111 protein-coding genes and 1 tRNA gene (2 of these 112 running past the window's edge) are annotated in these 115,343 nt (G+C 40.9%); 75 read left to right on the top strand and 37 right to left on the bottom strand.

Features of this window, described 5'->3' with window-relative positions; all coding sequences use genetic code 11:
- The 10 genes in view from pilM to gspC are tightly spaced (at most 48 nt apart) and all read right to left on the bottom strand, a layout consistent with a single transcriptional unit that may run on beyond the window.
- On the bottom strand, positions 1-395 hold the 5' end (the start) of the coding sequence (pilM, locus tag A11Q_RS07670) for a pilus assembly protein PilM (protein ID WP_015470235.1). The gene continues 1,279 nt to the left of window position 1, outside the view; 395 of the gene's 1,674 nt are visible here — the first part of the coding sequence; the start codon lies at positions 393-395; its stop codon lies off the left edge, out of view.
- Between the two features lie 48 nt (positions 396-443).
- Positions 444-1,724, bottom strand: a complete 1,281-nt coding sequence (locus A11Q_RS07665) for a type II secretion system minor pseudopilin (protein WP_015470234.1) — start codon at positions 1,722-1,724, stop codon at positions 444-446.
- Complete coding sequence (locus tag A11Q_RS07660; RefSeq protein WP_015470233.1) at positions 1,714-2,604, bottom strand: type II secretion system protein GspJ; 891 nt, start codon at positions 2,602-2,604, stop codon at positions 1,714-1,716. Before A11Q_RS07660 ends, A11Q_RS07665 begins: the two co-directional genes overlap by 11 nt.
- On the bottom strand, positions 2,601-3,131 hold the full coding sequence (locus A11Q_RS07655) for a type II secretion system protein (RefSeq protein WP_015470232.1): 531 nt from the start codon (positions 3,129-3,131) through the stop codon (positions 2,601-2,603). Before A11Q_RS07655 ends, A11Q_RS07660 begins: the two co-directional genes overlap by 4 nt.
- Positions 3,132-3,156: 25 nt before the next feature.
- Positions 3,157-3,753, bottom strand: a complete 597-nt coding sequence (locus A11Q_RS07650) for a type II secretion system protein (RefSeq protein ID WP_015470231.1) — start codon at positions 3,751-3,753, stop codon at positions 3,157-3,159.
- Positions 3,746-4,195, bottom strand: coding sequence for a type II secretion system protein GspG (locus A11Q_RS07645; RefSeq protein ID WP_015470230.1), 450 nt, complete (start codon positions 4,193-4,195; stop codon positions 3,746-3,748). Before A11Q_RS07645 ends, A11Q_RS07650 begins: the two co-directional genes overlap by 8 nt.
- Positions 4,196-4,231: 36 nt before the next feature.
- Positions 4,232-5,452, bottom strand: coding sequence for a type II secretion system F family protein (locus A11Q_RS07640; RefSeq protein ID WP_015470229.1), 1,221 nt, complete (start codon positions 5,450-5,452; stop codon positions 4,232-4,234).
- Positions 5,453-5,459: 7 nt separating this feature from the next.
- The gene (gspE, locus tag A11Q_RS07635; protein ID WP_015470228.1) at positions 5,460-7,151 is read right to left on the bottom strand and encodes a type II secretion system ATPase GspE; all 1,692 of its coding nucleotides are present in this window, start codon (positions 7,149-7,151) and stop codon (positions 5,460-5,462) included.
- A gap of 15 nt (positions 7,152-7,166) precedes the next feature.
- On the bottom strand, positions 7,167-9,494 hold the full coding sequence (gspD, locus tag A11Q_RS07630; protein ID WP_015470227.1) for a type II secretion system secretin GspD: 2,328 nt from the start codon (positions 9,492-9,494) through the stop codon (positions 7,167-7,169).
- Positions 9,495-9,518: 24 nt separating this feature from the next.
- The gene (gene gspC, locus A11Q_RS07625; protein WP_015470226.1) at positions 9,519-10,436 is read right to left on the bottom strand and encodes a type II secretion system protein GspC; all 918 of its coding nucleotides are present in this window, start codon (positions 10,434-10,436) and stop codon (positions 9,519-9,521) included.
- Positions 10,437-10,603: 167 nt separating this feature from the next.
- Between gspC and A11Q_RS07620 the strand changes: the two genes are divergently transcribed.
- Complete coding sequence (locus tag A11Q_RS07620) at positions 10,604-11,110, top strand: hypothetical protein (RefSeq protein WP_015470225.1); 507 nt, start codon at positions 10,604-10,606, stop codon at positions 11,108-11,110.
- 322 nt (positions 11,111-11,432) lie between these two features.
- The gene (locus tag A11Q_RS07615) at positions 11,433-12,059 is read left to right on the top strand and encodes a hypothetical protein (RefSeq protein ID WP_235044585.1); all 627 of its coding nucleotides are present in this window, start codon (positions 11,433-11,435) and stop codon (positions 12,057-12,059) included.
- A 38-nt stretch (positions 12,060-12,097) separates the two neighbouring features.
- Here the strand turns inward: A11Q_RS07615 and A11Q_RS07610 are convergent, their stop codons facing one another.
- Positions 12,098-13,237 carry a hypothetical protein gene (locus A11Q_RS07610; RefSeq protein WP_015470223.1) on the bottom strand — a complete coding sequence of 380 codons (1,140 nt, stop codon included), beginning with the start codon at positions 13,235-13,237 and terminating at the stop codon, positions 12,098-12,100.
- Complete coding sequence (locus tag A11Q_RS07605) at positions 13,230-13,796, bottom strand: cob(I)yrinic acid a,c-diamide adenosyltransferase (RefSeq protein ID WP_015470222.1); 567 nt, start codon at positions 13,794-13,796, stop codon at positions 13,230-13,232. Before A11Q_RS07605 ends, A11Q_RS07610 begins: the two co-directional genes overlap by 8 nt.
- Before the next feature lie 26 nt (positions 13,797-13,822).
- On the opposite strand from A11Q_RS07605, the gene A11Q_RS07600 reads away from it, so the two are divergent.
- The 22 genes from A11Q_RS07600 to A11Q_RS13865 all read left to right on the top strand — a co-directional run bounded on the left by A11Q_RS07600 (position 13,823) and on the right by A11Q_RS13865 (position 36,748).
- On the top strand, positions 13,823-14,638 hold the full coding sequence (locus A11Q_RS07600; RefSeq protein ID WP_015470221.1) for an N-formylglutamate amidohydrolase: 816 nt from the start codon (positions 13,823-13,825) through the stop codon (positions 14,636-14,638).
- A gap of 84 nt (positions 14,639-14,722) precedes the next feature.
- Positions 14,723-16,042 (top strand): cytochrome c biogenesis ResB family protein, encoded by a 1,320-nt coding sequence (locus A11Q_RS07595; RefSeq protein WP_015470220.1) that lies wholly within the window; start codon positions 14,723-14,725, stop codon positions 16,040-16,042.
- Positions 16,039-17,703, top strand: coding sequence for a cytochrome c biogenesis protein (locus A11Q_RS07590; RefSeq protein WP_015470219.1), 1,665 nt, complete (start codon positions 16,039-16,041; stop codon positions 17,701-17,703). The genes A11Q_RS07595 and A11Q_RS07590 overlap by 4 nt, the downstream gene beginning before the upstream one ends.
- Positions 17,704-17,759: 56 nt before the next feature.
- On the top strand, positions 17,760-18,317 hold the full coding sequence (locus tag A11Q_RS07585) for a cytochrome c3 family protein (protein WP_015470218.1): 558 nt from the start codon (positions 17,760-17,762) through the stop codon (positions 18,315-18,317).
- 11 nt (positions 18,318-18,328) lie between these two features.
- Positions 18,329-21,499, top strand: coding sequence for a TAT-variant-translocated molybdopterin oxidoreductase (locus tag A11Q_RS07580; protein ID WP_015470217.1), 3,171 nt, complete (start codon positions 18,329-18,331; stop codon positions 21,497-21,499).
- Positions 21,496-22,866: an NrfD/PsrC family molybdoenzyme membrane anchor subunit gene (nrfD, locus tag A11Q_RS07575; RefSeq protein ID WP_015470216.1), complete on the top strand. Its 1,371-nt coding sequence runs from the start codon at positions 21,496-21,498 to the stop codon at positions 22,864-22,866. Before A11Q_RS07580 ends, nrfD begins: the two co-directional genes overlap by 4 nt.
- A complete protein-coding gene (locus A11Q_RS07570) occupies positions 22,866-23,393 on the top strand; it encodes a DUF3341 domain-containing protein (RefSeq protein ID WP_015470215.1) in 528 nt (175 codons plus the stop codon). The genes nrfD and A11Q_RS07570 overlap by 1 nt, the downstream gene beginning before the upstream one ends.
- Before the next feature lies 1 nt (position 23,394).
- Positions 23,395-23,973 (top strand): c-type cytochrome, encoded by a 579-nt coding sequence (locus tag A11Q_RS07565; protein ID WP_015470214.1) that lies wholly within the window; start codon positions 23,395-23,397, stop codon positions 23,971-23,973.
- Between the two features lie 9 nt (positions 23,974-23,982).
- Positions 23,983-25,179, top strand: a complete 1,197-nt coding sequence (locus tag A11Q_RS07560) for a hypothetical protein (protein ID WP_015470213.1) — start codon at positions 23,983-23,985, stop codon at positions 25,177-25,179.
- 177 nt (positions 25,180-25,356) lie between these two features.
- Positions 25,357-27,315: a threonine--tRNA ligase gene (gene thrS, locus A11Q_RS07555; RefSeq protein ID WP_015470212.1), complete on the top strand. Its 1,959-nt coding sequence runs from the start codon at positions 25,357-25,359 to the stop codon at positions 27,313-27,315.
- Between the two features lie 20 nt (positions 27,316-27,335).
- Entirely contained in the window at positions 27,336-27,992 is a 657-nt protein-coding gene (infC, locus tag A11Q_RS07550) for a translation initiation factor IF-3 (RefSeq protein ID WP_083860499.1), read from the top strand.
- Entirely contained in the window at positions 27,979-28,425 is a 447-nt protein-coding gene (locus A11Q_RS07545) for a DUF4156 domain-containing protein (RefSeq protein WP_015470210.1), read from the top strand. The genes infC and A11Q_RS07545 overlap by 14 nt, the downstream gene beginning before the upstream one ends.
- 278 nt (positions 28,426-28,703) lie before the next feature.
- Entirely contained in the window at positions 28,704-28,889 is a 186-nt protein-coding gene (gene rpmI, locus A11Q_RS07540; RefSeq protein ID WP_015470209.1) for a 50S ribosomal protein L35, read from the top strand.
- 10 nt (positions 28,890-28,899) lie between these two features.
- Positions 28,900-29,250 carry a 50S ribosomal protein L20 gene (rplT, locus tag A11Q_RS07535; protein ID WP_015470208.1) on the top strand — a complete coding sequence of 117 codons (351 nt, stop codon included), beginning with the start codon at positions 28,900-28,902 and terminating at the stop codon, positions 29,248-29,250.
- Positions 29,251-29,377: 127 nt separating this feature from the next.
- Entirely contained in the window at positions 29,378-30,421 is a 1,044-nt protein-coding gene (gene fni, locus A11Q_RS07530; protein ID WP_015470207.1) for a type 2 isopentenyl-diphosphate Delta-isomerase, read from the top strand.
- The gene (locus A11Q_RS07525; protein ID WP_015470206.1) at positions 30,405-31,706 is read left to right on the top strand and encodes a hydroxymethylglutaryl-CoA reductase, degradative; all 1,302 of its coding nucleotides are present in this window, start codon (positions 30,405-30,407) and stop codon (positions 31,704-31,706) included. Before fni ends, A11Q_RS07525 begins: the two co-directional genes overlap by 17 nt.
- Positions 31,707-32,633, top strand: coding sequence for a hypothetical protein (locus tag A11Q_RS07520; protein ID WP_015470205.1), 927 nt, complete (start codon positions 31,707-31,709; stop codon positions 32,631-32,633).
- A complete protein-coding gene (locus A11Q_RS07515) occupies positions 32,623-33,603 on the top strand; it encodes a diphosphomevalonate decarboxylase (RefSeq protein WP_015470204.1) in 981 nt (326 codons plus the stop codon). The genes A11Q_RS07520 and A11Q_RS07515 overlap by 11 nt, the downstream gene beginning before the upstream one ends.
- Entirely contained in the window at positions 33,590-34,549 is a 960-nt protein-coding gene (locus A11Q_RS07510; RefSeq protein WP_051056750.1) for a mevalonate kinase family protein, read from the top strand. The genes A11Q_RS07515 and A11Q_RS07510 overlap by 14 nt, the downstream gene beginning before the upstream one ends.
- Before the next feature lie 14 nt (positions 34,550-34,563).
- Complete coding sequence (locus A11Q_RS07505; RefSeq protein WP_015470202.1) at positions 34,564-35,256, top strand: polyprenol monophosphomannose synthase; 693 nt, start codon at positions 34,564-34,566, stop codon at positions 35,254-35,256.
- A 380-nt stretch (positions 35,257-35,636) separates the two neighbouring features.
- Positions 35,637-36,227 (top strand): hypothetical protein, encoded by a 591-nt coding sequence (locus A11Q_RS07500; RefSeq protein ID WP_235044581.1) that lies wholly within the window; start codon positions 35,637-35,639, stop codon positions 36,225-36,227.
- A 371-nt stretch (positions 36,228-36,598) separates the two neighbouring features.
- Positions 36,599-36,748 carry a hypothetical protein gene (locus tag A11Q_RS13865; RefSeq protein ID WP_015470200.1) on the top strand — a complete coding sequence of 50 codons (150 nt, stop codon included), beginning with the start codon at positions 36,599-36,601 and terminating at the stop codon, positions 36,746-36,748.
- An 8-nt stretch (positions 36,749-36,756) separates the two neighbouring features.
- On the opposite strand, the gene A11Q_RS07495 is transcribed toward A11Q_RS13865, so the two are convergent.
- Both A11Q_RS07495 and rsmG read right to left on the bottom strand, forming a co-directional pair.
- Complete coding sequence (locus tag A11Q_RS07495; protein ID WP_015470199.1) at positions 36,757-37,545, bottom strand: TrmH family RNA methyltransferase; 789 nt, start codon at positions 37,543-37,545, stop codon at positions 36,757-36,759.
- Positions 37,545-38,345 (bottom strand): 16S rRNA (guanine(527)-N(7))-methyltransferase RsmG, encoded by an 801-nt coding sequence (gene rsmG, locus A11Q_RS07490; protein ID WP_015470198.1) that lies wholly within the window; start codon positions 38,343-38,345, stop codon positions 37,545-37,547. The genes A11Q_RS07495 and rsmG overlap by 1 nt, the downstream gene beginning before the upstream one ends.
- 89 nt (positions 38,346-38,434) lie before the next feature.
- Here rsmG and pheS point away from each other — a divergent pair, with 89 nt between their 5' ends.
- From pheS to A11Q_RS07470, 4 genes are all read left to right on the top strand, one after another.
- Complete coding sequence (gene pheS / locus A11Q_RS07485; protein ID WP_015470197.1) at positions 38,435-39,454, top strand: phenylalanine--tRNA ligase subunit alpha; 1,020 nt, start codon at positions 38,435-38,437, stop codon at positions 39,452-39,454.
- Positions 39,455-39,484: 30 nt separating this feature from the next.
- Positions 39,485-41,908, top strand: coding sequence for a phenylalanine--tRNA ligase subunit beta (gene pheT / locus A11Q_RS07480; protein ID WP_015470196.1), 2,424 nt, complete (start codon positions 39,485-39,487; stop codon positions 41,906-41,908).
- A gap of 119 nt (positions 41,909-42,027) precedes the next feature.
- Positions 42,028-42,375, top strand: a complete 348-nt coding sequence (locus A11Q_RS07475; protein ID WP_015470195.1) for an integration host factor subunit alpha — start codon at positions 42,028-42,030, stop codon at positions 42,373-42,375.
- Positions 42,362-42,910 carry a MerR family transcriptional regulator gene (locus A11Q_RS07470; protein ID WP_015470194.1) on the top strand — a complete coding sequence of 183 codons (549 nt, stop codon included), beginning with the start codon at positions 42,362-42,364 and terminating at the stop codon, positions 42,908-42,910. Before A11Q_RS07475 ends, A11Q_RS07470 begins: the two co-directional genes overlap by 14 nt.
- Here the strand turns inward: A11Q_RS07470 and A11Q_RS13540 are convergent.
- Positions 42,903-44,558, bottom strand: a complete 1,656-nt coding sequence (locus A11Q_RS13540; RefSeq protein ID WP_015470193.1) for a sensor histidine kinase — start codon at positions 44,556-44,558, stop codon at positions 42,903-42,905. The genes A11Q_RS07470 and A11Q_RS13540 overlap by 8 nt on opposite strands.
- Positions 44,559-44,730: 172 nt before the next feature.
- Between A11Q_RS13540 and A11Q_RS07460 the strand changes: the two genes are divergently transcribed.
- Genes A11Q_RS07460 through A11Q_RS07440 form a run of 5 tightly spaced genes read left to right on the top strand, consistent with a single transcriptional unit; the run spans position 44,731 to position 49,681 of the window.
- The gene (locus A11Q_RS07460) at positions 44,731-46,131 is read left to right on the top strand and encodes a mannose-1-phosphate guanylyltransferase/mannose-6-phosphate isomerase (RefSeq protein WP_015470192.1); all 1,401 of its coding nucleotides are present in this window, start codon (positions 44,731-44,733) and stop codon (positions 46,129-46,131) included.
- A complete protein-coding gene (pstC, locus tag A11Q_RS07455) occupies positions 46,118-47,056 on the top strand; it encodes a phosphate ABC transporter permease subunit PstC (protein ID WP_015470191.1) in 939 nt (312 codons plus the stop codon). The genes A11Q_RS07460 and pstC overlap by 14 nt, the downstream gene beginning before the upstream one ends.
- Entirely contained in the window at positions 47,053-47,985 is a 933-nt protein-coding gene (gene pstA, locus A11Q_RS07450; protein WP_015470190.1) for a phosphate ABC transporter permease PstA, read from the top strand. The genes pstC and pstA overlap by 4 nt, the downstream gene beginning before the upstream one ends.
- Positions 47,979-48,773 (top strand): phosphate ABC transporter ATP-binding protein PstB, encoded by a 795-nt coding sequence (gene pstB / locus A11Q_RS07445; protein ID WP_015470189.1) that lies wholly within the window; start codon positions 47,979-47,981, stop codon positions 48,771-48,773. The genes pstA and pstB overlap by 7 nt, the downstream gene beginning before the upstream one ends.
- A gap of 11 nt (positions 48,774-48,784) precedes the next feature.
- A complete protein-coding gene (locus tag A11Q_RS07440; RefSeq protein WP_041575870.1) occupies positions 48,785-49,681 on the top strand; it encodes a UTP--glucose-1-phosphate uridylyltransferase in 897 nt (298 codons plus the stop codon).
- Between the two features lie 42 nt (positions 49,682-49,723).
- Here the strand turns inward: A11Q_RS07440 and A11Q_RS07435 are convergent, their stop codons facing one another.
- The gene (locus A11Q_RS07435) at positions 49,724-50,044 is read right to left on the bottom strand and encodes a helix-turn-helix transcriptional regulator (protein WP_015470187.1); all 321 of its coding nucleotides are present in this window, start codon (positions 50,042-50,044) and stop codon (positions 49,724-49,726) included.
- A gap of 521 nt (positions 50,045-50,565) precedes the next feature.
- Between A11Q_RS07435 and A11Q_RS07425 the strand changes: the two genes are divergently transcribed.
- Complete coding sequence (locus tag A11Q_RS07425; protein ID WP_015470185.1) at positions 50,566-51,201, top strand: HdeD family acid-resistance protein; 636 nt, start codon at positions 50,566-50,568, stop codon at positions 51,199-51,201.
- Positions 51,202-51,214: 13 nt separating this feature from the next.
- Here A11Q_RS07425 and A11Q_RS07420 read toward each other — a convergent pair whose 3' ends face one another.
- Entirely contained in the window at positions 51,215-52,168 is a 954-nt protein-coding gene (locus tag A11Q_RS07420) for an NAD-dependent epimerase/dehydratase family protein (RefSeq protein ID WP_015470184.1), read from the bottom strand.
- A complete protein-coding gene (locus A11Q_RS07415) occupies positions 52,165-53,460 on the bottom strand; it encodes a UDP-glucose dehydrogenase family protein (RefSeq protein ID WP_015470183.1) in 1,296 nt (431 codons plus the stop codon). Before A11Q_RS07415 ends, A11Q_RS07420 begins: the two co-directional genes overlap by 4 nt.
- Positions 53,461-53,581: 121 nt before the next feature.
- On the opposite strand from A11Q_RS07415, the gene rfbB reads away from it, so the two are divergent.
- Positions 53,582-54,613 carry a dTDP-glucose 4,6-dehydratase gene (gene rfbB, locus A11Q_RS07410; RefSeq protein WP_015470182.1) on the top strand — a complete coding sequence of 344 codons (1,032 nt, stop codon included), beginning with the start codon at positions 53,582-53,584 and terminating at the stop codon, positions 54,611-54,613.
- On the top strand, positions 54,613-55,497 hold the full coding sequence (gene rfbA, locus A11Q_RS07405) for a glucose-1-phosphate thymidylyltransferase RfbA (protein ID WP_015470181.1): 885 nt from the start codon (positions 54,613-54,615) through the stop codon (positions 55,495-55,497). The genes rfbB and rfbA overlap by 1 nt, the downstream gene beginning before the upstream one ends.
- Here rfbA and rffA read toward each other — a convergent pair.
- Positions 55,494-56,627, bottom strand: coding sequence for a dTDP-4-amino-4,6-dideoxygalactose transaminase (rffA, locus tag A11Q_RS07400; protein WP_041575866.1), 1,134 nt, complete (start codon positions 56,625-56,627; stop codon positions 55,494-55,496). The genes rfbA and rffA overlap by 4 nt on opposite strands.
- 135 nt (positions 56,628-56,762) lie before the next feature.
- On the opposite strand from rffA, the gene A11Q_RS07395 reads away from it, so the two are divergent.
- From A11Q_RS07395 to A11Q_RS07360, 8 genes are read left to right on the top strand one after another with little or no spacing between them, the layout of a single operon-like run.
- Complete coding sequence (locus A11Q_RS07395; RefSeq protein ID WP_015470179.1) at positions 56,763-57,656, top strand: formyltransferase family protein; 894 nt, start codon at positions 56,763-56,765, stop codon at positions 57,654-57,656.
- Entirely contained in the window at positions 57,653-58,927 is a 1,275-nt protein-coding gene (locus tag A11Q_RS07390) for an oligosaccharide flippase family protein (RefSeq protein WP_015470178.1), read from the top strand. The genes A11Q_RS07395 and A11Q_RS07390 overlap by 4 nt, the downstream gene beginning before the upstream one ends.
- On the top strand, positions 58,912-59,820 hold the full coding sequence (locus A11Q_RS13535; RefSeq protein WP_015470177.1) for a glycosyltransferase: 909 nt from the start codon (positions 58,912-58,914) through the stop codon (positions 59,818-59,820). Before A11Q_RS07390 ends, A11Q_RS13535 begins: the two co-directional genes overlap by 16 nt.
- Positions 59,821-59,822: 2 nt before the next feature.
- On the top strand, positions 59,823-60,749 hold the full coding sequence (locus A11Q_RS07380) for a glycosyltransferase family 2 protein (protein ID WP_015470176.1): 927 nt from the start codon (positions 59,823-59,825) through the stop codon (positions 60,747-60,749).
- A 1-nt stretch (position 60,750) separates the two neighbouring features.
- Positions 60,751-61,884, top strand: a complete 1,134-nt coding sequence (locus tag A11Q_RS07375) for a hypothetical protein (protein WP_148284964.1) — start codon at positions 60,751-60,753, stop codon at positions 61,882-61,884.
- A gap of 19 nt (positions 61,885-61,903) precedes the next feature.
- Positions 61,904-62,590 (top strand): hypothetical protein, encoded by a 687-nt coding sequence (locus tag A11Q_RS07370; protein ID WP_015470174.1) that lies wholly within the window; start codon positions 61,904-61,906, stop codon positions 62,588-62,590.
- Positions 62,583-63,239 carry an acetyltransferase gene (locus A11Q_RS07365; RefSeq protein WP_041575861.1) on the top strand — a complete coding sequence of 219 codons (657 nt, stop codon included), beginning with the start codon at positions 62,583-62,585 and terminating at the stop codon, positions 63,237-63,239. The genes A11Q_RS07370 and A11Q_RS07365 overlap by 8 nt, the downstream gene beginning before the upstream one ends.
- A gap of 10 nt (positions 63,240-63,249) precedes the next feature.
- Positions 63,250-64,401, top strand: a complete 1,152-nt coding sequence (locus tag A11Q_RS07360) for a glycosyltransferase (protein ID WP_015470172.1) — start codon at positions 63,250-63,252, stop codon at positions 64,399-64,401.
- On the opposite strand, the gene A11Q_RS07355 is transcribed toward A11Q_RS07360, so the two are convergent.
- From A11Q_RS07355 to A11Q_RS07340, 4 genes are read right to left on the bottom strand one after another with little or no spacing between them, the layout of a single operon-like run.
- Entirely contained in the window at positions 64,382-65,527 is a 1,146-nt protein-coding gene (locus A11Q_RS07355; RefSeq protein ID WP_015470171.1) for a DegT/DnrJ/EryC1/StrS family aminotransferase, read from the bottom strand. The two genes, A11Q_RS07360 and A11Q_RS07355, sit on opposite strands and share 20 nt — an antisense overlap.
- Entirely contained in the window at positions 65,520-66,134 is a 615-nt protein-coding gene (locus tag A11Q_RS07350) for a sugar transferase (protein ID WP_015470170.1), read from the bottom strand. The genes A11Q_RS07355 and A11Q_RS07350 overlap by 8 nt, the downstream gene beginning before the upstream one ends.
- Positions 66,131-67,309 (bottom strand): hypothetical protein, encoded by a 1,179-nt coding sequence (locus tag A11Q_RS07345; RefSeq protein ID WP_015470169.1) that lies wholly within the window; start codon positions 67,307-67,309, stop codon positions 66,131-66,133. The genes A11Q_RS07350 and A11Q_RS07345 overlap by 4 nt, the downstream gene beginning before the upstream one ends.
- The gene (locus A11Q_RS07340; RefSeq protein WP_015470168.1) at positions 67,306-68,493 is read right to left on the bottom strand and encodes an O-antigen ligase family protein; all 1,188 of its coding nucleotides are present in this window, start codon (positions 68,491-68,493) and stop codon (positions 67,306-67,308) included. Before A11Q_RS07340 ends, A11Q_RS07345 begins: the two co-directional genes overlap by 4 nt.
- A gap of 139 nt (positions 68,494-68,632) precedes the next feature.
- Here A11Q_RS07340 and A11Q_RS07335 point away from each other — a divergent pair, with 139 nt between their 5' ends.
- The 9 genes from A11Q_RS07335 to A11Q_RS07295 all read left to right on the top strand — a co-directional run bounded on the left by A11Q_RS07335 (position 68,633) and on the right by A11Q_RS07295 (position 79,844).
- Complete coding sequence (locus A11Q_RS07335) at positions 68,633-69,997, top strand: hypothetical protein (protein WP_148284963.1); 1,365 nt, start codon at positions 68,633-68,635, stop codon at positions 69,995-69,997.
- 47 nt (positions 69,998-70,044) lie between these two features.
- A complete protein-coding gene (locus A11Q_RS07330) occupies positions 70,045-71,892 on the top strand; it encodes a polysaccharide biosynthesis protein (RefSeq protein ID WP_015470166.1) in 1,848 nt (615 codons plus the stop codon).
- An 11-nt stretch (positions 71,893-71,903) separates the two neighbouring features.
- On the top strand, positions 71,904-72,872 hold the full coding sequence (gene galE, locus A11Q_RS07325; RefSeq protein WP_015470165.1) for a UDP-glucose 4-epimerase GalE: 969 nt from the start codon (positions 71,904-71,906) through the stop codon (positions 72,870-72,872).
- Positions 72,873-73,246: 374 nt separating this feature from the next.
- Positions 73,247-73,528, top strand: coding sequence for a helix-turn-helix domain-containing transcriptional regulator (locus A11Q_RS14065; protein ID WP_041575163.1), 282 nt, complete (start codon positions 73,247-73,249; stop codon positions 73,526-73,528).
- A gap of 108 nt (positions 73,529-73,636) precedes the next feature.
- Entirely contained in the window at positions 73,637-74,767 is a 1,131-nt protein-coding gene (locus A11Q_RS07315) for a glycosyltransferase family 9 protein (protein ID WP_015470162.1), read from the top strand.
- A gap of 140 nt (positions 74,768-74,907) precedes the next feature.
- On the top strand, positions 74,908-75,135 hold the full coding sequence (locus A11Q_RS07310; protein ID WP_015470161.1) for a helix-turn-helix domain-containing protein: 228 nt from the start codon (positions 74,908-74,910) through the stop codon (positions 75,133-75,135).
- 2 nt (positions 75,136-75,137) lie between these two features.
- Positions 75,138-76,394: a type II toxin-antitoxin system HipA family toxin gene (locus tag A11Q_RS07305; RefSeq protein WP_015470160.1), complete on the top strand. Its 1,257-nt coding sequence runs from the start codon at positions 75,138-75,140 to the stop codon at positions 76,392-76,394.
- A gap of 135 nt (positions 76,395-76,529) precedes the next feature.
- On the top strand, positions 76,530-77,537 hold the full coding sequence (cysK, locus tag A11Q_RS07300) for a cysteine synthase A (RefSeq protein ID WP_015470159.1): 1,008 nt from the start codon (positions 76,530-76,532) through the stop codon (positions 77,535-77,537).
- 249 nt (positions 77,538-77,786) lie between these two features.
- A complete protein-coding gene (locus tag A11Q_RS07295; RefSeq protein WP_015470158.1) occupies positions 77,787-79,844 on the top strand; it encodes a sodium-translocating pyrophosphatase in 2,058 nt (685 codons plus the stop codon).
- A gap of 121 nt (positions 79,845-79,965) precedes the next feature.
- On the opposite strand, the gene tsaA is transcribed toward A11Q_RS07295, so the two are convergent.
- Genes tsaA through A11Q_RS07270 form a run of 5 tightly spaced genes read right to left on the bottom strand, consistent with a single transcriptional unit; the run spans position 79,966 to position 85,419 of the window.
- Positions 79,966-80,724: a tRNA (N6-threonylcarbamoyladenosine(37)-N6)-methyltransferase TrmO gene (gene tsaA / locus A11Q_RS07290; RefSeq protein ID WP_015470157.1), complete on the bottom strand. Its 759-nt coding sequence runs from the start codon at positions 80,722-80,724 to the stop codon at positions 79,966-79,968.
- Between the two features lie 38 nt (positions 80,725-80,762).
- The gene (locus A11Q_RS07285) at positions 80,763-81,542 is read right to left on the bottom strand and encodes a TrmH family RNA methyltransferase (protein ID WP_015470156.1); all 780 of its coding nucleotides are present in this window, start codon (positions 81,540-81,542) and stop codon (positions 80,763-80,765) included.
- 38 nt (positions 81,543-81,580) lie between these two features.
- Positions 81,581-83,647 (bottom strand): methionine--tRNA ligase, encoded by a 2,067-nt coding sequence (gene metG / locus A11Q_RS07280; RefSeq protein ID WP_015470155.1) that lies wholly within the window; start codon positions 83,645-83,647, stop codon positions 81,581-81,583.
- 60 nt (positions 83,648-83,707) lie between these two features.
- On the bottom strand, positions 83,708-84,748 hold the full coding sequence (gene mreB / locus A11Q_RS07275) for a rod shape-determining protein (protein ID WP_015470154.1): 1,041 nt from the start codon (positions 84,746-84,748) through the stop codon (positions 83,708-83,710).
- Positions 84,748-85,419, bottom strand: coding sequence for a hypothetical protein (locus A11Q_RS07270; protein WP_015470153.1), 672 nt, complete (start codon positions 85,417-85,419; stop codon positions 84,748-84,750). Before A11Q_RS07270 ends, mreB begins: the two co-directional genes overlap by 1 nt.
- A gap of 31 nt (positions 85,420-85,450) precedes the next feature.
- On the opposite strand from A11Q_RS07270, the gene A11Q_RS07265 reads away from it, so the two are divergent.
- The 4 genes from A11Q_RS07265 (at position 85,451) to A11Q_RS13985 (ending at position 88,812) form a co-directional block, all read left to right on the top strand.
- Positions 85,451-86,245, top strand: a complete 795-nt coding sequence (locus A11Q_RS07265) for a glycosyltransferase family 2 protein (RefSeq protein WP_158320361.1) — start codon at positions 85,451-85,453, stop codon at positions 86,243-86,245.
- A gap of 2 nt (positions 86,246-86,247) precedes the next feature.
- Positions 86,248-87,189, top strand: a complete 942-nt coding sequence (locus A11Q_RS07260; RefSeq protein WP_015470151.1) for a hypothetical protein — start codon at positions 86,248-86,250, stop codon at positions 87,187-87,189.
- A 76-nt stretch (positions 87,190-87,265) separates the two neighbouring features.
- Positions 87,266-88,150, top strand: coding sequence for a M14 family zinc carboxypeptidase (locus A11Q_RS07255; RefSeq protein ID WP_015470150.1), 885 nt, complete (start codon positions 87,266-87,268; stop codon positions 88,148-88,150).
- Positions 88,151-88,452: 302 nt separating this feature from the next.
- Positions 88,453-88,812, top strand: coding sequence for a hypothetical protein (locus A11Q_RS13985; RefSeq protein WP_041575153.1), 360 nt, complete (start codon positions 88,453-88,455; stop codon positions 88,810-88,812).
- Between the two features lie 323 nt (positions 88,813-89,135).
- On the opposite strand, the gene A11Q_RS07240 is transcribed toward A11Q_RS13985, so the two are convergent.
- Both A11Q_RS07240 and A11Q_RS07235 read right to left on the bottom strand, forming a co-directional pair.
- Positions 89,136-90,140: a hypothetical protein gene (locus A11Q_RS07240; RefSeq protein ID WP_015470148.1), complete on the bottom strand. Its 1,005-nt coding sequence runs from the start codon at positions 90,138-90,140 to the stop codon at positions 89,136-89,138.
- 40 nt (positions 90,141-90,180) lie between these two features.
- Positions 90,181-91,221, bottom strand: a complete 1,041-nt coding sequence (locus tag A11Q_RS07235; RefSeq protein ID WP_015470147.1) for an outer membrane protein PopA — start codon at positions 91,219-91,221, stop codon at positions 90,181-90,183.
- A gap of 145 nt (positions 91,222-91,366) precedes the next feature.
- On the opposite strand from A11Q_RS07235, the gene A11Q_RS07230 reads away from it, so the two are divergent.
- Positions 91,367-92,797 (top strand): glycosyltransferase family protein, encoded by a 1,431-nt coding sequence (locus A11Q_RS07230; RefSeq protein ID WP_015470146.1) that lies wholly within the window; start codon positions 91,367-91,369, stop codon positions 92,795-92,797.
- Here A11Q_RS07230 and A11Q_RS07225 read toward each other — a convergent pair.
- From A11Q_RS07225 to A11Q_RS07215, 3 genes are all read right to left on the bottom strand, one after another.
- Positions 92,768-93,196, bottom strand: a complete 429-nt coding sequence (locus tag A11Q_RS07225) for a hypothetical protein (RefSeq protein WP_015470145.1) — start codon at positions 93,194-93,196, stop codon at positions 92,768-92,770. The genes A11Q_RS07230 and A11Q_RS07225 overlap by 30 nt on opposite strands.
- An 87-nt stretch (positions 93,197-93,283) precedes the next feature.
- Positions 93,284-93,937, bottom strand: coding sequence for a YqaA family protein (locus A11Q_RS07220; protein WP_015470144.1), 654 nt, complete (start codon positions 93,935-93,937; stop codon positions 93,284-93,286).
- Complete coding sequence (locus A11Q_RS07215) at positions 93,934-96,348, bottom strand: hybrid sensor histidine kinase/response regulator (RefSeq protein ID WP_015470143.1); 2,415 nt, start codon at positions 96,346-96,348, stop codon at positions 93,934-93,936. The genes A11Q_RS07220 and A11Q_RS07215 overlap by 4 nt, the downstream gene beginning before the upstream one ends.
- Before the next feature lie 398 nt (positions 96,349-96,746).
- Between A11Q_RS07215 and A11Q_RS07210 the strand changes: the two genes are divergently transcribed.
- Entirely contained in the window at positions 96,747-97,205 is a 459-nt protein-coding gene (locus tag A11Q_RS07210; protein ID WP_148284962.1) for an Hpt domain-containing protein, read from the top strand.
- Here A11Q_RS07210 and A11Q_RS07205 read toward each other — a convergent pair.
- Complete coding sequence (locus A11Q_RS07205) at positions 97,177-97,893, bottom strand: response regulator transcription factor (RefSeq protein WP_015470141.1); 717 nt, start codon at positions 97,891-97,893, stop codon at positions 97,177-97,179. The two genes, A11Q_RS07210 and A11Q_RS07205, sit on opposite strands and share 29 nt — an antisense overlap.
- Before the next feature lie 119 nt (positions 97,894-98,012).
- Here A11Q_RS07205 and A11Q_RS07200 point away from each other — a divergent pair, with 119 nt between their 5' ends.
- The 4 genes from A11Q_RS07200 (at position 98,013) to A11Q_RS07185 (ending at position 100,317) form a co-directional block, all read left to right on the top strand.
- Positions 98,013-98,384 carry a hypothetical protein gene (locus A11Q_RS07200; protein WP_015470140.1) on the top strand — a complete coding sequence of 124 codons (372 nt, stop codon included), beginning with the start codon at positions 98,013-98,015 and terminating at the stop codon, positions 98,382-98,384.
- Positions 98,385-98,422: 38 nt separating this feature from the next.
- The gene (locus A11Q_RS07195) at positions 98,423-98,812 is read left to right on the top strand and encodes a response regulator (RefSeq protein WP_015470139.1); all 390 of its coding nucleotides are present in this window, start codon (positions 98,423-98,425) and stop codon (positions 98,810-98,812) included.
- A 2-nt stretch (positions 98,813-98,814) separates the two neighbouring features.
- Positions 98,815-99,747: an SDR family NAD(P)-dependent oxidoreductase gene (locus A11Q_RS07190; RefSeq protein WP_015470138.1), complete on the top strand. Its 933-nt coding sequence runs from the start codon at positions 98,815-98,817 to the stop codon at positions 99,745-99,747.
- Positions 99,748-99,903: 156 nt separating this feature from the next.
- Positions 99,904-100,317, top strand: a complete 414-nt coding sequence (locus tag A11Q_RS07185; protein ID WP_051056748.1) for a CBS domain-containing protein — start codon at positions 99,904-99,906, stop codon at positions 100,315-100,317.
- On the opposite strand, the gene A11Q_RS07180 is transcribed toward A11Q_RS07185, so the two are convergent.
- Positions 100,314-100,970, bottom strand: coding sequence for a lysozyme family protein (locus A11Q_RS07180; protein ID WP_015470136.1), 657 nt, complete (start codon positions 100,968-100,970; stop codon positions 100,314-100,316). The two genes, A11Q_RS07185 and A11Q_RS07180, sit on opposite strands and share 4 nt — an antisense overlap.
- A 203-nt stretch (positions 100,971-101,173) precedes the next feature.
- Here A11Q_RS07180 and A11Q_RS07175 point away from each other — a divergent pair, with 203 nt between their 5' ends.
- The 4 genes from A11Q_RS07175 (at position 101,174) to A11Q_RS07160 (ending at position 105,801) form a co-directional block, all read left to right on the top strand.
- Entirely contained in the window at positions 101,174-102,172 is a 999-nt protein-coding gene (locus A11Q_RS07175; protein WP_015470135.1) for a S8 family serine peptidase, read from the top strand.
- A 182-nt stretch (positions 102,173-102,354) separates the two neighbouring features.
- Positions 102,355-103,239, top strand: a complete 885-nt coding sequence (locus A11Q_RS07170; RefSeq protein ID WP_015470134.1) for a YihY/virulence factor BrkB family protein — start codon at positions 102,355-102,357, stop codon at positions 103,237-103,239.
- A gap of 3 nt (positions 103,240-103,242) precedes the next feature.
- Entirely contained in the window at positions 103,243-104,457 is a 1,215-nt protein-coding gene (locus A11Q_RS07165; RefSeq protein WP_015470133.1) for an AsmA family protein, read from the top strand.
- Positions 104,458-104,514: 57 nt separating this feature from the next.
- Entirely contained in the window at positions 104,515-105,801 is a 1,287-nt protein-coding gene (locus A11Q_RS07160; RefSeq protein WP_015470132.1) for a putative Na+/H+ antiporter, read from the top strand.
- Here A11Q_RS07160 and A11Q_RS07155 read toward each other — a convergent pair whose 3' ends face one another.
- Together A11Q_RS07155 and A11Q_RS07150 are read right to left on the bottom strand one after the other, a co-directional pair.
- Positions 105,802-106,932, bottom strand: coding sequence for a hypothetical protein (locus A11Q_RS07155; protein ID WP_083860494.1), 1,131 nt, complete (start codon positions 106,930-106,932; stop codon positions 105,802-105,804).
- Positions 106,893-106,975: transfer RNA gene (locus A11Q_RS07150), tRNA-Leu, on the bottom strand. Before A11Q_RS07150 ends, A11Q_RS07155 begins: the two co-directional genes overlap by 40 nt.
- Before the next feature lie 510 nt (positions 106,976-107,485).
- Between A11Q_RS07150 and A11Q_RS07145 the strand changes: the two genes are divergently transcribed.
- From A11Q_RS07145 to A11Q_RS07110, 8 genes are all read left to right on the top strand, one after another.
- Complete coding sequence (locus A11Q_RS07145) at positions 107,486-108,493, top strand: S-adenosylmethionine:tRNA ribosyltransferase-isomerase (protein WP_015470130.1); 1,008 nt, start codon at positions 107,486-107,488, stop codon at positions 108,491-108,493.
- A gap of 9 nt (positions 108,494-108,502) precedes the next feature.
- A complete protein-coding gene (gene tgt / locus A11Q_RS07140) occupies positions 108,503-109,645 on the top strand; it encodes a tRNA guanosine(34) transglycosylase Tgt (protein ID WP_015470129.1) in 1,143 nt (380 codons plus the stop codon).
- Positions 109,646-109,726: 81 nt separating this feature from the next.
- The gene (gene yajC / locus A11Q_RS07135) at positions 109,727-110,083 is read left to right on the top strand and encodes a preprotein translocase subunit YajC (RefSeq protein ID WP_015470128.1); all 357 of its coding nucleotides are present in this window, start codon (positions 109,727-109,729) and stop codon (positions 110,081-110,083) included.
- 2 nt (positions 110,084-110,085) lie between these two features.
- Complete coding sequence (gene secD / locus A11Q_RS07130; protein WP_015470127.1) at positions 110,086-111,777, top strand: protein translocase subunit SecD; 1,692 nt, start codon at positions 110,086-110,088, stop codon at positions 111,775-111,777.
- Between the two features lie 9 nt (positions 111,778-111,786).
- The gene (gene secF, locus A11Q_RS07125) at positions 111,787-112,728 is read left to right on the top strand and encodes a protein translocase subunit SecF (protein ID WP_015470126.1); all 942 of its coding nucleotides are present in this window, start codon (positions 111,787-111,789) and stop codon (positions 112,726-112,728) included.
- A gap of 29 nt (positions 112,729-112,757) precedes the next feature.
- On the top strand, positions 112,758-114,458 hold the full coding sequence (gene recJ / locus A11Q_RS07120; RefSeq protein WP_015470125.1) for a single-stranded-DNA-specific exonuclease RecJ: 1,701 nt from the start codon (positions 112,758-112,760) through the stop codon (positions 114,456-114,458).
- Entirely contained in the window at positions 114,455-115,141 is a 687-nt protein-coding gene (queC, locus tag A11Q_RS07115; RefSeq protein WP_015470124.1) for a 7-cyano-7-deazaguanine synthase QueC, read from the top strand. The genes recJ and queC overlap by 4 nt, the downstream gene beginning before the upstream one ends.
- Positions 115,141-115,343, top strand: partial view of a DUF366 family protein gene (locus A11Q_RS07110; protein WP_015470123.1) — the beginning only. 352 nt of this gene lie beyond the right edge of the window; only the first 203 of its 555 coding nucleotides appear in the window; it begins with the start codon at positions 115,141-115,143; its stop codon lies off the right edge, out of view. The genes queC and A11Q_RS07110 overlap by 1 nt, the downstream gene beginning before the upstream one ends.

The following is a 115,343-nucleotide window of genomic DNA, read 5'->3' as shown; positions in this document are numbered from 1 at the left end:
TTAGGGATAGCTGTCGCCAAAATATCGGAAGTGGGACCCATCGTGTGGATGACTTTAGAGTCAAAAACACACGAGTCCGTATCGAAAGGAATTTCTTCTTCCATTTCAAATGAAAGACTTTTTTGAATTTTTAAACGATCTGAAAAGGGAAACGATTTGTAACGAGTGGTAACTTGATCTTGGCGTACAGCCATGACCCAACGTGCTTGTGAATAATCACCACTGGCGATAAAGCTGCGTACGAATTCAATAACTTCTAATTCTTTATCTGAAGGGCTGACATTTTGGCTCAGTTGTTTTTCTTGGATTTGATGGATAGAGACGGTCTTTTTGTTTTGGATCAGCTCAACAATTTTGACTGAATACTCGCCGATATCAAGACCAATTGATCTCATGCTGTCCCTTCCTTGGTGTCCATCTATAGAAACGTAATCTTTATGTTTCTAGTTCTCTGTCCAGTATACGACACGCGGAGGCCCTTTGGGAAGTGGTTCTTGCTTCGCCCCTGCAGACGAAGGTCCAGTTGAGGCGCTATCGCCAGATGGCGGTGGAGCGGCTTCTCCGGACTCTTCTTTTTCTTTGGTTACAGAAGTTTTGATCTGCTGAGCGGCCTGATTGATGTCCATGACAACGGCGGTAATCGTATTTTGTAATGCGAACTTTCCAGAGCCATAGATTCCAGTAGATTTGATGCGAAAGTTGAAGACTTTATCGCATACCATTGGAATCTGGTTGAATTCCTGCGATAGACGAGCGCCACGGCTCTCTACAAACTCACGGAAACTAGTACGGCAGGCATCACCTTCACCAGTGAAGGGGCCGCCAAGATCGGCATTAGTTCTGCGTTCAACAGCCTCTTTGATCGCCTCATCTGTCATGCCCGCATCGAGTGAAAGTAAGACATCATAGCTGGCTGTATTGGGGTTGATAGCTTTCATTCCATAGATCGTAACTCGAGGTTCTAGCAGATTATAAAAAGTTTCGGTCATACCGGGAACAAGGCGAAGTTCAGCAATAGTGCGGAACCCTCGGTTCGGAGGATAGTTGGCACCCAATGAGGTAAACTCTGCGCGTTTATCACTGCGACCAGAAGCGCTGGTGGCTGAATCACTTGTCCAATCTACGATATTATTTACTAAATCATCGAAGCGAGTGCTTTGGTATTCGCGTCTAAAATCATTGTCGTTGGTCATCTTTTGTTCAAAGACATTGAGTAACTGTTGTTTCGTCATGTCTCGTAACTTCTTTGATGGCGACGTCAGATCATTCAAATCTATTTTTGATCCCTCATCTTCGATGGTATGAGTGTAGCTGACATCATTTAGTAAAGAGTCCGCAGCCAATTGCTCCATAGTGCCTTTATCCACTGTATTGAGTTCGGGCGGGATGGGCAGTGGCCATGCAAACGGGAACTGCCAAATTTGATCTAATTGGCTCGAAAAACCAGCTGGTAATTGTAAAGAGCTGGCTTGTTGAAAAATTTTGATTCTCAGAAGCGCAATCTGCATTCCATTGCGAGCGGCATAGTAAGACTTGATGCGATTTAGTTCTTGTGAGTTCACAATATATTCAACAGCCGAATCTCGCGTTACTTCGGAGGCAATGTAGACAAGAAACATCAGGGCCGTCATCGCCATAATAAGAGCAATACCACTTCTGCGACGAGTGCCGCGTAAAGGATTGTATACAAGTCGCTTCTTGAAGGTAGAGAGGTTATTGTTCAAAACCATCTCCTGTATCTGGAAGCATATTTCCTGAAGAGTTTCCTGTGTTGGCCGATGTTCCCGTGCGGGCCGGAGGATTATTGGGGAAGTGCAGTGGAATCACCAGTTGCATAGAAAAAGTTCTTTGTTTTTTATCTATTTCGCGTTCTATAGACAAAGAAACTTCCACAGCGTCGGGAAACTTACCGCGAGTACCAGCGTCAGGGCTGTTTGGTGCTGAACTCCATGTGCTGACCCAATCCTGCTTTCCTTCGCCGATGTAACGCATTTTAAATTCAGTCACATTTTCAAGCATGACCATATCGTTTCCACCTGTTTTAACATCGTCGTCCAAAATATTTTGTGTGCGGCGGTAGAGGCAAGGGCTGGATGTTCCGGTACTCAGATTGTTGCAATTCTTAACAGAGTAACCCACTTCGATAAAGTCTGCCTGTAATGTGCTGGATGACAATCGACCTGTATTCATAGTGACAAAATCTAATTGCGTATCGGCTCCTACGAATTGAGTTGTGGGATCTTCTCGTTTTGTTTGTCGCTGGGGCTGATTCGTAGCTTGCTGACCTGCGGGTGGCGTTGGTGGAACACCGGGGGCTGCGGGATTTTGCCGCTGTGTTGTTGCGGGTTTATTCGCTAGATCATTAATTTCTTTTTCAAAATCACGATGATGAAAGGCCATATTGATATCGGTGCGAATCATACGGATAGCATCTCTGAGGGCTGAGACATCATCAACCTCAGCTTGAATTTTTGTTCGTGATTTAAGAGCGCGGCTAATAGCCTGAGTTGTGAGGATACTTAAGGAAGCTAAAATTGTAACGGCTAAGATAACCTCAAGTAAGGTAAAACCACTTTGCGAGCGCAACTGAACAGATGGCTTCATTGGGTTGCTCCAGCGCCTGGAATTGGCAGCGGGCGATCGTAATCAACCATATAGATCGTGACATCGGCAGTCAGCGGCTTGCGTCCTTCGTTATACGTCACACTGATATTCACTTCTTTAACGGATTTGGATAAGTGATCAGTAAACGTTTTCATGATCTCGATCATAGAAGAATTAACTTCTCCGTCCTGTGCTGCTAAAGCAGCAGATAAGTCGGGGACTTCCAGTTTTCTAGATTTAAGTTTCCAAGAGTACTGGGCTAAGTCACTTCCAAAGTTGTCTTCTTTTTCCTCGGGGATAGATTCAAGAGATTTGTTTTTATATTCTCGTTCGATCTCGGCCACTTTTCTTTCCAAAAGAGCCGCTAGCTGCACCTGCGCTTGTGTTTTTACAAGCCGACTGTAAGTTCCGCTCCAAGAATTTACCAAAATAAATAAACCCGAAGCCATGACGGCCATAGCCAGCACGACTTCTATTAAGGTGAAGCCGCGAGTTTTTTTTGAAGAGGAACACTGTTGAAGTCTCACAGTGTAATGATAGCCTTATTTTTTATTATCTGGCGAGATCTTTTAGGGTTTTTGCCTCAGGAATAACATCTGCTTTGCCTGTGAGAGGATTGTAAACCACGGTCCAAATATTTGCTTTAGGATCTTCAATTTGCAGAGCACTGGTTTCGATTAAACCCTGAGGAAAGAAGTGAATATATCCCATGCCTTCGGTCACGATGATATCTAAAGTGCCACTTTCAATCTGTCTGAATTTGTAGCCATCCGGCAGAACTTGTTTTTTCTTAAATATACTGGTGTCAGCTTGAAATACAGGTGGAGGTGGTGCTTCGTCTGAGGCTCCTGATGAAGAGTCCTTTTGTTGGCGTTCAATTTCGGCCTTATCTAACAAGATTGGCTTGGAAGCCTTTTCAACCCACCATGTCTGTTCTTTTTCATTGAAGTCGACGGCAATGCGATAAGTGACGTTGCCTAGTTTGGCGCGGCTTTTGAGATCACGTCCTGCAATGATAAAATCTCGCAGGACTTTTCTGGTATCTGCTTGGCGATCAAGAAGGCGGGGAGCAGCTAGCGCGACAATAGAGCCGATGATCACCAGAACAACGGCTATCTCTAAAAGAGAAAATCCCCTTTGATTATTCACCTTCTTGGTTGGCTACTGAGCTTTCTGAGTAAATATCTTTGTCAGGACCTGAACCACCATCTTTTTTATTCTTACCCAAGCTATAAAGATTGTAGCCATTATCCAAAGCTTCATATTGGAAGTCAGAGCCCCATGCATCTTTCATAAGATTTTGACTGGCTTTATTACTTGTCCAATTACGGCAGCTTGTTGAGTCTTCAACTAAAAAATTCAAGTCAGAAGGAAGTTTTCCTCCACAATCCGCTTGATATTGATTGAGCTTATTTTCGATTTCTCCTAATTTGATGCGGGTATTACGAATATTCGCATTATCTTGTCCTTCAACGATTTTCGGTAAAATCAAAGCCATAATACCACCGATGATTACAAGAACGATCATAATCTCTGCTAACGAGAAACCTTTATTATTAAGTCGACGATTTTGAGTTGATGATTTTGTCATTATCTATGTCTCCTGAAGTATTAGTATCGGTTTAATTTAACCTAATTTTGAGGTGAGTTCAAACATTGGCACAATGATCGAGATAACAATGATGAAAACTACGGCTCCGATTAGAAGTGTCATAATGGGATTCAATAAACTTGTGATTGATTCTACTTTGGCTTTAACCTGAAAGTCATAGGCATCTGCAACTAGGGTTAGCATATTTTCGAGCTCACCGGTTTTTTCACCAATATTGACCATGTGAACAACAAGTGGGGGAAATAACCCCGACTTTTTAAGAGGTCCAGCGATGGATTCTCCTTCTGAGATATTTCCACGTGCTTCATCCACAGCTAAAGCAATTTGATGGTTATCAACCACATTGCGCACGATATCCATAGCATTGAGCATGGGGACACCACCGGCCAGTAGAGTAGCCAGAGTACGAGTAAAACGTGAAATGGCTACCATTTGCACGATGTCTCCGAACAGGGGGACTTTCAAAGAAAGAGCATCCCAAGTTTTACGTCCTTCCCGTGAGTTTTTCCAATTTAAAAATAACAACACACTGATGATCAGGAAGCCTGCGATAATATACCAGTAAGCAACAAAGATCTCACTGATGTCAGCCACAACCTGTGTGTACCATGGCAGGGTGATATCAGGAAACGACTCGAACAAAACTAAAATTTGCGGAATCACGGTTGTGAAAAGACCAAAAATAACCAACGTGATGACAACCAACATGATAATTGGATAGGTCATAGCTGAGCTGAGTTTTTGGCGGAGCTCTGCTTGGGCCTCTGTGAACTCAGCAAGTCTTAATAAAATAACATCAAGAGTTCCTGACATTTCACCAGCTTCAGCCATGGAAACGTAAATGTTGTTAAAAATCTGTGGATACTTCGCTAGGGACTTATGAAGTGATTGTCCCTCGTTCACCATATTTTTACAGTCAGCGACAGCTTCAGAAAGAACAGGGTTTTCAACCTGCTCAGATACAGCGGTCAAGGCATCAACCAAAGGTATATTGGCTTTGATCAATGTTGCCAATTGGCGTGTCATCAAAGAAAGATCTTTTACGGGAACAGAGCCTGAGCGTATTTTTATCGCGGATTTTTTTTGTGAAGCCGCTTTCTTTTTATCGGTAATCGAGACAACGAAAATGCCATCTTTTTTTAGTTTTTGTCTGGCCGCACGCAAGTTTTCGGAATCAACAATCCCTTTGGTGTTTTTTCCGTCGCGAGTGATCCCTTTATATTCAAAAATAGGCATGGATTAACTATATATCCATTTGTGTATTAGACACAAGTTCTTCGATTGTAGTGATGCCAGCCAGAACCTTTTGTACGCCGTGGTCACGGAAGGTTTTCATGCCATTGGCAACGGCCTGTCTTTTTATCGTGTTGCCATCTTTTCTTTGCATGATCAAAGAGCGGATATCATCTGATACAGTTAAAATCTCAGCGATAACGGTTCGGCCAATATATCCTTTTTGGCCACACTGGTCGCATCCCTTTGGTTTGCAGATATTAGCTCCCGCAGCTTGTTCGCGGGTAATTCCTAATGTCTGTAAGTCAAAATCAGTAGGGATATGAGTGGTTTTACAGTGCGGACATAGAACGCGTACAAGACGCTGTGCTAAAACACCCAAGATAGAAGTTGCGATCAGAAACGGCTCGCAGCCGATATCCATCATACGGGGAAAGGCACCTGCGGCATCGTTCGCATGGATTGTTGAAAGCACTAAGTGACCTGTTAAAGATGAGTTGATAGCTAACTCGGCTGTTTCTAAGTCACGAATCTCACCCACCATGATGATGTCTGGATCTTGACGAAGAAAGGATCTTAACCCCGCAGCAAAAGTAAGTCCAATTTTAGCATTTACCTGTACTTGTCCCACTCCATGGATACGTTGCTCGACAGGATCTTCTACTGTGAGGATATTGATGTCGGGCTTATTCAGCTTACCTAAGCATCCATAAAGAGTAGTGGACTTACCAGAACCTGTTGGCCCTGTAACAATTAGAATTCCATAAGTACGATTGATTAAATCATCTAGAATACGAAGAGTTTCTTCCGAGAAACCACTTTGTGATAATTCACGAACTTGCGTGGATTTATCCTGTAGACGCATCACGAGGCGCTCACCGAATGTTGTCGGAACGGAAGATAGACGAATATCAATATCTTTTCCGCCCACTTTTAATGGAATACGACCATCTTGAGGTAGACGTTTTTCGGCGATATTCAAATTAGCCATAACTTTGATACGTGATGTGATGGCATTTTGTAATTTTTTAGGTGGTTTAAAAATATCGTAAAGAATACCATCGGTACGATAACGAACGACCATATCTTTTTCGTAGGGCTCAATATGGATATCAGAAGCTTTTTCTTTTACAGCACGGAAAAGTAAAGAGTTCACCAGTTTGATAACTGGGGCATCATCTTCACCAGCTTCAAGTAAGTCGATGATAGGATCATCAAGATCCATGTCGTCTTCTTCGATTTCATCCAGTCCGCTAAGTGCTGAGGTGTTTTTCTCGTACACGCGATTGATCGCATCTTGAACTCGTTGAGCTGTTGTCACCAACGGGCGCACGCGTTTACCGAAAATAACACGTAGATCATCCAAAGATTTTGTGTTCACTGGATTCGATGTCAGGGCAATCACAGAGTCACCCTCGTCACGATAGGGCAGAACACCTTGGGTTTTTGCGTAATTGATCGGGATATTGCGAATCAGGTCCACCGAGATATCATTGACAGGGATGTCTTTGATAAACTCCATCCCGAGCTCTTTGCAGAGGTCGGCAACAAGGTCATCGGCTGTACTGTAATCTTTAGACGCTAGAACTTGCCCAACACTGGCTGATTGCGATGAAGCTGAGTTTTTTAAAACAGCCTTCACTTGCTCGGAAGAAAGTGAAGTCGCTTTAGATAAAACATTAGAAACGTCAAGTTGGGCCATGGATCTAATTATCCTCTATTCTAGATTCATTTCAAGGTCTTCAAGAGGTGGAGCATCATTATTACCACGGGCGTTTTGTTTTAGGATTTGATCCATAGTCGATCCATATGGATCTTCTCCGCCTTGTTGTTTAATGAAGTTTAATCTTTCTTGAGCTTTAAAATTTAAAAGAGCTTGTTGGTCCGCCGCACTACGGATGATTTTAGGGGTCAAGAACACAACCATATTTACTTTGCTGCGTTGGATATCTTTACCTTTAAATAACCAGCCTACGATTGGAAGGTCACCTAATAGAGGCACTTTCAGTGTACTTTCAGTTTCCTCATCGCGGATCAATCCACCGATAACAGCTGTGTCGCCATTGTTCACATTAACGTTTGTTTTGATCGAACGGGTGGCCATAGATTGTGCGCGCCCTACGAACTGAGTCGGAACTTTACCTTGAATCAACTGCTTCACATTCTGAGTAAACTCCATACGGATACTATCAGAATTAGGGCTGATGAAAGGTTTGATCGACATCTTGATAGTCGCATCGTCAAATGTTGGTTCCTCAAGAGAGGCAGAACCATTTGTTCCAGGAACAACTCTTGACCCGACGATAACGCGATCACCGACTTCGATGTCCGCTTGCTGAGAGTCCATCGCTGTGATTTGTGGAGTCGAAAGGATATTGGTTTTTCCGAAACTCTTAATGAATTTCAAGAAAGCCACTAAACTTGGAATAGTCAAAGTCGAAGCAGATCCAGAGCCAGCAAGGGGATTGCTCACGGTGATTGGACCTTCAGAGAAAGCCAAAACTGCACTGCCGGCTCCGCCAAGTGGATTCAAGATAGAGGTAAGATCGCTTTCGCTACCGACGAATCCAGATTTACCACCAGATTCATTGAACTTAACAACTCCACCGCTTGCTTTGAAGCCATCAGACAAGCTCATCTCCATAATAATGGCTTGTACGTAAACTTGATCGCGTGGGATATCTAGTTTTTGCAAGATACCAAGAACCTGATCGTAGTCAGGCTTGCTTGCCGAAATAACTAAAGAGTTTGTATTTTTATCGGCCTTAATAGAAACGTCTCCACCAAAAATACCAGCCACAGTTGCTGCCTGTCCTTGAGGAGCTAATCCAAGTCCTAAGCCAGGAGTAGCACCCGAGCCTTGCTGCTGACGGGGACCAGAGTCTTTTGCAACTTGTTGAAGTGTTTCCGCAATTTTCTCGGCTTCGCCATGTTTAACGTAATAAACATACACGCCACCTTGATCTTCGGCCTTCACTTTGAAATCTAACTGAGCAATCAGGCGTTTAACGCGATCAATACCTGCTTTATTTCCAACTACAACAAGAGAGTTCGTTCTGTCTTCTGGGAAAACCATGAAGTAGTTTGCACCTTGTTTGCTGCTAGTGGCTGCTTGTGCTGTATTAGCTACGCCGAAGCGGGGAACGCCAGCCGCAAATCCGCCGCCAGGAACGCTGGATTGACGATTCTGACCCTTATTCACAACCTTATCAATAAGTTCCGCAATGTCTTTAGCTTTTGCGTATTTAATCCCAACAACTTCTAACTGATCTTCAAAGCCTGGAACATCAAGCTGATTGATGATTTTCATCACGCGATCAATGTTGGCACCGAAGTCAGAAATGATAAGGGAATTCGTTTGAGGAAATGTTGCAAACTCACCATAACTTGAAGCTAGTAGGCGAAGATCTTTTTGTACTGTCTCTGCTGAAATGTGTTTCAAGTGCACGATTTTTGTGATCATTTGATCTGAGTTTGGATAGTAAGTTCCAGAGTACGTGTCGATATTATCACGCTGTGCTGATCGTGCATTACGGATTTTAAGAAATCCACCGCTTGGTACCACTGTAAAACCATTGATAGCTAAAGCCGACAAGAAAGCTTTATAAGCTTCAGCTACTGTAATTTTACTTGGAGCCATAATGGTAATTTTACCACGCACAGTCGAGTCGATGATAAAGTTTTTCCCTGTTAACTCACTGATGGCTTTAATAACGTCGGTAATCTCAACGTTAGGGAAGTCGAAAGATTCGATTGTCTCTGGGAAGTTTTCAGAAGTGATGTCCTCTGGATTAGAGCGAGCAAATTTATTGCGTTGGTTATCGTTTAAAACACCAGATTTATTATTAGAGGATTTAATAACAGTTTCGTTTGTAGGTGAAGACGTCGGCACACCGAATGCTGGTGGGGGACTGAAAGAATCTGCTGGTGGAATGCCACCGCCTTGATCTAACACCATAGGATCGTCGAACTGAGCATGTGTATTCAGAGTGAATAGTAGCGAAGTCGCCATCACAGTTGAAACAATTCTTTTTTGAAAGGTCATTCCTAAACCTCTTTCCTTAAAACATTATTTAATGTCGTAAGTGAACGTGTCTGATTTACCGCCGCGCTCAACTTGTAATTTAACTTGATTCCCATTTTTTAGCGCATTGTAAAGCTCCATCGCTTTTTGTACGCTGTTCACAGGTTCGCCATTAACTCCTTTAATGACGTCCATGCGCTGAAGACCAAGTTGCTCATAAATACTTCCAGGTTGCATATCAAGTAGTCTAAAGCCATTGATTTCGCCCGTATTAGGGTCGCGATTCGGTACGGCGCGAGCTTGCATTAAGACACTTGATAGATCATTCGTATATTTTAAAAGACTAGCGCGACTGATCGAGAAGCTGTTGTCACCGGTAGTGACGACTTCTTTGCTGCCAGAGCGTGGAGCTTCAGCTTTTGAAGCATCGAAAGCAACTTTATTAGCGCCCTTATTCATTTCGATATATTCCAAAAGACCATTATTGCTGTTACGGATGTAGATGATATTTCGTTCAACTTTTTCTAGACGAGCCAAGCCTTCAATATCAGAACCCACAGGATACGAGCCAGAAGTGTTTTTACTTTTTATTTCCAAAGCAGCAATAGATCGGGCTGGATCTGAATGCACTAAAGTTCCAATAACATTAATAGGTAATTGCGATGGAACCGGCGCGTTGTCTTTGCGGGTTTCAGTTTTTGCGGAAGTGATAGCGTCTGGCATAACTCCGCTAGAAGAGAAAAGATTGCGATTTGGAATAACTGTGAACTGACTGCGATCTACGAAAGCAGGCGGTTTTAGTGGTGCAATTTTTTGAGGAGGAGCTTGATCGGGAATCATGCGATCGCGGAAATAGATAATAGTAAGGTCAGCGATAGCGAACGCTACAAAAACAAGTAGGGCAAAAATGGCTACTTTAGAAACCTTTGAGTTGTCGGTCTTAGCTGATTTTCCTAGTTTCATCTTCTTTTAAAGGTTATCAAACAGTCTTAGGTCAAGTGTAGTAACAATGTATATTGGGCTAAAATCTGGACCGCTTCTAAGTCGAATCTAGACCAAGGACTATTTCTTAATTTTCTTATTTGAAAGGGTAGAAAAACGGGATAAAAGTCTGCTAGTCTTAAGGGTAGATGAGTAATAAGTTGGCCATGACGGTCATATACTTCACGGATGGAGCACTCATAGAAGATTTGCAAATACGCAAATCGTTATTACGTATTCCTGAAGTCCTTCAGTGTCTTCGTGAAAATCAGTCAGAGTTTTTGAATAGTGATTTGTACATCGCAATGATGGATCAAAGAGTTTTTAATCAATTGAATTATCATCAAAAAGCACGTTTAAAACAGTTACTGCAAAATTCTTTATATGAACGTTGGTTGAAACAGGGGATAGAGCCTGACTTGATTGTTCGTCGTAAAGACTATGCGGATTTCTCTCAGTTAAAAGAGATGTTTTCGCGTTTAGCGACATTGGATAATTTAAAAGTGGTCACCATCGGGCCGGGCTTTGATGAGTTAGAAGCTTATCTGCGCATGATGAAATTAGAATCTAATCCATTGTCTGATATGATTTCTCAGGACCCTAAATTGGGTTGGTTCTGGGAAGATGTGAAAAGCAGCATTCAACTTCACAGCTAAACTGCCCCCTTATCCCGTTGCTCTACTAAGACCAAATTGCGTCCACTTCCTGCATTATCTTGTCTTTATGACAATCAAATGCCCAAAATGTAAAGACTCTATCCGTAATGCGAACCAACTATCTAAATCCATCCGAAAATTCGGATCTTTCTATAGGATATCCGATCGTAAGAAAGTGCAGCGCTTCTATTGCAAGCTTTGTAAGTTGCACTTTTCTGTTGCCACCTTGTCGCACAGCTATCGCCAAAAGAAACGTCATATTAATCATAAAGTCGTAAGACAGTTAGTTTCTGGAACGTCTTTAAGAGAATGTGCGCGGCTTATGAAAATTAATCGAAAGACTGTCGTTCGAAAATTTCTTTTTATGGCGGACAGGGCTAAAATCAAACTAGAGGTTTTGAATAGACAAAAATCATTAATAACGGATTTACAATTCGATGACCTTGAAACCTTTGAACACACAAAGTGTAAACCTCTTTCAGTCACTATAGCTGTCGAGAATCATTCAAGATGGATTGTGGGCTATGAAATATCTCAGATGCCTGCAAAAGGGCTTTTATCGCAGATTTCACTTAGAAAGTACGGGCCACGTGAAGATAAGAGAGCTTTTGCAAGGAAGAAGTTATTTGCACGTATTCATAAAAATATAGCCAAAGGCGCTCTGATTAAATCAGATATGAATCCACATTATATTGCTGATGTAAGTAAGTTTTTTCCTGAAAGCGTTCATTTACGCTATAAAGGAAGACTGGGGCGAGAGATTGGTCAAGGCGAGCTCAAAGTGGGAGGATTTGATCCGCTTTTTAGTTTAAATCATACATTTGCGATGATTAGATATCGAGTAAGTAGATTAATCCGAAAAACGTGGAATACGACTAAGAAGATGCAGAGGCTTGATTCTCATCTTGCCTTAATGGTTCTGCATCATAATTTAAGTTTGAAGTGCTGAGCCTTTTCTTGGGGTTTTCAACAGGCTAAGGGGTCAATTTAGAACCAAATGAAGTCGAGCCATGCTGGCGTCGTATTCAGCAAACTCAACTCCGGCAAAAATTCGCGATCATGGGTCTCGATGGAATAAAGACCATAGGGAATTTCAGAGTAGATGCTGCCTTTGGGTGGGCGTCTTTTATAGTCTGTTGTTTCGTAGGCGTACATTAAAAATTCATTCTGCGATGATGTTTTGTAACACATATGAATAAGCGCATTAAAAACTTCTGGGTGCGAGGACAGTAAAAAATGAAGAAGTCTAAAGCTTAAGGCCTCTTGTTTTTGACTGCGCGAGAAGGGGCGGGTTAGGCGTCGTCCGAAACCTAGAAATTGTGCGACTTTTAAAAATTGTCTTAAATTGTGCGACTGTGGGCTGTAATCCTGAGGCAAGTAGTCCTGTAAAAGACTAGAGCTGATGGGGTGCGCGCAACCTACGATATTATTGTTGGAATCGAAAGCAATCAGGAATTGATTCCAAGAGTATATTAATGAGGTGTCGATATATTTCGCTACATCTTCAATCAGCTCTTTAGGTGCGAAATCGGTGCGTTTGCAATTCGCTTGAATGTATTCAATAAGTTTCTTTTTGTCAGAAGTTTGGTAAGCGCGAACTAGGATGTTTTTATTGGGAGGATTCAGAAGCGGATAGAAACCATGAATCGAAGCGAGGTTGTAGGAGCGTGATAGCGAGTACTGCGGCTGATGAGCGCGCTTAAGCTTTGGACGAATGAAGGCATTCATTGCTTGGGTTTCGGTCTGATTGATAGAGGTTATAAACCCATCGCAGTGCTCGGTTTCGCGTAATTGCTCTAATATAGGATGGAAGAATTTCAGCCATGACATAATCACTTTTCGATTAGATGAGATTCTAAGATCGCAGGCTTGTGCGAGTTTTAAAGTCCGTGTTTGAAAATTTAAATGTCTAAAGACGAAGCTGGCTGTACCCACAACTTCATCACCATCTTTAATAATATAAGATTTGTAGGGGAGTCCTAGTCGCTGATAAAACGAAAAAAAATGCTGTTCACGTTGTATCTTGATGGCGATTTCGCCCAGAATAGGAATAGAAGTGAAAAACTCTCCGAGCTTTTGGGAATCTTCGCGTGTGGCCTCTTTAAGAACTAAACCTGCTTTAGACATTTTCTTTTTTCCAGATGATTTCGGTTTGTCCGTGTTTGAAATTGACCCATCGGGACCATGTGAAAAGCAGGTCACTTAGGCGATTCAGATAAATCAAAACTTTTTCATAGTGTTGTTCTGCTAGCAGGATTTCACTGCTGCGTCTTTCGGCTCTTCGGCAAGAGGTTCTACAGATATGCAAAAAGGCTGCGCTTTGACTTCCGCCGGGAAGAATAAAATTCTTTAAAGCAGGAAGTGGTTCGGTGTAATGATCTACCCATTTTTCTAACTGAGTGATGTGAGTGTCGGTGATTTGCGGAAGTTTTGCGAATACATCGGCGCTAGCTGTCGCCAATAAAGAGCCAACAGAAAACAGTTGGCTTTGAATGACTTCAATATGTTCAGCAATTTCATGTACAGATGAGTCTTCGTTTAGAAGGTAGTTCTTTGTGACACCTAAAGCAGAGTTGAGTTCATCTACACATCCATAGGCCTCTACGCGCGGATTGAATTTTTCAACGCACGAGCCATCGACTAGTTTTGTCGTTCCTTTATCTCCTGTTTTTGTGTAGATTTTCATATAGATATTCCAATAGAGGTTTAAAGATGAGTCAAACTATTCCGTTTTTTATCTCGATTCCGCATTCAGGTGAGCGCGTTCCTGAGCAGACTCCATGGTTGAAAACTCTGCCTGAAGAGATTCTGATGGCCGATGTAGATCGCTATGTGGATTTACTTTACAAGCCGACTTTAGAGTCTTTGCAAATTCCTTCGCAGATGACGGATTGGCATCGCTATGCCGTTGATCTTAATCGTATTCCTACAGATGTGGATGCCTCTTCTGTTGTGGGGGCTCCGAAGCCGGCTGGCACACACGCGGATGGTTATCACTGGGTGATGACGAAAAATGAAGTGCAATTGATGCCGGCTCCGATGAGTGAAAAAATACATGAAGAGTTAACTGAACTTATTTATGAACCTTTTCATGCAGGAGTACGAAATCACTACGATTTCTTTAAAAAAAATGGACACCCTAATGTGTTCCATATCGACGCTCATTCGATGCCTTCGTTGGGAACAAGAATGCATCGAGATCCAGGTGAAACGCGTGCTGATATTGTGATCAGTGATTGCTTGGGGAAAAGTTGCCATCCTAAGTTTCGTGATTTGGTGATTGCAGCTTATGCAACTGCTGGCTTCAAAGTAGGCTATAACTGGCCGTATATGGGAGGCCGCGTTACTGAGCAGTACGGGCACCCTCAAGTTGGTCAACATGCAATTCAGGTCGAGCTAAATCGGGCACTCTACATGGACGAGCGTACTAAGCAGTTGTTGCCTCAACATCAGGAAGTGCGTAACAAATTGTTGCAGGCAATTGCTTATGTGAAGTCAGAGCTTCACAAAATTAATTTAACAGAGTAGCTTGCCCTTTAAATGGTTTTTAAAAATAAGATCGTTAACAGATTCTGGAGATTTTCTAGCTCGTTCCAGTTAGGAATTCCGATTATGGCAGTCATTGCCGGCTTGATTGCGTGGGGAACCATCGTAGAAGCGCAATATGATGCCTATGCAGCTAAAAAATTAGTTTATGATGGCTGGGTAATGTGGACGGTGATGGCATTACTTGTCTACAATCTTACGATTGTTGTCATCGATCGTTGGCCTTGGAAGTTACGCCACTATCCTTTTATTACTGTGCATGCAGGACTCATTATTTTAATTATGGGTGGCTATGTGACGTACAAGTATGGGCTCGATGGGCAGATGGTCGTGAACATCAATTCTAAGAACAATATGGTCTCTGTGCCTCAGACAGACCTTGTTCTTTACGCCACCTTTGATGGTGATCGCTATTCTAAAATCATCGACAGAGAAGTGGATTTCTTTTTACATCCACCCACCGAAGACAAACCTTACATCTTAGATTTAGGTGAAGATCGTATCGTTATTGCAGATTATGCTAAGTATGCTCGGTTACAAAATAAAGTAAAAGCTACGCAGGATAATGGGGCAGGCTCATCTATCCGCTTTCAATTGATGAATGCAGTTGTTAAACAAGTAGAGCAGATCACGCAGGCGAAGAAAGATCGTTTGGCGAGTTACAATCTAGGGCCTGCAAAAATTCACTTGGGCAGTGTTCCTGAAAAAAGAGAACCTCAGAATGAAGCTTATCTAACTCCAGTTAATGATGAAAAAGTGCAATACACCGTTTTTCATAAAGATTTAGCGAAACCGTATAAAACGGGACAGATGAAAATTGGTGATGTGGTCGAGACAGGTTGGATGGGGTTGGAATTACGTCTTTTGGATTACTTGCCTCGTGCGATTGAGGACTACGAGGTGATTCGAAGCGAAAGACCATCTCCGCTGACTACTGCGGCTGTTAAAATCATACATAAAGATATCGAAAAATGGCTGGCTTTGAATGATATCGTAAAGCTATTTGGTGAAAACAGTGCTTACTTACTCAGTTACCAGAATCGTCGATTGCCATTGGGTTTTGATTTGCATTTAAAAAACTTTGAAATCCAAAGATACCAAGGCACGATGCGTGCCATGGAGTACGCAAGTCATGTCGAAGCGTTGAACTCGGATGGCTTAAGCGCAGAGGTTACGATCTCAATGAATGAGCCGCTGAAATTCATGGGCTATACGATCTATCAGGCCAGCTACCAAGAGGATGAAGTGACGGGTGAGCCGATTTCTTCGGTTTTTTCGATCAATCGTGATCCAGGCCGTTGGCTCAAGTATTTAGGCTCTTTAGTTTTCTCACTTGGGACTGTTTGGTTATTTTATCAACGACGTAAAAAGGCGACAGCAGCATGAAAAAGATATTCTTTTTGACACTTCTTTTTTCTCAATTAGTTTTTGCCAGTGTTGGCGAGCAGATTCGCTACTTGCCAGTGCAAGATTCTGGGCGTGTAAAACCATTTGATACCTTTGCAAAAGAAACATTGGAATTGGTTTATGGTAAAAAAACATACAAACCAAAAGAAGGTGCAAAATCAGTTGAGGCTTATTGGGTTGTGTTGACGTGGATGTTGTCTCCTGAAAGTTGGGTGAATCGTCCTCTATTTGAAGTGAAACACCATGAAGTTTTGGAAAAACTAAAGTTACCAATAGATAAAAAGCATTTTACTGGTGATGAAGTCTTTAAATCAGAAAATTTTTCAAGCTTAATGCAAGAGCTGCAAAACAAGCGTGATACTAAAGAAAAATTAACGCCGTATTATCAAGCGATTCAAAGAATTGAAAACCAGTTCTTCGTTTTTCGCGAGATGGCTTCGGGAAGACTTCTAAAAGTGTATCCAGTTAATGAACAAGATGCATGGTTATCTGTGACCGAGTTGCCTCAAGATATCCAGCCAGCATTCCTAGATGTCAGCAAGAATATCGCTTCCTATTTGGGGCTCACAGCAGATCCAGAAGCCACATCGGATCAAATTAAATCGGCTGCAGAAAAGTTAGATGAATCAGTTCTTCACTTTGAAGAGTTAGCAAGACAAAGCTCTCCTGAAAAATACAAACAAGCCGGCAAAGTTAAAACGGAAGTGCAATATAATGATATTCATCCATTTAGATGGGCGTATATTTTCTATTTAATGGCCTCATTGGTGTTGATCTTTATTTGGATTCGCAATTTAGATTCAGGCATGCCACTAGCGTGGACGTTAGTGATTATCGGATTCGTCATTCAAACAGTGGGTTTTGGTTTCCGTGTTTATCTTGCCGAAAGACCGCCGGTCACCAATATGTACGAGACGGTGGTGTGGGCCTCATGGGGAGTAATCTTGTTCGCTATGGTTTTAGAGGCGATGTACAAATATAAAATCTTACTTCTTGGTGGAAGTTTGATGGGATTATTTGCACTTATTGTTGCAGATACAGCTCCGGCAGTTCTGGATCCTAGCCTGCAACCTTTAGAGGCAGTCCTGCGTAGTAACTACTGGCTTATTGTTCATGTGATGACGATCACGATCTCTTACGCGGCCTTCTTGCTGGCTTTTGGTTTGGGTGATTTGGGATTGTTGTATTACACCCTTGATGACAAAAAATACGCAGATAAGATTCAAAAAATCACAACTGGTGTTTATCGCTCGATGCAAATTGGAGTCGCTTTCCTAGCTCCAGGGATTATTTTGGGTGGTATTTGGGCAGATTATTCTTGGGGTAGATTTTGGGGTTGGGACCCTAAGGAAACTTGGGCTTTGATCGCGCTTTTGGGTTACATAATAGTGCTACATGCTCGTTTAGTTGGCTGGTTGAAAAATTTTGGAATGCTAGCTTCCGGAGTGATCACGTTCAGTCTTGTAATTATGGCGTGGTACGGAGTGAATTTTGTACTTGGCGCGGGGCTTCATTCGTACGGATTTGGAGCGGGTGGAGTGGAGTATGTCTCTGTATTTGTGGGACTGCATTTCTTGTTTGTTGCCTACTCTTACGTCATCTCTGCTAATCGAAAATCAATTGATAAAAAAGCTACGTGACATTTTGCAAAAATTTGATTTAACTCTATAGAATCAAAGAAGAAAAAAGGATGTGTATGCAACTTCGTTTTCTGCAACAATTGTTGGGCGGGATCGTATTGATCTCGACGGTGGTATTTGTGTCGGGTTGTCTTTGGCAATCTCCGGACGCTGAACAAAGAGTTAGTAAAAGCATCGGTTACAATGCAGGCTATGCTCCTGAACAACCATTGCCTTTCAGCCATGAACTACACGTGGGTCAACACAAGATCCAATGTCAGTACTGTCATAACCAAGTGGAGTTCTCTAGAGCGTCTAACATTCCTTCGTTAGCTACGTGTATGAACTGTCACCAACAAGTTGCGACTGATAAAGAACCAATTCGCCAATTACGTGATGCTTACTCTGAAGGTAAGTCTATTGAGTGGGTTCGTGTTCACATGTTGCCGGACCACGTTCAATTCAATCACCAAGCTCACATTCGCAGTGGTGTAAACTGTCAGACATGTCATGGTCCTATCGAGACAATGGCTAAGGTTTATCAGTATTCAGATTTGTCTATGGGCTGGTGTGTGAACTGTCACCGTCAACCAGAAAACAAAGCTCCACTTAACTGTACAACGTGTCACCACTAAAGAGAGATCACATGAAGCACGAATCACATGATCACAGTCACGCAGATCACGCAGATAAGAAAAACAATCGTCCAGTTATCGAAAGAGACCGCACGTATTGGAAATCATTCGAAGATTTAAACGACACACCTGAATTCAGAGCAGCACTTGCGACCGAGTTCATGTCTTCTCCTCTTCGCGAAGAATCAGCGAATGAAGGGGATGGTGATAAATGGCATCGTCGTGAGTTCTTAAAACTTATGGGTGCTTCAGTTGCGTTAACAACTGCCGCTGGTTGTATCCGCCGTCCTGTTCAAAAAATCGTGCCTTACAACAAACAACCTGAAGAGGTTGTTGTGGGAATGTCGAACTGGTACACATCTGCGTATTTTGATGGACAAGAAGGCTTAGGCCTTTTGATCAAATCACGCGAGGGTCGCCCAGTTCACATTGAAGGTAATCCAAACAATCCACTGACGAAAGGTGCGGTATCGTCTCGTGCACAAGCATCTTTGTTGGGTTTGTATGATCCTGAAAGACTTCAAGGCCCAAAACGTAATTTATTAAATGAAAAAAGAACGAACAAAGAAACAGTAAGTGTTTCTTGGGATGACTTGGATAACAAAGTTGTCGCTGAATTAAAAAAAGGTTCAGTTTATATTTTAAGTGGAAACATTTCGTCTCCGGCGACTCAAGCAGTTATCGACGATTTCGGTAAGGCATTTGGTTCACAGCATGTGGTTTGGGAGCCATTAGCTAACGATGATGTTGTTGAAGGGCAAAAAGCGGCCTATGGCGAAGCTGTTGTTCCAGCGTATCGTTTTGATCGCGCGAAAATGATCGTTTCTGTAGATGCGGACTTCTTGGGTACATGGTTAACTCCAGTTAACTTCACTCGTCAGTTCACTGATGGACGTAAAAACATTGAAACCATGAATCGCTTGGTTTCATTTGATTCAACATACTCTTTAACAGGCGCTAACGCAGATATTCGTTACCGCATTAAGCCTTCGCAACAATTAACTGTCGTGATGGGTTTGATCAGCGAAGTTATTGGCAGCACATCATACGCAAGCAGCGAAGCTTTGAAAGCGGCTTTAGCTCCTTTCAAAACGGCAGCGGCAGATTTGAAAATTTCAGAAGAAAATTTCAAAAAAGTAGCGGCAGATTTAATTAAGAATGCAGGTGAGTCACTAGTGGTTGCGGGTGGTATTCAAACTCGCACAGAAGATTCTTTAAATCTTCAAGTGGCAGTTAACTTCTTGAATACAATTTTGGGTAATGAAGGCAAAACTGTTCTAGCTAAAAAAGCGAACAACAGATTGAAAGCTTCTTATGATTCTTTAATTGATCTAGTTAAAAAAATGAATGCTGGTTCAGTTAAGACGTTGATCATTTACAGATCAAATCCTCTTTATGCTTTATCTAAAGACGTAGGCTTTGCTGAAGCTCTTAAAAATGTTCCAACTGTGGTGTACGCAGGCGACACGATGGATGAAACAGCTCAATTCAGCCACTATGTAGCCACAGACAATCACGCTTTAGAAACTTGGGGTGATGTTGAATTCTCGAGTGGAGTTTACTCTATTCAGCAGCCGTTGATCCGTACAATGTATGATACAAGATCATTCCAATTGTCGTTAATGACTTGGGCGTATCTTGCAAATCAAGGTCCTAAGCGCTTAGTAACTTACGAAACATACTATGATTACTTAAGAGCTTTCTGGAAAGAAGAAATGGCGCCTAAGTTAGCTAAGGGCCGTGATTTTGAAACTTTCTGGAGTGATTTACTACAGTCGGGTGTTGTGGGCGAGGCTGAGTCATCAGCATCAGCACGCTCTTTCCGTACAGAGGCCTTCACAGCAATTAAAAAGAAAAATACTGGCTCTGAATTAGAATTAGCATTGTATCCAACGGTACAAATCGGTGATGGTACATTGGCTAACGTAGCATGGTTGCAAGAGCTGCCAGATCCTGTCACTAAGATCGTATGGGATAACTACGCGAGCGTTTCAATTAAAACTGCTGAAAGACTAAAACTAAAACAAGGCGATATCGTTGAGTTAAAAGTAGGGGATAAAAAATTAAATATCCCATTACATATTCAACCAGGTTTGCATGATGAAGTTGTGGCGATTTCGGTAGGGTATGGTCGTACTAAAGCTGGTCGTGTAGGTAATGGTATCGGTCAAGATGCTTATCAATTGTCATCAGTAGTAAATAACCATGTGGTGTTCGCAGGTCTTGCATTAGAGTTGAAAAAAACGGGCAAACGCTATGATCTTGTAACAACACAAGGTCATGACTCTATGGAAGGTCGTCAAATCGTAGTTCAAGCTACGAATAAAGATTACGCTGCTAACAAACAAGCAAACATTCATCGTCATCACACGTGGTCAATCTGGTCAGGTCACCAGTACAATGGTCACAAGTGGGGAATGGCGATAGATCTAAATACGTGTACAGGTTGCTCGGCTTGTGTAACAGCCTGCCAATCTGAAAATAATATCCATGTTGTTGGTAAGAAATACGTCATGCAAGGCCGTGAAATGCACTGGTTACGTATTGATCGTTACTACACAGGTGATATTGAAAATGCAGAAGCGGTATTCCAGCCGGTAATGTGTCAACACTGTGACAACGCTCCTTGTGAAACTGTTTGTCCGGTAGCTGCAACAGTTCATAGTAGTGAAGGTCTGAATGAAATGGTTTACAACCGTTGCGTTGGAACTCGTTACTGTGCGAATAACTGTCCTTATAAAGTACGTCGCTTCAACTGGTTCAACTATGCGAAGTTAATTGAAAAACCAATGCACATGGCTCTGAACCCAGAAGTAATGGTTCGTCCTCGTGGTGTGATGGAAAAATGTACTTTCTGTGTACAAAGAATTAAAGAAGCTAAAAATAAAGCGAAAAATGATGGACGCGCATTGAAAGATGGTGACGTAAAAGTTGCCTGCCAAACAGCTTGTCCAACTGGCGGCATTATTTTTGGTGACTTGAATGACGAAAACTCAGCGGTAGCGAAAGCGTTCAAAGCTGAACCTCGTTCTTATGCTCTACTTGAAGAGTGGTATGCAAAACCATCGGTGCGTTACATGACAAAAATTCGTAATAACGATCAATTGACTCCGAAAAAAGACGGACACCATGCGGGGACTCAAAACAATGAGTCGGTAGCTGTTGAAGGAGGTCAAGTATGAGTCAGCCAATGAAACGTAACCCATTGGTATTGGGTAATAAGTCGTTAAAAGATATCACTGATGATATTTGTGCTCCGGTCGAGAGATTTCCATCTAAAGGATGGATGGCTCTTTTCGTAAGTGCGAAAACATTGTTCTTATTTTATATCCTAACAATCGCAATGGTTGTGGCAACAGGTATGGGTCTGCTAGGGGTAAATCATCCGGTAGGCTGGGGAACGATGATCATCACGTTCGTATTCTGGGTTGGTATCGGTCACGCCGGAACTCTAATTTCGGCGATTTTATTCCTGTTCAGACAAAAATGGAGAACTTCAGTAGCTCGTTCTGCTGAGGCGATGACGGTATTTGCGGTTATGACTGCAGGTATCTTCCCTTTGATCCATACGGGTCGTCCTTGGTTAGATTTCTGGTTATTCCCTTATCCGAATCAACGTGGTCCATTGTGGGTGAACTTCCGTTCGCCATTATTATGGGACGTTTTCGCCGTTTCGACTTATGCGACGGTTTCCACTGTATTCTGGTTTGTGGGTCTGATCCCAGATTTAGCTACATTGAAAGATAGAGCGAAAAATAAAATCCGTAGAACGGTTTATGGTGCTCTTTCTTTAGGTTGGAGAGGTACAGCTAAGAACTGGTCACACTATGAAATGGTGTACTTAATCTTGGCGGGTCTATCAACTCCGCTAGTTCTTTCCGTTCATACAATCGTATCCTTCGACTTCGCGGTTTCAAATTTACCGGGCTGGCATACGACGATTTTCCCTCCGTACTTCGTTGCGGGTGCGATTTTTTCGGGTTTTGCGATGGTAATTACTTTGATGAGCTTAGTGCGCATCGGGTTCCCACAGTTTAAAGATTACATCACGATCGATCATATGGAAGTTATGAATAAGATCATCATGATGACAGGTTTGATGGTGGGTTACGCTTACGGATCAGAGTTCTTGATCGCATGGTATTCAGGAAATATTTACGAGCAGTATGTATTCTTCGTCAGCCGCGCGTTCGGTCCTTACGCATGGTCTTACTGGATTATGATTTTCTGTAACGTTGTGGTTCCTCAGCTATTCTGGTTCCGCAAATTCCGTAGATCAATCCCTGTGATGTTTACAGTTTCTATCTTCGTGAATATCGGTATGTGGTTCGAGCGTTTCGTGATCACAGTAACGTCACTTCATCGTGATTTCTTACCATCGAACTGGGGACAGTACGCATGGTCGATGTACGATACGGCGATTCTGGTCGGTTCGTTCGGTATGTTCTTCACGATCTTCTTATTGTATTTAAGAGTGTTTCCAGCAATTTCGATTGCAGAGGTTAAGCCTGTAATGCATGTCGGAAAAGATGAAGAGGGAGGTCACTAATGGCTAAGAAAGCTCTTGGCGGAATGGCCGGTATATTTTTAGAAGAGCATAAAGTTTTAGCGGCAGCTCGTCGCGTGCGTGAATCTGGTTTTGTAAAGTTCGATGCGATCACACCATATCCGGTGCACGGAATGGAAGAGGCGTGTGGGATTAAACGTTCATGGATTCCTTATGTGACATTCATTGCTGGTAGTGTGGGATTAATTGCTGCCTTGGCTTTGGTTTATTACACATCTGTTGTGGACTGGGCTATTAACGTAGGTGGTAAACCTATGTTCTCTTTACCAGCATTTGTGCCGATTATGTTTGAGTTGACGATTCTTTTTGCTGCTTTAGCTTCAGTAGCTGCAATGTTCATTGTAACAGGTATGCCAAAGATTGATCCGCCAGTAATTGATAAAGATTTAACTTGTCACAAGTTTGCTATCTTCATTCCTGAAAACGATGTGGGTTACAATCAAGAACGCGTTGAAAAGCTTTTAACAGATTTAGGCGCGGACGAAGTTAAGAAAGTGGCGGAATACTAATATGAAAATTCTATCGCATAAATCTATCGTTAATTTAGGTATGTTATGTGTGGCTGGAACCTTTGCAGTATTGCTAAGTTCTTGCACTGATCACTCAAAACCGAATGTTGAGTTGATTCAAGACATGATGGAATCACAATCTATTAAGTCGCAAGAGTACGATGCGGAATCTCCAAATCATGCTGGTATGCGTGTTCCTCCTGAAGGGACTCAGCCTGTAGGGTTTATTCCTTATCGCTACGCGAATGACCTAGATGGAGCTATTAAGAATAGAAATCCATTAGCAGGTGATTACTCTGAAGGTACTTTAAAGGTTGGTTTGAAATTCTATACTACAAACTGTGCGATTTGCCATGGTGACCGCGGTGAGGGTGGCGAGCATATTCCACTAGCTCAAACGATGGCGTTGAAACCACCAAGTTTATTAACGGATAAAGTACGCGGTTGGACTGATGGTCAAATGTATCATGTGATCACAGTAGGCCAAGGGGTGATGGGGCCATATGCTTCCCATATCCCACAGAAATATCGTTGGCAGGTTGTTAACTATATCAGAACTCTGCAAAGAGATAATAAGTAGAAGGTATAAATGGGATCATCTCATCATTCACAAGAATTAAAATTAAATAAGTTCGAAGCTCCACAGGCTTTAAAATCTGCGACTTATAGCTTTATTGTTTTAGGTTTAATTACTTTAATTATCGGTATCTTTAAGAATCCAGAAAGACTTTGGACATCTTACCTAACAGCGTTCTTCTTTTTCGCGGCTTTGGCGTGTGGTGCGATGTTCTTCATTGCATTCAATCACGTTGCAAAAGCGGGATGGAGTGTTTCTGTAAGAAGATTTGCTGAGGCGATGACGAGTTACTTCCCAGTAATGTTGATTTCATCATTAGTTTTAATCGTTGGTTTTAAAACTCTATATGCTTGGGCTCGTCCTGAAGAATTACATCATATGGCGAACAGTAAACAAATTTACTTACAGCCATGGTTTGTAATCACTCGTATGTTGATTTTCTGCTTGGGTAGCTGGTTTTTTGCTAAAAAAATCGTAGGCAACTCATTAAAGCAAGATGCAAACGGGGAGCATGCCTTCACGCATGCTAATTTGAAAACTTCGATTGGTTACATCGCTTTCTTTGCGATCTTCTTCACGTTGTTTTCGATTGATTTGATGATGTCATTGTTGCCAACTTGGTTTTCGACAATTTACGGAATTTACTGTTTTGCAGGTGCTTTACAGTCGGCAGTAGCTGCTTTGGCGATTATCATAGTTTGGATGAGAAATTCCCCTTGGATTTCTGGTTATGTAAATGAAGAACATCAACATGATGTGGGCAAATTCTTAAAAGGTTTCACAGTTTTCTGGGCTTATATTGCGTTCTCTCAGTTCGTATTGATCTGGTACGCTAATATTCCGGAAGAGACAGAGTTTTACATCCTGCGTTCATTGAATGGTTGGACGCCTATTTCTTTTGCTTTGCTGATCTTCAGATTTGTTGTTCCGTTTTTGGTACTTTTGCCAAGAGCTTCAAAAAGAAATAACACTATCTTGGTGAGCACGGCTATTCTTGTATTGGTTATGCAATACGTAGATATGTACTGGTTAGTTTATCCTAACTTCTACGATGGCGTGCCTCAGTTTGGATTCTGGGAAATTGGTATTTTCTTAGGATTTGCGGGTCTTTTCCTTATGACTATGATCCAGTTTATGTCTAAGAACAAACTAGTGGCAGTAAATGACCCCCGTATGCATGAAGCTCTTAAGCATCATGTAACTTACTAAAATGCTGAAAACTTGGATAAAGCTCCTTGAAAAAGGGGCTTTTTTCTGAGATTATATCGCCAGTATATGAGATTCTGTTCTTCAACAGCTTTACTTTCTAATAAGCCAAATTTTTTAACCGTTACAACAGTCACAGTTGTAAAAACCACGACATTTTAATGTCGGTAGTTCTATATAATGTCTAACATTCAAATTATTTTACCTGATAACTCTGTACGTACATTTGATCATGAGCCAACGGCTCTTGAGGTCGCGGCCTCTATTGGCTCTCGCCTAGCTAAAGATACTTTAGGTGCGAAGATCAATGGATCAAATGAAATCATCGACTTTAGAACTCCATTGGCTAATGGGACTCAGTTGCAATTAATTACCACTAAGTCTCCTGAGGCTTTAGAGGTTATCCGTCACTCGGCGGCTCACTTGATGGCTCAGGCTGTTCAAGAGATTTGGCCAGAAGTGAAGGTGACTATCGGTCCTGTGATCGATAATGGTTTCTACTATGACTTCGATTCTCCGTTTAACTTTACGGAAGAACACTTTGAAAAGATTGAAAAAAAGATGGAAGAGCTACAAAAAAAAGATCTTCCATTAGTTCGCGAGAACTGGCCAATCGCAAAAGCTATTGAAACCTTCAAGGAAATGAAAGAGCGATTCAAAGTTGAAATCATCGAGGACTTAGCTTCTAAAGGCGAGACTGTAGTTGGTATTTACCATCAAGGAAATTGGTTTGATCTATGCCGTGGGCCTCATGTGCAGTCGACAGGACAAATCAAAGCCTTCAAGTTGATGTCTGTAGCTGGTGCGTATTGGAGAGGGGACGAAAAGAACCCAATGCTCCAACGTGTTTATGCAACAGCCTTTATGGATAAGAAAGATCTAGAGCAGTATTTACATCAGTTAGAGGAAGCAAAAAAACGTGATCATCGTAAACTGGGTAAAGAATTAGGTCTGTTCATGTTTCATGAGTGGGCTCCAGCGTCACCTTTCTTCACAGGTCGCGGAACTGTTATCTATAATGAACTAACGAATTATATTCGTGAACTTTATCAGAAGTATGATTACCAAGAGGTTATCACTCCGCAAATTTTTGATTTGGATCTATTTAAGACTTCGGGACACTATTCGAATTACAAAGAAAATATGTACTTCACAAAGCCCGATGATCGCGAGTTCGGTTTAAAACCCATGAACTGTCCAAGTCATTGTCTATTGTTTGCTTCTGAGAAGCATTCTTATCGTGAGTTACCTTTGCGTATGGCGGATTTTGGGCGTTTACATCGCTACGAAAAGTCAGGATCGTTACATGGACTTTCACGTGTTAGAACTTTCTGTCAGGACGATGCTCATATTTTCTGTTCGCTAGAGCAGTTGAAAACTGAAATTTTCAAGTTCATTGAAATGTTAAATACGATTTATCACACGTTAGGGATGCCAAATTATAAATTATTTTTAGCAACTCGCCCTGATAATCGTATGGGGTCTGACGAGTACTGGGATAAGGCTGAAACGGCTTTAGCTGAAGCTATTCAAGAGATGGGTCTAGAGTTTAGCTATCTTCCGGGTGAAGGGGCCTTCTATGGTCCTAAGCTGGAAATGCACTTCGTTGATGCTTTGGGTAGATCATGGCAGACAGGAACAATTCAGGTAGATCCAAATCTTCCTGAGGCTTTTGATTTAAAATATACAGGCGAAGATAATAAAGAGCATAGACCAATCATGCTTCATCGTGCGGTTCTGGGTTCACTTGAGCGTTTTATTAGTGTTTACCTAGAACATACAGCTGGCCACTTGCCGACGTGGATGTCGCCTAATCAAGTGACTATCCTAAATGTTACAGATCGAGTTAATGCATTTTGCGAGCAAGTAGAGCAGGACTTAAAAGCATCGGGTGTACGAGTTGAATTTGATCGCCGTAACGAAAAATTGAACTTTAAAATCCGTGAAGCTCAGTTGCGTAAAACACCTTACATGTTGATTGTTGGGGATAAAGAAGCTGAGCAGAAGTCAGTTTCAGTTCGTTTGCGTGACGGAACTATGCACAACAATATCTTGTGGGCGGATGCTCATCAGATTATTTTAAAAAATATTAAAGAAAGAAAACTTCAGTCTGAAATGAGTCAGACTGAAAAAGTTTAATTTAACGAAGGAGAGAACCCATTAATACATTTCAGCCGCGCCCTAGGGGCCCATCAAAATTTGATCGTGATAAAAAAAGAGAAAAAGACGGATTACGCGTTAACCGCGATATCCGAGCCCCTCAAGTCAGATTGATTGATGAAGAAGGAAAAATGCTTGGCGTTATGTCTGTACCCGAGGCTTTAAGAATCGCGGAAGATCGCGGATTAGATTTACTTGAGATTGCTCCAAATGCTCAGCCTCCAACGTGTAAAATCATGGACTACGGCAAGTACAAATATGAAGAGAAAAAGAAAGCCGCAGCTTCAAGAAAAAACCAAGTGATCGTCACTATTAAAGAGATCCAAATGCGTCCACGCACGGATCAACATGACTTTGAAACTAAAATGAAACACGCTCGTCGCTTCCTTTTGGAAGGTGATAAAGTAAAAGTGAATCTGCGTTTCATGGGACGTGAAATGGCCCATCAAGAAACAGGTTTGGCTGTTGTGAATAAGGCTATTGAGTACGTAAAAGACTTAGCAACTGTTGAGGCTCCGCCAAAAACAGAAGGAAAAAACATGTTCACCATGTTGGCTCCGGACCCAGCTAAAATTAAAGAGTACTTAAAAGCGAATCCGAATAAAAAAGATGAACCTCTTGAGCCAATGAAGGAAGAGGCGGATGACGAAAGCTAGAGCGAGCCATCTTGTTTTAGGATTATTAATAGCTGCGTTTGCTGGGTGTACCTCAGTGGATGTGGTACCAGGGTCCGAGCGAGTTCGAGTTTTTGAGTCCGAGCCGAAAGGCTGTCTTTATATCGGAGAGGTTTCTAGCATTCAAAAAAAACGTGAGCTGAGCACCTTAGCCACTGAAATGTCTTTGGACACGCGTATCGACTTGCGCAATAAGGCTTATAAGCTGGGAGCCAACGTCCTTGTCTTTATGAAGCCGAAAAGTGCGGTCGGGACAACATCAGCGACGGCGACAGCTCCTAAAGCTACTGAGCCGGTTAAAGTGGTCGAGGTTGAGTCTGATAGTTCCTCTGATGAGGCTTCGAGCTCAAGCGAGGGACCCTTGGTTTTCCTTGCGACGGCCTTTAAATGCCCTTCGGGAATATTAAATCAATAAAAAGCCTTTAAATTAGGCAGTTTGAAAATAAATAGGCCATAATCCTGTAAGTGATTTCAAGGGTTTATGGCTTTTTTCTTTTCAGGCCTATTTCAGGTTTTTATGTAGGCCTTCATTCAGGCTCTCAATCAGGCCCTTAATGGCTATTTAACCCCCTTAAAAGACTTGCTTTTTCTGCCGAAAACACCTATTTCTAGAAGACTAAAAATTAAGGCTGATAGATGTGCCAATAAGAAGTTGTTCATTTTGAACGCTCGCCCTATCGGAGGAAGGTAAATATGAAAACCCATTCGGGTGCAAAGAAACGCTTACGCGTTCTTAAAAGCGGTAAAGTGAAACGCAAACAAACTAAAATGCGTCACTTAAATTCTCACATGAGTTCAAAAACAAAACGTCACTTAGGCCAAGGTGCTTACGTAGATGACGCTAACATGCTTCAAGTGAAGCGCCAATTCGGCTTTTAAGGAGTAGATCATGGCACGCGTAAAATCCGGCATGACGAATCGTCGTCGTCACAAAAAAGTTTTAAAAAGAACAAAAGGTTACTACTCAGCAGGTTCAAGATCATACACTCACGCGGTTGAAAAAAATGACCGTGGTATGGCTTTCGCTTACAAACACAGAAAGATGAAAAAACGTTCTTTCCGTGCTTTGTGGACTCAAAGAATCAATGCAGCGGCAAGATTGAATGGAACTACTTACTCTCGTCTTATCGGTGGCTTGATCAAAGCTGGTATCGAGTTAGACAGAAAAGTATTAGCTGATCTGGCTATCACAGATGCAGCAGCGTTTTCATCTTTGTGCCAACACGCTATTAAGCAGTAGTTGTTATAAAGAAATCGAAAATTATGAAAGCGGGCTGATGAGGCTCGCTTTTTTTATTTTCAGCTATTTTTAGGTCTGTTAAAGACGCGCTTTAACAAGGCTATTTTGACCTCAGAATCGGAGTTTTATGAAGACATCTTTTGACGATTTTGAAAAAAGAAAAAAAGATCATATTCGTCTGGCATTAGATGAAGGAACTCAAGCTTTAACCAGCTCGGGATTCAATCGTATTCGTCTTATTCATCAAGCCTTGCCAGAGTTTTCATTTAATGATGTTAACCTTAATGTAAAACTTCTGGATCGCGATTTTTCATCACCGCACTTTGTTTCTTCTATGACGGCGGGACATGAAAATAGTTATAAAATTAATCTTAACCTTGCACGAGCAGCAGTAGCTAATAATTGGTTGATGGCTGTAGGTTCGCAGCGCCGTGAACTGACGGATGCGGCTGCGGTACAAGAATGGAAAAATATCAATTCTGATGTGGCAGGTTTAAATCTCATATCCAATATTGGAATTCTTGAGCTGTTATCGCATCCAACTGAAAATGTTCTAAAGTTAGTAGAAAATCTTGGAGCAATTGGCATTTTTGTCCATCTTAACCCTCTGCAAGAGTTGTTTCAGGGAAATCCTCAAGTCGATATGACTGGAGCTTTAAAGGCTATTGAAGAATTAGTGAAGCAAAGCACAGTGCCTGTTCTAGTAAAAGAAGTGGGCTTTGGTATCAACACCGATCTTAGTCGTCGTCTTTTCTCGGTCGGAGTTAAAATTGTGGATGTCTCTGGAAATGGGGGAACTCACTGGGGACAGCTAGAGGCGATGAGGCAAGAACAGGGAAGTCTGTTAGCTAATACAGCCTATGCGTTCCGTGATTGGGGACAATCGACAGTTGAGTGTCTTCTTGATCTACAAGATCAAAATCTTTTCAGTCATATTTGGGCTTCAGGCGGAGTTCGTAGCGGAGTTGATTCTGCTAAATGCCTAGCTTTAGGGGCTCGTGCTGTGGGAATCGCGCAGCCATTAATGAAAGCCGCCGTTGTGAGTGAAGAGGAAACTATAAAAACCATGCAGCAATTTGATTTCCAATTGAAAGCGGCTATGTATTGCTCTGGTTTAAAAAAATGTGAAGATTTTCTTCATCAGAAGGTGTGGTATGGCACAAACCATTAAAAAGAAACTGTCTGATATATTTAAAGGGTTTTCTAAGTTCAATTATCAAGAACGTCTGAAGTTATTAAACGAGGCGAATGTTCTTTCTGATCAAGATATGAGCTACCTTAAAAATGGTGGTTTGCAAGATGTGAATTTAGCAGAAAAATTTGTCGAAAATGTTATCGGATATTTTCAATTACCAATGGGAGTGGCGACTAATTTTAACATCGACGGAAAAGACCTTGTAATTCCAATGGCAGTTGAAGAGACATCGATCATTGCTGCCGCCAGTAAAACAGCGAAGTGGGTGCGTGAAAGTGGCTCGATTAAAACAGAGACTATTGGCTCGGATATCATTGGTCAGATTCAGTTTGCTAAAGTAAAAGATTTTGCCGCTTTTCAAAAAAATGTACTTCTACAAAAAAACTATCTGATTGAAATGGCTAATCGTGAAGTGGCCTTTGGGTTAGTAGCTCGTGGTGGCGGTGTTAGCGAAATTCAAGTTCGCCAGTTAAGTCGTGGTGATGGTTTTGATATGGCTATTGTCCATATCTATATGAACCCATGTGACGCTATGGGCGCAAATGTCATCAATCAAGTCTGTGAGTTTTTGAAAGAACCACTAGAGCAATTCACTGGTGAAAAAGTAACGATGTGTATTCTGTCGAATCTTGTAGATTCTAAAATCACAAGAGCTACTGTCACTATCGAAAACATCGAAGCTGATCTGGCCGAAAAAATTGAAGAGGCGTCACGTTTTGCTGAATTAGATTCTTATCGTGCAGCAACGAATAATAAAGGTGTGTTGAACGGGATTGATCCTATATTGATTGCGACTGGAAATGACTGGCGCGCGGTCGAAGCCGGAATCCATGCCTATGCTTGTCGGGATGGACAGTATCGCTCAATCACACGCTGGCGTAAGACCGATAAGGGCTTAGTCGGGGTATTTGAAGCTCCACTCATTGTTGGAACTGTTGGCGGAGTAACAACTTTACATCCTTCAGCGAAACTTTCTATGAAGATGCTAGGAGTGACCTCGGCTAATGAATTAGCGCGTATTATGGCCGCGGTGGGGCTTGTGCAAAATTTAGGTGCTTTAAGAGCTCTAACAACAGTTGGAATTATTGAAGGACACATGAAGTTGCATATCAAAAATTTGTCTTTAGGTGCAGGAGCTACCGAGACCGAGATGCCTTTAGTTGTAAAAAAATTAGAAGAAATTCTGGCTCTCAGAAAACGAATTTCATTATCAAATGCAATTGAGGTCTTGAAGGACCTTAGAAAACAGGCCAATCCTTAGATGGGTCTGCATATTCCAGGTAAGACTTATTTGGTTGGTGAATATGCAGTCTTATTGGGTGGAGCCGCTTTAGGATTAGCTACATCTCCTTGTTTCGAGGTGAGTTATGGACAAGGGATTTCTTTAAAAAGCCAAACTCACCCAGAAAGTCCTGCAGGGCTTTACTTAAATCGTCATTACCCAAACCCGTCGCAAGATATTTTAGCGGCAGTATCCAATCCTTATACGGGTGGTTTTGGTAAATCCACAGCTGAATATTGGGCCGCAGTTTTACCGAACATGGTTGGTAACAATCAGAACTTTTCTGACATTCTACAAGAGTACAGAGCTCTGCACACAGGAAGTGGAATTGATTTAGCTATTCAGTATTTTGGTAGAGTTACTGAGGTGGTGCCGAACAAGGCAGGGTCTGAGCCTGACTTTGATGCTAAGCCTGATGCTGATTTTAAAAGTCATGGTTGGCTTTTTGAAGGTCTTGATTTCTCTGTTATAGCCACAGGTCATAAAATCGCCACACATGAGCACTTAGCGCAGCTAGATAAATCGCGACTGCATCCTCTTCCACATCTCTCAGCAGAGGTTTGTAAGACGTACGTAAATGCAAAAGAAGAGGACTTTCTGCGAGCTCTACAAGAATGGGTGTTAGCTCTTAAAGCTTTGAACTTAACGTGTCCGTCTTCATTAGAGATATGCGAACATTTAAAAGCAAATAAAGATATTTTGATTGCTAAACCATGTGGCGCTTTAGGTGCAGATGTGATTCTAGCATTTTATCCATCAGAGAAAAAAGTAGCAGTGTCAGAATATTTACAAAGTCACTCGTATCAAGTTCTTGCTGATAAATCGTCATTACATGATGGTGTTAAAAGTGAAATTTTAAAAAAACGTGATTACATTTTGAAAGGGGACGCTTCGTATGTGGGTTGAGTCTTCAGCGCCTTCTAATATTGCGCTTATTAAATATATGGGAAAGACGGATGTAAAAAGCAATCGTCCGACTAACTCTTCTTTTTCTTTTTGTCTTGAAAAGCTACGTACATTTGTACGGGTTAGGCAGAATCCAGAACTCACTCAGGATGTATGGAGGGCTTATCAGCGGAAAGACCTGCGTCCGATTGAACTCAGTGAGCGTGGTTTAGAAAAATTCCTCAACCACTTTTCTTTTCTTAAGAAAGAATTCAAAATTGAAGGTTTCTTTGAAATCGAATCTGCAAATAATTTTCCTTCCGATTGCGGACTGGCAAGTTCGGCTTCTAGCTATGCGGCTTTAACTCTGGCATTACATGATTGGTTAATTCAGAATTCGGCAGATGGGAAGTTAGGTTATCGTCCGAAAGAACTTGCAAAGCTTTCGCAAAAAGGTTCGGGTTCGTCTTGTCGATCTTTTTTCTCTCCGTGGTCACTGTGGCATGCAGATGGTGCGGAATCGATACAAATTCCTTATCAGAGCTTGAAACATCAAGTTTTACTCTGCGATGAGAGCATTAAATCTGTTTCTTCAAGTGAGGCCCATGTTCGCGTATTGACCTCAGATCTTTTTAGAGGCCGTGTAGAGCGCGTAGAAGCAAGATTACAGCATTTGATCGAAGCTCTTAGAAAAGAAAACTGGAAAAGTGCCTATGAGATCTGTTGGAATGAATTTTGGGATATGCACACGCTATTTCATACTTCTGTTCCGTCGTTCATGTACATGAATGATATGACGTTAAAGGCATTGCGCCTGCTACATGACAGATGGTCGGTCAAACAGGATGGACCTCTGATCACAATGGATGCTGGAAGTAATATACATCTTTTATATCGTCCAGATCAGCAGTCGGCTTATGAGGAAGTCTTAGCTGAGTTTCGTCCTTTAATGCCTTTATGGACAGATGAGGGTTATCTTGAAAAACAATGATGCGCTCACTGTAGACTTCGAGGTCCGTGTTCCGGGCAAATGGATACTGGCCGGTGAACATGCTGTTTTGCGCGGCTGCGAGGCCGTTGTATTTCCTTTAGAGTCACGCTACTTGCAACTTCAGTACAGTCGTAAAGATTCTGATTTAGAGCTGCAAATTTCCGGAGAAAAAAGTGCTGAGCTGGAACTGATTATCTGGTCAGTGATCGAAAAAGCCCTGAAGTTATTAGGTCTGCGTCGTTCAGAGCTTAAAGGGCTTGTTGACATGAGATCCCATATTGCGCTTGGCGGGGGCATGGGAGCATCGGCTACATTGTGTGTGGCTTTAACCGAGTGGTTACACTATCTGGGATTTGTACCGCATGAAAATAAATTTTCATTTGCTCGCGACCTAGAAAACCTATTTCACGGCGAAAGCAGCGGGGTAGACGTAGCGGTAACATTGGCTAGAAAACCATTAGTTTTTTTACGGGATAAAGGTTTTTCAGAAATCCAAATAGCACAGATGCCATATCTCTATCTATCTTATTCAGGTGAGCGTGGTGTGACAAAAGATTGTATTGAAAAGGTAAAGAACATTTTCGTTGAGAGCCCTGAGTTAGCTATTTCTATAGATAGACAAATGCAAGATGCCGTATCCGAATTCAAAGCATTGTTGCAAAGCAAAGTACATAGTGAATTACAGAATGAAGGCACATTGTTGAATTGGATCAAGACTATGCGTAAAGCTAATAATTGTTTTGAGCAGTGGGGACTTGTTACCGAAAATGTAAAAAAACATCAAAAAACTTTACTCGATGCGGGCGCGCTTGCTGTTAAACTGACAGGCTCTGGTGGCGGTGGCTATGTGCTGAGTTTGTGGGAAAAGCCACTGACGACGGAGCCGCAGAAGACTCAGTTAGCAAATGAATTGGGCAGTGAAATGATTGCCTGCTTTCCTGAATAATGGGATAAGAAGATATGAAAAAACTGGTGATTATTCCGACATACAATGAATTAGATAACATGAAAGTCATGCTACCAACTTTGATGGAGCTAGATGCCAACTTTGACGTCTTAGTTGTCGATGATTCTTCACCAGATAAAACTGCAGACTTCGTACGTGAATTTGCGGCAACTCAGCCTCGAGTAAATCTCTTGTTGAGAAATCAAAAAAATGGTTTGGGGCAAGCCTATATTGCCGGCTTTAAATGGGGACTTGAAAGAAAATATGATGCTCTTGTAGAAATGGATGCGGACTTTTCACATCGTCCTGTGGACCTAGTGAAGCTTTTAAAGGCTTTAGATACAGAACACGTTGTCGTGGGCTCAAGATACGTAGAAGGTGGAGCTACATTGAACTGGGGCTTTATTCGCAAGCTGATTTCTCGTGGTGGTGGTTTGTATTCGCGTCTTATTTTGGGCTATCCCACGCAAGATTGGACAGGCGGTTTTAATGGATGGCGGGCTCAAGTCCTGCGCGATATTAATTTAGATTCTATCCGCTCTAATGGTTATAGTTTCCAAATTGAATTAAAGTACAAAGCTCAACGTGCAGGTTATAAAGTTCAGGAATTGCCAATCGTTTTTGAAGATAGACGAGTAGGACAAAGCAAGATGTCTTTGAAAATTGTGTTGGAAGCATTCTATAAAGTGTGGCTGATCCGCTCGTAACTGCCCCCTTACTCTGTTGTCTTCAATAATCAGCAAGTTCTATTCATATGGCTTGAACCTAGCACTACTAGCAAGCCATGAAACTCATCTGTCCTTATTGTCAAACTACAAGAACCTCTTCCTCCGGTTATCGGACCATCCGTCGCTGGGGTAAGTACTACCGATCTTCCGATGGTCAGCACCTCACCAGATACTGGTGTTCTAACTGCCGCAAGACATTCTCGGCTGCGTCTACTAGCCCACTGAAATTTCAAAAGAAACGGCAGTTTAATAAATCTGTCTGCGACCTGTTAACCGGTGGAGTCAGTCAAAGAGAAGCTGCTCGCATCTTAAAACTCAACCCAAAAACTATAGTCCGTAAATTCAGAAAAGGATCGGACTTGGCTTTAGACAAACTAAAAGAGTGGAACAGGAAGTTACCCAAATGCCAAGAAGTAGAGTTCGATGACCTTGAAACCTTTGAACACACAAAGCTCAAACCTCTTTCTGTAACGTTAATGGTAGAGTTTAAAAGTAGGCGTATTTTAGGGTTTCGAGTGGCGTCGATGCCAGCTAAGGGCCTATTGGCAGCTTCGTCTCGGAAAAAGTATGGATATCGAGTAGATGACAGAGCTAAGGCAAGGAGGGATCTATTTAATGAAGTGAAAGGGTTAATCTCGTCGACAGCGGTTATTCGTTCAGATTCAAATCCTCATTATAGAAGTGATGTGAAAAGATATTTTCCTAAAGCCAGATATGAGGTGGTTTTGGGTGGAAGAGGAGCTATTACCGGTCAGGGGGAGTTAAAGAAGCAGGTATGGGATCCTATATTTAGTTTAAATCACACCTGTGCCATGTTGCGGGCTCATATTAATAGGCTGTTTAGAAAAACTTGGTGTACGACAAAGAAGCCAGATCAATTAGAGAAGCATATTGCGCTTTATGCTCTTGAGCATAACCGCAGACTTGCAACAGCTAGAGGGGGCAGTTGATGTTAAAAACCATTAACAAAATTATTTTTTTCTTAGGTTTAAATTTGAGTTCATCTGAGACACCCACCCAATAGGGGTGTCTAGAAGTTCGTCTGATTCAATATCTTCATTGGATATTTTTTTTATTTGCGGCGCTAGGACTCTAGTCTTTTTTTGGTCGGCCGATAAGTTTTATAGTTGAGATATTATAGCCGAGTTACATGGTAAGCATTCACTGCTGATTTTGTAATGAGGCTGATAATGAAGTTCAGAACTCGGATCATCACGCATCTACATCTTGTCTATGAGTACGTACTTTATGAGTGAACAGTAAGAAAACCGATTACAATAAATGATTATTAAGTGCAATTGGAGTGCAAAAAAGGAGATGTATGCGTAACAGAATTATTATTGGAAGTGGGCTAGCGGTTGTCTTTGGCTTAGCATTTCTAATTGGAAATATTCTGGCGCAACCTCGATCGGATGCCAAAAAAGAAGTGGTCTTGGGCTACGTTGAGTCCGCACCCATTTCTAGACGATAAATCAGCTTCTATTTTTGGGCTTTTTTCCATTCCCAGATCGCAATACTGGTGGAAACCATGGCATTCAAGGATTCTACTTCCTGTGTTGGGATGTTCACGAAGCGAATTTGTTTTTTCTGTTCGTGCTGAAGGCTGAGTCCGGGTCCTTCTTCGCCGACCCACAGACGTAAACTCTTGGGCCATTGGATATCTGTGATTTTATTTCCATGTAAAGCCAGTGCGTAGTTAGCTCCTACCAAGGGAATTTCATTCAAAGCTAAAGCGGTGCGTGTGAACTTCATTTTTAGAGCCGACCCAGCAGAGGCTTTCATTGCCTGTGGTAAATAAGGGTGAGTTGATTCTTTTGTTAGAATGATTTCAGCGGCAGAAAGTCCTGTTGCCGAGCGTGTTAAGGCACCTAAGTTTCGAGGGTCACCTAGGGGGCAAATCAACTCAAGGCCTTGAGCCTCTTTAGAAAAATCTTTTTCAATAAAGTCATGATAAGAAAGAATAAGCAGTGCGGACTTCGTACCTAAAACATCAAGCTCTTGAAAAAGTTCTTTTGTGAGCTGAGTTTTTTTACAGTTGATATCATATGGGCACTCTGAATCATAAATGAGGTATTCGATATGGAAACCATCAACTGGTTGATCTAGAAATTCTTGAATGAGTTTTGCGCCCATTAAGAAGAACTGACGATGCTCTTTGATACCCTTTGAAGTCAGAAGACTCTTCCAAATACGAAATAAAGAATTCGATGAAGATGTAATTTGAGTAGCTGTAGATTTAGCAAGGGGTTTAGCTATGGATTTAGACATTATTCGACCTCTTCGTCTGGATCTTCAGGTAGGGGCGCATTCTTAATCTTGCGGTAGACGACAAGACGTCGTTGATTCTGTGTGTGCTTTAAATCGTAAGCGATATCTTGTTCAAGTTGATAAAACTCTTTCAAGTCTTCAGCCATTTTGATTTCAGGATCAACCGAAGGACCCTTCATAAAATAGACATGCCCACCACATTGTAGGCAGCTCATCACATTGCGAAGGGTATTGGGAATATCTTCTACCGCACGAGTGATAACGGATTGAACTGGATAAACGAAGTACTCATTGATATTGCGGCCGATAATATCCAAGTTTTCGAGCTGCAATTCCTCGCGCACTGTCTTTAAAAACTCAACACGTTTTTGTACACCTTCACCTAGCAGAATTTTTTCTTGAGGATAGCGAATTTTTAAAGGGATTCCGGGAAAGCCTGGGCCAGTACCGACATCAATTAAGGGGAACTTGATGTCGACCATCTCGGTAATAATCAGAGAGTCTATAAAATGTTTGATAGCCACATCACGTAGTTTGAGTAGGCGAGTGAAGTTTTGATGTTCCTGATTTTTCATCAAAAGATGGTAAAAGTGCGCGAGTTTGCGGCGTTCTTCGTGGCTGCACTCAAACTGATGGTTGCGAAAAATATCTGCAAAGCGGTCGTTGGCTTCTTCGATGCTGTAGACTTGTTCAGGTTTGAAGTCTCTTTTTGAAGTCGGAGCTTGCCCCCGTAGACTGACGCCAGCCTTTTCTTTACGTGCCTTATATGGAGAATAATTCTGCTTATTTTTGTGCGCCACAACAAACCCTACGGAAAACCTTATGGATGCAAGCTACCACAATGCTAAACCCTTGAAAAGACTAAAAATATTACAGATAATAAACCCCTATGTCACAAACACAACTGACTCAAATCAAAGAAAATGCACTTAAAGCCTTCTCGTCGGCTCAGAACTCGCAAGAGCTGTACGGTTTCAAGGTTCAATACCTTGGCAAAAGTGGTTCGTTAACTGAATCCATGAAATTAATGGCGACTTTGCCAAAAGAAGAAAAGCCTCTTTTTGGTAAAATGGTAAATGAAATTAAGACCGAGCTAGAGGCTGCCTATGAGCAAGCTGAAGCCTCTTTAAAAAATAAAGAAATCGATGCGAAGATGTTGTCAGAAAAGTTAGACCTTAGCTTTTCAACGGCAGCAAAAGAGCAGGGAAAAGAACATCCTATTCACAAAGTGACGAACGAAATTTTTTCGATCATGGCTCGTTTGGGATACAGCCTGCGCACAGGTCCATTGATTGAAAAAGATTATTATAACTTTGAGGCACTGAACATTCCTCCGAATCATCCTGCGCGTGATATGCAAGATACATTTTTTGTGGATGAAAGCCATGTACTCAGAACTCATACGTCTCCGATTCAAATTCATTCTCTTGAAAATGAAAAGCCACCATTAAGAATTATAGGAACTGGTCCGGTGTTTCGTTGCGATAGCGATATTTCGCATCTGCCGAACTTTCATCAAATTGAAGGTATGTGTGTAGATGAAAAAGTGTCGATGTCAGATTTGAAGGGGACCATTTCATTTTTTGTGCGTGAGTTTTTTGGGCCAGGCTTGAAGACGCGTTTTAGACCGAGCTTCTTTCCGTTTACAGAACCTTCGGCAGAAGTGGATTGCTCTTGCCCTATTTGTAAAGGTAAAGGCTGTTCGATGTGTAAACAGACAGGTTGGATCGAAATCGGCGGTAGTGGTTTGATTAATCCAAAAGTTTTTGCCCATGCCAACGTGGAATATCCTAAGTGGCAAGGTTTCGCATTTGGTTTTGGTGTCGAGCGAATGGCAATCATCAAGTACGGTGTCGATGATATTCGTCACTTTCCTAGTAATGATGTGCGTTTCTTAAAACAATTCTAAGTCGTTCGAAGATTGCAGGAGTAGAACAAAATGAAGATTTCTCTTAAGTGGTTAAATGATTTTATTGATGTGGCTGAATATGCAGCTCAACCACAAGTATTAGCTGATATTTTAACAAAGGCTGGGCTAGAGGTTGAAGAAATCCAAGATCGCGCTCGCGACTTTGCTAACGTAGTTGTTGGTCATATCCAAGTTAAAGATAAACATCCAAATGCAGATAAGCTTTCCCTTTGTCAGGTAGAAGTAGCTGCTGGCAAAGTAGAACAAATCGTCTGTGGTGCTCAAAATCATAAAGCAGGTGATAAAGTTATCGTGGCACTACCGGGTGCCGTTTTGCCGGGGAATTTTGCGATAAAAAAATCTAAAATCCGTGATGTTGAAAGCAACGGGATGCTCTGTTCTTATAAAGAGCTAGGTATGGCGGAAACATCAGATGGAATTGCAATATTGCCCGTGGATGCCGTTGTGGGGCAAAGCTTTGCTGAGTTCAGTGGATTAGATGATGTGACTTTTGAACTTAAAGTCACTCCTAATCGTGCTGATTGCTTAAGTCATTATGGTTTGGCGCGCGAGTTGGGTTGTCTGCTGGGTAAGCCTGTGAAGTCGCCGGAAGTTTTAACAAAATTTGCGTCTGGGTCGACTCGTCAAAAAATTAAATTGGAAGTAAAGAACACAGAGCTTTGTCCGCGATACTGCGGCCGCTATATAGCGAACGTGAAGGTTGGGCCAAGTCCTGCATGGCTTGTACAGCGTCTTGAAGCTGTGGGCCAGAATTCGATTAACAATGTGGTTGATATTACAAACTATGTGATGCTCGAGATGGGGCAACCACTTCATGCTTTCGATGCAGATCGCCTTGAAAAAAGTGAAGTGCAAGTTCGCAGTGCTGTGAAAGGTGAGACATTTAAAACTCTTAAAGAGCAAGACCTGACGTTGTCTGGTGAAGAACTTCTTATTTGCGATGGGGTTAAAGCTGTAGCTCTTGCGGGAGTTATTGGTGGTTTAAACTCTGGAGTCTCTGAGGCTACAAAAAATATTTTCTTAGAAAGTGCATTCTTCAATGCGATGAGCACACGTAAGTCCTCACGCGTTCACGGGGTTGAAACGGATTCAGCTTATAGATTTTCCCGTGGAGTTGATCCAAGTTCTACCGCTACGATTATGGACCGCGCCGCTTTATTGATACAGCAAGTGGCGGGTGGTGAAGTGTACGGAGACGCCTATGATGTGAATTCACGTCCTCAGACTCCTAAGAAGATTCGTATCAGTTTGCAGACGGTGACAGACCGCTTAGGATATTCTGTAGATAAAGAGCTTTTCTTAAAGTTTATGGGCGGCTTACAAATTCAAGTGAATGATTTAGGTGGTGGTGAATATGAAATGACGCCGCCGTTATTTAGATTTGACCTAGAACAAGACATGGATTTGGTAGAGGAATATGCGCGCCTTCATGGCTATGAACACATTCAAGAAAATATTCCGGCTTTGCATGTTCAGCCGACAGTTCATGATGCAAACTACATGTTAAATCAAAAAGTCAGTCAATTCTTGCGTGCTGAAGGCTACAATCAAGCCTTTAACTACGCATTTACTTCAGATCATGCAGAGTCTACATGGTTGGGTGATATAAAAGGTCACTCTCAGCAGGGGTTGGCAACGGATGTGTCCGCTATCAAAATACGCAATCCTCTTAGTGAAGAGCTGAATGTTATGAGGCGTTCTTTATCCCAAGGACTCTGGAAGAACACACTAGAGAATATTCGCTCGGGCAGTTCGTTTGGGGCATTGTTTGAAATTGGTTCTGTTTTTAGTAAAACAGATTCATTTGTTGAAAGCTCTCGTTTGGGACTTATTGCTTGGGGAAGCCAATTGGGTCTTTATTCGTCCAAGGCTCCTCTGGTGTACAGTTTAAGATCGTCTATTGAGAAGTTGTTACAGTCTCTTAATATCACGGCTTATAGCTTTGTAACGTCAGCACAGACTCCCTCTTTCCTGCATATCGGACAGTGGGCTCAGTTGGTTGTTGAAGGTCAACCTGTAGGTTATATTGGTTCGGTTCATCCAAGGCTTCTAGATCAAGAAAAGGTCAGAGTGCCAGTGGTTGTTGCTGAACTGAATCTGCAGCAGATTTTAAAAGGCCAGCCTCGTCCGTTGAAGTTTAAGTCTTTATCGAAGTTTCAACCTGTTGAAAGAGACTTTGCTTTTGTCATGGCGACTGACAAAGTTATTGGTGATCTTTTGAAAGAGGCGAAGAAATCATGTGGGGCGCTGTTAAAAGACCTCAGTGTTTTTGATATCTATGAAGGTGACAAATTACCTCAAGGACAAAAATCGGTGGCGCTGAGAGCTCAGTTTCAAGGGGCTGATGCGGCTCTAACGGATGCTGATATTCAACAGGTCAGCCAAAAATTGATTGATGCGGCTAAGAAATCGGTAGCGGCAGAACTACGCTAGAGGGTATAGACGTAACGCTAAGTATAATGAGGGTGTGAACCTGTTTCAAAAACTTGATTCATTTCATATACTTGCTACGATTTACTCATCTTAATCTGAGGAATAGGAGAAGTTTTCTCATGGCAGGACAGAATGTCGGTAACTCAACCGTAACTAAAGCAGATATTGTTGAAAAAGTTTATGAAACAATCGGCTTTTCAAAAAAAGAAGCGAGTGAATTGGTTGAGGTTGTTTTTCAGGAATTGAAAAAGACTCTTCAGAACGGAGAGAAAGTTAAAATTTCAGGCTTTGGCAACTTTGTCGTGCGTGGGAAAAGCGAGCGTATAGGTCGCAATCCTCAGACAGGTGAGCAAATTAAAATTTCAGCTCGGCGTGTATTAACCTTTAGACCTAGCCAAGTCTTAAAAGCCATGCTCAACGGAGAAGAGTATGCCCACCTCAAGGATGATGAAGATGACGACGAATAATCCAGCACCAAATCCATCGAATAATGCCGATTCGGATATTGAACTTTCTTTAGAAGATAAATTTTTAACGAATATCAAAGCATCAGATTCGGAAGAGGCGTCAGAAAACACAGAAATTAAAGCTGAGGCTGCGAGCTTACCCAGTGTTCTTGTTGATGAACAACTTTTACAAGAAATGCAGTCTATTCCAGATCGGTTTGGATTTAAAATTGGTGATGTAGCTGATCTCTTAGGTATCAAGCAATATGTACTTCGTTATTGGGAACAAGAGTTTGATATCTTAAAGCCCAAAAAAGCCTCAAATAACCAACGTCTTTATACAAAAAAAGATGTCGAAAATGCTTTTTTAATTCGTAAGCTTTTGTACCGCGATAAGTTTTCTATCGAAGGGGCACGCCAAGCTTTAAAAGATGTAAAATACGCGATTAAGAAGGAAAAAGATTTCAACTCTGTTATCCAACGTATTGAGTTTGTTCAATCGCAAATTAAAAGCTTTGTTGATGAGATTAAAAAAACAAAAGAAATGTTTAACTAATTGAGTTTAAGTTCTGCTGCTGAGGAAGTGGCAGGACAATAACGAGCTCAGTGTTTTCTGTATTGTCATAGTTAAAAAATATCTGTCCTTTATGGGCATTAATAATTCCCTTTGAAATACTAAGTCCTAATCCAGTTCCTTTGCCGACTTCTTTTGTGGTGAAGAAAGGCTGCATCAGTTTGTCGCGAATATCGGGTATAATGCCTTTTCCGGAATCTGTAATGCTAATACGAATGCTGTCTTCTTTCTGCTCGGCAGTGATACGAATCCACTTGTTGGTTTCTTCGTGTGCAATAGCATCGTGCGAGTTATTTAAAGCATTTAAAATCACCTGTGATATTTGAGTTGGAACACAGAGTATTTCTAAATTGTCAGGAATGGAATAACTTAAGTCGATACCATTGTTGCGTAGCTTGGCTTCACAAAAGGTGAGGGTGTCCTCTACAATATCTTTAAGCGGATGTGGCAAAAGAGGTTCGTTTGTTGTGTCATGGGCAAAACTGCGCAGTCCTTTGACGATGCGGTTAATACGTTCGGCTGTTGTGTTGATGTCTAGAAGGCCTTTAAGTAAAACCTCTTTTGTGGCCATCTCTTTTTTGGTAGCTAGAATAAGTTGTTGGGCTCTTCCCGATATGATGGCGACAGGATTATTAATCTCGTGTGCTAGACCGCTGGCCATTTCCCCAAGAGCAGCCATCTTTGCGCTTTGTTGAAGCTTAATTTTTTGAGCATTCATTTCACGTTCAATTTGTTTCACCTCTTCAATGTCGATAATAGAGATGATTGTTTCATCATTGAAGGATTTCACTGCCGTAACTAGATAAGTACGTACTTCCCCCATGGCACTGAGTTCAGTTTCATATTGAAGTCGGCGTTCTTTCGAAGAAATAAATTCACGAATACGACTGGTGAATTGGGGGTTGTCATTCCAAGCGCTGCCTATGGGGTTTCCAATAAGCTGAACATTTGCGGGTGTTGCCTGTCGCATATATTTATTAACGAGATGGTAGTTGTAGCCTTTTAAAACAGAAAGGCCCCCAGGGACGGCGTCGACAATATTCTGCATCTCGAAGTTTTTCGTACGTTGTTCAATCCAGCTTTTTTCCATTCGGCGGCGCTGGTGGATAAGAAAGTTGAAGAATAATAAAATCATAAGTACGCTTGAAATCTTCAACGTAAGATAGTCGAAACTTTGAAAGATAACGACAATTTGTGTTCCGAGGATAGGTAGAACAAAAGCAAAGAAATCGTATTTTGAAATAGATAAAGTGTAGGATGCCGCGGCTATGAGTCCTGCAAAAACCAAATAAGTGACAATGTGTAGTTCGGGTGAGACTAGATCCATTGTTGCAATTTCTAAAAGAGTCAAAGACCAGAATGTTGAGTGCGACATGATGACTATCAGGTGGACGAAAAGCCATTCTTTATTCGATAGGTTGGACAGTTTTTTCAGTGCTAGACGACATACATAACTCAGAATTAAAGCGGTCGAAATAGCGATGTGATAAAGATTAAAGCCAAGAAACGAGACTGCTGAAACTTGATAGATGACAATCAGAGCAATACTGGCAATAGCCGAACGAACCGTAGTCTCTTCAAGTTCGCTGCGAAGTCTCTCTTGTAAATGCTCTTGTAGAAAAAGTGTCACAACCGCTTATCGGTCAAAACAGCCTTTAATTTGAACCTGTTTCATAATGGGAAAAGGGGGTGATTGGTAACGGCGTAAATCTTAAAAATATCCTGACAAAATATGTTTAAAATATCAGCAGATAAGAATGTAAAGGCCTTGCTGGTCTAGGTAAAAAAAGGCAGTATAGGGCATGCAATTTATACCTGTTATTTTAAGTGGTGGAAGTGGTACACGTCTATGGCCAGTATCACGAGTGAAGTATCCAAAACAATTCTGTGAGTTATTAGACAAGCCGTTACAAACGCTAACAATCGAAAGATTGCAGAAGTATGGTGCCGGTTTGTTGGTAACGTCTGAAAAGCTGAAAGATCTAACTGAAAAAGATATCTTACAGAATCAATTGAAAATCGAAAAAGTACTCTATGAGCCAACGGGTAAAAATACCGCTGCGGCGGTCGCGTTGGCCTGTAAGTATTTAGAGTTAACAGGTAGAGCCGATCAAGTTGCTGGAGTCTTTTCTTCAGATGCTCTTGTTTTAAATCAAGTTGAATTTTCTCGGGCATTACAGGCTGCTGTGTCTTCAGCGCAAAATGGATTTGTTGTGACTTTGGGAATTCAGCCGCGCAGTCCAGAGACAGGCTTTGGCTATATCCAAGTTAAAGATCGCGCATTAAATACTCATACAGCAACTGAGGTGATGAAATTCCACGAGAAACCAACATTAGAGAAAGCTCAAAGCTTTATTCAAGATGGCCATTACTTTTGGAATGCGGGCATTTTTATTTTTAAAGTGAGTCGCATGATTGAGCACTTCAAAAAAAATGAACCAACTTTGTGGGAATCCATTAACCAATTGGCTTCAGATCTTTCCAATTTAGATGCGATTTACAGTAAGATAAAAAGTATTTCTTTAGACTACGCGATTATCGAAAAGCTAGACTCCGATGAGCTTCGTTGTGTCCCTTGTGACATAGGTTGGAGTGATGTGGGGTCGTGGGACGCCTTAGCAGAAGTCACTGAAGCGATGCCATTTACAGAGCACAGTTTGAAGAAGCAACCGGTGCAAATAGCATCTAAATCCAATTCAATATTTTCTCATCAAAAGAAAAAATACACTGTTGTCGGATGTGATGATCTGATTGTGGTGGATACGGCAGATGCCACTTTGATTTGTAAAAAAGGTGAATCGCAAAAAGTGAAAGATCTAGTGGACTCACTTAAGATCAGCGACGAAGAGCTAACCACTGAGCATGTATTTGAAAATCGTCCGTGGGGACGTTTTGAAATATTGCGAGATGAAGAGCACTATAAATCAAAAGTAATCCAAGTTGAGCCTGGTCGTAAATTATCCTATCAATCTCATGCTAAACGTGCGGAACACTGGGTTATTGTTAAAGGCGAAGCTATTGTAGTTCTAAATGATGAGGAGCACGTCTTAAAAGCGGGTGAGCATATTTTTATTCCCCAAGGCGCTAAACATCGAATTATGAACCGCAGTCAATCGTTAGTTGAGTTTATAGAAGTTCAGGTAGGAAGCTATTTCGGCGAAGACGATATCGTGCGCTATCAGGACGACTATGGCCGTAAATAAGGCGTTAAAGTCTGAGTTTTCAAGTCCGCAGAGTGTCCGTCGTCGCATCCGCGATGCTAAAGAGTTTTTAATCCGTTCGATTCTATTTTTGTGTGCGACAAGTTCGGTTCTGATTACATTTGGCGTTGTCTGGACTTTATTAAAAGAAGCATGGCCCTTTTTCCAAGAAGTTTCGTTGAAAAACTTTTTTTTCGATAAAGAGTGGACGCCTCTTTTTGAAAATCCTCAGTATGGTATTTTAAACTTAATTTCTGGAACGTTTCTGACAACACTGATTGCGCTATCAGTGGCAATTCCTTTAGGAACTATCACTGCTGTATTCCTAAGCGAGTATGCGTCTTCGCGCGTGCGTGAATTTTTAAAGCCCGTATTGGAGCTTCTTGCCGCTGTTCCCACGGTAGTTTACGGCTACTTTGCCCTTTTGTTTGTGACGCCGTTGCTGCAAGTGATTTTTCCGAGCTTATCGAGCTTTAATGCTCTGAGTGCTGGGCTTGTTATGGGAGTCATGATTATCCCTTATGTAAGTAGTTTGTCTGAAGATGCTATGCGAGCAGTTCCAGTTTACTTGCGTGAAGGCAGCTTGGCTTTAGGTGCTTCTAATCTGCAAACTTCATTTAAGGTGATCGTGCCATCAGCTTTTTCTGGTATCGCTTCAGCGTATGTTCTCGGTATATCACGAGCTTTAGGTGAGACCATGGTGGTTGCCATCGCAGCAGGACTTCAACCGAAGATTTCTTTGAATCCATTTGAGTCAACTCAGACATTAACTGCTTATATCGTACAAGTGAGTCAGGGAGATCTTCCCCATGGATCTATTGGATATAAAACCATCTATGTCGCAGGTGTGGTCTTGCTTTGCTTTACCTTGATATTCAACATGATAGGTCAAAAGGTGCGTTCGCATATGGAGAAAAAATACAAATGAGTTCTCTTGATAAGGTCTCCGTAATTAATGTGAATCAGCAGGTGGCTCGCTTGAAGCGACAAGATGCTCTGTTTTGGATTGTCGGTTTGATGACTTTGTTATTTGCACTAGTAACTTTGACTAGTTTGATCGTGGACATGGCTATAAGCGGATGGCCTCGTATTACCCAGAGCTTCTTCTTTTCGTTTCCTTCCCGATTTCCCGAACGAGCGGGGATCTATTCGGCATGGGTGGGAAGTCTTTGTGTTGTCCTTGTTACGGCGATGATGGCTATCCCGCTGGGAGTCGCATCAGGTGTTTATTTAGAAGAATATTCGAAGAAGAATTTTTGGACTAAAATTATTGAAATCAATATTTTGAATTTAGCGGGGATTCCTTCCATCACTTACGGGCTCATGGCGCTTGGCTTTTTTGTCTATTACATGAAGTTAGGGCAGACGATCATCACAGCAGGTATGACGTTAGGACTTTTAATTTTACCTATCATTATTGTGACAACAAGGGAGGCCATTCGAACGGTGCCTTCGCACATTCGCGAAGCTTCGTATTCTCTAGGGGCGACTAAGTGGCAAACGGTATGGAACCATATTTTGCCCTATTCGTCCGGTGGTATCTTAACAGGCGTGGTGATTGCCTTATCGCGGGCTATTGGTGAAACGGCTCCATTAATTACAGTTGGTGCTTTAACATTTATCGCTTTTTTGCCGACCTCGCCAATCAGTGCGGAGCCGCCGTTTGTGAGTGGGCAGTGGTTACATGATCCTTATACAGTGATGCCTATTCAGATGTTCAATTGGGTTTCGCGTCCGCAGGAAGAGTTTCATGTGAATGCTGCGGCAGCGGGATTGGTCTTGTTAACCATGACATTATTATTGAACGGAGCCGCGATTTTTATTCGTTATAGATTTAGAAAGAAATACAAATGGTAGATAGTAAAATAAATCAAGATAGCCTTATCAAAAAAGCTGAAGTGCTGGATTTGAATTTTGGTTACGTCAGTAATAAAAAAGTTTTGAATCACATTACATTGCCTGTATATCAAAATAAGGTAACAGCATTAATTGGACCATCGGGTTGTGGTAAAACCACATTACTTCGTTGTTTTAATCGCATGCATGATTTGTATGGTGAAGTCCATTACAATGGCGAAATTCAACTTTATCCTGACAATGTGAATATTTTAGGAAAACAAATTGATCCGATTGAAGTGCGAATGAAAATTGGAATGGTTTTCCAAAAACCAAACCCGTTTCCTAAAAGTATTTATGAAAATATCGCCTATGGGCTGCGTGTGCGTGGGGTGAAAAAGAAATCCTATATAGATGAAAAAGTTGAAGACTCTTTACAAAAGGCAGGATTGTGGGCCGAGGTTTCTGATCGTCTCAATACATCTGCTAGTGCCTTATCCGGTGGACAACAGCAGCGTCTATGTATTGCGCGTGCTTTAGCCACAGAGCCAGATTTATTGCTTTTAGATGAGCCGACTTCAGCATTAGATCCTATCTCTACGGCGCACATTGAAGAGCTCGTTATGGAGCTTAAGAAAACAGTCACTATCTTAATGGTGACTCATAATCTGCATCAGGCGGCACGTACGGCTGACTACACGGCTTTTATGTATTTAGGAGATTTAGTTGAGTTTGGCGAAAGCTCACAGGTTTTCACGAATCCGAAAGAGTCTCGTACAGAAAATTATATTACAGGAAGGTTTGGATAATGACTGCAAGTATGAATAAAAACACGAAAGTGACAAAAGCAATTATTCCTGCGGCCGGTTTAGGGACACGATTTTTTCCTGCTACCAAAACTATCCCAAAAGAGATGCTACCTATTGTCGATAAGCCGACAATTCTCTATGTAATTGAGGAAGCTATTCAAGCGGGCATTGAAGATATTGTTTTAATTCAAGGACGTGGAAAGACAGCCATTGAGGATTTCTTTGATATTTCCTATGAGCTTGAAGATAAATTGGTAAAAGATGGGAAAGAGGATATTCTTCAGAGTATTCACCAAATCCGCTCGTCAGTGAATATTATTTCGTTAAGACAAAAATCCGCTTTGGGCTTAGGACATGCAGTTCGCTGTGCAAAGCCAGTAGTTGGAGATGAGTCTTTTGCTGTATTACTTGGTGATGAGATTACATTGAGCCAGAATCGTGATCATAATGTAACGGCTTTTTTGTGTGATCAATACTCTTCAACGCAAAAAAGTTCAGTTTGGGTTTTGCCCATTGATCCAAAGGATTCCCATAAATATGGAATAGTGGATGTGGGACCGGATAAGCAAAATCTGGCCTCAGGAAAAACTGTTTTGGGTGTGGTTGAAAAACCGGCCACAGATAAAGCACCTTCGCACTGGGCACTACCGGGTCGCTATGTATTCGATGCAAAAATCTTTGATTATCTAGATAAGATTGAGGCGGGGAAAAACGGAGAAATTCAATTGAGCGATGCCATGAATTTATTAGCACAAGCGGGTGGTTTGAATGCCTATAGTTTTGATTCTCGTCGTTACGATGCTGGTGATAAGTTAGGTTTTTTAATTGCTAATGTGGATTTGGCTCTAGAGCGCGAGGATCTGCGCGAGGATCTGCTGCAATACTTAAAAGGAAAGTTGAAGCTTTAAACTAATTAAAGATTCTAGTAATTGAGAAGAAGTTGAAGAAATCTACGATGCTTTTTGAAGGCGGCGACTCAGATTTACGGTAAAGTTAAGTTTTTCTTTTCGTAGCTGATCCTGAAGTACCAATTGTATTAAAAGATCTTCTAGTAAACCAATTCGGCGGGCTATTTTAATAGTACGACGTAAGGATGGAATTTTTCGCCCATGCTCGAGGTCATTAAGTCCTTGCTTTGAGATTTTAAGTTTTTTTGCCAATTCGACTTGTGTCATTTCTTCGCCAAGGCGGTGGGACTTCAAGAGCCGACCGAATGTTAATGGTGAGAATTCTTTCTCCATTTTACTAAGGGTTATATTTTTAGTACTCATGTTTGTGAACCTCCTCTAAAATAATATAGTTAACAGGGCCACTTTGGATCTCTACATAGATGGCTCTATAGGACTTTGTGAGTCTAATCGATCTTTGGTGCTGTCGTTTCCCATATAGCGGTTCGTCATGATAACCCGGTATTTTTCGTATTTCCCGTAGCCCCTTCATCTCTACTGATTTCGCCCAAGCTATCAATTTGTCGATAACGAAATAAGGAAGTTTTTTTATGTTTTTGTGGACTTTGTCAAAAACTACCTTGTCCACTATATAGTACTCCAAAAAGGAGTACATTTCAATACAATCTTCATGCTGTGAAATTGATGCAAAATCAGAATTTTGCTGTAGTAGGTGTACTTAGTTTTTAAATTCCTAATTTCGGAATAAGATCCGTATTTATGGCCTTAAGCTTGCTGTACTGATGATTGAGGTTATGTACTTGTTATGAGTTTTAATTGAGGACGCTGAGTGTCCAAGAAAAGGAATTCGTACGGGTATTAACGACACATCTTAAGGAGGTTTTATGGCAAGCGAATCTACGACAGAAGTCACAACAGTGAAATCAGATGGACTGTTTAATGCGGTTTCAGTTCCTCTGGGGTCTGGACGATGGCTCATGGCTTTGGGGATAGCTCTTATGGTTCTGGGAATATTTGCACTCGTGGCTTCAGTCGCAACGACTTTAATGTCGATCGTTTTTATTGGAGCGATGTTGTTGGTAGCCTCTATCTTTCAAGTTGTCTTTGCTATTACGGCTGGGCGCTGGGTAGGCGTAGGAGTTCATTTATTGTTATTTGTTCTTTATGGTGTAACGGGAGCTTTTCTGATTTTTAATCCGATCGTAGGAGCTGCAACGCTTACATTATTTTTGGCTTTCTTTTTTATCGTCAGTGGATTATTTCGCGCGGCGTATGCGGCGACCTTACGATACAGTGAGTGGGGTTGGTCATTTTTAGGTGGTATGATCACAACAGCTCTTGGAGCCTACGTCTTAATGAATATGCCTGAAACGAGTTTGGTTCTTTTGGGAGTGTTATTCGGAATTGATTTACTCTTGGTCGGTATGAGTTTCTTTTGGAGTGGATTTGGTATCCGAAAAGTAACTTCCGTTCATAAAAGTAGCAAAAAGATGAAGCCTATGAGGGCTGCTCATACGTGACACAGGACCGTTGTCATAACTGAGTACTATCAATAACACTCATCATTTTTTTCAATCCGTCCATCAGTGTGATATTCGGATTGTATTCAAGAAGCTGTCGGGCCAGAGTCAAATCTGGCCGACGCTGAAGAGGGTCATCTTGAGGAAGTGGTTCAAAACGGATTTTAGATTTTGAACCTGTAACCTCTAAAACAAGTTTGGCTAAGTCTAAAATACGAACTTCGTGATCATTGCCTAAATTAATTGGCTGTTTCAGGTTAGATTCTGCATACCGTACTAGTCCAGCAACTAAATCATCAATATAGCAAAAGCTGCGGGTTTGTTGTCCATCTCCGTAAATAGTCATGTCTTCATTTTTCAATGCTTGTTGTAAAAAGCTATTGATAACACGATCATCATTGGGATGCATCCGATCGCCATAAGTATTGAAGATACGGACAAGCCCATGTGAGGTTTGATTCTTCTGGTTATAAGAAAAAATTAAAGCTTCACCAAAGCGCTTAGATTCGTCGTAACAACTACGCGGCCCGAATGAATTAACATGACCCCAATCACTTTCTTTTTGAGGTGAAGATAAGGGACTTCCGTAGATTTCACTGGTTGAAGAAAAAACAAGGCGGGCACGATAGTGGTCAGCAAATTGCAACGAATTTTCAAGCCCTATGGAATTGGCTTGCATAGTTTCAATCGGGAATTTTTGATATAGCTTTACGGAAGCGGGACTCGCTAGATGGAAGACGTATTTTAGATTTTGTATACCCACAGAATCTAAAGTCCACTTATCACTGATATCCTGTTCAGAAAAAACAAAATTCTTAGGATATTTGTGTAGTAGGTAGTCTGTATTCTGTATAGAACCTGTTAGATAATTATCCACTCCATATACACGATAACCGGCTTTTAGATAATGTTCAGACAAGTGGGTTCCAATAAATCCCGCAGAGCCCGTGATCAAGATGCTATTCATGAATGGCGTCCAACAGCGTAGTATTTAAATCCTAAAGACTTCATTTTTTCAGGAGAGTAGATGTTGCGTCCATCAAAAATAATAGGATATTTCATTAGCGACTTAATATGTTGAAGATCAGCGTTGAGGAATTCAGACCATTCAGTACAAATTACTAAGCCGGAACAGTCTTTTACTGCCTCCTCTGCAGTTGCACAGACAATAACTTGTGAATCGTGTTGATAATGTTTGACGAGGTTCCCATTTGCTTTTGGATCGTAGAGTTTTAATTTATGGCCTTTTTGTAGAAGAATATCTGCAACTTTTAATGCTGGTGCTTCGCGCAAATCATCTGTATTTGGTTTAAAGCTCAGTCCCCATATTGCGATCGGTTGAGCCTTATTATAGCTGGAGAGACTTTGAACAATTTTTTCTGCAAAATTTTGGATCTGTAATTGATTTGTGTGGTGTACAGCTGAGGTTATAACTGTATCCTCATGCAGTTCGCGAGCATAATGAACAAATGCTTCTAAATCCTTAGGGAAGCAACTACCTCCGTAACCTAGTCCTGCATTTAGGAATTTATCCCCAATACGATGGTCCGCGGCTAAAGATCTTTGAACCTGTTTAATATCAGCACTGTTTTTCGCACAGATACGTGAAAACTCATTCATTAGAGACACGCGGGCGGCTAAAAAAATATTAGATGCGTATTTGGACATCTCAGCCGATGTCGGGTCCATAAAAAGGAATTGTTCAGATTGTAATTTAAAGCCTGTATAGAGCTCTTTGAATAAATTCAAATCTTCATGATCGTTAGAGCCCACAATAATCCGGTCCGGATTCAGGCAGTCATGGATAGCGGAGCCCTCTCGTAAGAATTCGGGGCTGGAGATAAACCGATGTTTGGGATACTTCTGTGTCAAGCGGCTTTGAGTTCCGGGGGGAACAGTGGAACGAATAATAATAGTTTTTGGGGAGGATGAGTGGTTATTTATGGATGCGATGAGCTTTTCAAAACTACTGAGGTCAGCAGACCGGTTCAAAGTATTTGGGGTTCCGACGCAGACCATAAGAATATTGTATTGAGTTAAGCATTTTATAAGATCTAACTCAAAAGTGATTTTCTGAGTATGAGTTAGATCTTGAAGTAGAGGTGTGATTTCAGGCTCAAAAAATGTATTTTGCCCACTTTTTAGTCTATCAATGATGTTAGAGTCCGTATCGTGACATTTTACAGAAACTCCTTGTTTAGCGAAGCAAAGAGCAGTTGTCAGTCCGATTCGGCCACAGCCTATAATACATAAATTCATTATGCTTAGAATATCTCAAAAAGCTTGAGAATGAACAATGGATTAATCATCAGAGTATGGCAATATATTGATTTTAAGACTCAATAGAGTAGTTTATAATTTTTTGATTCTAGGAGAGCAAATGACTTTATTTATCACTGGTGCGGCAGGATTCATCGGGAGTTCTTTTTTAAGGGTAGCAAAAGCGCATGGTATTTATGGCAAAATTGTGATTATTGATTCGTTAACTTATGCTGGACGCAAAGAAAACTTCATTGATTATGTTAATGATAGGGATGTCATTTTTGAAAATGTAGATATACGTAACTATGAAAGCCTACGTAGTGTGTTTCAAAAATATGAACCTTCATCCGTAGTACATTTAGCTGCGGAATCACATGTGGATAATTCTATTAGTGGACCTCGTGTGTTTATTGAGACAAATGTAATAGGCACATTTAATCTTTTAGAGTGCTCTAGAGAGCTATATTCGTCACGAAAGGTAGATGTCGATAAGTTTAAATTTGTTCATGTCTCAACTGACGAAGTATTTGGTGAGTTAGGTGAAACTGGTAAATTTTCGGAGACTACAGCTTATGATCCAAGTTCGCCTTATTCTGCATCAAAAGCCTCAAGTGATCACTTAGTTAGAGCATGGCACAGAACATTCGGATTACCATGTATCGTTACAAATTGTTCTAACAACTATGGTCCTCGTCAATTTCCAGAAAAACTAATACCAAGAATGATATTAAATGCTCTTGCTGATAAGGCTTTACCTGTTTATGGGAAAGGTCAGAATGTACGTGATTGGATATATGTGGATGACCATTCAGAAGGTATTTGGTTGGCTTTAACTAAGGGTAAAGCTGGAGACACTTACTGTTTAGGTGGAAATTCAGAACGAAAAAATATAGAGGTTGTGACAGCCATTTGTGAAATTTTAGATAGGAAAAAACCTCGTCGGAATAATCAAAGTTATAAAGAGTTAATCACCTTTGTTGAAGATCGCCTAGGTCATGATTTTCGATATGCTATTGATGATCAACTCGCACAAGAAGAATTAGGATATAAAAGAAGGTTTTCGACTTTTGAAGAAGGTTTAGAGTCTACCATTAATTGGTATTTGGAAAACTCTGGCTGGGTAGAGTCTATCAGTAAAGGAGCGAAATAATGAAAGCTATAGTATTGGCAGGAGGATCAGGATCAAGGCTGTACCCCTCGACAAAGTCTTTAAGTAAGCAGTTGCTTCCAGTATATGATAAACCAACTGTGTATTATCCAATATCGGTTATGATGTTAGCGGGTATTCGTGATATTTTGATTATTTCAACTCCAAGAGATTTGCCATTAATTCGTGATTTAATGGGTGATGGAAATCATTTAGGCGTAAATTTTTCTTACGCAGAACAACCTGAACCTAAGGGCATTGCTCAAGCTTTTACAATTGGTGAAAGATTTATAGATAATAAACCTTGTGGATTGATTCTCGGAGATAATTTATTCTATGGCAATGAGTTGCCACAATTGGTACGTGAAGCGGCTAAGAAGGAACAAGGGGCTACGGTTTTTGCTTATAGAGTTCAAGATCCCGAACGCTACGGTGTTGTGGAGTTTAATAAAGATAAGAGGGCTGTAAGTATTGAAGAAAAACCACAGCAACCGAAGTCAAATTGGGCAGTAACGGGCCTCTATTTTTATGATCATAATGTTGTTAATATTGCTAAATCTCTAAAGCCGTCAAAGCGTGGAGAGTTGGAAATTACAGATTTAAATAGAGTGTATTTGGAGCAGGAACGTCTTGATGTAAAAACATTGGGTCGCGGAACGGCTTGGCTCGATACGGGGACGCATGATTCCCTTTTGAGTTCATCATTGTTTGTTCAAACCGTCGAACAGCGTCAGGGCCTGAAAATTGCCTGTTTAGAAGAGATTGCTTACCTTATGAATTTTATCACATTGAGTGAGTTAGAAAAGATAGCAGAGTCTTACCCGCAAAGCAGCTATGGTATGTATCTTAAAAATTTAGTTAAAAACGAAACAGTTTTTAACGGTTAGTTTTGAAAGAAAAGGTTGATCTTATTTACTACAGTCAATGTATCCTCATTCTTAAGATGAGAATGCATTGGTAGACGTAACAATCTGTTTGAAAGATCATCCGTGATATTCATATCACCAACAAAGCGGCCAAAACTTCTTCCTGCGGGGGCCGAATGTAGTGGTACATAGTGGCTGGTTGTCATAATACCTTCGTTTTTGAGAAATTGTGCAAGTTTGTTTCTATCATCTTGGCTATTTAACAAAATATAATAAATATGTGCATTTCCAAGACATTCCTTTGGAATGCTCATGCGCTTAAGATGTCCTTTTTCTTCTATTTGTTTTAGTCCATTGTGATAGGTGGCCCATGCACTAAGACGAGGGAGTGTAATTTGTTGGGAATCTTCTAATTGAGCAAGAAGAAATGCCGCTGTTACTTCTGAAATAAGGTAAGAGGATCCTTTATCTACCCAAGTGTATTTATCAACTTGTCCGTTAAGAAACTTCTGACGGTTGGTTCCTTTGTCACGAATAATCTCTGCGCGTGCGAGAAATTTGTCGTCGTTAATGACGAGACATCCGCCTTCTCCGCATACAATATTTTTTGTATCATGAAAGCTGACTGCAGACATATGTCCGATGGCACCTAGAGGTTTGTTTTTATAAGAAGCCAGCATTCCCTGTGCGGCATCTTCGACAACTATTAATGAATGCTCTTGTGCAATAGCCATAATTTCATCCATTTTGCATCCTACTCCAGCGTAGTGCACAGGCATGATCATTTTTGTTTTTGGTGTAATTGCTTTTTTGATTTCAGCTGGGCTGATATTCATAGTGTCTGGCTCAATATCAACGAATACCGGTATGGCGCCAAAAATTACGACTGCATTGGCAGTAGAAGAAAATGTGTAAGAGGGCAAAATCACTTCATCGCCGGGACCGATATCTGCTAATAGCATGGACATTTCTAATGCAGATGTACATGAGGGAGTTACGACACTGAGTTTTGATTTAAAATAGTTATTCAACCAGTGGACACATTTTTTATTGTAGTCACCATCGCCACTTAGCTTGCTGCCTCGAAATGAATTTTCAATATATTTAAGGGCATTTTCTGAGTGTGGTGGTATATTAAATGGAATAGTCATAGCGGCATAGTAATGTGAAATTATATCTAACACAAAAAACAACGTATTGCGTCGCGGCATTTGTTTTGTGTTAAGGTTATCCCTAGGATACTGTCTTTTGTTTAAATTTATTTAATCAAATTTGTGGGTAAAGATATGAATTTCTTAGTGTTTTCTTTAGGACAAAAGGGTTATTCGGTCGTTAAAGGACTAATAGGAAAAGGCCTAAATCAGAGTCGTCTTTTTGTAATTGTGGGAACAGATAAAAATGTCAAAACCGATTATTCTGATGAGGTAATTGAGCTATGCCAAGCACATCAAATTCCTTTTCTTAAATCAAATAACTGTTCTGTAAAGGATCTTCCTTTTCATTACTCATATGCAATTGCGGCAGGATGGAGGTGGATGATTCGTGATATCCCTGAAAATCAGCTAGTTGTTTTTCATGATTCGATACTGCCGCGCTATCGTGGCTTTGCTCCATTGGTGAGTTGCCTTAAGAATAAAGACCAAGAAATTGGTGTTACGGCTTTGTGGGGGAACAAAGATTATGATGCTGGTAATATACTCGGGCAAGTAGTCTTGAAGGTAGATTATCCAACGACAATTGCAGAGCAAATTAATAGGATTTCAAATGAATATGCTAATCTTGCTGTTAAGGTATCGGAGATGTTTGAAACACAAGGTGTAGATCTATCAGGTAGAGTTCAGAATATCGACGAAATTAGTTACAGTATGTGGCTTGATGATGAGGACTATCGTATCCAGTGGTGCGATAAATCTGAAGAAATTTGCCATTTTATTTCGTGTGTAGGAAGTCCTTTTATGGGAGCCAGCACAATGATGGGCAGCCGGCTTGTGAGGATTATGGAGGCTGAAGTGGCCCCTGATTTAAGAATTGAGAATAGAACCCCAGGAAAAGTATTTTCTATATCACACCACGAAGCGACTGTTGTTTGCGGGCAAGGTATGTTGAAGGTTATAAGTGCCAAATATGACGATGATCAGACAGATGTTGTCTGGACAAAAATTAGGACAAGATTGAAGTGAAAAGTATCCAAGCATATTTTTTAACTACTATCTCACAAGGCTCTAAAATTTTGGTTGCATTTGTGATCATTAAGATGATTGCTTGGCGTTTAGGCCCTGAAGGGTTGGGGTTACTTGGTAACTTTATGAGTTTGACTTCTGCTATGGTAACGTTTGCAGGTGGTGGTATTTTGACTGCTGTTGTTAAGTACGTTGCCGAGTACAGAGAAGACGAGGATAAATGTAAATCGTTTATCTCAGCTGCTGGTTTATATACGTCTGTTTGTGCCGTCTCGATTTTGATTATCGCTATCGTTTTTCGCAATCAAATTTCTACTTATATTTTTGGATCAGCTGAATATTGGTATTTAGTATTACTTCTTGCTGTTGCTCAAGTTGCGTATGCATTTTCAAATTTTATTATAGGCATTATAAATGGACTGGGGAAAATACACTATTTTTCTTTTATTACGGTTATAGGAAGCTCTATTGCCCTGCCATTAGCGGGCTATTTTATATTTAAATTTGGCTTCAATGGTGCGGCTATAGCTTTAATCGTGACAAATGCAGTTATCTTGTTGCCGGCGTTATATTTCGGAAAGAAAATAAGCATTTTAAAGAATATATCTTATGTTAAGACGTTCAGCGAATATCAAAAGCTTTTCAAATATTCCTTAATGTTAGTTAGCAGTGCCGTGTTTTTACCAGCCGCTGAAATATTCGTACGAAATTTAGTGATAGAGAGAAACAGTTTATTAGATGCAGGATATTTTCAATCACTTTTAAGGCTTTCTGCAGTATACATCAGTTTTATATCTTTGTTTTTAGCATATTATTTTATGCCAAAGATTTCTAATACGAAATCCAATGCCTTTATTTTCTATCAGTCATTACGCTATGTGGGGTTCTTAAGTGCTCTTTTTTCTTGCTTTGCTGTAATTCTGTATTTTTTAAGAAATGAAGTGATTTCTTTTGCTCTTTCGGTTGAGTTTTTAGCGGCGTCTCAATATATTCATCAGCAATTGATTGCTGATTTATTCAAAGTCTGCGCATATGTTTTTGGCTTTGTTGCTGTCGGGCGGGGTTGTTTTAAATTGTACATAGCGGCTGAGGTACTGCAAGCAGCAGGCTTTGTGTTTTTTACTAAGCTGCTTTATATTTCGAGTCTTTCTGAAGTGTATAATGCACTTATTTTAACAAATATGCTCTATTTTGCTCTCGCGGGGTGTGTTTTTCTTTTCTCATACCGTAAAGATATTTTTTCGAAGGAACAGATATGCGCGCCACAGTAGTAGTATCTACGTATAATCAAGAAAAATATATCGTGGAATGTTTAGAAAGCATTCTGTCGCAAGAATCCGATTATCAGTTTAATATTATAGTTTCAGATGATAATTCGAAAGATAAAACCCCCATTATTTTAAAAGAATACTCTTATAAGTATCCTGATCGAATTTCTCTGATTTTGCGTGATAAGAATGTAGGTGCAGCGGCAAATTATGTAGGAGTACATAATGAGGCTGATGGCGATATTATTTTTCACATGGATGGTGATGATGTTATGCTTCCATCCAAGATTCAAAAACAGATGCAGATGTTCTCTGTAGACAGTGAAGTTAATATAATATTTCACAGGGCCTTGTATTTTTCCGATGATGGAAGCTTGTTAAAGCCGACAAAAGGGTTTATGGCGGGTCAAGAAATTGTCTCTTTTTCAGCAAGAGAGATGGCTATGTGGGGAAGTATCGCTGTACACAGTTCCTACGCTTATAGAAGATCATCAAGAAAGGTACACGATATTGGCAGGGAATTTATGGAGTGGTTTTTTGCAATGGATTCTTTATTGCCAGATGGTAAAGGCCTTTTTATCAATGATGTGCTTGTAAAATACCGAATAAACCAGAATGGTAATTCGTATTTGTCGACTGGCAAAGGAAAGATGAAGGCTTATCGGATCTATTTTCAGGATATTTATCACTACTTCGGATTAAATCCTGATTTGCGTCCACAATTATTTGCAAATGCGGTAGTTTCTTTTTTGGGTATGCTTAAAAATGTACATACGATTGATCTATCACTGTTTAAGTTTTTATTGAGGAATATTTTTTATTTCAATCCATCCTATATAAAAAGTGCTTATACAGCCCGTCTAAGTAATGGGTTGGTAGATAAGGAGAATGAGTAGATATGTTGGTTTCTATCGTTATTCCGTGTTATGGAACTCCAAAAACACTTTATCCGTTAGTTAATGAAATTAATAAAATTTTTCAAACACAAAATGCAGATCATGAAGTTATATTGGTGAATGATGCGTGTCCTTTGGATTCATGGTCGCAGATACAGAATATTTGCTTGCATGAAAAAAAAGTAAGAGGAATTAATCTTTCTAGGAATTTTGGGCAGCATGCAGCTATCACTTGTGGGCTACAATATGCAAGAGGGAGCCGAATCATCATTATGGATTGTGATTTACAAGATGATCCGAAATACATACCTGCGCTCATAGATAAAATGAATGAAGGATATGACATTGTGCAAGCTAGAAGAATATTTAGGCACGAAAGTTTCTTTAAACGAACACAATCATGGATGTTTTATAAATCCTTAAGTGTATTTCTTGGTGTCCAGCTAGATTATTCTGTTGCAAACTATGGTATCTATTCAAAAACAGTGGTTGATCATATTATAAAACTTGGAGATCGCATGAGATTTTTTCCATACTTAGTGTCATGGTTGGGTTTCAATTCGTCCAAAGTTGAAGTTGTCCAAAATGAACGAGTAGAAGGAGTGTCTGGCTACACTCTTCGTAAGGCATTGAAGCTAGCTGTTGATATTGCTATTTCATCTTCAGGACGTCCTTTATATCTATGTATGCTTTTTGGTGGCATGGTTTCATTTTTCAGTATTTTGTTAGGTATTATTTTTGTAGTTAGATATTTTTCAATTGGATTAGCTCCATCTGGATGGACTAGTATGATGGTGACGATATTGTTTTCTACAGGGATCATCATGTTTAATATGGGTATTATCGGGTTGTATTTAAATAAAGTTTTTGAACAAACAAAGAATAGGCCTATTTTTGTTGTTAAAGATATAACAGGGATTGATGCATAGAATGATGAAAATTATTAATAAGAGACATGTAGACTTGTTAGTGGTGTTGCTTTTTGCGACTTTAATAATCCCTTCGATATATAGGTACTGTTTTATAGATGGACCAGATTATTTTGCACATATGAGATTTATTGAGGGTAAGGCTTTTGGCGATCTTATTTCTTTGGGATTACCTCATTTGACTGTGCATTATATTTTGTTGAATATTTCTAATGTATTCAACGTTACATTGAACACGACTTTTTTTGTTTTTACAGTTTTAAGTATTTTAGGGTTGGCAATTGTTAAAGTGCTTTTTGTTCGTTACAGCTTGCCTAATGCCGAAAAGTATAGGGTTGGTTTTTTAGCCGGTATAACGATGCTTATGGGAGCAATTTATTTTCCTCTCTTCAATAGTTATAGCTATTTAGGTATTTGGTCGCCATTAGCGTATCATAATCCGACATCTACGTGGTTGAAGCCTGTAGCTTTGTTGACTATCTTTATTTATTTTAAATTATTAGATGATGACAGGAAGAATATTAAACAGAGTTGGCTATTGGCTTTGTTGATATTCCTTGGAGCTGTTATTAAACCAAATTTCGCACTTTGCTTTATACCTGTTCTCTTTATGGATATGCTTTTCAGAAAGAAAGTATATCAAGGGGTCCTAATTATTTTGCCTACATTATGTGTTTTGTTAGGGCAGTATCTTATTACTTTTGCGGCCGATATAGAACAAAAGTCCTCGGTAGTCTTTACGCTTGCAGGTCCATGGTCAGTGTACAGCAACAATATACTAGGAGCTATCATTCAAAACCTATTGGCTCCCATATTGATTACTTATACATTATTCAAAATCGAAGCTTTTAGTCATAAGTATAAGCTTATTTGGTCTATTGTTTTGGTGGCTTTGTTACAAGGGCTGTTCTTGGCTGAATCTGGACATCGTTATGAGGGTATGAATTTTATCTGGGGATATGTAGTGGCCGTGGATATACTCTTTCTTGTATCTGTTGTTGAGTTTACACGGAATATAGATTCTTATAGCAGTAAATGGAAAAAAACCGTTGTTTCTATTTTGGCTTTGCATGCTATATGCGGCTTAGCTTTTATCGTATTAACGGGTGTAGGACGAGGACCATTTTCAGTTTAAAAGGTCAAAGGTGGCATGAATGAAAGATCAAATACAAATATCTGAAGAGGAAGGATATTTATATTATCTATTTTATCTTTATTCTAATAGATGGAAAATTGTCTATTGCTCGGCTGTTTTAAGTTTGTGTGTTTTTGCAGTGTCTTGGATATTCTTATCTGCAAAGCGTAATGTGTCTATTATACAAGTGCCTACGCATGAGTATACTCATGCGTTAATTAGTAAAGAGTTTGTAGATTTTTTAATTGAAGAAGAAATAGCCCCTAAGATTAGCGAAGAAATAGGACATGTGTATCAGGTTAAATCTAGCTATATAGACAGTAAAGAACAAGTTCTTAAGCTATCATCAAAGATATACATATTTAGCAAATCAGATTTAGAGCCTATTCAATTGTTTCATGCAGGCGTAATGAAGAGATTGTTCGAGTATATGCAAGAGCAAACGAAACAAGCTAATGCTAACTATGCGTCAGTATCTAAAGGTGAAGGGGTTTTGTTCAAAGAAAAGGCTAAGTTTGTCACTCAGCCTAAGATACTGATGGAAAATTTCATGGAATCATCAAAAAGAGGGGTGATCTCTTGGGTGGGGATTTACTTAATTCTATTTGTATCTTTTGGTATCTTAGTTTCAGCTCTGTATATGGCGTATTTCTATATAAGAAGCTTGCATCCTAAATATGTATTTTACAGAAAAAGTTATGAGTAATTTAAAAGACTCAATAATAATTTTTGGAACAGGCGGGCATGCCAAGGTAGTATTTGATATTTTGATGGCTACAGGATGCAAAGAAAGAATAATATTCTGTAGTAAAGATGAGAGTAAACAAGAATTTCTTGGATGTATCCATGTTTTTCAGGATAACTTTTCTAGTTTGAATGTTGATACGGGTATAGTTGCTATAGGCGATAACTGGATAAGAAGCCAAGTTGTAAATTTTGTACGTACAACAAATCCAAAGTTTAAATTTATAAAAGCGATACATCCTAGATCATGTATTAGTAACAGTGTAGCGCTAGGTGATGGCGTGGTTGTAATGGCTGGGGCTGTTATAAATCCAGATGTTCGAGTAGGTATGCATGTTATTGTAAATACAGCTAGTTCAGTGGATCATGATTGTATATTGGAAGATTTCAGTAGCCTAGCGCCAGGAGCGACTTTGGGTGGTAATGTGGCTATCGGGGAGTATTCCGCTATTTCTTTAGGGGCAAAAGTTATACATGGTCGAACAATAGGTCGGCATACTGTGATAGGTGCAGGAGCTACTGTTTTACACGATATCGAATCTGAAGTTGTAGCATATGGTTCACCTTGTAGGAGTGTCAAACGACGTATTAAAGGTGAGAAGTATCTTTAGGAATCAAAAGATGAAAATAGCTAGGGTTGTTACTGTTCCAGAAGCTTTTGTGCATATAAGATATTTATTAAAATACCTTGTTATAAGCGGTTGTGATGTGACATTAGTGTCATCTCCAGGAGAGTATGGAGAAACTCTCAAAAATGAGAATGCGTGCCGTATGTATGAGCTGAATATAGCACGAGAGATCAATTTAATAAGTGATTTAATTTCTGTTTTTAAACTAATCTTTTATTTCAGAAAAGAAAAGTTCGATATTGTTCATTCGTCTACTCCGAAGGCAGGTCTTCTTTGTGCTGTAGCAGGTATATTTGTGCCACATACAGTTTTTATTCACACGTTTACTGGGCAGCGTTGGGCGACTTTACGTGGTCCACTGCGAGCACTGTTGAAGTTTTTGGATAAATTAGTTATTCGACTAAATAGTAAGTGTTATGCTGATAGTTTTTCTCAAATTAAATTCTTAGAAAAAGAAAATGTGGCAGCAATAGGACAGATTGAATGCCTACATAAGGGATCATATGGGGGTATCGACTGCGAGCGATTCGATGCAGCTCGTTTTCCAAATGCAAGGGAAGCACTTTGTGAAAGACTTGGATTGCAGCAAACTGATATATTATTGCTTTTTGTTGGACGATTGACAAAGGACAAGGGTGTCGAGGATTTAGTGGCGGCTTTTATTAAAGCAAATAAGTTTAACTCCAGAATTAAATTAGTTTTGTTAGGTAAATTTGAGCCAGAATTGGACCCTTTGAATCAAATAACCGTTGATTTGATTCACCAACATAAAGATGTGTTTTATGAAGGTTTTTCTTCTGAACCCGAACGATACTTCTCTGCGTGTGATTTTCTCTGTCTACCGAGTTATAGAGAGGGCTTTGGCACTGTTATTATAGAGGCTGCATCATGTGGGTTACCTTCGATTGGTACAAGAATTCCTGGTCTTGAGGATGCTATCGTTGATGGAGAGACAGGCCTTTTAGTTAAATTAGGTGAGGTAGACTCCTTAACTGAATCGATCTGTCGATTAGCTATAGACGAGACTTTGAGAAAAAAAATGGCCCAATTGGCACAAGATAGAGCGAAAAGGGATTATAGTACTCAGTTGCTATCGAAGTTGCAGGTGGATGAATATATCAAGCTTACTGGAAGGCAAGCTTGATAATTTCTGAAATTCTATACACGGTATCATCAGGCATATTACTCCCAGACGGAAGACAGATGCCATTTTGGAAAATATATTCAGATATTGGCTTAGATTCTGTATGAAAAAACTCATTCTTCTCGAAGATGGGTTGTTTATGCATAGGATTCCATATTCTTCTTGCCTCTATATTATACTCGTTAAGGTGAGCGATAAGTTGGCTTGCAGAAATACGGGTATTGTCGGGAATCAGTGCGGTAGATAGCCACCTATTAGATCTGTAGCCTTCTGGTTCATCAAGAAAGATCAATGGCGTGTCTACTAGATAGTTTTTATATGACGAATAGACATTACGTCTAGCCTCAACTCTACTATCTAATACTTGCAGTTGTGCTATTCCTATCCCAGCTAAAATATTACTCATTCTATAATTATATCCTATTTCAGAGTGAAGATAGTAAGGGGCTTGGTCGCGTGCTTGAGTAATCAAAAACAGAGCTTTATTCGCCTCTTCTTTAGAGTGAGTTATTAGCATCCCCCCGCCAGAGGTTGTGATAATCTTATTTCCATTAAACGATAAAACTCCGTAGTTTCCAAGTGTGCCGCACTTACGGTTTTTATAAGAAGAACCGAGAGCCTCTGCTGCGTCGGAAATAATAGAGATTCCGTAGCTGTTGCAGATATCCGTTATTTCGTCGTACCGAGCGCTCATTCCAAACAGGTCTGCACATATCAATACTCGTGGGATCTTGCCAGTTTTTTTCTTTTCCTCAATGGCTCTAAGTAAAGAAGCCGGGCAGATATTCCATGTATCCTTTTCGGAATCTATGAAAATAGGTACGGCCTTTTCGTACATAACTGGATTTGCGCTCGCAATAAAGGTACTGCTAGAGCAGAAAACTTCTTCCTTTTCCTGCAGATTTAAGAGCCTCAACGCAATATGGATTGCCGCTGTTCCTGATGACGTAGCAATTGGGTATATTTCTTGCTCTTGTAGATAAGTAGCTATATCTTTTTCAAATCTGTCTACATTGGGTCCTAAAGGTACAACCCAATTGTCATCAAAGGCTTTTTGTATGTATTGCATCTCATTCCCACTCATATGTGGAGGAGAAAGTAAAATGCGCTTTTCAAATTTATGCATCAGATGATCCTTTAAATTTTTCCATAGTAATGCCTTGGGAAGAGTCAATGTCTTTAGGACGAATTACTTTAAAGAATGTTAAAAACAAAATTTTTATATCAAGAGTTATAGACCAGTTTTCAGCATACCATACATCAAGATCGAATTTTTCTTCCCATGTTATTGCATTTCGTCCGTTAACCTGTGCCCAACCTGTGATTCCTGGCTTGACGCAATGTCGTTTTTTCTGGCGTTCGTTGTATAGTGGAATGTATTCCACCAAAAGAGGTCTTGGGCCGACCAAACTAAGCTCTCCTTTGAGAACGTTAAAAAGTTGGGGTAGTTCATCTATAGACGTTCTTCGTAAAAAAGATCCTAATCTAGTGATTCGTTGATAGTCTTCTGAGCTATTAAGTGTGTTCGCTGAGTTAGACATAGTGCGGAATTTATAAATATTAAATATTTTAGAATTAAGTCCAGGGCGTGGTTGTGTGAAAAATACAGGACGCCCCTCAATTAATAATATCAATATACTGAACACAATTAAAATTGGTGACAGTAACAATAGTAAAATCAATGCTATCGTAAAGTCGAAAATAAATTTATGAAGAGGTTGGCTTTTAATCATGGCGTATATTTTTTAATATCTTTAAACACACAAAAGATTGCCGTTGCAAAAACGGGTATTGTTTGGATTCCTTTGGTATTTAAGATAGCAAATACCAAAAGGAGTACAAAAGAAAAAATCGAAATCTCGCGAGTTTTCTTTGTCTTCCTGCAGAAGATTAGAGGCAGCAGGAAGTATGAATTTATTGCTATGAACAGCAAAAGATATGGCAATCCTCCAAAAAAGAGAATCCGTAAATAGCCAATGTCGGTATTCATGTAAAACTGTAGGCTAAGGGGGCTGTTGATGAAAAAAAGTCCGTCGCCAATAATCCATGTCGAGATTTGTGTTGGCAGTTTGTACATATCAGCTGTGCCACTGACACTGGTGCTACTGAAAGACCCTTGAGATATAAAGTTTCTGAATAACTCCAAAGCTTCGAACATAGGGCCTGAACTGATAAAGGGGCTAAGAATAAACATGCATAACAAAGAGAACAATAAAGGTATTCTAATATGCATGCGAGATGAAAAAATACTGAATAATGAATAGGGTATCAAGGCACTTCGAGCAAGAGTCATCGATATAGGAAATATAATGAACCAAAGGATAAATGTTAGAAACATTTGTTTCGAAAGTAATGATAGGTAGAAAACCGCCGAGATAATATTCGTTGCACCATCTACATGAAGTAAACCTAACCCTACGGTTCGAAGTCCCCAGATATGTTGGAAAACATCGGCAGACTTAGGAGAAATGAATCCCAGCATAAATTGGAAAAAAGAGGAGCTGAGTCCAGAAACTATAATAATACATATTTGGATTACTAACCAGGTCAACAGTGGACCTTTTGATGGGCGTAGGATTTCATATAAGATTATGCCGAATAATGTACTGAGTATTATTTTGATAAGAATTTGAAAGTGAAAGGAAATGTCTCGGAATTCTCCTGAGCCTATTAAAAAAGACAGGGAGCCGATTAGTAAGAAAAGTAAGACCAATAAAACGAAGATGCTGACTAGACCCGCATTTTTTTTTGAGAATTGGTAAATTTCCTTCAGATAAAAAGGAAGTAGCAGGGCGGCTAGGGGAATTTCGGTATTGTAGATCCTTGGAAAACCGATAATCATGGTTAAAGCGACAAGTCTATATATAAAATTATGCTTAAAGCTGAAAGCTTGGATATTGAGGTTCATATCTGATCTTGGCGTTTTTGCTGTGAGAATGAGATTAGCATTGCAAAAGTGATCACAACCAACATCCGAATTTTCGAGTATTCAAAAGTGACATCGGTCAGACACGCGAGTAAAAATTGAATCAAAACTAAAAAACATGCACAGGCGAGGGGGTAAAGCTGGTCATTAAAGGTTTTACTCATAAAAGAAACGCTCTTGCGTAGAAAGAATACGAGAATAGACATGAAAAATATAAAGCCTGTTATTCCGGTCGTCGCTAGTACGTTTAAGTATTGATTATGGGAGTGAGATTCAAAGTGATCGGCGGGTAAGCCGATACGAGGCCAGTAATCGGCGATTTGTCTGTAAGACTCCCAATAGCCAATTCCAAACCAAGGATGATCTTTAAACATGAGCCAATGAACCTGTAAAAGTTGTGATCTCATTTGGTCAGAATCGCTTGAAAAGCTGTTAACTACCCGCAAATAAAGAGTTTCGGATGTTAGCAAGCCAATTGATAAGATAATTGTTGTTGATATTATATAGAGTAGACAGAGTTTCTTATTTTTGATGTAGCTAAGAATTAGCAATGAAATAAATAATGCGCCCCAAATTCCACGAGTGTACGTAAGAAAAATACTTATGCCCATGATGCATAGAGTGATCGCCCCAGATATTTTTGTTCTTTTGTGAATTTTTTCAAAGTTCAATAAGTAAATTGTTACAAAAAACATGAAAATCAGGGAGTTACCATGGGCATGGTATGTCGCGCTGTTTACTAGGCCGACTGTCCCATGAATGACTTTTTGGGTAATTAGATCATAGCCTAAGAAGTATATGACTATCGCGTAGATGTTTGGCAGCAAAAAAGCAATTGAAAAAAAATTTATCCATCTTTCATAGTTTACATTGATTTTGCTGAATGCATAAATCAAAAGATAAAAATTTATGATCCAATTAAATTTTGAAAGATAAAACAACCAAGGTACGGGTTCTTTCCCATTGATGATTAAGCTGACAATAACGACAAAGACATATCCTAAAAATGCCCACTCAATTCCAGTAGGTTTAAAATGAGGCTGTACACTTTTACTTTTCCATGCTGAGAAAATAAAACATAAGAAAATTAATATAAACGAGGTGTCCATCAGGGTCTGTGATGTCACCCCACCTAATGTGGCTAATCCAACTAAAAACTCAAACATCCTCCAAAGCTATCAGTTAGTACTATATTTACAACTAAAAGAAAAGCTTAGGGTTATTTTTTGAGCAGTCATATTGATGGTATTTGAGAACCAAGTTGACATGTATTTCCCAATAGTGAGGTAGTATTTTAAGATAAAAATGAAGCGGGGGATGGTGCGAAATTTACAGAAATATAACATCAAGTGGTTATGGATATTTGGTGCCCCCTATATATGGGCGTTATCTGTAGGGCTTTTACTTCAGTTCTATATTTATCCAGTTTGGTTTTCAGGTACTTATTGGGGGCATGGTCTTACGCAAGGGGATTGGGTTTATTTTCATGAGATGGCAATTCAGTTTGCGGAAACTGCTAAAGTTACGGGGTTTAACTTTAAGCTAGTTCCGCTAGAGCTCTCTCCTGTGTACTTATTAGGAACAGCTTATTATATCACAGACATATATGAACCTTGGGTGCTGCTTCCGTTCAATGCTCTGGTTCATGCGCTGAGTTGTGTGTGTTTAATTATAATTTTGCAAAGACTGAAGTTTTCGTCGTTATCTGCGTGTGTAGCAATTTTAGTGTTTTTTGCAGTTCCTACAGCTTCAGTGCTTTATTCCCAAGTTCATAGGGACGGATTAGTGTTTCTCTCATTTTACTTGTTTGTCGTCTTTATATTAGATCAGTTCCTGAAGGAAAAAAAAAGGTTTACGTCTTATCTAACTTTATTTTTAAGTATAGTGTTAGTATTGATATTTAGAACTTATCTACTTAATTTTTACTCAATATGTATTGTGGGTCTGGCTCTATATTTGGCTGTTCATTTAAAAACTAAAGAGGCTCTTAAACGCTCGGTATGTTTGCTTTTAATTTCGTTAGTCTTACTTTTTGTCGGTCAAAAAATAGGCCATATAGGAGCATTACACCAGAGCAGAGGAGTGCCTGCTGGGACTGTCTTACCATCAAGGGCCGTGGCGCATCAGCAAGAAGAGACAGAGTTTTGTCAGCCTGAGAACTCTTTTGATCGCTTCTTCCCCGAAATTGTTAGGCGTCAGTTATGTAATATTCAAATAATACGCTTGAGATCTGTCGCCAATTTCCCAGAAAGTAGAGATAAGGCATATTATGAGATGCAAGCATATACTGACCTGCGGGTAGATACCCCGAGCTATGCTTTGGGTAATATCCCGATATTGTTGAGGTTAGCATATGTTGAACCCATAGTATTTTTGAGTAAAAAGGAAAATTGGACCATGTTTCACTACTTTTCTATATTGGAAACTGGGTTGAATTTGCTGTTTCTATCTATTGCGCTATTTTATATGATTACTCGGTCTAAATGGCCCATATTGGTTCCCTTGCTAATAGCTTCATTTTTTTTACTTGTTTTAGCTGCCTCTACTGTCAACATGGCTACATTTTATAGATTGCGCTTTGGTTACATATCGCTTGGGGGAGTGATTGGTTGTGCTGCTTGTGTATCATTGATGCAAGAGTTCTTCATAAAAAGGCAGAAAATTGAATAGTAACCTAATAGATTGCAAGTAATCAGATATTTAATTAGTATTGTTGCATGCATATGTCAGTGGCCCGATTACCTCGACGAATCAAAATTTTAATAGTGCTTTTTAGTGATCTAATTCTTTTACCATTAGCTTTATGGTCGGCAGTTGCACTTCGTTTTGGGACATTTCAGCCGTATGTTCAAGATTATTGGTGGTTATTCGGTGTTTTACCTTTATTTACCATTCCGATCTTTGCGCGATTGGGTCTTTATAGGGCTGTGATACGCTATGTAGACACTGAAATTATGAAAACAGTGTTATATGGGGTAACTATTTCGGTGCTTTTGTTGACAACGATAGTGACAATGACACGGGTTCAAGGATTGCCGCGCTCTTCAATTATTATTTATTGGATACTTTCTGCGCTTTACATTGCCGCAAGTAGATATTTAGCAAGAGGAATTCTGCTTTCGCTAGAGTCTAAGGAACGCTACAAGCAGAAAGTTGCTATTTACGGTGGAGGCAAGGCGGGGCTTCAGACGGCCTTAGCTTTGATGAACGGCCCAGAGTATAAGCCTGTATTATTTTTTGATGATAACGTCGAGTTACACGGGACGACTATAGCGGGGATACGTGTATTTAATCCGAAGCTAGCTGAAGAAACCATGTTACAATATGGCTGCAATCAGTTATTACTAGCCGTGCCCTCGGCACCACGATCAAAGCGTCGTGAGATCATACGACGCTTTGAAGGCAAAAATATTCACTTAAAAACAATCCCAGGTATGGGGGAGTTGGTTACTGGGCAAGTGAAGGTTGATGACATTAGAGAAGTAGGTATTGAAGATTTACTAGGTCGCGATCCAGTACCGCCGTTTGAACATTTAATATCCGTTTGTATAGAGAAAAAAGTTGTTTTAGTTACTGGAGCTGGAGGTTCGATTGGATCTGAACTATGTAGGCAAATATTAAGACATCACCCCGCTCGCGTGATTTTATTCGAAAGGTCAGAGTATTTATTATATAAGATTGAACGAGAGCTGTCTGAGCTCTGTTGCCATGCTGAAGTGGTTCCTATTTTAGGCGATGTTTTAGACAAGCAATCTGTTGATCGAGTTATACGGCAATACGATGTTAAGACGATATATCATGCGGCAGCATACAAGCATGTACCCTTGGTGGAAGCTAACATAGTAGCAGGAGTTATGAATAATGTCTTTGGAACTTTAAATGTTGCCAAAGCGGCGATTGATCAAAAGGTTGAAACATTTGTACTTATATCCACTGATAAAGCGGTGAGGCCTACCAATGTTATGGGTGCTACAAAAAGGCTTGCAGAGCTAATCTTACAAGCATTGGCTAGTAAAAAGCCATCTACGCGATTTTGCATGGTCAGATTTGGAAATGTCTTGGGTTCGTCAGGATCTGTTGTTCCACTGTTTCGAGAGCAGATACGTAATGGTGGCCCAGTGACGGTCACTCATCCAGAAGTCACAAGATATTTTATGACAATACCTGAGGCATCTCAGCTTGTTTTGCAAGCTGGTGCGATGGGAGCGGGTGGAGAGGTTTTTGTTCTCGATATGGGTGAGTCAGTACGTATCTCAGATCTAGCAAAAAAAATGATTGTGCTAAGTGGCCTAGAAGTTAAAGACCCTGAAACTAAAAGGGGTGACATAGCCATTCAATATATTGGTTTAAGGCCGGGTGAGAAATTGTATGAAGAGCTTTTGATTGGATACAATGTGGGTATAACGCAACATCCAAGAATAATGAAAGCCGATGAGGACTTTATAGAATTTTCAGATTTGATGGGCTTGCTTGAGTTATTAAAGGTTGGTTGTGATGAGCAGGATGCAGGTAAAGTTATAGAAATTTTAAGAAAATCAGTAAAAGAATATCTGCCGGCTAAGTAATACTTATTGTTGTGGATATTCTTATTACCGGTGCCGCCGGTTATATCGGCTCTCATACAGCTAACGAATTACAAAACCTAGGTTACAATGCCATAGCCCTCGACAATTTATCTAATGGACATCGTGAAGCTTTACACCCCAGTATTCCATTTTATCTAACAGATATCCGTGATAAAAATTCTTTACGGGAAATTTTTGCGAAACATAAGTTTTCTTATGTGATTCACTTGGCTGGTCTAGCGATAGTTGAAGAATCCTTCTCTCGCGAAAAAGACTACGAAGAAAATAACATCATCGGCACGAAAAATATTTTGAGTTGCTGTAAGGAGTTTAAAGTTTCCAATCTAATTTTTTCGTCTTCCTCTACAATCTATGGTGATGTGAATGGAAGGGGTAAACTGAAGGAAACTGATAAACAGAGAGCCATAAATCCTTATGGTCGTACAAAGCTGGCCTGTGAGGAGCTGATTTGTCATTCAAAAATCAACTATATAATTTTACGTTACTTCAATGTGGCTGGTGCGAGGCAGGACTTAACCAATGGACCACGTGGGCAGGGCTCGCAACGGTTATTTTTTCATTTGGCAAAAGCGGCTATTGAGGATAGACCATTCAATATTAATGGACACGATTATCCAACAAATGATGGTACCTGTGTACGTGACTACATTCACGTTGAAGATATTGCAGATATTCACATAGCCTGTTTAAAATACTTCAAAAAAAATTTTACATCTTTAATTCTTAATTGTGGTTATGAAGAGGGATTTTCAATCCATCAAATCGTAGAAAATTTTGAAAAGTACAACAATGTAAAAATTCAAAAGAAAACTGCACCACGTCGTCAAGGAGATCCGGCTTACCTAGTCGGGGACACACAATTATTAAAACAACATCTGAACTGGAAATCCCGCTTTGAAGACCCATTAAAAGAAATCTGCGTTTCGACGTATCAGTGGATGAAACGCCAACACGAATAGAAGTTATTTGAAGTCTTCCCGCAAATGCACTTTGTCCGTATTTTGAAATCCCATTTCGGAAAATTTACTCTATTCGAATAGGTAGCTTCAGACATTGGTAATTCCTTTGTACAGCCTTCTTGCTGAAGGTGTTTTATGGATAACAAATGGGCTTGCTATTTTGTACGGAATAGCGTACAATCAAGACTAACTGTATTTCTTGCAACAGAAGAGTATACAGTTTGGTATAAGAAGCAGAGTCCAAAAGTCAGAGCGCAAATTGACGGTCGCTTGCTGAATATTGCAGAGCATGGCAGTGTTCTTGATTCTAGGAGGTAATAAAAATGGGCAAGATAAAGATATCAAAAAAGCACAAAAGATCGCCGAGAAAATTCATGCTCAGTAACGGGTTGCAACTGATACCGCATGACCCAAGTCACATTTTTAAAAACCATAAAGAAATCAAATTAGCTCTCGCAGAGTCCTTATTCGATGGTGACCGAGAAGCTTTTATTGAAATACTGGCCGGGTACGTAAGAACTCATAATATTCTAGAGGTCTGTCGTCGGACAGGACTAAGCCGTACTGTAGTGTATGAAGCCACGGGTAAGCAAGGTAATCCATCCCTAGATACACTCTGCAAGATTATGACAGCCTTTGATAAGAGCGCAGCCTGACGAACTCAAGATCCGTCCGTACTCTGAACCCTTAGAGGTAAGTTAAGTTGTCCTCATTATCATTGAAAACAGGTTGCCTTAACATGTCGGGCTTTAGATAATACCCTTATGACCTTAAACCAACGCATCCGCCATTGGAACCACAAAAGAATCGACAAAATGCGTGCGTGGAAACTACAAATGGCGAGGTTTGTATTTGGTCCCTTTTCAAGGTTTCTAACTGAAGATAAAGCTGACAAAAAGATTTTAGTTTTGCGCTTAGATGGCAAGGTAGGGGACAGTGTAACGGCCACAGGGTTTTTAAGAGCTATTAAAAACTCATATCCTGATTATCAACTTATAGTCGCCACCAACAAAGGAGCCGCTGAGATTTATCAGTCCCTGAGTTTTATCGATCAAGTTCTGATTGGTCAAAAAGGGATAGGGTCGACGTTGGCGTTATTTGCGCAATTGAAACGTAATAGTTACGCCTACATTGTCAATACGTCACATATCTTAACCCCACAGGTGATTTTTTTGAATAGTTTCCTGAAGGCTTTCCGAAAAATTTCTTTTGAAAATCTTAAAATGAAAGGGATCTTTTCCGACTGTCTTTCTATTGATTTTCATGCCGAGCACATCACAGATCGTTATCAAAAAGTGCTAACGGCGATGAAGCTGTCCAAGGCAGATTTGAGTTATCAGGTGAATATTGAATTAGAGTCGGCGCGAAAAGCCGAGGCTTATTTACAAGATCTGCGCAAAAAATATCGGCAGATCATTGTTCTTAACAGTTTTGCTGGGGCTCGACTGCGAAATTTTAATTTACAAACGACAAAGAAAATTGTCAGTGAACTGTTGCAGCGGTGGCCCGAGGCTTGCGTGCTAAGTGTGGCCAATATAGGGGACCATAGAATTCTAAATGAGTGGATATCTGAGGCGCCAGACAGCCGATGGATTCATAATCCCGAATTTTCGACTCTTCAGGAAAATATGGCGATTTTGAATAAGGCGGACATCTTAATTACTCCCGACACCGCATGGGTGCATGTAGCCTCGGCTCTAAAAAAGAAAGTGGTCGCTGTTTATCGTGAAGAGCGGAATCCAGCTGAAAGTAACGCTGTCATCTGGGGACCATTTGGAACACAAGCTGTGGTTGTTACCGCGGCGTCTAAAGAATCAGCTCCGGATGATATTAATAATGTAAATGTGAGTGAAGTTATAAAGGCCGTTTCTTCAATAATAGACAGGCCTCTTTAATCAAATGCTGGCTCGGCAGATTCACCCAGAGCTATTTTGTTCCCGTACGGGAACAGAACACTACTTTTACTCATTTTGATCCCGTACGGGATCATTTATTAAATATTGACTATTTTGATCCCGTACGGGATCATTTGTATATGGCAAAAGTAAACAAACCCAAAGACATAGGCCGATTAATTCAGCAAAAAAGAAAAAAGAAAAAACTGTCTCAGACAGATCTGGCGGAAATGTGTGGGGTAGGGAGACGGTTTATTTCTGAGCTCGAGGGTGGAAAAAAAGAAACTTACGACTTGGGGCTGACATTGCGAGTTCTGAACCGTATGGGCTTTGAGCTGCAAATCGGGGATCGTGAGTCGGAGGTTTAACCATGGTGCCATCCTTAGCTGTTTTTTATGATTCACGGCCAATAGGAAAGCTATATCTGGATTTTGAAGGCCAACTTTGTTTTGAATACACAAAGGAATGGCTAACGGATCCCCGCTCTTTCGCTTTATCCCACAGTCTTCCGTTGGATTCCGTGACTTATGTTGAGGGTGCTGCGGTTTATTTCGGGAATCTTTTGCCGGAAGGAAAGCTGCGTAAGCTGATCGCGAAGCGCTTAGGTGTCAGCGAAGAGAATGACTTTTCGCTTTTGCAGGCATTGGGCGAAGATTGTGCCGGTGCTTTTACTATAGGCTCTGCGGGCGAATCGACCCAAACAGAGTCGGAAAAATATATCCCGATCAGTTTGGCGAAAATATCTCGCATCTATGCTGAGCAGCCGATTTTTTATCTGGGATTTGAAGGAAAAGATATCAGGCTTAGTTTGGCTGGAGCCCAAGACAAAGTGGCGCTATCGGTGCAGGGTGGGAAGTATTTCCTTCCCAGTGGTGGAGCCCCGAGCTCGCATATTCTGAAATTTCCCAGTAAAGACTACGCCTATCTGACTGAAAATGAATACTATATTTCTCAGTTGGCACTAGATTGCGACTTCAAGATGATGCCTGTGCAGCTGGTACGGCATGGCACGTTTACGGGATTGCTGGTGGAGCGCTATGACCGGACAGAGGGCAAAGTAAAAGGACTGCCGCAAAGATTGCATCAAGAGGATCTTTGCCAAGCCATGGGGATTTCCTATCAGCAAAAATACGAAGAAGAGGGTGGTCCCACATTTGTTCAGGCGTTTAATTTTGTTGAAGATATCAGTGTTTCCCCGCTAGAGGACCTAGAGCAGTTGCTGAAATGGTTAGTGTTCAATGTCTGTGTTGGCAATTGTGATCACCACGGTAAAAATATCTCTTTTTTAATGTCGGCGGATCGCCGTTGGCGATTAAGTCCGTTTTACGATTTGCTTTGTACTCGGATCTACAGCAACTTAACTAAAAATCAGGCCATGAGTATCGGAGGCCTATTTGACGGAGCGAACTTATCTGAAAATCATTGGAGGCAGTTGGCAAACGACGTCAACTACAGTTACGACAAATTACGACGCGAGATCGCATTGCCTATCGTGGATACTCTTCTGGCGCAGGCTGACGAGCAAGCCAAGCTATTTCAGGGAACTTCGGCCTACTCGTTTATCCGGACAGTGGCTACTGAGGTGAAGTCTTTAAGTCAGCGTGTCGAAAGAGCTTTTTCCACATAATATATGAAGCCAGATGCGACGCCGCAATTTCAAGGAGCAGTTTCCTCTATGTTTCACTGAAACTAGACTGCCCACCATAGACGACAAGAGTTAAAATAAACTGAGTTTAGGTTAATTTTTTATGCGAGGTCCCCCATGCAAGTCTACTCTGACATCACCAAAACAATCGGCCGTACACCATTAGTTAAAATGCAAAGGCTCAATGCGGATTCAGTTGCCGATATTTATTTGAAATTAGAATTCTTCAATCCATTGGGATCGGTCAAAGATCGTATTGGTTTGAATATGATTGAGGATGCTGAAAAATCTGGGGCCTTAAAACAAGGAATGGAAATCATCGAGCCCACTTCTGGCAATACCGGAATCGCTTTGGCCTTTGTCGCTGCTGCCAAAGGTTACAAGCTAACCTTAGTGATGCCAGAAACCATGTCTCAAGAGCGCCGCACGCTATTGCTTTTACTGGGAGCCGAGCTTGTCTTAACTCCGGGAGCAAATGGAATGCGTGGAGCTATCGCAAAAGCGATGCAAATGGTCAGTGAAAACTCCAACGCCTTTTTTCCATCACAATTTACAAATAAAGCAAATCCAGAAGTTCATAGCAAAACCACAGCTGAAGAGATCTGGAAAGACACCGATGGACAAGTGGACATCGTAGTTTCTGGGGTCGGAACAGCGGGAACGATCAGTGGCGTGGGCCAAGTGCTGAAGTCACGCAAAGCTTCTGTACAGATGGTGGCGGTAGAGCCGACGGAGTCTCCGGTATTATCTGGTGGTAAAGGTGGGCCTCATAAAATTCAAGGTATCGGCGCGGGTTTTGTCCCACGTGTTTACGATAAAAAAGTGGTCGATCAAATCGAGCAAGTGAGCAGTGACGAAGCCTTAGCGATGGCCCGTGAGGTGATCAAGCGCGAAGGGATTCCCGTGGGAATTTCATCCGGCGCGTCGATTACTGTGGGTTTGCGTTTGGCAAAATTGCCCGAAAACAAAGGTAAGAAAATCGTCGTGATTGTTCCCAGCTATTCCGAACGCTATTTGTCCACTTTGTTGGCTCAACCAGAGCGCGAAAAAGCGGCGGCTTTAGCTGTGCAAACAGTGCCGGAAGAATGGCTAAAAAAGATCGACGAAGTGTATCCGGGATTGTAGATCTTTTTGGGTGTCTTCCGCCCAATGTTAGGTGTTGGTACATCATGCCGACACCTAACTTTAGGCACAAGGCACATCAACATTCATCAACTATCAGGCTCAACCATCGCGCTGATGTCGAACTTCTGCTGATCAAATTAACTAGTCTGCCTAAGCCTTCATCATCCCATTGAGATCTCTGCAATTTCTTTGACTTAAGTACCTGATAACTCTAGCTTTAGCTTATCAAAACAAGGAGTTATCTGGATTATGGATTCAATTTATTTGATATCGCCGATTATTGCCGGAGTTGTAGGGTTAATCATCGCTGCAGTTCTTTACTTCCGAGTGAAGGCACAGCCTTCAGGAAACGAAACTATGAATCGTATTGCGGGTTATATCCGTGAAGGTGCGATGGCGTTCTTAGTACGTGAATACAAAGTGTTGGCAGTCTACTGTTTAGTAGTCGGCGCTTTGATGTTCTATGCTTTGGGTAGCTTAGCAGCGTTGTGGTTCATCATCGGTGCTGCCTTGTCATTGTTTGCAGGTTTTGTCGGTATGAAAGCCGCAACTTTTGCGAACGTACGTACAACTCAAGCTGCTGCGGTATCGACAAAAGGTAATGCCTTGCTGGTCGCTTTAGATGGCGGCGCGGTTATGGGTCTTTCTGTTGCCGCTTTGGGTTTACTTGGTTTGGGCCTTGTTTATTACTTCTACCAAACGTCTGAACACGTAGGAACTATCCTGCACTCATTTGCAGTTGGTGCTTCTTCTATCGCATTATTCGCGCGTATCGGTGGTGGTATCTACACAAAAGCTGCTGACGTGGGTGCGGATATCGCGGGTAAAGTTATCGAAAACATCCCTGAAGATGATCCTCGTAATCCGGGCGTTATCGCGGATAACGTAGGTGATAACGTAGGTGACGTTGCCGGTATGGGCGCGGACATCTATGAATCTATGGTAGCTGCGATCGTTTCGGCAATGGCGATTGCATTAACAATCACGACTTTGCCAAACATCATGGCTTCTGCGGATGCGACAGTTGAGCAAGCTCGTTTGATGGGTGTAACTCTTCCATTGGTTCTTTCGACTCTTGGTTTGATCATTTCAATCATCGTGATCTTCATGGCGCGTGCTTTGAAAAACTTTAAGCCAGCTACAGTATTACGTTCGTCATTGATGTTACCTCCGGTAATTCTGACGATTGTTTCTTTCATCGTGATGCCAATGATCGGTGTAACTCAAAACGTAACTTGGGCTTTAGCTGCAGGTGCGTTCGGTGGAGCTCTTATTGGTTTAGTAACTGAATACTACACAGCTATGAAGCCAATCCGTTTGGTGGCTGAAGCCGCTCAAACAGGTGCTGGTACTGGTGTTATCCGTGGTTTAGCTGTGGGTATGGAATCAGTAGCTCTTCCTATCATCATCGTGGTGATCGCAGCTTACATTGCTGATCACTTCTTAGGTTTATACGGTATTGCCCTTTCTGCTGTGGGTATGTTGGCAGGTACAGCTGTTGTGATGACAGTTGATGCTTATGGTCCTATCGCAGATAATGCTGGTGGTATTTCTGAAATGTCAGGTTTGGATCCTAAAGTTCGTGAAATCACAGACGAATTAGATGCAGTTGGAAATACAACAGCAGCTATCGGTAAAGGTTTTGCGATTGGTTCTGCCATCTTGACGGTTGTGGCATTATTCTCGGCTTTCAATATGGAAGTGAATCACGTACGTCAAGGCGCTGGTCTTGAAGCGATGCAATTGGATTTAACATCTTCAGGAGTTTTGATCGGTATCTTGATTGGTTCGATCTTGCCATTCCTAGTCGGTGCAACAACGATGACTTCAGTAGGTAAAGCTGCTGGTAAAATCGTGGTTGAGATCGCTCGTCAATTCAAAGAGATCCCAGGTCTATTGCAAGGTAAGGCTGAGCCTCAACCAGCGAAGATCGTAGATATCGCAACTACAGCGGCATTATATGAAATGATCTTGCCAGGTATGGTAGCTGTTGTAGCTCCAGTAGCTGTAGGTTTCTTGATGGGTCCTCAAGCATTAGCTGGTATGTTAGCTGGTGGTTTAGCTGTCGGAGCAACAATGAGCTTGTTCATGGCCAACGCGGGTGGAGCATGGGATAACGCTAAGAAATTCATCGAAAAAGGTGGATTGCCAGGTCACAAAAAAGGTTCTGACGCTCACAAAGCGGCAGTTATCGGTGACACTGTTGGTGACCCATTCAAAGATACTTCAGGACCGGGTATTGCGATCCTAATCAAAGTTATGTCAGTTGTGAGCTTATTGATCGCTCAATTGATCGCGCTTAAATAGTGCCAGGCCCTATTTACGGACGCAATGCTTCCGAAAGTAGGGTGTGCATAAAAATAAAAAAGGCTGCCGAAAGGTGGCCTTTTTTATTGGGTTTTTCTGTGTGTAGTAAGTGAGGTGTTTCTTAGAACTCGCGACTAAAAAGGCGATGAGTTTCTTTGTCTTGATAGGTATCGGTGTTCAGGTCTTGCAGTTCTTCGTCGGTGTAACCCGAACGAATGGAAAGAATACCTATTTGTTTCTCTGATAAACTGAAATCAATACGCCATGTGCGATAAGCCAGTGTCCAGTAGTGCCCATTGGACGTGACACGTTTTTTATCAGAGTTGGTGGGATCATATTCCAATTGGCGAAGAATAAAAGCTTTTAACTCTCGTAGGCCATGTCCTTCTAAGAACTCTAGCTGTGATTCGACTAAAGGGGAAAATGAAATTTGATGCTTTTGAACTAAAGAACTTTCAAGCCATTCGATATGAGCATCTTCGGCCACATCATGTTCAGGATGATAAGGCTTAATGTCGTAAATCGGTGAACCATCCAGCAGATCATTTTCGCCGACTTCAATTTCTAGGTTTTTAATATCGATCAACTTAACCAGACTCAGGCCGATCGGGTTAGGGCGGTAAGGTGCCCGAGTGGCGAATACACCGATTTTGCGGTCCGAACGCGGAGTCTGCACTAGCGGTTTCCAATTCGGATTGTGGTGAAAGCCGAAAATCAGCCAGATATGGGAACAGCCAATCAGATCTTGCAAGGCCTGTTCATAATTTTCACCGGAACTGAGTTGAATTGTTCCGTGTAGTCCTAGTGGATCGGGTTGTCGGCCGGCCTGATAGGATTCTTTCTGTTGGGATTTAAAATATCCGATCGGTTTTAAAATCATCAGACCCCTTTATATTACCGGATAAGGTACGGCCTACCTCAAACTTTGATTTTGCTTTCATTCCACTGTTTGCGCCACTCATATCCAGCAATAGCAGCGGCGGTGGCGGCATTCAAAGAATTCTTTATTCCAAATGTAGGAATTCGGCGAATTTCATCACAGAGAGCCAATTGATCCGCATCAAGCCCAAATCTTTCATTTCCAATGACAAACGCCATAGGTTTATTTTCTTGATAAGGGTAACCGATGTCCAAGGCTTTTGCTGATGTTTCCAGTGCGATAATATATGTGCCTGCTGCTTTTAACTCTTCAATGGCTTGGGTAAAACTAGTGGTTTGCCAATCCATAATAAACGCCGCACCCAAGGCTGACTTTTCCACCTGAGGTTGGTGCGGAGTAGGCGTGTAACCTGTTAGCCAGATTTTTTTCGCTCCTAAAGTGTCTGCGGTTCTAAAGATAGAGCCCACATTAAATGCAGACCTCATATTATCGACAACAAAATGTAGGGGTACGCGCTCAGTGACAAGGTGATCGCGGTCCGTACTGGAAACTAAAAAGTCATCGTCTTGCACAGTCTTTTTTAGATAGCGTTCGAAGGGAACTGCAATGGTTGAAAAGTGTCGCAGTGTCATCTGAGGATTCAAATGAGTTTTGTACTTAGACAATTTTTGCAGGATAGGATCCTCTGACTTTTCTAATTCCGTAATACAGCTAATTAAATGTTCAAGTAGGGGTTCATCAAATTGTCCATCCCGAGAGTCCATCTCGAGACCTTGAAACAAATTGTATATTTCTTCTAATTTAGCTTTTGTCGACATAGCTTTTTTACTCTGCTTACTTACCTATTTTGTCTTACTTATTTTACTTTACTGCCAGCTTTAGCACCTTCATCCGCAGACAAAACGAATAAATCAGTTCCGCCATCTCCAGCGGCTAGAACCATTCCTTCGCTGATGCCGAACTTCATCTTGCGCGGTTTAAGGTTGGCGCAGATCAAAACTTTGCGACCCAATAGTTTTTCTGCCGAGTAAGCAGATTTAATTCCGGCAATAATTTGTTTTGTGTTACCTGATTCTAGCTCGACTTTAAGGCGAAGCAACTTATCGGCTTCTTTGATTTCTTCGGCTTCAATAATTTGAGCAATACGTAAATCAATCTTAGCAAAGTCTTCAAATTCAATTTCAGTAGGAGCTGCGGTTTCTGCTTTGGCACCTTTGACTGAAGTAGCGGCAGTAGCAGGTTTTTTCGGTTTTTCAACGGCTGCGTAGATTTGCTTTTGCTCTTCGATCATAGACTTAATTTTTTCTGGGTCCACACGCTGAGCTAAATGAACGTAGTCATTAACTTTGTGATTTGTCAGCATAGCAGTGTGATCGTTCCAAACGTAAGATCTTTCACCTAGCAATGTGGCTACCTGTTGGGCCATAGCTGGCAAGACAGGCTGTAGGAAGATGGCTATTTTTCTAAAAGCATTTAAAGTCGTGGTTAAAACTTGTTTGGTCCCAGCGGGATCGGTTTCTAACGTCTTCCACGGAGCTTTTTCATCAAAGTACTTATTGGTGATTTCAGCGCACTCACGAATCAAAGTGGTGGCTTTTGCAAAATCGCGCACATCATAATACTTAGCAATCTGTTCGGCATGATGGTCAATCTGGCTAAGCACTTTTAATCCAGCTTCATCCGGAGTGCTCATAGTGCTATCCATTTTTTTAGAAAGCATTTGTGCACCACGGGATGCTAGATTGACAATTTTACCAACAAGATCTGAGTTCACGCGCGAAGTGAAGTCATCAAAATTTAAATCCATATCATCAATGCTGCCATTGATTTTTGTTGCGTAATAATAACGTAAAAATTGTGGGTCAAGATGGTTCAAATACACTCGTGCTGCAATAAAAGTCCCTTTAGACTTACTCATCTTTTCGCCATTCACCATCACGTGTCCATGGACGTTGATTCCTGTTGGTGATTTGAATCCGGCACTTTTCAGCAACGCGGGCCAAAAAAGCGTATGGAAGTAGACGATATCTTTTCCGATAAAGTGGTAAATTTCTGTTTTAGAATCGGCAGACCAGAACTCACTCAATTGGCGATTATTTTTCTTGGCCCACTGATCTAGCGACGAAACATATCCCATTGGGGCATCTACCCAAACGTAGAAATACTTTCCTTTTTCGCCAGGGATTGCAAAACCGAAGTAAGGCTCATCGCGCGAGATATCCCAATCGCGTAGATCTTCATTAAACCACTCCATCATCTTTTTAGATATTTCAGATGAGGTGTGTTGGGGAAGCCACTCTTTTAGATATTCTTTAAAGCTATTTAGCTTAAAGAATATGTGATCTGAAGATTTTTTTACGGGAGGCGTTCCGCATAAAGAACAGCCCGGCCCAATTAAATCCTGTGGTGAGTATGTGGCTCCGCAAGAGTCGCATGAGTCACCATATTGATCGGTGGTTTTACATTTAGGACAGGTCCCTTTAACGAAGCGATCCGGTAGGAACATTTTGTCATGTTCACAGTAAAGTTGTTCGATAGGCTTCTTGTGAACATGTTGTCCTGCGCTCATGCGCTCGTAAAAGAGTTCACATAATTGGCGGTTTTCATCTGAGTTAGTCGAGCCGTAGTGATCGAATTGAATATTAAAATCAGAAAAATCTTTACAGTGGTCATCAAAAGAGCGCGCGATTAATTGCTCAGGTGTGATGCCCTGTTCGCGCGCTTTAATCATGATCGGAGTTCCGTGTGTATCGTCGGCACAAATAAAAATACACTCGTGTCCACGCATTTTTTGAAAGCGAGCGTAAATATCAGCCTCGATATGTTCGATCATGTGACCTAAGTGAATAGGGCCATTGGCATAAGGAAGTGCGCAGGTCATTACGATTTGTCGTTTTGTAGAATTTTTTACCAGAGTCGTCATAAAACCTCTTTAAATAAAACAGTATAAAAAGTCAGAGAGCCAATCAGATTGCAGTTTGGATTAAACTTCGAGCTGGATCTTGTCTAAAAGATCTGGATCTGAAAGAACTTTTTCGCCCCCAATAGCAATAGCGATTAACGGATATTCCACCACGCGAACGGGGATGCGGACCTCGGCCTCGATTTTGGCTGGGAGTTCTTTTATCAGGGCTCCACCACCAGCAAGGGTGATTCCATTACCGATAATATCAGAAACCAACTCAGGAGGAGTGTTTTCCAATGCATTCAAAATACCATGGACAATTTGTTGAATTGAATCCGAAAGAGCCTGACCAACTTCCTCGGAAGTCACCACTTGTTTGCGAGTAAAACCAGTGTCTAAGTCGCGGCCTTCGATTTCGCAGCTGGTGATATTCTTTTTTGGTAAAGCTGTACCCAATTCAATTTTTAAAAACTCAGCAGTCGTTTCCGAGATCACTAAATTTTTAGTTTCTTTAATATAGCGAATGATATTTTCATCAAACTTGTGACCGCCTAATCGTAAGGCTTCACAGTAGACGATATCAGCCAAGGCAATGACGGCTATCTCTGTTGTTCCACCGCCAATATCAATGATCATTTGCCCAGAGGCTTCTTTGATTGGAAGTCCGGCGCCGATAGCCGCAGCCATAGGCTCATCAATCAAATAAGTTTTGCTAGCTCCAGATGAACGGCAGGTTTCAATAACAGATTTCTTTTCCACTTCGGTTACGCCATAAGGCAAAGAAACAACAATGGAAGGGCGTGATAAAGAGTGGCTTTTAATAACTTTACCGATGAAGTATTTGAGCATAGCCCGTGTTGCATCGAAGTCGGCGATCACGCCATCGCGAATCGGTTTAATGGTGATAATATGTCCAGGATTGTTTTTCGAGATCTCGACGCCTTCAAGGCCAACGCCTAAAATTTTACGACGTTTAAGACTGTTCTCGGTAACCATCACCTGACTTGGCTCATTTAAAACGATGCCTTTGTCCTTAACGGCGATAAGAGTGTTGGCTGTTCCAAGATCAATGTAGATATCTGCGCTGCCGGAAGAAGATCCGAATAACCAATTAAACATTATTTTCTGTATCCTATTCTGCCATCAAAAGGGAAGTTAAGGTGTAAAGAGATCGCTGTTGTCGTGTTGGACAAATTTAAATCTAATTCGGCTCCCACTTGGAAGTCTTGACTGACAACCCATTCGTTTCCAACTGCGAATTGCATAGCTGTTGTGCTGCGGTTCTCTGAATAAATAACAGTGATAGGTAAGCCGATGTAAGGAATCATTTTTCCATAAGCACTGTCAGTGACCTTACTGATGATAGGTGCGATTTGAATATTATAGAAATTTAATTTGTTATCGCGCGCATAGATCAAAGCTCCGCGTAAACCCATAGCCGGTTGATTTTGATAATCTGGAAATGGGACCCATTTGGCAGAAGCTTGAGCCCAAAAGTCAGTGGAGCCGCCACCGATCAAGAGGCGAGAGTTAACGGCTGGTGATACGTTGAAATCCATAAAGGCTGCGATGTTAGTTCCGCCGCCGTCAGAGAGGTAAGCTTGTGGAATAGCTCCAAGACGGAAGTCGCCTTCGCGCAAAAGCTCGCCTGTTTCATTGAGCGATAAGTAGGCATGCGATACGCATGGAGCTATGAGGGAGTTTAGAATTAGAAATCCAAAACCAAAGATGAAGATGCGAATAGATGTGTTGACAGATTTTTTTACGGATTTTTTGAAAAAATTGAACATATCTCAATATGTTAGCTGTCATGAGTTTGGTTTGACAACAAAGATGAAAGGTTGTGACATAAAAAATGTGAGTGAGCAAAAGATCAAAATTCCTATTACTGTGACCCTGATTGCTTTGAATGAAGAGCGTAATATTCAACGAGCCCTATCGTCTGTTCAGTGGGCGGAAGATATTGTGGTGTATGATTCCGGCTCTACAGATAACACGATCGAGATTGCTAAAAAAATGGGCGCACGAGTCGTGCAAGGGGAATGGTTAGGGTTTGGTCCTAGTAAAAGAATGGCTGTTCAAAATGCTCACTGTGATTGGATCCTCTCTTTGGACTGTGATGAAGAAGTCGATATGGCTTTACAGCAAGAGATACAAAAAAGACTTCCTGATTTGAATCCTAAGGTAGCCTACAAAGTTCCTCGGCTGTCTTATCACATGAAGCGTTGGATTCGTCATGGTGGTTGGTATCCCGATTATCAGATCAGGCTGTTCAACAGAAAATTTGCGAATTGGAATGAAGCTAAAATTCATGAAAAAGTGGAAGCGAGTTCTTATGAAAAATTTGTATCTCACTTAAATCACTATGTATTCTTAAATGTTGCAGATCAGGTTCGCACGAATAATAAATACTCTTCATTGCAGGCGCAAGAAATGTGGGATCGAGGGAAGCGATTCTCTCTGTTTCATTTTTTAACAAAGCCTTATGTAAAATTTGTTGAATGCTATTTCTGGAAGTTGGGTCTTTTAGATGGCTGGGCGGGATATGTAATCGCACGGAATGCGGCCTATTCGGTTTACCTAAAATGGGTTAAACTGAAAGAGCTGGAGGGTTAATCATGGCAAGGACGAGTTTGGGATTGGCCGTTACCTGTGCTTGGGTATTTGCATCCGTACTTTGTACTACTCGAGCTATGGCTTTTCCTCAGATCCAAGAGTGGCAAGCTAAACCGCTTGTTGTGTATGACAACAAGCGTGAGGTCACTTTAAAAAAGGCTTTGCAATTGAAGTCTCCGTTTGCTGTTGTAACAGCTAATGAAGACAGTCTTGGATTGGTTGTTAATTCCTTTGACCATATTCGTGTTTATCCCAAGAGCAAAATTCAAGTTCCAGACTTTGAAAATGAACATGGTTTGGTGTCCGATCTTTACCTTTTGGATGGTAAAATCAGACTGACGTCGACTTTTCGTGGGGTTAACAAACAGTATGTGGCACTGAATTTAAAGACCCCTTTCTTTGAGTTTCGCCCCGAGTCTTTGGTGGATATGGTGGTTGAGCTGAACATGAAAGTGCCAAGTATTGAGATCTGGGTTCTAGAGGGAACATTACCTCTGAAATTTTTCGAGTATGAGAAAAATTTTAATCTTAAAGCAGGCGAAAAAATTCGGTTTATAGGTGAACTCAATGATGAGAAGTCCGCTATCCGCTATGATTACTTGCTGAATGATCGCAAAGTTCCTAAAGGGAAGGCTACGGACGTCGAGCTCTTTAGTGTAGATGAATTTCTAAAAGAAGAGCGCTTAGCCAAGCAGGCCGCCGATGCCAAAAGAAAAGAGCTGCTAAGACAAGAGCAAGAGCGCCAGAAAAAGAAAAAGGCCCATGAGGCGTCTTTCTTATGTAAAAACCCATTTGGCCAAAAAGATCAGTGTTCTTGGCGTCTTGAGGGCGGTAAATGTTTCCGTCAGCGTTGTAATGTCAGCGGCCAATGGGGCGACAAAACGGAAAGACCGATTAATGGCCAATGTAAGAAAGAATTTCACGTAACTCAGTGCGACTATTAGGCTTTTCTTGATTGCAGGGCTCGGTTCCTGAAAGAATGCAATCATACAGTCAAATTTGACAGTGCAAGGGGTCTCCTTGCCAGAAAGCGATACAGTCATGCTAGATACGATCATCGGCCTTTTTATGTTGGTGAGCCCGAGCGCAACCAACTATGACAAAGTAGTTCAAACCCTACAGCAAATCGAAGCGCAAAACCCAGCTGCAGCTCAGGTTATCACTATTGGTGTGAATGATCAGGGTGTGCCTATTCAAGGTTTAAAGATTGGTAACGGTCCTGTAGCTTCTTTGGTTGTCGGAACTCACCATGGGAATGAGTATGGTTCAACAGCTGTAGCTTTAGGCGTAGCGGAAAGCTTCGCGAAAAATCCAGTTGATGGACAAACAGTCTATATTATTCCTGTTCTTAATATCTCAGGTTACAATCGCAACAGTCGCTTTGAAACAGGGCTGAAGGGCTCTCAGGATCCTAATCGTGATTACTCTGGTCCTTGCAAAAGAGGAGCTATTTTCAATTTAAAATCGACAAAAGCTTTAGCTGATCTTTTGGAAGAAAAGAATATTCAAATCTCGGCAACATTACACACGTACTGGCCTGCAGTGGCTTATCCGTGGGGGATTTCAACTCGTGATACAGATATCCCACAGCGCGATCAATATATTGAATTAGCAAAAGCAGCAACACAAGAAAGCAATTACCAAGTTGGAAACAGCACGCAGTTGCTTTATGCCGCTGATGGTGCCTTTGAAGATTATGCTTACTGGAAGCATGGTATTTGGTCGTTGTTATTTGAGTTAGGCTTTTCGCACAGCCCAAGTCCATCGGCAATTCAAACGATGATAGAAGTGAATGTCCCAGGTATTCGCAGATTCTTAGAAACATCACCGAAACAACGTGTGACAGACCATCTGTTTACAGGCCGTTGTGATCGCGGAGTGTTGCAGCGTTTGATCTTGGAGTAATTTTTAAACTGGCCCCTTAAGATGCATTTGGCCTCAAAGTTGCGCTATTTGAGGCCATGCAGTGTCCACGATGTTTTAAATTAAACTCCAATCAAACCCCATCCGAACCTCGTCCTTTACGATTTATTCTTGCAGGGAAATATCTCCGTCAACATGATCAAACATGGATTCAAAGGTATAAATGCCTTATCTGTAATAAGAACTTCTCAGATAACACTTACCATCCCTGTAAGTATCAAAAGAAACCTCATCTGAACTTTCCAGTATTTGAACACCTTGTAAGTGGAGTTTCTCAAAGAAGAATGGCAAGGCTTCTAAAAACCAATAGAAAGACCATCGTTCGTAAGTTCATGTTCCTTGGACAGTGGGCTTTGTGGAATCTAAGGCAAAATAGCCACATTCCAAACAAACCAATCGATACGATCGTATTCGATGATATGGAAACCTTTGAATCCACAAAGTTTAAACCTCTATCGATCAGCTTGGCTGTAGAGGATAAAACAAGGTTTATCTTAGGTTTTCGGATAGCTGAGATGCCAGCTAAGGGTGTTTTAGCGAAGAGAGCTTTTGAGAAATATGGTAAGACGTTTAGATCAAAGAAAGAAGATGCGTCAGGAGTTATTTCATCAGTTAAAGCYAGTAGTGACTSAAGAGTGTGGTGATTAAGTCAGATCARAACCCACATTATGCTTCKGATRTMCTCAGATATTTYCCMGAGGGMGAGCATTTAACATATAAGGGAAGAAGAGGCTGTGTGGTGGGRCAAGGTGARTTGAAGGCSGGAGGMTTTGATCCTTTGTATGCACTMAATCATACGGCAGCGATGTTRAGRGCTAATGTGAATCGTTTRTTTAGGCGGACATGGAATACAACGAAAAAAGCCATGTGTCTTGAGTGGCACATGGCTTTGTATACTTGGTATCATAATTTTGTGTTGTTAAAGTCGTAGTTTACTTTCACTCTAACAACATTTTTAGGGGCCAGTTTACTGGGGAGTGACGTTATCTAGTTCTTCACCATTAAAGTAAACTTTATAGCTATTACAATTATACTCAACCTTAATAACATTCCCAGACGGATCATTCATCAGCCAGTGGCCTGACTTATAAAAAGCGGAGCATGTTGCGGCCGCAAACAAAAGATCTACAGCTTTGAAATTAAGTTCTGCAGTTCCGGTTTCGATCTTGTGGTTTCCGCTAGCGTCGTGCTCTCCCAGAAAAGTTCCGTTGAAGATGTATTTTCCTGTCGAGTTGTAACGACCATTTTGCCATGCTACATCGTGGGTAATCGTGCTGACGTAATTGAAGACTAAGTTGTAATCAAGAGTCACAGGTCCGCTATAGCCAGGTATATTGGCAAGGACCATTTTAACGTCGCCAGAATAATCTGATTTGAAATTGCTTTCTAAATCAGTTCCTGAGCCTTCCCAGTAGCCTTTATGGGTGAATCCCCATGCATTTCCGCTAGCGACATCTTTATAGCTATAATCAGTGATGTTACTTTCATAGCGGTATCCGCCTTTGATCCCTTGAACTGAGTCGTCTTTATCGATGGATTTAAAAGTACCTTTGTAGGTGTATTCATTTCCACCATCAAGAACGTTGTCACAATTGAAAGTGTAGGTTTTCTCAAGAGCGATCCCATCAGAATCTACATCTGGTGGATTTGCTGGTTCAAAGCTAATGCAAGAATTCAACCCACTAGAAGCGATATTGCGTGTTGGCTTTTTTTCTTTTTTGTCGGCAACAAGAGTTGTTGGTTTTTTTGCGGTTTCCATTGAAGCGACATTGATGCCACCAGCTAGGGTGATGGGCATATTTAAAGCGCCGCCACTGCGAGGCATTTGGTTCACAACTCCAAGAAATGTTCCAGCAACTTTAGCAGCTGAATCTTTGGTGACAACTCCTGATGGGCCACCACCAATACAGCTATTTAGAAATGCACCGACGCTAATAAGCGCCAGTGCTGAGAATGATTTTTTCAATAACATGAAAATTCCCTTCGATAATATAAGATAGCAATTAGAGTAATTAGAAAGTGTAAGTCACAGCAGCGCTTGTTAAGAACGCGTTGCCATTGATATTTCCGTTAGAAGCAGCTGATAAAGCTCCATCAAGTACTAGATTGTTATATTTCAAACCTAAACCAGCAGTTACTGTTGTATTGTTTGAAATACCAGCGGCATCTTTGTTGACAGCTGTTTCATCTTTTACTGAACCCAAGATCAAGTTTTGAGAAACTGAACCGCGGAATACAGCCCATGAAGTGGCATTAAGTTCCATACCTAAAAATACGGGTAATTGTGTACCTGTGATTTTTGCTCCACCTACGTCACGAGACACGTAGTTAAGCTGAGCTCCGTAATAGATATCGTTTTCTTGTGTTTTCATTGAGCGATCTTCGAAGGCAAGGACAGCGTTTAGGTCTTTGATCGTAACAGATGGAGCTGCTGGAGCACCAGGTTCATTTTTAGCTTGTCCGTACTGTAGTGATCCATAATAGCGAATAGTATCAACGTCGATAGCTCCGCCAATTACTAATTGTGGCGCGGAAATTTTATCTTTATTTCCACCGGCTGTTTTTTCAGCTTGAGAAATCAAATGCAAGTGAGTGAAAAACTCTGTGTTGCCAGATTTCATACCGAATTTACCAACAAGTGTTGTTTCTTTTGTGCCGGCTTTTTTGTCGTCTAAGTTAGAAACAGAAACGCCAAAACCCATATCATTTTGGGCGTAGGTCACTTCCAATGGATTGTTTTGTCCAATGTATCCATTAGCAATACGAACATCGGCAGTTGCAAATGTATTTAAAGGATCACGATGACCTAAGTAAGCACTTAAGCGCGCACCGCTATTGAGTTTGCGTGCAAAGCCACCTTCTGCTGCTGTACCCGGAGTACCCATCTCGAAAGTGATGTACTGCCCTAAGTAGTTGAGGTGTGCTGGATTCGTGAACACTGTTTGTGTATCAACAATGTGATTTGCTCCTTGTAATGACATAAGGCGGGCTTTTGATGCCATTGCAGGTGCAGATGCGCATAATAAAGTAATAGATAACATGAGTTGTTTCATGGGACTCCTTCTCAATTTGTTGTTTGAAAGATCATTCGAATGTCGAAAGTAAAATGTGTCAAGCGGCATCAAAAAATTGAGTTGATAAAACAGAAAAGCTCTCGGAATCTATTTGAAAACCCCCATAAGCAGGGGGGAGGAACTTATGCTAAATCTACAAAAAATAAAAACGACTTACGTATTGTTATTAGGACTTTTTGTCTACGCATTGGTGCTAATTTTGAATGATGGTTTGATGGCATTGGATGAGTATTGGGTTGGAGTCATTCGATATATCCCAGCACAAGTTTCATCAGTGCAAGGGTTGATTGGAATTGATGATGTGAAATCTCCGTTGCAATTACTTCCGATGTATTGGGTAGCTCAATTGGCATTAGCTTTTGGAGTTGTGGATCCTTATTGGCAGTACCGCGCTGTTATTTCAGTTTTAAGTGTTTTAAATATCTCATTGATTTTTTATGCCTTTTTAAAATTTGCCAAAGTAGCGCGATTAGAGCGCGGGCAAACAAATTTATTATTACTAATGTTTATATTTTATTTTGCAGCTCCATTTACTTTAACACGTCCAATGTTTGAAAGTATCGCAGCCCCTTGGTTAACTTTAGCTGCGGTTTGGGGGTATTGGTATGATCGTGAAGGGAAGCTATCAACTCTGCTTTGGTCTGTTTTCTTTGTATCTGTTTGTTTTGTTTTAAGGCAACAGTTGGGGATTTGTGCCCTTGCATTTGTTGTTCTGCCTCTTTTAAAAAAGAGATGGAATCATTTCCTTGCGGCTGGATTTTTAGGGTTATTCTTTTTTATTCTAGCGGGGATACCAGATTATTTTATCAGAGGTTCATTTCATGAGTCTTTGATCAAGATTTTAACCTATAACTACGAGCACGGCTCTGAGTATGGAAATCAAAGTGTGTTGTTCTATCCAGCCGTTATATTCGTCATTTTGTTGATTCCATTTTTTATTAAGAAATACTCGAAAGAGTTCTTAAAAAATTGGACGCGTGAATATCGTATTTTTCTTTTGGTAGTTGGGCTATTTGTCTTTCTTCATTCGCTATTCCCGCAAAAGTGGGAAAGATTTTTGATTTCGATTATTCCTGTGCTGTTAATTTTATTATATCCGTTTCTTGAACAGATTTTACAGAAGGCGACTCAGCATAAGACGCGATTGGTTTCTCTGTTGTCCTTGAATATGTTGTTGTTTTTTGTTGCGAGCTTCTTCCCTGCGCAAAAAAACCTGATTGATATGTCTCGTTATTTAGGTCAGCATCCTGAAATCAAACAAGTTCATCGCCTAGAGGGGACTCCTGAATGGATTACGGAAGCTTTCATCCAAGATAAACAATTTGAATTCGTTGAAAGTAATCCAGAACTGTTAGCTCAAGTCGATTGGTCTGATTGTGGGCAGGCTATTGTTATAGGTCATCCCTATGTAGAAAGATTTCAAGGGCTAATCCAAGGATTGAAACTGAATGGTAGATTTAATGTCAATGTGATTGAGCAATTGGCTTTCAAAATGAATCCGACTCGTAATTTAAGACGAGTGGAATTATTGTTGTACTCCGGCTGCGAGCGCTAAAGAGTTTTTACAGACCTTGTTGCTGATCTTTTTGATGACAAGTTCGTTTTTAGTTACCAGCTCTCCTTTAGAGTTTTTGATAGCCTTCACGATTGAGTCCACGTGGATATCGTTGTAACACGAGCGCATTTTATGTTCACGGTCCTGATTTTCAACGCCTAAGCGTACAATAAATTTCTGATTTAGAATTCCACCACTGGAAATAACCGAACTGTACATTGAGTTGTACGTTGAGTTATGTGAAGACGCGATGTCTGCAGTTTTAGGGGTGATGATGGATAAGACCTGCGGGCTTTTTAATACGACTTGCAGGGCATCCTGTTTTTTAAAAGATTGTAATTGAGCCTGAGCTGATAAAGAAGTAGACAGCAAGCAAATAAAGGCCAAAAAATGCTTCATCTTAGTCCTCCTATGAGTCTTATAAGTCATATAGTAAGTTCCAGTCGCTTATAATGCCGAGAGCGACCTTATACAGAGGAAATGATGCTATTTTTGTGCCTTAGGTGAAGAATCAGATGGGGAAGGCTCGTTCGTAGGGACAGATTCTTTCGTGGGATGCTTAATCTGGGCATTGACTTGGATTCCAACCTCTTCCATTTCTGTGCGTATTCCCCACATTTTTGAAAGGAGTCGCGGGGCATGTGAGGCGATATAAGCCATGATGAAATACTTCATCAGACGGCCAAAAAAGACAGCCAATAAAAAATAAAACAGAGACGTTTGTGAAAGACTCGCTAGAACGATAGCTGGTTGCTGCATGACGGGAGTTGCTGCAACGGCAAATACCAAGATAAGGCCATATTGATCAAAAAATCTTTCGGTAAGAATCCATGCGGTACTTTCATCAATAGCAGGGTAGAGGTTTAGAATCCAAGGTAGTCCGTGTACACCGACGAGATGGAACAAAAGGAATGCGCCGATGGTTGAGCCCACAGATACGGAAATAGCCAAATAGAGCCATTGACGTGGTTTAAGAAGAGCGCTTGAGATTAAAATCCCATCCGTGGGCACAATCAAAATTAAATTGTCTAATAGGGCTAATGCACCAACAATTGGACTGTACCACCAACGATCCATAAATCGCTGTAAGTAAGCGATCGTCCGTTTAATTTTTTCTTGGATTTTGCGCTTTAAGATCATGCGTTCGAAGTATTGCGATTTTGAGTTACGTCATAAATAGCATTCAGCAATTTACTTCGGCGGATAGGCTTAGTTAAAAACACATGAATGGCATATTTTTTAGCTTCATTAGAGGTGCTTTCAAGAGCATCTGCTGTTAGCAGAATAACGGGTGTCGGCGTACGCTGAGACGTTTTATTTTCGTAATGGCGAATGGCCTCTGCGAGTTCAAAGCCATTCATAATCGGCATTCTTAAGTCGGCGATGACAACATCAGTGAGATTATTTTGGAAAAGCTCGAAAGCTTCTTGTCCATCTTTAGCAAAGCTGACTTTGAAGTTAGGGGATTCCAGATAAGCCCTTAAGAGTTCGCGATTGCCGGCATCATCATCGACCACAAGAATCGAGAGCACTTGGTTTTTTGGAAATGCCGTCGTCTTTGATGGCTCTGTCGATTCCACAGATATTAAAGCGGAGTCCTTCTTTTTGCTCGAACGGAAATCCAGGGCATCAAAAAGCTGGCTGTGCATGATAGGGGTGTCCCCCATAATATGAACTTGCTTTGATGAGCGGATCTCCGAAGTTAAATCGAGGTCGTGTCCGATCAAAATAATTTTTTTATCGGGATAAGATTTAAAAAGATATTCTGTCGTCTCTTTTTTTACTCGGAATAGGATAATTTGATCAAAGGCCTTTAAATTATTTTTTTCATCAGTATTGAGGTCTAAGAATAATTTTTCAGGATAATGTGAAATGGTCAGCACATGGGTAGGAAGTATAGAATTGATCACATTAAATGAATCGGCATTATCTGTAACGACGGCAAGTCGATTAATAAGGGGTTTATCTAATTGATATTGTTGAATCCATGGATCAGGCTGACGAGTCTCCAAATCTAAATCGACAGTAAAGGTTGAACCCTGTCCAACTTCTGATTTAACGGTAATGTTACCATGCATTTTTGATACAAGATCTTTCACAATAGAAAGCCCAAGGCCAACTCCGCCTTCGGCGAGCATTTTTGACCCTTCAATTTGAAAGAAACGATCGAAAATTAAATTCATCTTACTAGTCGGTATGCCAACACCAGTATCATGTACATGGAAACGAAGATGGAATAGACCATCCATCGAGACTTCCCGTTGCAGAACTTCGACTTCTAAAGAAACAGAACCTGTATGCGTGTATTTTAAAGAATTTCTTAAAAGGTTTAAAAGAATCTGGCGGATTTTTACAGGATCACCGACCAGAGACATTGGAATCTCCTGCGAGATATTCATATAGAAATCTAGATTTTTCTTGCGGCACTCTGGCCCAATAATCCGGCCAATTTCCTCAAAAAATGTCGGTATAGATATCGGAGCCTGATTGATCTCGACATCTGAAGCTTCTTCTTTCGACATAGAAAGAAGATCCGTGATGAGGTTTAAAAGATGTTCGCCAGCAGTCTGCATGTTTTTAAGATATTCGCGGGCTTTACGATCCTGATTGGTATTTTGTAAAAGCTCAACCATGCCCAAAATCAGATTTAAAGGAGTGCGGAGCTCATGACTCATATTCGCGAGGAAACGGGTCTTGGCTAAATTGGCTTCCTGCGCCTGATTCATGGCCAGTTCAAGTTCCTCAGTTCTGCTGATCACCAGTTTATAAATACGTTTATTTTGATCTAGAATAAAACCTAAGAACAGAGCTGTTAAAAGCGAGATGGAAAATCCAAAGAAAGCGATCATCAGGACATAGTTGGATGGGCGGTTATTGGTATTCTGGAACCAATCGATAGAAATCCCGTAAGACTCATTTACCAAGTAGTGACTGTAGATAAGAAATTTATTTTTATGTTGTGCTTCTGAAATAGCTTGAGGTGTAGTGACGAACTGGAATTGATGATCTTTATCCTGTCGAACAAGGACTTCAAAGTTTGTCTGGCTATCTTTGATAATAGCCACGAGTTCTCTATCATTCGGCCAGTCTTTTAAAAAATCCTGTAAGGATGATTGAAACACAATAAAATCACGTCGGTTTGAACTAGCGCGGGAAATAAAAGCTATAGAATTTGAGTTTTCAGTGTAACTGACGGCAACTGTGTTTAGAAGGTTTTCGTCTAGCATTTTTTTGATCTTGCGACGAAGAAAAGAAGACGACATGTCCGGACTTTTCGTATCTGGAAGAGAATCATTTGCTGTTTTAAAAGTGCGAATACGTTTAAGGACGGGAAGTTTATCAGCCCCAGATCTATCAGTTAATGAATACAAAGTGGCTCTTTGAAACATGGTACTCGAGACTATTTGTGAAACAACATCTCGCGCATGTCTGTTATTAGAGCGGACTAAACTCGAAATTTCAGAAAAGGACTGTATCCTCAGGATACTATTGTTGAGGACAAGGTTTTGGCTGCGATAAAATTCACGTGTGATGGATTTTAGTGTTTTCATGCCTGAATTTAACTTCGGATTGATGAAAGGTGTTACCTAACAGGAACGTAATTAAAAGGCCTATAGAAAAAATAATCAGGGGTAAGCTGAACTTCGATGTCGATATTTTTTTCTGATCTTTTTCACTCAACAGTCTAAATGGCATTAATCACCTTTGTTTTTGGCCTCAATACATTTGCGTATATATCTGCCTAGTATATTGGGATACGGACAAATAGTTAAATAGTTTTATAGTATTTTTTAGATGTGAAGAAATCTTCAAATGAACTTCGCATCTTTTATATAGGCCAATACTAATATTTGTGCCTATTCATACCGATACAGAGGGTGTAAAAAGTATGGCCATTATTGATTCAGAAATTCATAATAGTTCTTCGAGTAAATCTGAAAGGGCAGTTATGTCAGAGCAGGCGGGATACAGAATGGGTGACTCAAAACAGAATTTTTCGATAGAAGAAGTATCTAATGTTTTAGGTCGGCATGAAGGCTTTGATCGAGAAAGCTTTTTTAATTTGTATGAAGACACGGGCGAGGAAACGGTGATGCGAATCATGGCCCATTTTAACCAGAACCTAATCGAAGCCAGTCGGAATATTAAAGCAGCCTTAGTCAATGAACATGGAAATGAGAGCGAAAATGTTGAGAATATCTGGAAGTGGGCTCATAAGATAGCGGGATCGGCCGCTTTATTGGGATTCAAAAGTTATGGGGATGAGTCTCGTGAACTTAGCAAGAAAATACGTGATCAGCAGAGCTTTGCCGACTGTAAAAAACAAGTGGAAGACTACCTCAAGAAGACGAAGGCATTAAGTCAAAATATTGAAGAAGCTATGCCTTCTTTGAAGACTTATCTTTAAGGGCGAGTTTGTAACCTGCGCTGAGTACTGTCTCGATTTGGACTTCACTTTGAACGAGCTTTTTACGTAAGTGGCTTACATGGGCATCCACAGTGCGTGACGTAATAAATTTATCGATACCCCAAACTCTATCAATAATGATTTCACGACTATAAACTTGGCCCGGACGTGAAAGTAACAATCGTAAAATTTTAAACTCGTACGGAGTCAGGTCGACTTGTTTTCTGGAAGCATCCTTTGCCAGAATTTCGACAGTCATTTTATCTAGATCAATAACAAGGTCACTGTATTCCAATACTGATTTTTCGGCAGTTAAGGACTGGACTGTGCGTAGTTTAGCTTCGATTCGTGCCCGTAATTCGCTAGGATCCGGTGGTTTGTTGATGTAGTCATCGGCACCCACGCCAAAGGCTGCTACCTTTGTAATAATATCGTGGTCAGAACTGATGATGATAACAGGGACAAAGCGTGGAGCTAGGGTCTCTTTTAAGCGGGGTAGGATCTTGATCCCGTTGCCGTCTGGTAATGAGACATCCAGCAAAATAAGGTCAAAATGATCGCGGCCACCTTCTGTTAGGCGAAGGGCTTCGCTGCTGCTGGTGACAAATGTCAAAGCATGCTCTTTTAGAATAGATGTCAGATAAATCTGAAATTCTTGTGAATCTTCTATACACAAAATGCGCGCCATAAGGGGATCGTAGCACATGTTGCGTTTTCTTCAACATATTATAACGGCTACTCAATACTTTTAGCGTCCAATTATGAGTAGGTAAAAGACCACCTTTGTTAAAACTAAGGGAGTTCATCATGCGCGTAAAAGTACATTATAGGCACATTAGTTACTCGGTAGAGTTAACTCAGAATATTACAGAGTGGTTAGAGGAGCAGTTGCCTATTGGGCAATACGCATCGCAGTTGCATATAGATCTATTTTTTTCAAAGTCGACTCCGTATAGCAAGCCCAGTCTTGTCGTATTCGAATGCCACTTGCGGGCGCGGGCACCTTGGTTGTCTAGTGAGATTTTTGTAAAAGATCAGAATGAAGACTTTTGGGGTCTAGTCACTTCGTGCGGGGCTATGCTGAAGCGTCAAATTATGCGTGATCTTTCACAAAGAAGAAGTAGTCAGCGACAAAGTCATAGATGGCAACAGCCGCCAACAGATTACACGGCGGAATAGACAGCTGAATAGAGTGGCTGAAGGCTTAGGGAGCGAGCATGGTAAAAAGAATATTGGTAGTCGAAGACGACCTTTCTTTGAAGCCTCTATGGGAGAGCTTTTTTAGCCGTCGTTCGCAACAAGTTCAGATGGATTGGGTTGTTAGCTGTGAAGAGGCTCGTAAAATAATCAAAAAAGCAAATGAAGAAAAGAATCCCTTTTATTTGATCATAACCGATATATTTTTGGCGGGTTCGGGCACTGGCATGGAGCTGTTAAGGTCGCCTGAAGTGATGAATAGTCAGGCCCGCACAGTTCTGGTTTCTGCGGCTGATCGCTACGAGATCCTCAGTAAATTTGGTCACTTGATGCCGAATACGGAAGTGATTTCTAAACCATTAGATTTTAGAAAGTATGAACCAATTCTTAATCATCTTTTAACGAGGTAGTTATGAATGTGGTGAAGAGGTCCAAGCCTAAAAGCTCAAAACCCGTGGTTATTGTTACAGGATGTAGCTCAGGTATTGGTATGGAGCTAGCCCACGAACTCTATGAGCGTGAAGATCTTAATATCGTACTGACGGCACGTGCCCGTTCTATCGAAGAGTTAAAAAAACAGTTTTCTGATTCAGAGCGTGTGATGGTACGTGAATTGGATATTACGGATGAGGATAATATCTATTCACTGATTAACGAAATATCCTTTGAGTGGGGACGTGTAGATACGTTGATCAACAACGCGGCTGTTTGCTTTCGTGCTGTTGTTGAACACATGGATTCAGAGTCAGAAATGCTACAGCTAAAAACAAACTACCTAGGTCCTATGAACTTGATTCGCTCAGTGCTTCCTATTATGCGTGAACAGCGCTCTGGACATATTATTAATATATCATCGGTGTCAGGTATGCTCGCCATGCCGACGATGGGATCTTACAGTGCCTCTAAGCATGCGTTAGAGGGAGCCACTGAGGCGCTTTGGTATGAAGCCAAACCTTTCGGGATTCGAGTCAACTTAGTCCAGCTGGGTTTTATTAACTCCAACTCATTCAAAAAAGTGGTTTTGTCGAATAAGGCAGAAATCAGTATGGCTTTAGGTGGGCCTCATTCGGAATATTATAACTCGATGACTCCGATGATTGAAAATTTAATGTCATTTTCATTGACGTCGGCCACAGTGGTTGCAAGAAAAGTTTTACGCCTCATTGATCGCCCTACGACTATTCTGCGTATTCCTCTAACTGTCGATGCCATTGTTTTTACGGTAATGAAAAAGTTTATTCCATCCTTTATTTTTAATAGGTTACTTTATTTTATGCTGCCGGGATCTATGAAGTGGGGTGGGCGTTGGAGAGCCAGAAAGAAGATACGCATAGTGGAATCATGAGGAACGGTTAAGGCTAAGGTAGAGATGTTACGAGTGTGGCGATTTCTTCAAGGCGTTTTAAGCTGGGCGCAAACTATTTAATGTACGATAAAATATCTTAATCCACATGGGATGTGGGAAAGCGAGGTTGATATGACTTACTTAACAGGAGCTGTAATGTCATCTAACTTGGTTTCAATTTCTGAAGAAAGGGATATTGATACGGCAGAAAGTTTGATGAAGGTGAATCGTATTCGCCACCTTCCTGTTGTAAATCAGAACAATGAACTTTCAGGGATTCTTTCCGCGAAAGATGTCGTTAAAGTAAAAGATAAAAAGCAAGCGATTAAATCTGTTATGACGGCGCCAGTGAAAGTCGTTCGTAAAGATAGCAATATCAAATCAGTTATCGAATTGATGTTAAGAAACAAAATCAGTTCAATTCTAGTTGCTGACTCAGAGGATATTGTGGGTATTGTAACAACCGATGACTTGCTCAGACTTCTGACTCAAGTATTAACGGACAGTGATGATTTAGAAAATACGGATATCGGTTCGTTCTTTGATGAGTCATGGAAGAGCTATAACTAATTCAAATGGCAAAGAGGTGCTGTCCTAGCACCTCTGATTAATGCGCTGGCGATCTCACAAGCTCCATTTTGGTAGCTGTCTACTGTATTACAAAGATTTAATTCTTTTTGAAGAGTCGCTTCCGTACATGAACCCCACCCAAGATAGGCGACACGTTCTAAGTGAGAGTATTCAGAGTAGGATTTGTTGCGATTACAGCCGTAGCCACTATCAGCAGCCGTTACAAAAATTTTAAGATAATCTTTTAAATAATATTCAACTTGTATCAGTCGAGGGCTTTTGTTTGGATATTGACGATACAGGCTTTCAAGAATCTGACGATGGGTGCGGCTAGAGCCATAGGGTTTCCCTAAAAATTGAAAAAGGCCATAGGCACCAGAGCTTGGATTAATCGAAAAGGGATCTCCACCGGATTCACCAATAATGCGATAATACACAAGGCGGGGATCTAACTGATGACGATAACTCCAAATCAGGCGATGAATTTGGTGAATGGTTTCTGAGGTTTCATTATAATTTGGTTCTGGTTGGAAAATTTCACGGATTTGTTCATTCCTTTGGGGATGAAAACAGCTTTGTGCCCATGTAGGTGCTGAGATAATCAAGCTCAGATTTATAAGAATGAAGCTGAGTATATGGGGCTGCATAGACATAATAAAATATTAAATGCAGAAGTTGTTCCAGTTCTAGGCCTATTGATTTTAAGATCATGGCTCTGTCCTCGGCTAAAGGTGTCTAATAATTTGACAGATGTCGGACTTGAATGAAGTTTGGACAGCCATGAGATAATTGCAAAACCTCTTGCAAAACAGATGATATTTTCAAATATAACCACAGAATATGTTACCACTAGGCCATGCTAAAGTTAACTTTACTGTTTATTCTACAAATGGTTCTGGGGTTCTCGGTAAATTCTTGGGGAGCGCCAAACACAGCGGCGTCCACTGTTAACGGCGATCCTAGTTTAGTGTCACAAGCATGGTACATAGAGCGTATTGAACTTCCGAGGGCGTGGAGGACTGTGCGCGAGACTCCAGATGTTCCTGTGGGTGTTATTGATATGGACTTTGATTTAAGTCATGAAGAGCTCAAGGAAGCTTTTGATGATCGGTACTCACTTGATTTTTCTGGAAAGAATTTTTCTGAAATAAGTTTGGATGCTAAATACAGTCAACATGGAACTTTAGTGTCAGCTATTATTGGAGCCAATGGTGTTAATGCCGTGGGAATTACGGGAATTAGCCAGCGTGCGCGCATGATTGCTATAAACGTGGCTCCGGTCGGTAAAGCCATAGATATTGAAGAAGTGATGCGCTATACGATTGATTCGGGAGCTAAGGTGATCAACTGTAGCTTTGGTTATGTTTCTATTAAGCCAGACCTTATGGAAAAGCTGCGAAGAGCTCTTCGTTATGCTCAGGAAAAAGATGTTTTGATCGTTGCAGCGGCGGGTAATTACGGACGTGATAATGATAAAGAGCCATTTTATCCTTCCTCTTTTTCAGTTGAATTTCCCAATGTCATTTCTGTTGGAGCAACAGCGGAAGATGACAGTCATTTCTATGCCAGCAGTTACGGGAAAAAACATGTCGACATTTTTGCTCCCGGTAGAAATATTATCGTTCCTGCGGACGCCACACGATATGTTCTTTCTAGTGGAACATCGGAAGCCGCGCCGATAGTTTCAGGCGTGGCTTCACTGATGCGTCAGATTAATCCGCGTTTAAGTGCGGCTCAGGTAAAAAAAATATTGATGCAGACTTCTGATAAAAAAGAACAGTTGCGTGCTATCTCTGTATCTGGTGGGCGAGTGAACGCGGCTCGTGCTGTTGAGGCCGCTGAAGTGGCGCGATAACAGTTATAATCAATGATTAGCGTCAAATATCTCAATTGGCGTAAAATTTGTAATTCATACTCCGTAGATATTTAAATCGCTTTAATGCGGTTTAAATTGAATTTGCTGTGTAAAAAGCCTCGTATTCAGAGTGATGGGGCTTTTTAGCACGTTAGATTTTATAGCAAATGATCGGAGGAGAGTTGATAAAAATATCAAAAGCTGTATCAGGGGCTGTATCAGGTTTTATTGATCGCTTCGAACAATTCGTAAGTAAAATATCTCAGGACGATGTCTTCACGCAGGCCGCTGCATTAGCTTACTATACGACTTTATCGATGGCTCCACTGATAATTTTATTGATTACATTTTTATCGGCCCTCAATGTGGATATACAAGTTCAACTCTTAGCTCAAGTGCGTGATCTTATTGGCCCTGAGGCCGCGTTGGTGTTGGAATCAATTTTAGGCAGCGTCAATCGTCATCCTGATTTAAGCATGGCCGCTGGATGGATTGGATTTGCGATTCTTGCGATATCAGCCAGTGTGGTTTTTGCTCAACTACAAAATGCTTTAAATGTTATTTTTATGGTGGAAGGGGATAAAACTTTACAGAAAGTACAAGCGCAGTACATTCAATCCACACATCCTGTGGTGGGTTTTATTTTGCGCCGACTCCTGTCCGTAGGCATGCTGCTGGCCTTTATGTTTATTGCTATTGTGTCACTACTAGCATCAGCCAGCGTTTCTTATTTAATCAGTCAGTATGATTTTTTGGGTTTGAAGTTTGTTAATGAGGTAGCGAGCTTTTTTGTTTTTACCGTTTTGTTTGCTTTAATATATAAGTGGATGCCAGATCGTAAGGTGAAAAATGCTAATTGCATCTTGGCTGGCGCGATCACTTCATTTTTGTTTGTTGTGGGAAAGGCTGCGATAGGAACATATCTCGGGCAAACAGCTATCGGTTCGGCCTATGGTGCCGCAGGATCTTTAATCGTGATGTTGGCATGGATCTATTATTCTACTGTGGTATTTTTTGTTGGGGCCGAGATTTCGGCCATGTTTTTGATTAGAAAGCGATGGGTGTAATACATGGGAAATTGGCTTAAGGGAATTCAGAAAAAAATTGTTAAAATGCCTTTGTGGATACTGATTACTTTGGTCGTGCTATTTGTTATACGCATGATCTTGCCTTCAATTTGCCTGTTTTTTATAAATTATACTTTAGAAAACAAATTAGGGACTTACAAAGGTCACCTAGATGATTTTGATTTAAGCTTGTATCGTGGAGCTTATCAATTACAAGGCCTCACCATTGAAAAAAGAGAAAGTGCTGTGGAGCCTCTTCTAAAAGTCAAAGAGGTAGATTTATCACTTGCATGGCGCGCACTTCTTAAAAAAAATATATCGGCTGACGTAACTATCGATGGCTTAGTTTTAAGACTCGCTGATAGTTCTGATGAAAAAGCTAAACAGACGGGTGCCGATGAGCCCAAGAAAAATTGGGAAGAAGTCGGCGGCGTCTTAGTCCCTGTTGCTATTGAGACATTAAAAATTCACGACAGTGCGATCTATTTCACCAATAGAGACTTGAAAGCACCGCTCCCTGTATCGCTAGAAAAAATTGAAATTGAAGCGAAAGATTTACGCTCGCGCTCGGAAGGAAAGATGAGTCCTCTGAAAGCGAGTGCTATTTTACAAAAACATGCTGACTTAAAGATCAGTGGTTCTTTGGATCTTTTGGCAAATCCTCTGCGTTTTGATCTAGATGGCCAAATTGAAAAGTTTAAGCCGAATACTGTGAACAGTCTTCTGCGATTGTATATTCCTGTAGATGTCACAGAGGGAGAGCTAAGTGCTTACAGTGAAGTGGCCGCGAAAGATGGAGTTGTGTGGGGGTATGCGAAGTTAATTTTTAATGATGGCGATATTATTTCTTTAGGACAAAACTATATAGGGGTGAAGCATTTCTTTGTGGAAATTGGGACAGCTTTTGCGAATTGGTTTTTGCAAAACAATGACAATAAGAATATGGCGACAATAATTCCATTTGTTTATGAAAATGGAAATTTTAATGTAGATACGTCTGAAATTTTGAATTCTGCCCTTCGAAATCGTAATGAAAAAATTAAACCAAGGATAGATGATATCATTTCATTGGAAGGACAAGAACCAATCACAGATCCAAAGCGGATTTTGAATCCCAATCAAAATTTAGAAGATGTACTCACGAGTCGAGCGGGTGTTCCATCAGCGGGAAAAGAGACTAAAGAAAATAATAAAAAGAAAAATGATTCAAAAAAATAATTTATTTTTTTGAAATTCAGGGGTGACAAACCCATAAGCAGTCTTTATAGATAAAATATGGAAATGACGACATTAGGTACAGTAGCCACAATTTGCTTCTTTTGCGCGCTAGTGCAATCACTCTTTTCGGGATTCATTTTAAAATTATCTGATGATTTAAAGAGCAAAAGACCTTATGTGTCGAGATTTTTGCACTTTGCTGGTGAACCAGAAATCGTTTTTGGTATGTGGGCCGCAGCATTTCTTGCTGTCTTGATGCTCGTCTCGGGATTTGAAGCGGGATTGAAGTGGGTTGATGAACGCAACTTCTCTGAAGTGGCTTTCGTTGTGGTTATCATGGTTTTGGCTTCTACAAGACCGATTACAGAGTTTGCAGAAAAAATCATTGGCAGTATTGCAAAGCTACTTCCTTTAAGTAAGCCCGAGGCTATGTACATTGCAGTTTTAATTATTGGTCCCTTATTAGGTTCTTTAATTACAGAACCTGCAGCGATGACGATCTCGGCATTGCTATTAAAGCGTCGTGTATTTGATCCTTTGGGTAAAGGTGTAGCTTCAAAGTTTTTCTACATCACATTGGCCACATTATTCGTCAACATCTCTGTGGGTGGTGCATTAACTCACTTTGCGGCTCCGCCGGTTCTGATGGTAGCTCGTATCTGGGATTGGGATACGCCATTTATGTTTATGACATTTGGATGGAAAGCGGTCATTGCAGTTGTCATTAATACGATTATTGCGTTCATGCTAAATCGTGAAACTCTGAAAACGATCAAGCCTCCGGTGCGTGATCCAAATGATATACCATTAAGAACTCCGTTTTGGATTACGGCTGTGCATTTAGCCTTCATGGTTCTGTGTGTGATGAGCGTACATCATCCTACATTTGTTATCGGTCTATTCATGTTCTTCCTTGGTTTTTACGATATCACTCGTGATAAGCAATCAGAAGTTCGTATCGAAGAAAGTATGCTGGTGGGTTTCTTCTTAGCCGGTTTGGTGACGTTAACCGCGAAGCAGGGTTGGTGGTTAAAACCCATTTTACAATCTATTGAAAATCTAGCGTTGTATGTCGGTACGCTGATTCTAAGTCCGATCACAGATAATGCGGCGATGACATCTTTGGCTGCGCAGGTTTCCGGATTATCTGATCAGTCGAAGTATTTGATTGTAGCAGCTGCTATCGTGGGTGGTGGTATGACGATCATCGCGAACGCGCCGAATCCTGCAGGTCTATCTTTATTGAAAGATCACATGCCAGGTAAAAGCTTAAGCGCGGGTAAACTATTAATGGGAGCATTGACTCCTACAATTATCACTGCACTTTTATTCTGGTTTCTGTAATTAGGGAAAATGCTGAGCTAGTCGATCGATTAACTGTCGATTAGCTTCCTCTGGATTGAGTTCAAAACTTCTTTCATGGATACGACTCGATATTTCTGTTTGTATCACGAAAAATATTTGTTTAATTAAAGCTCCGGAGTCTTGATTGTATCTGGGGTTGGTCAATATATGGTCCCAAATAAATTTTCTGGTTGGGGCAAAGAAAATGTGTGGTTCAGACTGATTCCATCCCTCAAGTCGAATCCGATTTAAGAAGTTTCGGCCTTCAATAGAGGTTTTCTCATCCTTGTCCTTGATGCTAGCACTTCGTAAGGCATCAGACATTGCAGAAGGACTATTTTCCTTCATAACAGCAATTATATCTGCGAATAACTCGTGGTATGATAAAACTGAAATTCGAGTGAACACAGATTTTTTAACTAAATCATTTAATTCGTCCATTTTCTCTGAAGACTTACCAAATGCTTTCTCTTTATCTTCTACTTTTCGTTTTAATTCTTCAATTAATGCCAAGTCCTGTAGTTTTTTAGCCTTAGCTAATTGAATCACAGCGCTTTCATAAGCATCTGAATTTTTACGAACGTCTTCGTGATAAACTGTTGCCATTTTCGCTTGCTGTTCAAATTCTGCATAATTTTTAATGGAATCTCTTAAATTCAATGAAAAGATATAATGACCATATTCATGAGCCAGAATGGTCTGGGCATATTTTGGATGTTTGGGCTTTCCATTTACTAAAAATTGTATTGGAAAAACTATTGTGTCGCTCCAATTAAATTCGGCATTGTCGCCTTGTCTTTCGATTTCTAATTTAACGGAATAGGGTACTTTAAGATTGTTACCAACAATCGCATTAATACCCATTATTGTATTTCTAGTCATTTCAACTTGAGAGGCTTTCAAGCCACTAAAAGATTCAATTTGTACTTCTGTAATAACTGGCTTTTCAATAGATGTAGAACTGTTAAACAGCTGACTACATGTCAGCCCTGCAAACAGTTTTAAAGGGAATAGAAGAAAACATAGGGAGAGGACTCTCATAGGTACAATAAGTATGAAAAAATCGTACCAGCTTGGGTCTATTGGAAGTGTGGTGCGCGGAGGGGGACTTGAACCCCCACGCTTGCGCATACGCCCCTCAAACGTACGTGTCTACCAATTCCACCATCCGCGCGCGCCCGTAGAGCTGTATTTTGGCCTTAACGTCTTTATATGGTCAATGCCTTAAATCAAACAAAATAGAGTTAGAAGAGCCCCCATATAAGGCTAGCTTATATTTATTATGAGTGGGTTTTTGTTAAATTTCTTAACCTAAAAGGGGTCCAGTAGTCGTCTTACCCTTAAGAGCACGGACGCTCCCCAGACGGAAACTAAAGATGACTAAGGATGGTTATCTAAACCCGTCGCCCCCGGAAAGCTTAAGCCACGGATGGCTTGAGCCTGAGTAAAGAAAGGAGCGAAAGTGACTGAGCTATATATTGTTTTTGGATTTTGTTCTCTCTACTCGAGTGTGGTCATTCTCTCCCTCTGGATGACGTACTCACAACGGGTAAGAGTTAGAATTAAATAAGGTTCCTCAAAGAAGGATCTTTAGGGTTTTGGTGGTTCCCCTCTAGATCTTCTTCAGCGGTAGCGACGAGCTACCGCTTTTTTTTTGTCTTTTGCTATGCTACTACTTCGTAGCATGAAGTTAGCTGATCTACAGTTTGATTTTCCTGAAGAGTTGATTGCCACATCTCCGGTAAGACCGACACGAGTTATGTGGGTCGAACCATCACAAGTTCCTGTTGAAATAACGATACCTGAACTGCTGCAAAAAATACCAGCAGGTGATGTTTTGGTTGTGAATAATACGAAAGTGCTTAAGCGCCGAGTTTTTTCAGAAGAAAATATAGAAATACTGTTTTTGGATCGGGTTGAGCAAAAAGCCAATAGCAATTTATGGAAAGTTTTATTCCCTTCGAAGAAATATAAAATAGGTGACGAGTTAAAACTGCCTCAGGGATTTACGATGAAGCTTGTCGAAAAAGGTCGACCGCAAATTGTCGAAGTTTTTCCGGCTATCTCTGATTTGGATTTCGCTACAATCGCTGAGCTTCCTCTGCCTCCTTATATTCAAAAAGCCCGACAAGAGCGTCATAATGTAGAAGCGGATGAAAGCTGGTATCAGACGGCTTGGGCCAGCCAAGCGGGTAGTATGGCTGCTCCGACGGCAAGTCTCCATTTTAATCGTCAAGACTTACAATCACTTGCTAGTAGAGGCGTCCACGTTATTGAACTCACTTTACATGTGGGATTAGGAACTTTTTTGCCTGTCACAGCTGAGGATTTAAGTCAGCATCAAATGCATTCTGAACAGTACGAAATTTCGGAAGACTCATGGTTGAAAATTCAAAAAGCAAAACAAGAAAGCTCTAAGGTTTGGGCTTTGGGTACAACGACAACACGAGTATTAGAGTCTGTATCCCGCACAGGAGTTTTAGCGGGAAGCACGGATATTCTTTTACAAGAGGGCAGTGAGTTTCAAATTGTGGATCGCCTACTGACAAACTTTCATCAGCCGGAGTCCACATTACTGGCCTTAGTTGCTGGTTTTTCTAGCTTAGATCGCGTTAAGGAAAGTTATAAATGGGCTATTCAGCATAAATTTCGATTATTTAGTTATGGTGACTTATCGGTCTGGCTCAAGTAAAAGAATTTCATGTCTACAGCACAACCCGTTTTAAAACTAGGCGAATTTAAGCTACACAAAAAATCTGGCAAAGCCCGTCGTGCGACGTTTATGACGGCCCATGGTAGTTTTGAAACTCCGACTTTTATGGCGGTTGGCACTAAAGCGACAGTGAAAGCTATGACACCAGAAGAGCTTAAGGACTGTGGGACGCAAGTTGTTTTGGGAAATACCTATCATTTACATTTACGCCCAGGTGAAAAGCTGATCAAAAAAATGGGTGGCCTTCATAAATTCATGAATTGGAATGGTCCGATTCTTACGGACTCAGGAGGCTTTCAGGTTTTCTCTTTATCAGGCCTTCGAAAAATGTCTGAAGAAGGGGTCGAGTTCAGTTCGCATTTGGACGGAGCCAAGTATTTTATCTCTCCAGAAAAAAGTATGGAGATTCAAATGGATCTTGGATCAGATATCATTATGGCCTTTGATGAGTGCTTACAATATCCTGCAACGAATGACGAGATTAAGCGTTCAATGGATCTGACTCATCGTTGGCTCCTGCGTTCGCATAAAGCCATGACCCGTGACCAGAGTTTATTGTTTGGAATTGTTCAAGGTGGATTGAGCCTTGAGCATCGTAAGTATTCCTTGCAGCAAGTAACCAGTGTGGATTTGCCGGGTTATGCTTTGGGGGGATTTTCGGTTGGTGAGCCCATTCATCTGATGCACGAGTTATTGCCTGATATCGCGCCATTAATGCCTGAAAATAAGCCACGTTATCTGATGGGTGTGGGAACGCCATTGGACCTTATTATTTCCATAGATGCCGGTGTGGACATGTTCGACTGCGTTTTGCCGACTCGTGTGGCACGTAATGGAACCTTGTACACATGGCAGGGGCGAATGAGCATCAAACGTCAGGAATATAAAGAAGACGCAGGCCCATTAGATCCAGAATGTGATTGTTATACGTGCAAAAACTATTCGCGGGCTTACCTGCGCCATTTGTTTTTAAGTGGTGAAATATTAGGCTCACGCCTGAATACAATTCATAATTTGCATTTCTACATGACTGTCATGGCGAAGGCACGTAAGGCCCTTGAGGAAGATCGTTGGGAAAGCTTCCGCGATGATTGCCTAACGCGTTTTGTAAGATCCGACAAACAATCCTAGCAAGTACTTGATCTCAAAACTGTTTAAGTGTTCAATTTTACTTTAAGTTTTTAAAGTTCAATAAACACGAAAGAGGTTTCTATGTTGAATTTGTTTTTTACTTCTTTAACAGCTTTTGCTCAAGCTGCTGACGCAGCTGCTACGGCTCAACAACCACCAGTATGGATGCAGTTTGTTCCATTCATCATCATCATTGGTGTGTTCTACATTTTTCTTATTCGTCCTCAAGCAAGAAGACAAAAAGAAACACAGGCTTTCTTGTCAGCTCTAAAAACGGGTGACCAAGTTATTACTCAATCAGGTATCTTGGGAAGAGTCAGTGGATTAAATGAACAAGTTGTCACTCTTGAGATTGCTCCAGAAGTGCAAATCAAAGTATTGCGCTCTCAGGTTTTGATGTCTCAATCTGTATTGCAAGCTAAGAAAGAAGGAAAATAAGAATGGAAGGCCTACGTGCAAGAACGTGGTTAGCCGTAATTGGTTTAGCCGCTGCTATTTCTTTTGTAGTTCCCAACTTCGTCGACACAAGCAACATTAGCTGGTGGCCGGCGCGAAAAATCAATTTCGGTCTTGATATTCAGGGTGGTCTTCACCTTGTCATGGGTGCCGATGTTGGTGGAGTTATTGCAACTTCAATTCACCGTCAAACAGAAGCTTTAAAAGTGGAATTCGCTAAAGAAGGCATTCCCGTTAAGTCTTACGATACAGCTAATGGCCGCAATGGTGAGTTTGTAATTCACGTGGCTTCGGCTGCTGATGCGCAACGAGTGGTAGCTCATATCCAAAAAAGCTACGGCACAGTATTGCAGGTGATTTCGTCTGATGCTGATTCTGTGGAAATTAAATATTTTGATGCTTACTTGTCTGAGCAGAAGCAAAACGTAATTTCTCAAGCGATCGAAACGATTCGTAATCGTATCGATGAGTTCGGTGTGGCCGAGCCATCAATTACGCAGCAAGGTGCAGATCGTATCCTTGTTCAATTGCCGGGTATGGCTGATGCTGAAAGAGCAAAACAGTTAATCAATACAACAGCTAAATTAGACTTCATGATTGTTTCCTACGAAAAAAGTCCTGAAGAATTAAGAGTGTTGATTGAGCAAGCTGAAAAAGCTGGAAACTATTCAATGGAGACATTGAAGTACTCAGATTATGTAACTCGCCTGAATCAAGATTTAGCTGGTAAATTACCTGCTAAAACAGTTGTATATTTTGAAAAAAGTGAAAATGCACGTTCTTTAGAAGTGGGATCTATTCCTTACTTATTAAGAACAGATACAGATCTTTCTGGTGATGTTTTGGATAATGCAGCCGTTGCCTTTGGTCAATTCGGTGAACCAGAAGTTTCTTTACGTTTTAACCCATTGGGTGCGAATAAGTTTGCGGACTTAACGGGTAATCACATCAATCAACAGATGGCAGTAGTTTTAGATAGAGTTGTAAAAACAGCGCCTAAAATCAATGCGAAGATTCCAAACGGACAAGCGGTTATTACATTAGGTTCAGTTGGCAATCGTGAAGACCAAATGAACGAAGCAAAATTGATTGCGACAGCATTAAGAGCCGGTGCATTACCAGCGAGCTTAGAGCAATTAGAAGAGCGTCGTGTTGGTCCTTCATTAGGTTTAGATGCTTTGGAACAAGCTAAAATGGGTTCATACGTAGGTGCAATCTTAGTTATGATCTTTATGGTGGTTTACTATAAAGGTATGGGTGTGATTTCTACTATTGGTATGGCGATCAATATCTTCTCGATGTTTGCTTTGCTGGGATCTTTAGGGGCCACTTTAACTTTACCAGGTATTGCAGGTATGGCCTTAACTGTGGGATTTGCCGTTGATGCCAACGTACTTATTAATGAGCGGATGAAGGAAGAGCTTGCTAAAGGGGCGTCGTTACAATCGGCAGTCCGTGAAGGTTATAACAAAGCCATGTCGGCAATTTTAGACTCTAACATAACTGTTTCTGCTACAGCTTTAATCTTGTTGTACTTTGGAACAGGGCCAGTAAGAGGTTTTGCTGTTACGTTGCTAGTGGGTATCGTGACGACATTATTTGGTAACGTATTTGTTTCAAAAGTTATGGTTGATAATTTGGTCTACCGTTTTGGTTTGAAGAAACTATCGGTATAGGAGTTTTGTATGTCTAAGAATAATTTACAGAACGAATCTTTTGGACGTTTTGATTTCGTAAAAAATATTGGAATTTTCGGAGGCCTATCTGCACTATTTGTAGTGGCTTCTTTAATCTACCTTGCAGTACAGGGCATTACCTACGGTATCGACTTTAAAGGTGGAACCGAGATTCAAGTGCGCTTTGAACAAAGTGTAACTATTGAAGAAGTACGTGAAAGCGTAGAAAAATTAAGTTTAGGTGAAGTGTCGGTTCAAGCTTTCGGTGATACAAGCGAATACATTATTCGTTTCATCGGTGAGCAAGGAGCTACAGATAAAGAAACGAATGATATCTTGAATGCCTCTATCACGAAAGTGCGTGAGACTTTAAACACTGAATTCGCAGACAAGGGCGTTGATATTCGCCGTGTGGATACAGTTGGTCCTCAAGTTGGTGCTGAATTGAAGCGTAATGGATTGTTAGCTGTATTTTACTGCTTACTGATCATCTTGATCTATATTTCTATGCGTTTCGATTACAAATATGCCCCAGGTGCAGTACTTTGCTTGGCCCATGATGCGATCATCACGTTAGCTATCTTTGTGGCAGTTGGAAAAGAAGTAAACATTCCAATCCTTGCGGCCATTCTGTCACTTATCGGTTTCTCGTTGAATGACACGATTGTCGTTTTTGACCGTATTCGTGAAACAGAGGGAATGTATAAAGACAAAGGCTATGCGTTTATTATCAACAAGGCGATCAACGATATGATCGGTCGTACGTTGATCACTTCAGGTACAGTTTTCGTTTCAGCGTTAAGTTTATACATCTTTGCTGGCGGAGTTGTTTCTGACATCGCGTTTGCTATTGCAGTTGGTATTTTCTTCGGTGCGTACTCATCTATTTACGTAGCGGCTCCATTGATCGTGGTCATGGAGAAAATGAAGAATCCTGCACGAGCAGTTTAAAGGCATTTTAACTTTTAAAGGTGTTCAGCATGTTTCAGTGGAAAGAGAAATCGGCACAAGTGTCGAAGCTGACAGGTCCCTTTCCAGATTTGATTGCCCGAGTTCTTGCCTCGCGAGGACTGACACAATCAGATTTGGATGAACTGCTGAACCCAAAGCTCAGTGACTTGAAAGATCCCTTTGTCCTAAAGGGGATGAAAGAAGCTACAGATCGTCTTGTAACCGCATTTAAAAATAATGAAAAAATATGTATCTATGCAGATTTTGATCTGGATGGAACAAGCGGTTTAGCTATTCTTAAATATGGTTTTGAAAAAATTGGCTTCCAGCACGTAGCTTATTATCAGCCTAAACGTCTCAGTGAAGGTTATGGATTTCATGCTGAAGCTGTTGAAGAACTTAAAAACTTAGGTATCAGTTTAATTGTCACCGTTGACGTGGGGATTACCTCATTCAAAGCTTTTGAAAAAGCTAAAGAGTTAGGTGTGGATGTTATCTTAACGGATCATCATTTGCCTGCGGATGAGTTGCCACAGGCACTTTGTATAGTAAATCCTAACCAGAAAGATTGCCCTTCGGGATTAGGTTACTTATGTGGGGCGGGTGTCGCTTTTTATCTTTTGCGTGCAGTTAAAAGAGCTTTTTATGATGATCCAGATTTGCCTAAGAATGAGTGGGACCTAAAAGAAGTTTTGGAGTTCTTCTGTATTGGGACATTGACGGATATGGTCCCGCTAGTTGGTGATAATCGCACACTGGTAAAATACGGGCTGAAAAGTTTCGGACAAACTCAAAAGGCTGGATTAAAAGCATTATTAGAAGCTCTTCGCTTACATGATCGTGAGCTGACATCACAGGATGTCGCTATTCGCTTTGCTCCTAAACTCAATGCGCTATCACGTATGGAGTCTGATATACTACCTGCGCAAATTTATTTAGAAACGGATCATCGCAAAGCCAATCAGATGGTAGATCGTATTCTGGAAAACAATGAGACTCGTCAGAGCTTACAAGGTGATGCGGAAGCGAAAGCCCTGAAGATTTTAGAGACATGGACTGAGCCGGATTTTGTCTATGTCAGCTCTCCATACTTCCATAGAGGTATTATCGGATTGATTGCGACAAAGTTGTCTCAACAATTTAATCGACCAGCCTTTGTAGGTTCAGAAAATTCCGAAGGGATGATTGTCGGCAGTTCTCGAACGCCGCAGGGTTCTGAAATCAGCCTAGTTGAGGCTCTGCGCTCTGCGGAAACAGTGCTCAATCGACATGGCGGTCATGCGGCTGCTGCTGGCTTTGAGCTTCATGCTAAAAACCAAGAGGCATTTAAAGGTTTTTTAAAAGCCTATTTTGAAAATGCAAAACATGAAAAAAGACCAATAGAAATTGATTTTGATACCACGGCAGATCTTTCTGAGATCAGCACCCATGTGATGAAGTGGTATGACTTCATCGGTCCCTTTGGTGTGGGCTTTCAAATTCCTTTGATAAAATTTGATCCCGTATCGCTTTTATCAATGAAAGAGCTTAAAGGGGGACACTATAAACTGTCGTTGTCTGATACGACCCACAGTCATAAAGTGGATGCTCTTGTTTTTTCACCAAGTGAAAAGTTAGTGGATCTTTTGTCTGTAGGTCAGCAATACCAAGTTTTAAGTGAACTTCAGTGGAATTATTTTAATGGTCGAAAGACTATTCAACTTTTGGTGAAGGATTTGAAGTTATTATGAGGAAGTCATCAGTTGTTTTACTTTCAGCAGGCCTTGATTCGACAGTGAATTTTTATGCGGCCATGAATGAAACCGATGTTAAGTTGGCTTTAACATTTGATTATGGCCAAAAAGCGGCCCCGAAAGAAATTGAGCGTTCAAAAATGATTGCAAACTTATTGGGGGTTCCTCATAAGATTGTCGAGCTACCATGGTTAAAAGACCTAGGAGCTTCTGCTCTGACTCAGGATCGTATGGCTATCCCAGCAGGCAAGTCAGCATTAGAAAACCCAAGTATGTCAGTGCAGACAGCCAAAGCAGTATGGGTTCCAAATCGCAACGGAGTCTTTTTAAATATTGCGGCGAGTTTTGCAGAAAGTCTTCATGCGCAATTAATCGTTCCGGGTTTTAATCGTGAAGAGGCAACAACATTTCCGGATAACAGTTTAGATTTTATTCGCTCGGCCCGTAAGGCTTTTAGTTACTCAACAGCCAATCACGTAGACGTTCAATGTTACACGATTGCAATGGCGAAGAATGAAATTGTCGATTTAGGCAAAAAAATGCGAGTTCCATTTGAAAGTATTTGGCCTTGTTATCAAGCCCGTGATCGCTGGTGCGGAGAATGTGAATCTTGCGAGCGCTCTAAACGTGCATTTAAGATGGCCGGATTGGATTTCAATTATCTTTACGAGAGGTATTAATGCAGCATCAGTATATTGATAGAACGATAGACTACGATGGATCGCAATTAAAGGCTCTTTATTCTTATGTAAATCACAGAATTCACGGGGACTCGATAGTTTCCTTTTCTGGTTTATGTGATGTGACTTTAGAGCACATGGTGGATGCCGAGGACTTTGTCGAAAGCGCCAAAATTAAATCAGATAAGATGTTGCATTTTAT

This window comes from Pseudobdellovibrio exovorus JSS (genome assembly GCF_000348725.1).
Taxonomy (GTDB): domain Bacteria; phylum Bdellovibrionota; class Bdellovibrionia; order Bdellovibrionales; family Bdellovibrionaceae; genus Pseudobdellovibrio; species Pseudobdellovibrio exovorus.
The sequence above is the reverse complement of the archived record's forward strand: the minus strand, read 5'-3'. Positions and strand labels throughout refer to the sequence as shown.

Excerpts from the sequence above, each read along its gene's own strand:
- A11Q_RS07660 (WP_015470233.1), bottom strand. The coding sequence starts at position 2,604 with ATGAAGCCATCTGTTCAGTTGCGCTCGCAAAGTGGTTTTACCTTACTT.
- A11Q_RS07645 (WP_015470230.1), bottom strand. The coding sequence starts at position 4,195 with ATGACAAAATCATCAACTCAAAATCGTCGACTTAATAATAAAGGTTTC.
- A11Q_RS07640 (WP_015470229.1), bottom strand. The coding sequence starts at position 5,452 with ATGCCTATTTTTGAATATAAAGGGATCACTCGCGACGGAAAAAACACC.
- gspE (WP_015470228.1), bottom strand. The coding sequence starts at position 7,151 with ATGGCCCAACTTGACGTTTCTAATGTTTTATCTAAAGCGACTTCACTT.
- gspD (WP_015470227.1), bottom strand. The coding sequence starts at position 9,494 with ATGACCTTTCAAAAAAGAATTGTTTCAACTGTGATGGCGACTTCGCTA.
- gspC (WP_015470226.1), bottom strand. The coding sequence starts at position 10,436 with ATGAAACTAGGAAAATCAGCTAAGACCGACAACTCAAAGGTTTCTAAA.
- A11Q_RS07620 (WP_015470225.1), top strand. The coding sequence starts at position 10,604 with ATGAGTAATAAGTTGGCCATGACGGTCATATACTTCACGGATGGAGCA.
- A11Q_RS07615 (WP_235044585.1), top strand. The coding sequence starts at position 11,433 with ATGAAAATTAATCGAAAGACTGTCGTTCGAAAATTTCTTTTTATGGCG.
- A11Q_RS07610 (WP_015470223.1), bottom strand. The coding sequence starts at position 13,237 with ATGTCTAAAGCAGGTTTAGTTCTTAAAGAGGCCACACGCGAAGATTCC.
- A11Q_RS07605 (WP_015470222.1), bottom strand. The coding sequence starts at position 13,796 with ATGAAAATCTACACAAAAACAGGAGATAAAGGAACGACAAAACTAGTC.
- A11Q_RS07600 (WP_015470221.1), top strand. The coding sequence starts at position 13,823 with ATGAGTCAAACTATTCCGTTTTTTATCTCGATTCCGCATTCAGGTGAG.
- A11Q_RS07595 (WP_015470220.1), top strand. The coding sequence starts at position 14,723 with ATGGCAGTCATTGCCGGCTTGATTGCGTGGGGAACCATCGTAGAAGCG.
- A11Q_RS07590 (WP_015470219.1), top strand. The coding sequence starts at position 16,039 with ATGAAAAAGATATTCTTTTTGACACTTCTTTTTTCTCAATTAGTTTTT.
- A11Q_RS07585 (WP_015470218.1), top strand. The coding sequence starts at position 17,760 with ATGCAACTTCGTTTTCTGCAACAATTGTTGGGCGGGATCGTATTGATC.
- A11Q_RS07580 (WP_015470217.1), top strand. The coding sequence starts at position 18,329 with ATGAAGCACGAATCACATGATCACAGTCACGCAGATCACGCAGATAAG.
- nrfD (WP_015470216.1), top strand. The coding sequence starts at position 21,496 with ATGAGTCAGCCAATGAAACGTAACCCATTGGTATTGGGTAATAAGTCG.
- A11Q_RS07570 (WP_015470215.1), top strand. The coding sequence starts at position 22,866 with ATGGCTAAGAAAGCTCTTGGCGGAATGGCCGGTATATTTTTAGAAGAG.
- A11Q_RS07565 (WP_015470214.1), top strand. The coding sequence starts at position 23,395 with ATGAAAATTCTATCGCATAAATCTATCGTTAATTTAGGTATGTTATGT.
- A11Q_RS07560 (WP_015470213.1), top strand. The coding sequence starts at position 23,983 with ATGGGATCATCTCATCATTCACAAGAATTAAAATTAAATAAGTTCGAA.
- thrS (WP_015470212.1), top strand. The coding sequence starts at position 25,357 with ATGTCTAACATTCAAATTATTTTACCTGATAACTCTGTACGTACATTT.
- A11Q_RS07545 (WP_015470210.1), top strand. The coding sequence starts at position 27,979 with ATGACGAAAGCTAGAGCGAGCCATCTTGTTTTAGGATTATTAATAGCT.
- rpmI (WP_015470209.1), top strand. The coding sequence starts at position 28,704 with ATGAAAACCCATTCGGGTGCAAAGAAACGCTTACGCGTTCTTAAAAGC.
- rplT (WP_015470208.1), top strand. The coding sequence starts at position 28,900 with ATGGCACGCGTAAAATCCGGCATGACGAATCGTCGTCGTCACAAAAAA.
- fni (WP_015470207.1), top strand. The coding sequence starts at position 29,378 with ATGAAGACATCTTTTGACGATTTTGAAAAAAGAAAAAAAGATCATATT.
- A11Q_RS07525 (WP_015470206.1), top strand. The coding sequence starts at position 30,405 with ATGGCACAAACCATTAAAAAGAAACTGTCTGATATATTTAAAGGGTTT.
- A11Q_RS07520 (WP_015470205.1), top strand. The coding sequence starts at position 31,707 with ATGGGTCTGCATATTCCAGGTAAGACTTATTTGGTTGGTGAATATGCA.
- A11Q_RS07515 (WP_015470204.1), top strand. The coding sequence starts at position 32,623 with ATGTGGGTTGAGTCTTCAGCGCCTTCTAATATTGCGCTTATTAAATAT.
- A11Q_RS07505 (WP_015470202.1), top strand. The coding sequence starts at position 34,564 with ATGAAAAAACTGGTGATTATTCCGACATACAATGAATTAGATAACATG.
- A11Q_RS13865 (WP_015470200.1), top strand. The coding sequence starts at position 36,599 with ATGCGTAACAGAATTATTATTGGAAGTGGGCTAGCGGTTGTCTTTGGC.
- A11Q_RS07495 (WP_015470199.1), bottom strand. The coding sequence starts at position 37,545 with ATGTCTAAATCCATAGCTAAACCCCTTGCTAAATCTACAGCTACTCAA.
- pheS (WP_015470197.1), top strand. The coding sequence starts at position 38,435 with ATGTCACAAACACAACTGACTCAAATCAAAGAAAATGCACTTAAAGCC.
- pheT (WP_015470196.1), top strand. The coding sequence starts at position 39,485 with ATGAAGATTTCTCTTAAGTGGTTAAATGATTTTATTGATGTGGCTGAA.
- A11Q_RS07475 (WP_015470195.1), top strand. The coding sequence starts at position 42,028 with ATGGCAGGACAGAATGTCGGTAACTCAACCGTAACTAAAGCAGATATT.
- A11Q_RS07470 (WP_015470194.1), top strand. The coding sequence starts at position 42,362 with ATGACGACGAATAATCCAGCACCAAATCCATCGAATAATGCCGATTCG.
- A11Q_RS07460 (WP_015470192.1), top strand. The coding sequence starts at position 44,731 with ATGCAATTTATACCTGTTATTTTAAGTGGTGGAAGTGGTACACGTCTA.
- pstC (WP_015470191.1), top strand. The coding sequence starts at position 46,118 with ATGGCCGTAAATAAGGCGTTAAAGTCTGAGTTTTCAAGTCCGCAGAGT.
- pstA (WP_015470190.1), top strand. The coding sequence starts at position 47,053 with ATGAGTTCTCTTGATAAGGTCTCCGTAATTAATGTGAATCAGCAGGTG.
- pstB (WP_015470189.1), top strand. The coding sequence starts at position 47,979 with ATGGTAGATAGTAAAATAAATCAAGATAGCCTTATCAAAAAAGCTGAA.
- A11Q_RS07440 (WP_041575870.1), top strand. The coding sequence starts at position 48,785 with ATGAATAAAAACACGAAAGTGACAAAAGCAATTATTCCTGCGGCCGGT.
- A11Q_RS07435 (WP_015470187.1), bottom strand. The coding sequence starts at position 50,044 with ATGAGTACTAAAAATATAACCCTTAGTAAAATGGAGAAAGAATTCTCA.
- A11Q_RS07425 (WP_015470185.1), top strand. The coding sequence starts at position 50,566 with ATGGCAAGCGAATCTACGACAGAAGTCACAACAGTGAAATCAGATGGA.
- A11Q_RS07420 (WP_015470184.1), bottom strand. The coding sequence starts at position 52,168 with ATGAATAGCATCTTGATCACGGGCTCTGCGGGATTTATTGGAACCCAC.
- A11Q_RS07415 (WP_015470183.1), bottom strand. The coding sequence starts at position 53,460 with ATGAATTTATGTATTATAGGCTGTGGCCGAATCGGACTGACAACTGCT.
- rfbB (WP_015470182.1), top strand. The coding sequence starts at position 53,582 with ATGACTTTATTTATCACTGGTGCGGCAGGATTCATCGGGAGTTCTTTT.
- rfbA (WP_015470181.1), top strand. The coding sequence starts at position 54,613 with ATGAAAGCTATAGTATTGGCAGGAGGATCAGGATCAAGGCTGTACCCC.
- rffA (WP_041575866.1), bottom strand. The coding sequence starts at position 56,627 with ATGACTATTCCATTTAATATACCACCACACTCAGAAAATGCCCTTAAA.
- A11Q_RS07395 (WP_015470179.1), top strand. The coding sequence starts at position 56,763 with ATGAATTTCTTAGTGTTTTCTTTAGGACAAAAGGGTTATTCGGTCGTT.
- A11Q_RS13535 (WP_015470177.1), top strand. The coding sequence starts at position 58,912 with ATGCGCGCCACAGTAGTAGTATCTACGTATAATCAAGAAAAATATATC.
- A11Q_RS07380 (WP_015470176.1), top strand. The coding sequence starts at position 59,823 with ATGTTGGTTTCTATCGTTATTCCGTGTTATGGAACTCCAAAAACACTT.
- A11Q_RS07375 (WP_148284964.1), top strand. The coding sequence starts at position 60,751 with ATGATGAAAATTATTAATAAGAGACATGTAGACTTGTTAGTGGTGTTG.
- A11Q_RS07370 (WP_015470174.1), top strand. The coding sequence starts at position 61,904 with ATGAAAGATCAAATACAAATATCTGAAGAGGAAGGATATTTATATTAT.
- A11Q_RS07365 (WP_041575861.1), top strand. The coding sequence starts at position 62,583 with ATGAGTAATTTAAAAGACTCAATAATAATTTTTGGAACAGGCGGGCAT.
- A11Q_RS07360 (WP_015470172.1), top strand. The coding sequence starts at position 63,250 with ATGAAAATAGCTAGGGTTGTTACTGTTCCAGAAGCTTTTGTGCATATA.
- A11Q_RS07355 (WP_015470171.1), bottom strand. The coding sequence starts at position 65,527 with ATGCATAAATTTGAAAAGCGCATTTTACTTTCTCCTCCACATATGAGT.
- A11Q_RS07350 (WP_015470170.1), bottom strand. The coding sequence starts at position 66,134 with ATGATTAAAAGCCAACCTCTTCATAAATTTATTTTCGACTTTACGATA.
- A11Q_RS07345 (WP_015470169.1), bottom strand. The coding sequence starts at position 67,309 with ATGAACCTCAATATCCAAGCTTTCAGCTTTAAGCATAATTTTATATAT.
- A11Q_RS07340 (WP_015470168.1), bottom strand. The coding sequence starts at position 68,493 with ATGTTTGAGTTTTTAGTTGGATTAGCCACATTAGGTGGGGTGACATCA.
- A11Q_RS07335 (WP_148284963.1), top strand. The coding sequence starts at position 68,633 with ATGAAGCGGGGGATGGTGCGAAATTTACAGAAATATAACATCAAGTGG.
- A11Q_RS07330 (WP_015470166.1), top strand. The coding sequence starts at position 70,045 with ATGCATATGTCAGTGGCCCGATTACCTCGACGAATCAAAATTTTAATA.
- A11Q_RS14065 (WP_041575163.1), top strand. The coding sequence starts at position 73,247 with ATGCTCAGTAACGGGTTGCAACTGATACCGCATGACCCAAGTCACATT.
- A11Q_RS07315 (WP_015470162.1), top strand. The coding sequence starts at position 73,637 with ATGACCTTAAACCAACGCATCCGCCATTGGAACCACAAAAGAATCGAC.
- A11Q_RS07310 (WP_015470161.1), top strand. The coding sequence starts at position 74,908 with ATGGCAAAAGTAAACAAACCCAAAGACATAGGCCGATTAATTCAGCAA.
- A11Q_RS07305 (WP_015470160.1), top strand. The coding sequence starts at position 75,138 with ATGGTGCCATCCTTAGCTGTTTTTTATGATTCACGGCCAATAGGAAAG.
- cysK (WP_015470159.1), top strand. The coding sequence starts at position 76,530 with ATGCAAGTCTACTCTGACATCACCAAAACAATCGGCCGTACACCATTA.
- A11Q_RS07295 (WP_015470158.1), top strand. The coding sequence starts at position 77,787 with ATGGATTCAATTTATTTGATATCGCCGATTATTGCCGGAGTTGTAGGG.
- tsaA (WP_015470157.1), bottom strand. The coding sequence starts at position 80,724 with ATGATTTTAAAACCGATCGGATATTTTAAATCCCAACAGAAAGAATCC.
- A11Q_RS07285 (WP_015470156.1), bottom strand. The coding sequence starts at position 81,542 with ATGTCGACAAAAGCTAAATTAGAAGAAATATACAATTTGTTTCAAGGT.
- metG (WP_015470155.1), bottom strand. The coding sequence starts at position 83,647 with ATGACGACTCTGGTAAAAAATTCTACAAAACGACAAATCGTAATGACC.
- mreB (WP_015470154.1), bottom strand. The coding sequence starts at position 84,748 with ATGTTTAATTGGTTATTCGGATCTTCTTCCGGCAGCGCAGATATCTAC.
- A11Q_RS07270 (WP_015470153.1), bottom strand. The coding sequence starts at position 85,419 with ATGTTCAATTTTTTCAAAAAATCCGTAAAAAAATCTGTCAACACATCT.
- A11Q_RS07260 (WP_015470151.1), top strand. The coding sequence starts at position 86,248 with ATGGCAAGGACGAGTTTGGGATTGGCCGTTACCTGTGCTTGGGTATTT.
- A11Q_RS07240 (WP_015470148.1), bottom strand. The coding sequence starts at position 90,140 with ATGTTATTGAAAAAATCATTCTCAGCACTGGCGCTTATTAGCGTCGGT.
- A11Q_RS07235 (WP_015470147.1), bottom strand. The coding sequence starts at position 91,221 with ATGAAACAACTCATGTTATCTATTACTTTATTATGCGCATCTGCACCT.
- A11Q_RS07230 (WP_015470146.1), top strand. The coding sequence starts at position 91,367 with ATGCTAAATCTACAAAAAATAAAAACGACTTACGTATTGTTATTAGGA.
- A11Q_RS07225 (WP_015470145.1), bottom strand. The coding sequence starts at position 93,196 with ATGAAGCATTTTTTGGCCTTTATTTGCTTGCTGTCTACTTCTTTATCA.
- A11Q_RS07220 (WP_015470144.1), bottom strand. The coding sequence starts at position 93,937 with ATGATCTTAAAGCGCAAAATCCAAGAAAAAATTAAACGGACGATCGCT.
- A11Q_RS07215 (WP_015470143.1), bottom strand. The coding sequence starts at position 96,348 with ATGAAAACACTAAAATCCATCACACGTGAATTTTATCGCAGCCAAAAC.
- A11Q_RS07210 (WP_148284962.1), top strand. The coding sequence starts at position 96,747 with ATGTCAGAGCAGGCGGGATACAGAATGGGTGACTCAAAACAGAATTTT.
- A11Q_RS07205 (WP_015470141.1), bottom strand. The coding sequence starts at position 97,893 with ATGGCGCGCATTTTGTGTATAGAAGATTCACAAGAATTTCAGATTTAT.
- A11Q_RS07200 (WP_015470140.1), top strand. The coding sequence starts at position 98,013 with ATGCGCGTAAAAGTACATTATAGGCACATTAGTTACTCGGTAGAGTTA.
- A11Q_RS07195 (WP_015470139.1), top strand. The coding sequence starts at position 98,423 with ATGGTAAAAAGAATATTGGTAGTCGAAGACGACCTTTCTTTGAAGCCT.
- A11Q_RS07190 (WP_015470138.1), top strand. The coding sequence starts at position 98,815 with ATGAATGTGGTGAAGAGGTCCAAGCCTAAAAGCTCAAAACCCGTGGTT.
- A11Q_RS07185 (WP_051056748.1), top strand. The coding sequence starts at position 99,904 with ATGTCATCTAACTTGGTTTCAATTTCTGAAGAAAGGGATATTGATACG.
- A11Q_RS07180 (WP_015470136.1), bottom strand. The coding sequence starts at position 100,970 with ATGTCTATGCAGCCCCATATACTCAGCTTCATTCTTATAAATCTGAGC.
- A11Q_RS07175 (WP_015470135.1), top strand. The coding sequence starts at position 101,174 with ATGCTAAAGTTAACTTTACTGTTTATTCTACAAATGGTTCTGGGGTTC.
- A11Q_RS07165 (WP_015470133.1), top strand. The coding sequence starts at position 103,243 with ATGGGAAATTGGCTTAAGGGAATTCAGAAAAAAATTGTTAAAATGCCT.
- A11Q_RS07160 (WP_015470132.1), top strand. The coding sequence starts at position 104,515 with ATGGAAATGACGACATTAGGTACAGTAGCCACAATTTGCTTCTTTTGC.
- A11Q_RS07155 (WP_083860494.1), bottom strand. The coding sequence starts at position 106,932 with ATGCGCAAGCGTGGGGGTTCAAGTCCCCCTCCGCGCACCACACTTCCA.
- A11Q_RS07145 (WP_015470130.1), top strand. The coding sequence starts at position 107,486 with ATGAAGTTAGCTGATCTACAGTTTGATTTTCCTGAAGAGTTGATTGCC.
- tgt (WP_015470129.1), top strand. The coding sequence starts at position 108,503 with ATGTCTACAGCACAACCCGTTTTAAAACTAGGCGAATTTAAGCTACAC.
- yajC (WP_015470128.1), top strand. The coding sequence starts at position 109,727 with ATGTTGAATTTGTTTTTTACTTCTTTAACAGCTTTTGCTCAAGCTGCT.
- secD (WP_015470127.1), top strand. The coding sequence starts at position 110,086 with ATGGAAGGCCTACGTGCAAGAACGTGGTTAGCCGTAATTGGTTTAGCC.
- secF (WP_015470126.1), top strand. The coding sequence starts at position 111,787 with ATGTCTAAGAATAATTTACAGAACGAATCTTTTGGACGTTTTGATTTC.
- recJ (WP_015470125.1), top strand. The coding sequence starts at position 112,758 with ATGTTTCAGTGGAAAGAGAAATCGGCACAAGTGTCGAAGCTGACAGGT.
- queC (WP_015470124.1), top strand. The coding sequence starts at position 114,455 with ATGAGGAAGTCATCAGTTGTTTTACTTTCAGCAGGCCTTGATTCGACA.